This window comes from Gordonia sihwensis NBRC 108236, assembly GCF_000333035.1.
Lineage (GTDB): Bacteria > Actinomycetota > Actinomycetes > Mycobacteriales > Mycobacteriaceae > Gordonia > Gordonia sihwensis.
Genome location: NZ_BANU01000027.1, coordinates 1 through 89,072, shown reverse-complemented (window position 1 = coordinate 89,072; position 89,072 = coordinate 1). Strand labels below are relative to the sequence as shown.

The following is an 89,072-nucleotide window of genomic DNA, read 5'->3' as shown; positions in this document are numbered from 1 at the left end:
GGCGAGGAGCCACGGGCTGCGGGCCGCTCTGACCCGGTACCACCGGGCGCGGCGGAACCCGGCGCGGCGGTACCGGCGGTGCACCGATCGGGCGGCGCGCGGTCGCCGGGGCGGTGGGAGCGGGTCCCTGTGGCCGTGCAGCGGGCGTCGCACCGCCCGTCGTCGGTGCGATCGGCGTCCGCACCGGACGCGGCTGCGGTGCAGGCGGTGCGGTCTGCGGTCGTGCCGACGGGGCTGCCTGCGGTCGTGGGCGCTGATCCGGGCTCACCTGGCGGACGCCGCCGAGTCCGAGCTTCCACGAGCCGGTGTCGGGGCCGGAGCCGCGGCGGTCGGTGCGCGCGGCGGACGGCGCGACCACCTCGTCGTCGACGAGTTCGTCGAGCGTGCTGTCGGCGGTGGGCTGGGGTCCGCTGTCGGACTCACCCGGCGTCTCGTGCCGCGAGAGCGCGCGGCGGGGCCCCGTCGGCTCGGCCCGTCCGGCCACTGGACGTTCGGCCACTCCGGCCGGTACCCGCATCGCGGTGGTCGGTGCCTCCGCCGCGGCCACGACACCGCCCGAGGTGCCCGCGGGCACCGCGTCGAAGTAGTCGGGGCGCTTCTGGCTCGGGTCGTCCTCGAGGATGGTCTCGCCGAGGCCGATCTTCTGCTGCAGTCGTTGCATCCAGCGCGGCGACCACCAGCAGTCGTCGCCGAGCAACTTCATGATCGACGGCACCAGCAGCATGCGGATCACCGTCGCGTCGAGGATCAGCGCTGCGATCATGCCGTAGGCGATGTACTTCATCATGACGATGTCCGACAGGCCGAACGCGCCGGTGACCACCACCAGGATGGCCGCGGCCGCGGTGATGATGCGGCCGGTGTGCGCGGTGCCCACCCGGATCGCCTCGGTGGTCGACGCGCCCTGCTGCCGGGCCTCGACCATGCGGGAGAGCAGGAAGATCTCGTAGTCGGTCGACAGGCCGTAGATGATCGCGATGATCAGAACCAGCACCGGCGCGAAGAGCGGCCCGGGAGTGAAGTTCGCGATCGACGAGCCGTGACCGTCGATGAAGATCCACGTCAGGATCCCGAGCGTGGAGCCCAGACCCAGCGCGGTCATCAGCGCCGCCTTGATCGGCAGGATGACCGAACCGAACGCCAGGAACATCAGCAGGCCGGTGACCAGGACCAGCAGGATGGCCATCCACGGGAGCAGCTTGATCAGCGCGTCGATGGAGTCCTGGGTCAGGGTCGGGGTGCCGGCGACGTAGACGGTCATGCCCTGGTCGTCGATCTCGCGGAGCTTCTTGATCGCCTCGGGTGCGGTGTTGCGGTCCACCAGACCGGCCGACATCTGCGTCACGCCGAGCCCGGTCTCGTCGTCGCCGTACACGCCTTCGAGGGCTCCGCCGTCGGCCGTGGGCGAGAACTGCTTGGTGAACCCGGGGATCTGGTTGGCCTCGTCGGCGATCCGCTGAATCTTGCCCGCCGCGTCGTCGGTGTTCTGGTCGTAGGTGACGATCAGCTTGAGGTCTTCGGTGCGCTCGGTCGGGAAGTACTTGTCGAAGTCCTCCTGCGCGACGCGGTTCGCGTTGTCGGGCGGGAGATAGGCCTCGGTCATGCCGCCGAATTGGATGTTGCCGAACGGGATGATCAGCGCCAGCAGCAGCAGGACCGTGGGTGCCGCGGTCTTGACCGGGTGCTGCATCACCCATCCGGACAGGCGGCCCCAGAATCCGGCCTCGATCTCTTCGCGCGTCTTGGTCCGACGCAGGAAGGGCAGGCTCAGCGCGTCGATCCGGCGGCCCAGGATCGCCAGGATCGCCGGGAGGACGGTGATCGACAGGATGGCGGCCAGACCGACCGACGCGATCGCCCCGTACGCCACGGATTTCAGGAAGGCCTGCGGGAACATCAGGAGACAGGCCAGCGCGGCGACGATGATGGTCGCCGAGAACACCACGGTCTGGCCCGCGGTCATCACGGTTCTTCGGACCGCGGCTTTGACCGTGTATCCCTCGGCCAGTTCCTCTCTGAATCTGCTGACGATGAACAGGCCGTAGTCGATCGCGATGCCCAGACCGATCAGCGTGACCACCGACTGGGCGAAGATGTTCAACTCGGTGAGCTGCGCCAGCACCTTCATGATGCCGAGGGAGCCGGCGATCGTCAGACCGCCGATGAAGACCGGCAGCACGGCCGCCACCACGCCGCCGAAGACGAACAGGAGCATGATCGCCACCACCGGTAGCGCGATCACCTCGGCGCGCGAGATGTCGTCTTCCATACCCTTGCTCATCGCGGCCGCGATCGGTTGCAGACCGGCCAGCTGAAACTTGGTTCCCGGTAGGTCGTACCGGTCGGCGAGCCCGTCGAAGAACGGCTCGATGGTCTTGTAGTTGTTCAGGATCGTGGTGTCGTCGTCACCCGCGACGCCGATGGACACGAAACCGTGTTTTCGGTCGGCCGTCCACATCCGGGACTGCTTGATCTCGGCAGCGGTCTGACCGGCGCCCGCGTCGGCCTTCTCGAACGGATCGATGATGCCCGCGTGCCCGTCGCCGGACTCCCGGCTGACGATGTCCGGATGCTCCTTGACCAGGTCGTCGACGATGTTCTCGATCTTGGCGCTGAACGCCGGATCGTCGACCTTGGTCCCCGCAGGCGGCGTGATCAGCAGGATCACGTCGGACTTGTGGTCTCGCCCGAGGGCGGTGTCGGCGATGACGGATCCCTGGGCCGACTCCGAGCCCGGGTCGAACCATCCGCTCTGGGACAGGTACTGCGGCAGGTTGATGCCGTACAGCCCCAGACCGCCCATCAATGCGACGAGGACGGCGATGACGGTATAGCGCATTCGGTAGACGAATGAGCCGATGGATCCGAACACGCCGGTGTCCTTCCTACTTGCGGGTACCGAAAGTGCGATTCTCGCAGCCTAAACTGAGAAAACCTGCGCACGGCTTCAGGTCTCTGAAGACCTGTCTACTTGAGCAACGCCGTGAGGGGACGGAACGGGGTGAGCCAGGCGCCCTCGTCCGGCAGCGAGTCGAGACTGATCCGCGGCAGCGGTTCGCGGAACACGCCGGGGATCTCCTCGAGATCGATGAACTCGATCTCTTCGCAGGTCAACGCCCAGCTCGCATGCTCCCGGAAACCGATGACGGTGACCGGCACACCTTCGGCCGCGATCTCCAGCAGCGGTTCCCGGAAGGCCTGGCCGTCGGCTGAGGCGACGATCACACCGGCGAGGCCGGGTGTATGACGTCGCACCTGGATGTGGTCGAGCATGTCGGCGTCGACGTCGCTGTCCTCGGTCAGCTTCGGCTTGGCGAACACCGCGTAACCGACGTTCCGCAGCGCCTCCACCCACGGGCGCACCACGTCGGCGCTGCCGGGCACGATGTTGGTGAAGACGGTGGCTTCGGGCTCGACCTCGGCGTGCAGACTCGCCGCCAGAGCGGCGTTCCGCTTGAGAATCCAGCGGCCCAGGGCGTCGAACCGCGGCCGGTGCGCGGCGGTCGGGCGGCCGCCGAGGATTCCTCCGAGACCCATGTCCATATTCGGGGCGTCCCACACCAGCAGCAGTCGGCGAGCACTGCTCGCGCCGGAGATCGTCTCCGCGAACTCGGGGCTCATGCGTCGTCCTCCCTGGTCTCCGTGCGCGTGGGTTTGGGATGCGGCTTCACGTAGACGAACTCGTTGACCTCTCGGCCCTCCTCCTGGGCGCGGCCCTCGAACTTGGTGGTCGGGCGGTCGAGCAGAATCGGCGAGTCGAAGGTCAGCGGCACCACATGCGGCCGGTCCGGACGCTGCGTCGCCAGCAGTTCGGCGATCCACAGCGCGTAATCGGCGTGATCGGTCGCGATGTGCAGGACGCCGCCGGGCTTGAGTCGATCGGCGATCAGTTCGATTGTGCCCGACTGCAGGAAACGCCGCTTGTGATGGCGCGACTTGGGCCACGGGTCAGGGAAGAACACGCGGACGCCGGCGAGGGTGTCGGGACCGATGAGCTCGGAGAGGACGACGGTCGCATCGCCGCGGACCATGCGGACGTTGGTCAGTCCGGCTCGGTCGACGAGGCCGACCAACTGCGCGAGCCCGGGCTGATACACCTCCACGGCCACGACGTCGGCGTCCGGCTCGGCCTCGGCCATCGCCGCGGTCGAGATGCCCGTGCCGCTGCCGACCTCGACGATGAGGGGAGCCTGCCGTCCGAACCACTCCGCCGCCTCGAGCGGTGGCTCGTCCGCGCGGTCGGGTCCGGTGCGCAGGTCGCGCCCCAGCCGGGGCCACAGAGTCTCCCAATTGCGCTGCTGTCCGGGGGTCAGAGTCCCGCGCCGGAACCGGAAGCTGGTGACTCTCGGGTAGAGGCGGGAGCGGTCGGTGTCGGGCGCCGATCCATCGGCGGCGTCGGTGTTCACCGTTCCATGGTGTCCTATTTACGGTGCTCGCTCACAACGGACACCCCGATCAGCCGCCTCGGGCCGCCCGATTCCGGCGACCGCCGCACAATGTCGGACCTGCGGGGTAGGTTCAGTGCACGCAGACACCTTGGGGGAGGTGGACGGGGTGGAACTCATTCTCAGCGGCCTCGCATTCGACGGGCCGGATTTCGCACGCACACCATTGGTGGTCGACGTCTCCGGGGCGCCCGGCGCGGGCAGTTCGACGATGGCCGCCGCGCTCGCCGCTCGCTTCGGAGTGGTCGCCAGACCGGTCGGTCAGGACCGGGGAGACGGTCCGGATCACGACCGGCGCCTCGACGACCCCGCGGATCTGCTGATCCGGGTCATCGGCGCACAGGCGCGCGCCTGTGATCGCGCCGCGATCCGGGCAGCGGAGGTGCCGGTGGTCGTCGTCGCCGCGAAGGCCGACACCCGGCCCGACGCCGACCGGCTCGCCGCGAACGCGAGCGAGGATCTCGCCTGTCCGGTGCATCCGGTGTCCGCACTGCCGGCCGCGGCGCGGATCACTTCAGCTGACGTGGACGTCCTGCGGTCGTGGGCGGCCGCCGGGGTCCGCGTTCCCGAGTCCGCGGCGGCGTTCGCCGCAGCCGCGCCCGACCAGGGCTCCGCAGCGCGGCTCCTCGCATTGCTCGGTCGCGCCGGCCTCGTGGAGTCGCTGGCCGCCGTATCGACCGACCCCGACCTGGACGCGCAGGCGCTGGCGGTGCGGCTGCGGCAGGCGAGCGGTCTGGACGCGCTGGTCGCGCCGATCGCCGCCGCATCCGCGGAGATCGCGCGCGGCCGCCGGGTGCGCAGACTCTCGGGACTGCGCCTGCATGCGGCCCGCGGCTTCGACCGCGTCGCGGTCGAACGGCGTCTGGCGGGGGAGCGGGTCCGATGACTCTGCTGATCGCCGGAACCGCCGGAGCCGACCCGGCGGGACTCGCCGCCGCACTGGCGGCCGCCGGGCTGCGGGAGGAGATCCTCGTCGCGGGCAGCCCCGCCGATGCCGCGTCGCAGGCCGCGCGGGCGCGGACGGCCGTGCTGGCGATCGACTCGTCGATGCCGGCGTGCGAAGAAGAAGACCTGCTGCTGGCCGAACTCGCCGCGGCGGGCCTGCCGACGGCACTCGTGGCATGTCGCGTCGACGCCTTCCCGGCATGGCCGAAAGCGCTGGCCGAGACGCGGCGCCGCCTGGATCCGCAGCGCGGACTTCCGGTGTTCGCGACCTCCGCGGCGCTCGCGAGCGCGTCCGGTTCCGCGTCGGGTGTCCCGGAACTGGCACGCTGGTGCCGCGATCGGGCCGACGGTGAAGCCGTTCCCCGGGCTCCCGCGCGGGCCGAGAGCGGACAGGCCGAGAGCGGACAGAGGGCGCAGCCGCCCTCGGAGTCGGTCGCGCTGATCCGTGCCGATCGGCTCGCCGGACTGCGAGCGGGCATCGTCGCCTCCAGGGCGGAGGCGATCGAATCGTTGCGGGCCGCGACGTCCGATGTGCATCGCTGCGTGCCGGACGCCAGCGCCGCTCCCGGTTTCACCGACTGGCTGCCGTCGTTGCTCGACGCGCTCGAACACCGGGTGATGGACCACTTCGCGCAGCGGCTCGATCAGGTACGGGCAGCGGCCGTCGGCGGACTGGCCGGCGGCTCGTCTCCGCCGTCTCCGCCCGAGCCGTTCGGGAACGGCACGCGGGTCGTGCCTCGACCGCAGGGCGGTCGCCGCACCGAGGACGTCATGGTGCTGCTCCTCGGCGCATCGATGGGTTTCGGAATCGGCCGGATGGTGATCGCGCCGACCCTGCAGTGGGCCGGACTGGGCATCGCCGGGACCGTGCTCACCCTCCTGGGCGGCGTCGCGCTCGCCGCATGGGTGGTGTCCGTCCGCCGCGCATCCGCCGATCGCGCGCGGCTGGAACGGTGGGCCGCTGAGGTGATCGCGTCGAGGCGGCTCGGCATGGAACACCGCATCGGCACCAGGGCCGGCGCGGCCGAAGCTCAGTTCACGAGAGAGGTATGGAACCGGACGCGACCCGCTCGCGTCTGATGGAACCGATGGACGAATTGACCGGAGGACTCGCCGGAGACAGTGAGGATGGTCTCATCTCCCCGGAGGGAGGGGTGCACCACCCGTCCGGCTTCGGTGTGATGTCCGACGCTGAGAACTCGCCGGGTGTCGATGTTCACGACCACCTGTGGTGGTACTCGGACGGTGCCCTGTGGGACCTCGGGCCCGCGGAGTTCGATGCGAACGGAGACGGTGTCCGTGACTCGCTGACCTGCGAGGTCGATGGTTCCCCGGCGATCGTCGCCGATACCGACGGGGACGGGCGAGTGGACCGGGTGTCCGTTCTGCGAACAGATTGCCGAGTCGATGCGGGGGCGTTGGGCGAGCATGACGCCGAGTGGAGTCCGACGACGCTGGGCCGACTCGAATAGCCGCTGGTCGCGATGCCCGGGGGTTCGGTCCACGGCGTATGGGGCGTATCCTGGGGCCAGTATGCGTTCGCACAGCCACTGCGCGCAGGCACCCGTGAGTTTTCGATGAGGAGATCCGCATGACCGCTGCGACAATTCCGGGCGTCGAGCCCGGGAGCGCCCCTACCAAGCACGCCGGGCTCATCGCCTGGGTGGCCGAGGTTGCCGAATTGACGCAGCCCGACCGAGTTGTCTGGTCGGATGGCAGCGACGAGGAGTGGGATCGCCTCACTGCGCAACTCGTCGAGTCCGGCACCATCACCAAGCTGAACGACGAGCGCAAGCCCAACTCGTATCTGGCGCTCTCGGACCCCGCGGACGTCGCCCGCGTCGAATCTCGCACCTTCATCTGCAGCAAGACCGAAGAAGCCGCAGGCCCCACCAACAACTGGGTGGAGCCCTCCGAGATGCGTGCGACCATGACGGAGCTGTACCGCGGCTGCATGCGCGGACGCACCATGTACGTCATCCCGTTCTGCATGGGTCCCCTCGGATCGGACGATCCCAAGCTCGGCATCGAGATCACCGACTCCGAGTACGTCGTGCTGTCGATGCGCGTGATGACCCGCGTCGGCCCCAAGGTGCTCGAGGCGCTCGGTGAGGACGGCTTCTTCGTCCAGGGCCTGCACTCGGTGGGCGCCCCGCTGGAGCCGGGACAGACCGACGTGCCGTGGCCCTGCAACACCGAGAAGTACATCGTCCACTTCCCCGAGGACCGGGTGATCTGGTCCTACGGCTCGGGCTACGGCGGCAACGCGCTGCTGGGCAAGAAGTGCTACGCGCTGCGCATCGCCTCGGCGATGGCGCACGACGAGGGCTGGCTGGCCGAGCACATGCTGATCCTGAAGCTGATCAGCCCCGAGGACAAGGTCTACTACGTCGCCGCGGCGTTCCCGTCGGCGTGCGGCAAGACCAACCTCGCGATGATCCACCCCACTCTCGACGGATGGCGTGCGGAGACCGTGGGCGACGACATCGCCTGGATGCGCTTCGGCGAGGACGGCCGGCTGTACGCGGTGAATCCGGAGTTCGGCTTCTTCGGCGTCGCACCGGGCACCAGCTACGACTCGAACCCGACGGCGATGAAGACCGTCGAGGCAGGCAACACGATCTACACCAACGTCGCGCGCACCGACGACGGCGACGTGTGGTGGGAGGGCATCGGCGGCGAGACCCCGGCGCACCTGATCGACTGGAAGGGCAACGACTGGACCCCCGAGTCCGGGACCAACGCCGCCCACCCGAACTCGCGCTACTGCACCCCGATGTCGCAGTGCCCGACGCTGGCTCCCGAGTGGGACGACCCGCAGGGCGTGCCGATCTCGGCGATCCTCTTCGGCGGTCGCCGGAAGACCACCGTGCCGCTGGTCACCCAGGCCCGCGACTGGGAGCACGCGGTCTTCATGGGCGCGACCGTCGGTTCCGAGCAGACCGCCGCGGCCGAGGGCAAGGTGGGCACCGTCCGCCGCGATCCGATGGCGATGCTGCCGTTCCTCGGCTACCACGTCGGTGACTACTTCAAGCACTGGCTGAACATCGGCCGCAAGGAGGGCGCGCAGCTCCCCGCGGTGTTCTACGTCAACTGGTTCCGCCGCGGCGAGGACGGCCGCTTCCTGTGGCCGGGCTTCGGCGAGAACAGCCGCGTCCTGAAGTGGATGGTCGATCGCATCGAGGGCAACGTCGAGGGCGTCGAGACCCCGATCGGCATCGTCGCGGCGCCGGGCGAGCTCGATCTCACCGGACTGGACGTCTCCGAGGCCGATCTCGCCGAGGCACTCGCGGTGAACGCCGACGAATGGCGCGACGAACTGCCGACCATCGAGGAGTGGTTCGAGTTCGTCGAGGACGGCAAGGACAAGCTCCCCGCCGAGCTCGCCGACCAGCTCAAGCACCTGCGCGATCGCCTGGGCTGACGCTCAGAGTCCGCTGACGAGAGGCCCGACCGGTTCGCCCGGTCGGGCCTCTCGTCGCAGCGGTCGGCCCCGGGAAACGCGGCCGGGACCGCCGTTCACTCCGGCGGGACGAACACCCAGGGTGTGCGAACCAGCGTGGACGGGTCGAATCGCTCCGCCAGAACGCTCAACGTGACCGGTTCACCGGCGGCGGCCAGTCCCAGCGACTCCGCCATCATCGACAGCGCCGATGCCGCGTCCACCCCGTGGCCGGCGAGATCGGTCAGGGTGACGGCGCCGTCGCGCTTCGCGAGGCGGGCCCCGGAGCGGTTGAGGACCATCGGCACGTGGGCGTATTCGGGCGGGCGGTGACCGAGCAGAGTCGCGAGGAAGGCCTGCCGGGGTGCGGAGCTGAGCAGATCGTCGCCGCGGACCACCTGGTCGACACCCGTGGCCGCGTCGTCGACCACCACCGCCAGGTTGTACGCCGGGGTTCCGTCGTTCCGGACCAGGACGAAGTCGTCGACGTCGCCGGTGAACTCGCCGTACAGCAGGTCGTGGACGGTGAACGACGAGACCTCGGCGCGCAGGCGGATCGCGGCGGGCCGCTCCGACCGTCGTTGCGCGCGCTGCGCCTCGCTGAGGTCGCGGCACGTTCCGGGGTAAGCGCCCTGCGGCGCGTGCGGTGCGCTCGGCGCTTCGAGGATCTCCCGGCGAGTGCAGTAGCACTCGAACGTGCGTCCGGCGGCCACCAATTCGTCGACCACGGCGCGGTACTCCTCGAGCCGCTGTGACTGGTAGACGACAGGCTCGTCCCAGCTGAGGCCGAGCGCCGCGAGATCCCGCAGCTGCCGGACGTCCGATCCCGGCCGGACGCGGTCGAGGTCTTCCATCCGGATCGCGAAACCGCGGCCCGTGGCATGGGCGAACAACCATGCCAGGACCGCGGTGCGCAGGTTTCCGATGTGCAGATCGCCCGACGGCGACGGTGCGAAGCGGCCCGCGGGGCTCGGCGGCAGCATGTCTACACGGTAGTGTCGACCGCCGCCGTCGTCTCCGCCCGGTACCCCGGCCTCGTGCTCTCCGGCCGGACCAGGAAGAGCGCCGCGACCACACCGACTATCAGGATCGATGCGGGCAGCAGCATCGACTGCGCCATGGCGGTGGAGAACGGCGCCACCAGGAAGTCCGGCAGTTGCCCGACGCCCACCGAGCCGGTGTCGCCCGCGCCGGGCACGTTGGCCTCCAGCCGGGACTGCATGCCGGCGGCGATGGCGGCCGACCCGATCACCGACCCGATCTGTCGGGTGGTGTTGTAGATGCCGGCTCCGGCGCCGGCCTGCCGCGGCGGGAGATTGCGGGTGGCGGTGGTCGCCAGCGGTCCCCACATGCCGGCGTTGGCGATGCCCATCAGCGCGGCGGGCAGCAGGAACATCGGAATGGCGGTGTCCGCGTTCATCATCGACGCATACCAGAACAGCGAGACGCTGTAGAGGCCGAGGCCGGGTACCAGCAGGAATCGGGGATCGGTCCGGTCGAGGAGCTTGCCGGCGAGCGGGGCGAGCACCCCGGCGAGGACGGCCATCGGAATCAGCAGCAGCGCCGACTTCGTGGGGCTCAGTCCGCGTGCCACCTGGACGTAGAACATCATCGGGAGCGTCATACTCGTGACCGCGAAGCCGACGACGGCGATGCCGAGGTTGGAGATGGAGAAGTTCCGGTCGCGGAACAGTGCCAGCGGAACCAGCGGTTCGCTCGCGGTGCGGGATTGCTGCCAGAGGAACAGCGCCATGATCGCCACACCGCCGATCACCATCGTCCACACCCAGGCGGCCCAGTCGTACTTCTCGCCCTCCTGGAGACCGAAGACGATGAGGAAGAGGCCGATCGTGCTGATCGTCACGCCGACGACGTCGAACCGGTGCTGGTGGGTCTCGAGTCGGGGAACCAAGCGCCACGCCGCGGCGAAGCCGATGACGCCCACCGGGACGTTGATGATGAAGATCCACTCCCAACCGGCGTGATCGACCAGCAGACCGCCGGCCAGCGGGCCGACGAGCATCGCCACACCCGCCACCGAACCCCACAGACCCATCGCCGCGCCGCGCTGATGCGCCGGGAACGTCCTGGTGATCACGGCCATGGTCTGCGGGGTGATCATCGCGGCGCCGAGACCCTGGACGGCGCGGAACGCGACGAGCATGGCCAGGGAGTTCGACAGACCGCAGCCCAGTGACGACAGGGTGAAGACGGTGATGCCGATGAGGTAGAGATTGCGGGGACCGAAGCGGTCGCCCATCCGCCCGGTGATCAGCAGCGGCACGGCGTAGGCGAGCAGGTAGGCGCTGGTGACCCAGACGACGTTGTCGAGATTGTCGGTGTCGGGGTCGAGCGCCTCTTTGATGGCCGGATTCGCGACCGACACGATGGTCGTGTCGACGAGGACCATGAAGAAGCCGATCACCAGTGCCCACAGTGCGGGCCACGGGCTCCGCTGCGAGTCGGCGGTGCCGGACGAGACTGTCATTTCGAGTCCTTCGAGTCGGTGCGGAGCACGGGTGTCGGTGATGTCGCGGAGTCGACGCCCCACGCGTAGTCGGGATCGGCGAGGCGTTGGAGCAGGCGGTCGGTCCAGCGGAGATCGGTCTCGATCAGATCGGCCTGACGATCCACTTCGATGAGGAACTGCGGTTGCACACCGCGGCCGGTGGCATCGCTCAGGCCTCGGCGGTGGACCTCGAGATCGGCGGCGAGCCCCTCGCGCCGCAGCGTCAGGAGAGCGATCACCTCGTCGCGGTCGAGGTTGTGGGCCTCGGCGAGGGCGACCCGGAATTGCGCCGTGCGGTCGTTCCGGGGCAGCTCTCGGCGAACCCACTCGGTGACGGCGTCGCGCCCGGCGTCGGTGAGTCGGTACGTGGTCCGCTCGGGGCGGTTGCCCTCGCGGTCCACTCCGACTTCGACCAGGAGTTCTTGCTGATTCAGCCGGTCCACGGTGTGGTACAGCGTGCCGTTCGTGATCGACACCATGCGGTCGTCGCGCCGTTGCCTGAGCAGGCGGACCATCTCGTACGGGTGCATGGCGCCCTCGCGCAGCAGCGCGAGGACCATCACACCGAGCGGCGTGAGCCGCGGTTGTTCAGCCGACATCGAATGCTCCAGATCAATTAGTCCATGTGGACTATATGACGCTGGGTGGTCTCGGTCAATCGGATGGTGTGGGCGGTGGAGGCTGTCTCGACGGTTCGACTAGCCGGGTGGGCGGCGCAGGGGACTCGTACGGGTGACGGCTCTGCTCTCGAGGCGGCCGGTGAAGTACTGCCTCCCCTCGGGGCCGACCACGGTCACCTCGTACCAGCTGCCGTGCACGCGCGTTGCGGTGACGTCACGCCCGTCGACCGACAGGCGCCCGCGGTCGTGGTCGGGCATCACCTGCGCCGACGATCCTCCCGGGCGGAGGGACAGATCGCGCAGGAAGCGGTCGGGACCGGTGACGACGACCCGTCGCGCGCGCTGAGGAAGAGGGACCCGGCGGCGTCCGAGCACCGTGTGATGAGCGGCGTCGCCGTCTGCGAAGACGCCGAAGACGGCGGCGCGACGGCCCGTGTTCACCAGTTCCAGGACACCGTCGACCACGTTCGCAGACAGCCGGTACGGCGTGGGCAGCGCCGTGGCGGTTCCGGTCTCCTGCGTCGGAGCGGCGCCGCCCGGCCGAGCCGTCCAGCGGCGACGGAAAGGTGGCGGCGGTGCGGGCTGTGCCGGAACCCGCAGTCCGTCGGTGCGGCCGAAATCGAAGGTCGACACCAGATCTCCGCACACCGCGCGGCGCCAGGCGGAGATGTTGGGGCAGCGCACGCCGGTGACCGCCTCCATCAGCCGGATCACCGACGTGTGGTCGAAGACCTCGGAGCAGACCCGGCCGCCCACGGTCCACGGGGACACGATGGTCATCGGCACCCGGAATCCGAGCCCCATCGGCTTTCCCTCCCACCACTCGTCGGCCTCCCCGACCGGCGGCAGCGGCGGAACCACGTGATCGAAGTAGCCGTCGAACTCGTCGTAGTTGAGCAGCACCACCGTCTTGCGCCACACCTCCGGGTTCGACGCCAGCGCGTCGAGCAGTCGGTAGGTGATGCCCGCCGACTGGACCGGCGATGAACTGCGGGGGTGTTCGGAGTCGGCCTCGGAGGTGACGATCCACGACACCGCCGGGAGTCGCCCGCTCTCGACGTCCCGGCGGAAGCGCGGGACCAGAGTGCCCGGTTCGCTGCGATACAGCGCGCGATCGTAGAGCTCTGCGGCCTGTTCGCCGAGGCCGCGGGCGGCCCGATGCACCGCCCGCGCCCGGGAGCGTTGATCCGCCGACGGGACCACGTTGCCGTGCGCGCCCTTGGTCCCGGTCTCGATCAGCAGAGTGTAGAAGCCGGTGAGATCCACTCCGGGTTGTCCGGCGCGCGCCACGGCGTCGCGTCCTATGCCTCGGAAGTGCGCGAAGAAGTCGAGGTTGTTGTCGGTGAAGTTGTCCCATTCCTGGTACACGCGCCAGTCGACGCCCTCGCGGTGCAGCGACTCGGCGTACGTCTCCCAGGTGAGACCGGGATGGACGGGTGCGTACATCTCGTTGCCCACCGACCTCGCGCCCCACGGTTCGAATCCGCTGGTGCCGGAGAACAGGTAGTTGCGGTTGGTGCCGGTCCCGGTCGGCGACGATGCGAAGTAGCCGTCGCACACGGTGAACGTCTCGGCCAGCGCGTGGTGGAACGGGATGTCGCGGCGGTCGTAGCAGGCCATCGTGGCCTTGCCCTTCGCCGCGACCCAGCCGTCGCACCGCCCGCCGGCCAGGGCCTGCTGTCCGTCGGCCCACTCGTGAGGCAGAGATGCGAGGTACTCCACCGACAGGGAGCCGCGATTGGCGGCCTCGCGGGCGAGGAACGGGTGGACGCCGCTCTGCAGGAAGACCCCCGGCTTCGCCGAATTGTCGGCGAAGCCGCGGACCCCGCGCATCGTCCCGAAATAGTGGTCGAAGGAACGGTTCTCCTGCATCAGGACGACGATGTGCTCGACATCCTCGAGCGATCCCGCAGGCCGGTCCTGTGCCGCTGCCGACACCAACGAAGGAGGAAGAAGCGTTGCGGCGCTTGCGATTCCGGCCGCGCTCGCGGTCAGGCCCAGGAAGTGCCTGCGGGAGTACTCGGAGATCCGTTCGGGAGGAGTCGCCATGAGTGCGCAAGTGTATCGCCCGGCGTCTCCTCCCGGCTCCCGTTACGGGAGCACGGCACTACCGTGCCTGCGACAGCCGTTCGGCGACGATCAGCCGGGCGGCGTCGCCGCAGGTGATCTTCTTCGACGCCGCGGTGTCCAGGACGTGGCCCGCACGGTCGCGCAGCGCCTCCACCTTCTCCTGGGCGCGGTCGCGGGTCCAGTTCTGCTGCTCGCCGAAGGCCTGGATCACGCCGCCCGCGTTGGCGATGTAGTCGGGAACCCAGGTGACGCCGCGTGCGCCGAGAACCTGCTCAACCGACGGGCTGGTCAGCTGGTTGTTCGCCGCGCCGCAGATGATCGCCGCGGCGGTCTCGCCTGCGAGCGTCTCGGTGACGGTGCCGCCCATCGCGCACGGCGCGTACACGTCGAGCTGCGCCGAACGGACGTCGTCGACGATGCGCGCCTGCGGGAAGCGGGCGGCGAAGGCCTCGCGGGCGGGAGCGTACGGATCGGCCGCCAACACGGTCGCTCCGGCACCTGTCAGCAGGTCGGCCAGCTGGACGCCGACCTTGCCGACGCCCTCCACGCCGACCGTTCGGCCGGTGAGATCAGCCGAACCCCACACGCGTTCGGCGGCCGCCAGCAGTGAGTAGAAGACTCCGAGAGCCGTCATCGGCGCGGTGTCGCCCCAACCGCCGCCCGCGACGGTCTTCGACGCCACATACGAGGTGCCCTCGCCGATCAGGTCCATGTCGTCGGAGGTGGTGCCGACATCCCCGGCGGTGATGTAGCGCCCGCCGAGGGTGTCGACGAACCGGCCGTAGGCGCGGAGCAGATCCGGCGACTTGTGCACCGCGGGGTCGCCGATGATGACCGCCTTCCCGCCACCCAGGTCGAGTCCGGCCGCGGCCGATTTGAAGGTCATTCCGCGCGAGAGCCGCAACACGTCGCCGACCGCATCGGCTTCCGCGGCGTAGGGATACATGCGCGTTCCGCCGAGCGCCGGCCCGAGGGCGGTGTTGTGCACCGCGATGATCGCGCGCAGTCCGGTCTCGGCGTCGCGGCAGAACACCACTTGCTCGTGCGGGGGATCGATCGACATGTCCGGGTGCGAGAAGACGCTGGTCTGGGCGAGGACGCGAGTGGCTTCCGACGATGAGTGCGCAGTGGTCATGGTGGTTCCTCCGGGGCGGTTGAGACGGTCGGTTTCAGCGGATGGGGGTGGTGTCGACGCCGAGCTCGGCGAGACGGGCGCGATAGCGGTCGATGTTGCGGAGCTTGACGTCCTCGTAGCCGACCACCAGTTCGGGGGCGCGGGCCACGTCGACGGCGGCCGCGTACCGCTGCTCGTCGAACTGAGCGGCGGTGAGGCCGGCGACCAGGTCGGTCACCAGATCGCGGTAGTGCGCGAGCAGGCGGCGCTCGATCTTGCGCACCTCGGCGTAGCCGAACGGGTCGAGCTTGGTGCCGCGCAGGAACTTGCCCTTGGCGAGCACGCGGAGCGCGACGTGCGAGCGCGGACCGAGACCGATCTTCTTCTCGCGGCCCATGGCGCGCAGCACCGGCGGATGCAGCTTGTAGGTGAGGCCGGTGGCACCGGGGATCTCGGCGGCGACCGAGTCGATGAACGCCTGGTCGGTGAGCATGCGCGCCACCTCGTACTCGTCCTTGTAGGCGGTCAGGCGATGCAGGTTCTCGGCGACGGCGGCCGACAGCTCGGTGCTGTCGGTGACCGCCCGCTCACGCTGCCACACCAGCTCCACATCCCGGACGTACCGAGCGGCGGCCCGCTCTCCGGAGTGCGCCATCAGCTGCGCCGCGCGCCGCTGAACCAGTTCGAGGACGGTCCCGGTGAGCGTGGTGCGGGTGAACAGATGCGTGGGCACCACGGTGTCGCTGCGCGAGACCACCTCGGCGGCCGCGGTGGCCGCGGCGAACGCCTCCGGATCGGCGACGGCCACCCGGCCCCAGCGGAAGGCCGTCTGATTGGCCTTCACCGCGACGCCGTTGACCGCGATCGCCTCTTCGATCGAGGCGGCCGGGATCGGCAGGGCACCCGCCTGGTAGGCGGCGCCCACCAGCAGGAAGTTCGCCGCCGCGGTGTGGCCGAAGATCGCCTCGGCCGCGCTCAGCGCGTCGAACGAGACCACTCGTCGCGCGTGGTCGGAGACGCGGCGCAGCAGCGTGTCGTCCTCGGGGTAGGCGACGTTGCGGTCGTAGACCATCTCACCGGTCGCGACCGCGCTGGTGGAGGCCACCGTCAGGGTGCGCTCGGCGTCGCCGACGCCCACGTGCTTCGCGTCGGCGGCGGTGAGCAGATCGAACGCCAGGACGCAGTCGGCCGAGGCCGGGCTGATCCGGTTCGATCCCGCGCCGGCAGTCGTCCGGGCCGTTCCGTTGGACGCGGTGTCGTCACTGAGCCGCAGGTGCGAGGTGACCGGACCGGCCTTCTGACTCAGGCCGGTCTGGTCCAGGCCCTCCACGTGGAGCCCGGCGCGCAGGGCGGCGGTGCCGAGCACCTGGTTGACGGTCACGATGCCGGTGCCGCCGATACCCGCGAGGAAGATGTTGTGCGTGCCGCGCAGGGTGTCGACCTCGGGGTCGGCGACCGCCGGCGGCACCGGCGCCGGCTTGCTCGGCGCCTTCGCCCCCGCGCCGTCCTCGGGCAGTTCGACGGTGACGAACGACGGGCAGTCGCCGTCGAGGCAGCTGTAGTCGGTGTTGCAGCTGGTCTGGTCGATCCGGGTCTTGCGGCCGAACTCGGTGTCCACCGGCTGCACCGACAGGCAGTTCGACTTCACGCCGCAGTCGCCGCAGCCCTCGCAGACCGCCTCGTTGATGATGACGCGGGTGCGACGCGTCGGCAGGGTCCCGCGCTTGCGCTTGCGGCGCGCCTCGGCCGCGCACTGCTGGTCGTAGATCAGGACGGTGACGCCCTTGACCTCGCGCAGCAGTCGCTGGGCCTCGTCGAGCCGGTCGCGGTCCCACAGGAGCGTGCCCGCGGCGAGCGAGCCCTTCGGGTGGCGAGACGGATCCTCCGCGCACACGATGATCTTGGCGACGCCCTCGGCACGCAGCTTGTGCGTCAGCTGTCCGACGGTGAGACCGCCCTCGGCGTCCTGCGCGCCGGTCATCGCGACGGCCGCGTTGAACAGGATCTTGTACGTGATGTTGACCCCGGCGGCCACACACGCCTGGACCGCGAGCTGGCCGGAGTGGAAGTACGTGCCGTCGCCGACGTTCTGGAAGATGTGCTCGACGTCGGTGTACGGCGCTTGGCCGATCCACTGTGCGCCTTCGCCGCCCATCTGCGTGAGGCCGGTGACCTGGGAGTCGGTACGCGAACTCATGGTGACGAGGGTGTGGCAGCCGATGCCGCCACCCGCGAGGGAGCCGTCGGGCACCGCGGTGGAGCGGTTGTGCGGGCAGCCCGAGCAGAAGTAGGCCGTGCGCTTGGTGTCGAGGAGAGTCAGCTTCGGCGGTGCCGGCTTCGGCACGGTGATCGTGACGCGCCCGTCGAGCACCCGGCGCAGCGGCGCGAGCAGACGGGCGGCGGTGAGCTCGCCGTCGGCGGGCACCAGCGGCCGGCGGTCGGCGTCGCGCTTGCCGAGGATCCGGGGCGCGTCGGCTCGGCCGTAGAGGATGTCGATCACCTGGGACTCGACGAACGAGGTCTTGTCCTCGATCACGAGAACGCTCTCGACGCCGTCGGCCAGACGACGCACCTTCTCCGAGCCGAGCGGGTAGGGCATGCCCACGCGCAGGATGCGGATGCCGGCGTGGAGGAGGTCGTCCTCGGTGAGTCCGAGTTCGCCGAGTGCCTCGCGGACGGAGTCGTACGCGGTGCCGACGGCGACGATGCCGAGCCAGGCGTGCGCCGGATCGACCTCGATGCGGTCGATGTCGTTCGCGGTGGTCATCTTCTCGACCATCGCCCAGCGCGGGCCGTACAGGTCGGCCTCGGCCAGGACGCTGTCGGGCGGCGCCGCCATGACGCGCTGGCGGTACGTCCAGGGGCGGCCCTCCCACTCCAGGTCGGGAACCTCGATGTGCAGGTCCGCGAAGTCGCGGTTCAGGGTCCACAGGCCGTCGCACACATCGGCGACGAGCTTCATCGCAGGCCAGCAGCCGGAGGCGCGCGAGAGTTCGATGCCGAACATGCCGAACGAGATGATCTCCTCGGCGTTGCGCGGGAACAGGACCGGCATCGAGAGCGCGGCCAGGGAACGTTCACTGGCGGCCGGCACGGTGGACGATTTGGCGGCCGGGTCGTCGCCGACCATCGCCAGGGCGCCGCCCTTCGGGTGCGCGCCGTACATCGCGGCGTGGCGGAAGGCGTCACTCGCGCGGTCGAGACCGGGGCCCTTGCCGAACCACACGCCGACCACGCCGTCGTGGGTCCGCTTGCCCTTCGGCAGCTCCTGCTGGCTGCCCCAGACGGCGGTCGCGCCGAGTTCTTCGTTCAGGCCGGGGACGAACCGGATTCCGTGCCCGGCGAGATCGGGTACCTCGCCGAAGACCTTGTCGACCGCGGCCAGCGGGCTGCCCTGATAGCCGGAGACGAAGGCGGCGACGTCGCGGCCGGCGCGGCGCTCGCGTTCGTGGTTCTCGATCAGCATGCGTGCCACGGCCTGGACGCCCGTCAGCAGGACCGGTCCCGAATTGGGGCGGTACTTGTCTGCCAGATCGAACGTCGGTGCCTGCGGTTCGGCGACGGAGGTCATATGGGCCACCAATCTGTCGGTCCGCATCTGTGAGGCGGATCACCGGATGATGCTTAAATGGTGGCCATCGGGTGGCAAGGTGGTCAACTGATCGATCTGCAACTGGTAGATTTGTTCAGTTGGTGACGTGGATCTCAGTGAGAGGTGACGAATATGCTCAGCATCGACGAGCTCGACGTGGAGTTGTTGAAACTGCTCGAGCGGGATGCCCGCCAGGGCGTGGCGAGTCTGTCGACGACTCTCGGGATCTCGAGGAACACGGTGCAGTCGAGGATCCGGCGGCTCGAAGAAGGCGGCTTGATCGCCGGCTACCGTCCACAGATCGACCTGGCGCAGGCGGGTCTGGTGGTGCAGGCCTTCCTCGCGCTGGAGACCGAGCAGGGCAGCCTCACCAGAATCGCGCGCGAGGTCACCGAGATACCGCAGGTGATCGAGGTGCACACGGTGACCGGGCGGGAGGATCTGCTCGTGCGAGTCGCGACAGCCACTCAGCCCGAGCTGCTGGAGCTGATCGAGACCATCGTGGGGTACCCCGGCGTGATCCACTCCACCACCTGGCTCACCTTGACCGAGCCGCTGCCGCGCCGTGCGGTGCCGGCGCTGGCGGAGTTGGCGAAGGGGACGGGTTGGGGTCGATCGACTCCGCCGCGCGCAGGTGGGGGAGGATGAGACGATGCCGTTGGTTGAACACGATGAGCGAGACGCCCGTTCCTTCCTGGTGTTCTGGCTCTGTCGATTGATCGTCAAAACGCTCATGCGCATCATTCCGGCGACGCCCTCCACCCTCCGCCGGCTGGCGGTCCTCGATCAGTGGGCGGCGCGGAACGCCCGCCCGATCCGGGGCGTCGTCGTGACGCCGGAGACGATCGCCGAGGTTCGCGTCGAGCGCATCACGCCGGACGGGATCGAGGATTCGCGGATCGCCGTGCTGTACACGCACGGCGGCGCGTTCCTCGCGGGCGGCCTCGACACCCACCGGCCGATCGCCGCCGCGATCGCGCGGGCGGTCGGAGCGCCGGTGGTCAACGTCGCCTACCGGCAGTGCGCCGAAGTCGGCGTGGGCACGTCGGTGCGCGACGGCTATGCGGTGTACCGCGAACTGCGGCGGTCGGGCGAGTTCGATGCCGTGGTGGTCGCGGGCGACTCGGCGGGCGGCTACATCGCGGCCAAGATCGTCGAGTACGCCGCGCGGGACGGCCTCGCCTGCCCCGACGCGTACGTCGGGCTGTCGCCGCTGCTCAACCTCTCGCCGGGCGCCGATCGGACGAGCCGTCACGACGCGATGCTGCCGATCAAGAAGATCGAGAAGCTGCGACAGTTCTACGACCAGGGCCCGGAGGTGCTGGACGGCGAGCTGAACGTGACGCTCGACGCGGTGGCGCGGCTGTTCCCGCCCGCGATCGTCGTCTGCGGTCGCGGCGAGGCGCTGCAGAAGGACGCGATGGACCTGTGCGCCGCCCTCGACCGCGCCGGGGTGACCAACGAACTCCACCTGTACGCCGGTCAGATCCACGCCTTCCCCGCCGCGGTCCCCGGTTCGGCGCAGACCAGGGACGCTGTGGCCAGGGTGGCGGAGTTCGTCCGGCGAGCAGTGGGCGCCGGGCGGGAACGCGCCGACATCGCCTGAGCCGTGCCGCCGACGGCCGGGGTGATTGCCAACCACCGGTTGCTCGGCGACGATGAACGGGTGGACCTCCCGGTGAACCCGCCCGTGCAACCGATGCTGGCCAAGGCGGTCACCGCCGTGCCCGACCAACCCGGCGGCGAGCCGGTGTGGTCGTACGAACCCAAGTGGGACGGCTTCCGGGCCTTGATCTTCCGGGACGGAGACGAGGTCGTGATGTCCTCGCGGGGCGGCAAGGATCTGGCCCGCTATTTTCCGGAGCTGGTCGACGCGGCGCATGCGGTGCTTCCCGAGCGGGTGGTCCTCGACGGCGAGGTCGCCGTCGCCCGGCCCATCGGCGGGGTGAACCGGCTCGACTGGGATTCGCTCTCGCAACGCATCCACCCCGCGGCGTCGCGCGTGGCGAGACTGGCGGAGGAGACACCGGCCGTGTTCATCGGCTTCGACGCCCTGGCCACCGACTCGATGGACCTGACGGCGGAGCGATTCGAGGTCCGGCGCAGCGCGCTGCTGGACGCCGCTGCCGAATCCGGAGACGACCGCATCCAGGTCAGCCGCGTCACCCGGGACTCGGCGGTCGCGACCGACTGGTTCACCGCGTTCGAGGGCGCCGGGCTCGACGGCGTCGTGGGCAAGCGGCTCGACGGCGTCTACGTCCCGGGGAAACGGGAGATGGTCAAGGTCAAGCACAAGCGCACCGCCGACTGCGTGGTGATCGGGTATCGCATTCACAAGTCGGGCACCGGACTCGGGTCGATGCTGCTCGGGCTGTACGCCGAGGGGGAACTGCGGATGGTCGGCGGTTCCAGTGCGTTCTCCGACAAGAAGCGGATCGAACTGCAGGAGATGCTCGAGCCGATGCGGCTCGATCCGGATCGCGTCGCACAAGGCGAGGTGAGCCGCTGGCGCGCGGCCGGCAGCGGCGAGTGGATTCCGATCCGGCCGGAGCTGGTGGCCGAGTTCGCCTACGACCAGATGGAGAATCAGCGATTCCGGCACACGGTGAAGTTCCTCCGGTGGCGCCCCGACCGGGAACCGGAGAGCTGTGGCTACGACCAGCTCGACGTGCCCCTGACCTACGACGTCTTCGACGTTCTCGTGACCGGAGGACAGTGACATGCCGAAACCGAAGCCGGTCCTGCTCGACGTCGACGGGGTCGAGGTGAAGCTGAGCAACCCCGACAAGATCTACTTCCCCGAACTGGGCGAGCACGGCGGTCGCAAGGCCGATCTCGTCGACTATTACCGGAGCGTGGCGCTCGCCGGACCGCTGTTGGGCGCGATCGGCGGGCGCCCGACCTTCCTGCAGCGCTTCCCGGACGGCGTGGACGGTGAGCAGATCTATCAGAAGCACCTGCCGAAGCATCACCCCGATCATGTGCAGTCCACGCGAATCGTGTTCCCGTCCAAGCGGACCGGCGATGCCTTCTGCCCCCGGATCCCGGCCGACGTCGTATGGGCCGCCAACCTCGGGACTGTCACATTCCACACCTGGCCGACGATGGCGCCCGACAACGACCATCCCGATCAGCTTCGGATCGACCTCGATCCGCCGGACGGCAAGGGTTTCGACGACGTCCGCCGGGTGGCGCTCGATCTGGTCAGACCGTTGCTCGACGATCTCGGGATGACCGGGTACGTGAAGACCTCGGGCAGTCGCGGGGTGCACGTCTTCGTACCGATCCGCCCGGAGTGGGATTTCATCGCCACGCGGCGCGCGGTGATCGCGTTCGGTCGCGAACTGGAACGGCGCGACCCCGCCGCCGTGACCCTGTCGTGGTGGAAGGAGGAGCGCGGCGACCGCATCTTCATCGACTACAACCAGAACGCGCGCGACCGGTCGATGGCCTCGCCCTACTCGGTGCGCAAGTCCGCGCGCGCCCGCGTCTCCGCACCGGTGACGTGGGAGGAGTTGGTCGACGTCGATCCCGATGATCTCACCGTCGCCACCGTCCCGGCTCTGGTGGAGCGGCGCGGCGATCCGTGGTCGGGCATCGACGAGCACCACTCGGGGCTCGAGCGCCTGCTCGAGATGGTCGAGCGCGACGAGGCGAACGGTCTCGGCGACATGGTCTACCCGCCGAACTACCCGAAGATGCCGGGCGAACCGCCGCGCGTCCAGCCGAGCAAGAAGGTGGCCGAGCATTGGGATGAGGCGGGGAACCGGGTGGAGTGACCGGCAGTCGGAGCAGCGCTCACGCGAACTCCTCGGCCCTGCGCTTCAGCAGGGCGCGCGGCGAGTATCCGGTCAGTTCGGTGAACTCCCGTGACATGTGGGCCTGGTCGGCGTAACCGCACGATGCGGCCACGTCCACGGCCCGGTGCCCGGACTCCAGCCGTGCGCGGGCGGTCTCGAATCGGGTGAGGCGGGCCGCCTGTTTGGGGCCGATGCCGAACTCTGCGTTGAACATCGCGGTGAGGTGTCGCGCCGACCAGCCCGACGATTCGACCAGTTCGGAAACGGTGACATCACCGCGGCGGCGAGCGATCACCTCCCAGACCGACAACGCGTCCGACCGCGGTGTGTCCTCGGAGACCGTCTCGGCGAGCATCGCGGCGCACACCGCGCCCCGCTCGCCTGCCGGAGTCTGCGCGAGTCGTTCGTGCAGTAGGCGGGCGAACGCGGTGTCGATTTGTGACAGTTCCACCATCTGCCCGGCCAGCTCGCCGGCGGGCATCCCGAGCAGTGCGCGTACCGCCGCCGGCGAGAGGTCGAGCTGCACGCCGCGTTGGACGCCGTTGTGGTGGATCGTGACCGGTCGCAGGTGGATCCCGGCGATACAGCACCGGAAGGTGGTGGTGACCGGGCTGTCGCCGGAACTGAGGACGAGGCCGTCGGCGAGGTCGACGACCAGGGTGGCGCTGGTGCCGGGCAGCCCCAGGTGCTCGCCTGGAGCGCTGCCCGTCACGTCGTAGGGGACGATCCCGACGCCGGTCAGCCCGCGTAGGTTCCGAAGCTCCATGTGTTCCCCTCCGGGTCGGCGACGGAGAACCCTCGTGATCCATAGTCCTCCTCCGCCATGTCGCGGACCAGTCGCGCACCGATCGCCGTCGCCTTCGCGTACACGGCGTCGGGGTCGGTGACGACCACGTAGAGGGAGGCCGATCCGACCGGAGTGGAGAACGTCGTGTCCTTCTTGCACGCGGAGTGGACCATGACCCGTCCTCCGTCGGGCCAGAGCATCTCCGAATGCAGGACCTCGCCGTCGCCGTCGCCCTCCACGAGGATTCCGGGTTCGAAGCCGATGGATTCGAGCCATTCGCGCAGTGCGACGGGGTCGTCGGAGGTGATGCCTGCCCAGATGTTGGTGTCTTTTCTCTCGTTCATGTCTCCAGTGTCGGCCCGTGCGTCGCCGCGTTCTTGAAGAAATCGGCACGCGGTGCAGTCTCGGTCGCGGGACTTAAGCCCCATTCGACCGGAAGTGGACATAGGTTAGGCTCGGCTCATGAACAAGCTCCTTCGGGTGGCCGTGCTGTTCGCCGCCGGCCTGACGGCACTGTCGCTGACCGCATTCTGCGTAGGGACTGCCGACGCCAAGACGTGGAAGCCCGCCATCGAGGTGTTCCTCGCCGACGGGGTCACCCCGGCCGGCGCGACGCGACTGCACCCCGGCGATCAGGTGGTCGTCAAGGGCACCGGCTTCGATCCGCGCGCCAACACCTCCGGTCTTCCGGTTCCGGTCCCGCCGGGCGTGCCGCACGGGACGTTCGTGACCTTCGGTGCGTTCGCGCCGGATTGGCGGCCGTCGCAGGGAGCTCCCGAATCGTCGCGGACCACCGTCCGAGCCCAGACCAAGTGGGTGCTCTCGCGCGACGCGCTCGACCGGGTGCCCGACGTTCCGTTCGACATGCGCCGCACCGTCCGGCAGCAGTGGGTGCCGCTGAGCCGCAGCGGCGAGTTCACCGCCCGCATCACGCTGGCCACGCCGAAGACCTCGCCGGCCGGCGGCCGCTGGGGCATCTACACCTTCGGCGCTGCGGACGCGGTGAACGCGGCCCAGGAGCTGTCGGTGCCGCTCGACTATTCGACGCAGCCGGGCCCGAACACGCCTCAGCCCGCACCGAAGAACCTGGTGTGGGCGTATTCGCCGAGCTTCGCGCAGACCGTCCGCGGCACCACCTCGGGTGCGCTGTCGGGGAGCGGCGGCGCGGGGGTGGACGACGCGGGAGCGATGTTGTTCGCGCTCGCCGAGAACACGGTCCGCAACGGGCGGGGAGAACTGCGGTACCGCGGAACCGTCGTCGCGTCCACGAAGTTCCACCTGCTCGAGATCGCGCTCGCCGATCCGATCATCCGTGTCGACGGCACCCGCGCGGTGCTGAGCATGCGCACGTCCACCACCGACATGAACGGTGACGACGTTCTGCGGCGTGTCGATGTCGCCGATCTGACGCTCACGCGGTCGCAGGTGGAGCGGCTCTCGCGCGGTGAGGACGTCACGGCGATCGCCGCCGCCTTCCGCTCGGGGATCACTCCCGTCTCCCTCGCCGCGCTGTCGCTGGGGCAGGCGTCGCCGGTGACCGTGCGGTTCTGACGGCGGATCGGCGGCCTCGACACCGCTCGCGGATCGCCGAGCCCAAGTAAGCTCGCCGTGTGAGCGCCGAACCGGGCGACCGCCCGTCCCCGAACGACCCGTCGTGGGCCGCAGCACAGGTCCATCCGGGCGTTCGCGCGGCCGCCGCGTGGACCTGGCGTCTGTTGATCCTCGCCGCGGGGCTGTACGCGCTCGGCAAGCTCTTCCTCTTCGCACAGGAGGTCTTCGTCCCGGTCGCCGTCGCGATCCTGCTCTCGGCGCTCCTCGTGCCGTTGGTGGGATGGCTTGAGCGGCACCGGATCCCGCGATCAGTGGGGGTTCTCACCGCGGTGGTCGCGACCTTCGCGATCATCGCCGCCGGACTCACCTTCGTCGTTCAGCAGCTGATCGTGGGCATCCCTCGGATGTCGGGCGACATCGCCGATTCCATCTCCAAGACCCGCAACTGGCTCGAGACCGGGCCGCTGCACATGGACTCGGAGAACCTGCGCAACGTCAGCAACGACATGATCGACTGGCTCAAGGCTCACGAGGCCAGCATCGCGACCGGAGCCCTCGACACCGCAACCGTCGCCACCAAACTGGTGACGGCCGCACTGCTGACGGTCTTCCTGCTGATCTTCTTCCTGTACGACGGCCACCGCATCTGGGAGTTCGTGACGAGGATCGTGCCGTCGGCGCACCGGGAGCACGTGCGCGGGGCGGGCGACGCCGGCTACCGGACGCTGCAGTCGTACGTCCGCGCGACGGTGCTGGTGGCGTTCATCGACGCCGTATTCATCGGCATCGGCCTGGCGATCCTGCGGGTGCCGATGGTGATGCCGTTGATGGCGCTGATCTTCCTCGGCGCGTTCATCCCGATCGTCGGATCGGTCGCCGCGGGATCGCTCGCGGTCCTCGTCGCGCTGGCCACGCACGGCTGGTTCACCGCGGTGCTGGTGGTGGTCGTGCTGATCGTCGTGATGCAGGTGGAAGGGCATGTGCTGCAGCCCTTCCTGCTCGGGCGTTCGGTGAAGCTGCACCCCGTGGCGGTGATCCTGGTGATCGCGATCGGCCTGATGGTCGCGGGAATCGTCGGCGGCCTGCTCGCCGTCCCGCTGCTGGCCTTCGCGAACACCGCGGTGAGTTTCCGGCCCCAGGAGGGCCTCGATCAGGACTGGCTCCTGGAGGAGCCCGTCGACGTCTCCGGAGGGGAGAATCCATGAGCTACACGGTCGCAGACCTCATCGTCGACACCATCGCGGCAGCCGGGGTGCGACGGATCTACGGCATCCCGGGTGACTCGCTGAACGGCTTCACCGACGTCCTGCGGACGTCGAAGGACGTGACATGGACGCATGTCCGTCACGAAGAGGGGGCCGCTTTCGCGGCGGCGGGTGAGGCCGCGATCACCGGCGGGCTCGCAGTGTGCGCCGGCAGCTGCGGTCCGGGAAACCTCCATCTCATCAACGGCCTGTACGACGCGCATCGGTCGCGGGTGCCGGTACTGGCGATCGCGGCGCAGATCCCGGCGGGCAATGTGGGGACGCGGTACTTCCAGGAGACTCATCCCGAGCAGATCTTCGCCGAATGCAGTTCTTTCTGCGAGACGCTGAGCACCGTCGACCAGCTGCCCTACCTTCTCGACATCGCCGTCCGGACGGCGGTGGAGGAGCGCGGCGTGTCGGTCCTGGTGATTCCGGGCGAACTGTTCCTGAAGAAGATCGACAGGCCGGACCGTGTGTCCCGGATTCGGGCGGCGGGTACCGTGATGCGCCCGGACGACGAGTCGCTGCAGCTCGCCGGCGTCCGGCTCAACGAGTCCGAGCGCGTGACCATTCTCGCCGGCGCGGGAGTGGCGGGTGCCCACGACGAGCTCGTGGCGCTGGCCGAGGCGTTGCGGGCGCCGATCGTGCATGCGCTGCGCGGCAAGGAGTTCGTGGAGTACGACAATCCCTACGACGTCGGCATGACCGGCTTGCTCGGCTTCTCGTCGGGTTACCGCGCCATCGAGCACTGCGACACGCTGTTGATGATCGGCACCGACTTCCCGTACTCCCAGTTCCTGCCGTCGAAGGCGTACACGATTCAGCTCGACGTCCGCGGCAGCCAGATCGGTCGGCGCTGCCGTGTGGATCTCCCGCTCATCGGATCCGCGGCCGACACACTGCCCCTGCTCACCGCGCTCATCTCCGGCGGCCGCAGCGACGAGCACTTGACCACGGCACTCGACCACTATGCGCGCACTCGCGCCGGGCTCGACGAACTGGCGACGTCGTCCGCCGACGGCGATCCGATCCATCCGCAGTACCTGACGAAGCTGCTGTCGGAGATGGCCGCCGACGACGCCGTCTTCGTCCCGGACGTCGGGTCGCCGGTGGTCTGGGCGGCCCGCTACCTGAAGATGAACGGCCGGCGTCGTCTCATCGGATCGTTCAACCACGGATCGATGGCCAACGCGCTGTCGCAGAGTGTGGGAGTCTCGGCGGTCGACCCCGCGCGTCAGGTGATCGCGATGGCCGGTGACGGCGGACTGGCGATGCTCCTCGGCGAGCTGTTGACGCTGGTCCAGAATTCGCTGCCGGTCAAGGTGGTCGTCTTCGACAATTCGTCGCTCAACTTCGTGGAGCTGGAGATGAAGGCGGCGGGCTTCGTCACGTTCGGCACCGATCTGGAGAATCCGGACTTCGCCGCGCTGGCCGAGTCGGTGGGGATTTGGGGCCGCCGCGTCACCGATGCCTCGGCCCTGCCCGCCGCGGTGCGCGACTTCCTGGCGCACGACGGCCCCGCCGTCCTCGACGTCACCACCGCGCGGCAGGAGCTGTCGATTCCGCCAGCGATCTCCGCCGCTCAGGCGAAGGGCTTCGCACTGTACGCGCTGCGGACCGTGATGTCTGGCCGCGGCGACGAACTGGTCGACCTCGCCGAGACGAACCTGCTCAAGCGGCTCTTCTGAGCTAGCGCCAGAATCTTGTCGAGTTGAGTACCTGAGAGGGTGCCGACTCGACAGGATTCTGCGCGCGAAATTCAAGTGGTCCCCTGCCCGGAAACGGGCAGGGGACCACATCTGCGGAGGATAGGGGATTCGAACCCCTGAGGGCTGTTAACCCAACCCGCGTTCCAGGCGAGCGCCATAGGCCACTAGGCGAATCCTCCAGGCAGAACGATCGTAGCGGGTGGGGTGCATGGAACCCAAAACGACCCGCTACACTGTTCTACGGATCCCGCGCGGCGTGCATCCTGTGAACTCCCCCAGGGCCGGAAGGCAGCAAGGGTCAACGGGCTCTCTCGGGTGCGCGGGGTCCGCTTAACTTTTTTCGCGCGTTACATCTGCAGCCGCCGCGAGGCCGCGTCTGTGGGAGAGGTTCACGTTGAACTTTCACTCGATGAGTGTCGACCAACTCCGCACCACCCAAGACGATCTGCGAAAGCGCTACGAGGTCCTCCGGGCAGCCGGACTCAAGCTCGATCTGACACGCGGCAAGCCGGCCCCCGACCAGCTCGACCTCTCCAACGAGATGCTGTCGCTGCCGGGGCAGACGTACACCAGCCCGGACGGCACCGACTGCCGCAACTACGGTGGCGTCACCGGTCTGCCAGGACTCCGTGCGATCTTCGGCGAACTGCTCGGCACCGGCGCCGACCGCACCCTTGCCCTCGGCAACGCCAGCCTGCAGATCATGCACGACATCACGGTGCACTCACTGCTCGGCGGAAACCCCGACTCCGACAAGCCGTGGTCGGCCGAGCCGATCAAGTTCCTCTGCCCTGCCCCCGGCTACGACCGCCACTTCGGCATCACCGAGCGGTACGGCATCGAGATGATCACCGTCCCGATGAACCCCGACGGCCCCGACGTCGATGCCTGCGCGGCGCTGACCGCCGCCGATCCGTCGATCAAGGGCATGTGGCTGGTCCCGACCTACTCGAACCCCACCGGGTACTCGGTGTCGGAGGAGGTCGCGCGCAAGCTGGTCGCGATGCCCGCCGCCGCCGACTTCCGCATCTACTGGGACAACGCATACGCGGTGCACACGCTGGTCGAACGCGCACCCGAACCGCTGCCGATCCTGGATCTGGCCGCCGAGGCCGGCAACCCGAACCGCGTCTACGTCTTCGGGTCCACCAGCAAGATCACCTTCGCCGGCGCCGGAGTGGCGTTCTTCGCGTCGTCGAAGACCAACCTCGACTGGTTCACAAAGAACGTCAGCGTCTCGACCATCGGTCCGGACAAGCTCAACCAGCTGCGGCACCTGATGTTCCTGCGCGACGCCGACGGCGTGCGTGAACTGATGGCCCGGCACCGCGAGCTCATCGCACCCAAGTTCGCGAAGGTGCTGGAGATCCTCGAGGACCGGCTCGCCGACAGCAAGATCGCCTCATGGACTCACCCCGAGGGCGGCTACTTCATCAGCCTGGACGTCATCGACGGCACCGCGAAACGCACCATCGAGCTGGCGAAGGATGCCGGCATCGCGCTGACGGCCGCCGGATCCACCTTCCCGTACAAGAAGGATCCGCGCGACGAGAACATCCGTCTCGCCCCGACCTTCCCGTCGATCGACGAGCTCGCCACCGCAATGGACGGCGTCGCCACCTGCGCGCTGCTCGCCGCGACCGAGGTGCTGCTGGGCTCCGAGTAGCGACTCCCGGTGAAGCTCGAACGGTCGACGCCGGCGGTCGTCGGATTCCTCCTCGCCGGGCTGCTCTCGGTCTGGGCACAGCACTCCCTGATCCCCTTCACCGAGCCGTACTGGGGGCTGTTCCAGAACTTCCTCGATCTCGACGTGTACCGGGCGGGCGCCCAGGTGGTGCTCGACGGCGGTGATCTCTACCAGGCCAAGCTGCTCGGCCAGATGGACTTCACCTATGCGCCGCTGTCGGTGGTTCTCTTCGCTCCCTTCGCGTGGATGGCGGCGGGCCCGGCGCACCTGGTCTGGACCATCGCGATCTTCGTCGCGCTGTATCTGGTGGTGGTGCTCGGGTTCAAGAGTCTCGGACACGAGGTCACCTGGCGGCTGCGTGCGATCGCGGTGTCGATCGTGCTGCTGAGCGCGCTGCTCGAGCCGGTACGGTCGACCATCTGGTTCGGACAGATCAACGTCTTCCTGATGCTGCTGGTGATCGCCGATCTGGCGCGGCCCGAGGGCAGCCGGCTTCGGGGCGTCGGCGCCGGTATCGCCGCGGGCATCAAGCTGACACCGCTGATGTTCGGTGCGTACCTCCTGGCGATCCGGCAATGGCGGACCGCGGCGCGCATGGCCGCCGGCTTCGCGGCGTCGGTGGTGCTCGGGTTCGCCCTCATGCCGTCGGCGTCGAAGGACTTCTGGTTCGGCACGATGTTCGACTCCGACCGGGTCTCCTCGCCGCAGACCTATGGCAACCAGTCCATTCGCGGCGCGATCGCCAATTTCACCCACACCGACCACCCGAGCACCCTGCTGTGGCTGGTGCTCTCCGCCGCGCTGGTGCTGCTGGCGGGCCGTGCCTGCGTCCTGGCGCATCGGCACGGTCAGGAACTGCTGGCGCTCTCCATCGTCGGGATGACCTCGTGCGCGGTTTCCCCGGTCGCGTGGTCGCACCACTGGGTGTGGCTGGTCCCATTGCTGGTCGTCGCGATCCACCAGATCGCCGAACGGATCCCCGGCCCGGGCGCCTTCGCGCTGGCCGCGCTCGCCCTCGGCGGGTTCGCATCCGCGATCGCCTGGCGGACGCACTTCGCCTTCCCGATGTGGTACGCCAACCGCAGCGTGGAAGAGGCGTACCTGACGGGCCTGTTCTTCAAGCACCCCCCGCCGTTCGATTGGTTCACCACCCAGCCGTTGACACTGATCCTCGTCGTCACCTCGGTGGTGACGATCGTGGCGTATCGACGGCCCGGACCCGGGCGACCGGCGCCCGCGGCCGGCCGGTCGTGAGCGCCGGCACGGCTGTCGGGGCTCGCCGGTAGTCTTGCGTCGTGGCTCTCTATCGCACCTATCGCCCGGCAACCTTCGCCGAAGTCGTCGGCCAGGAGCACGTCACCGCGCCTCTGAGCCGAGCCCTCGATACCGGCCGCATCAATCACGCCTATCTCTTCTCCGGTCCGCGCGGCTGCGGCAAGACCTCGTCGGCCCGCATCCTGGCCCGCTCACTCAACTGTGAGCAGGGCCCGACGTCGACCCCGTGCGGCACGTGCTCGTCCTGCGTCTCGCTCGGTCCCGGCGGACCGGGCAATCTCGACGTGGTGGAGCTCGACGCGGCCAGCCACGGCGGCGTGGACGACACCCGCGATCTCCGCGACCGCGCGTTCTACGCGCCGGCCGAGTCGCGCTATCGCGTCTTCATCATCGACGAGGCGCACATGGTGTCGTCGGCCGGCTTCAACGCGCTCCTGAAGATCGTCGAGGAGCCGCCGGAGCACTTGATCTTCATCTTCGCGACCACCGAGCCGGAGAAGGTGCTGACGACCATCAAGTCGCGGACGCACCACTACCCGTTCCGTCTGCTCGCGCCGCCGGTGATGCGCGGTCTGTTGGAGAACATCTGCGCCAAGGAGGGCGTGGTGGTGGCGCCCGAGGTGTATCCGCTGGTGATTCGCGCCGGCGGCGGCTCCCCGCGCGACAGCCTCAGCATCCTCGATCAGCTCCTCGCCGGTGCGGGTGACGAGGGCGTCACCTACGACCGCGCGCTCGCCCTGCTCGGTGTCACCGACTCGGCGCTGATCGACGCCGCGGTGGAGGCCCTCGCGGCGGGCGACGGCGCAGCGTTGTTCGGCGTCGTCGAGCGGGTGGTCGACGCCGGGCACGATCCGCGACGCTTCGCGATCGATCTGCTCGACCGTTTCCGCGACCTCATCCTGGTGCAGGCGGTGCCGGACGCCACCGAGCGCGGGCTGGTGGAGGCCCCCGAGGATCAACTGGCCGCGATGCGCGAGGCCGCGGCCGAACTGGGGCCCGCGACTCTGACGAGGTACGCCGAGGTGGCGCACACCGCGCTCGGCGAGATGCGCGGTACCACGTCGCCGCGACTGTTGCTGGAGGTGATGTGCGCCCGTCTGCTTCTGCCTGCGGCCTCGGCCGACGACGCTGCGCTGCTGCAGCGAATCGAGACACTGGAACGGCGTCCCGCGGGAGCATCCGGCCCGGGCTCCGTGCCCGTCGCGGTGACGGACGCTCCCGCCGCCCCCGCCGCGGACGAGCCCGCGCCGCGCTTCGTCCGGCCTTCGCAGCGCAAGGCCGTCGAAGAAGCGCGTGCGGCCGTCGACACGGCCGGTGCGCCTGCGCCGGCATCCGAGCCCCGCGCGCCTGAGCCTCCCGCTCCGCGGCCGAGCACGCCCGCACCCGAACCCAGCGCTCCCGAACCCAGCGCACCCGAACCCAGCACTCCCGCCCCCGAGTCCGCTGAGGCGCCGCGCGCCGAGGAGCCCGCGGTCTCGGCTCCGCATCCGCCGGAGGTGTCTGATCCACGGGCTCCGGAGCCGCCGCAGCAGCGCGAGCCCGTCGGACGCGAGCACACGCAGCGCGAACAGGTGCAGCGCTCCGCCGCGGACGAGGAGATCCCGCCACCGCCCGAACCGCCGATGGACGCCGATCAGCTCCCGCCGGCGGACGAGCCGAACCAGCCCGATCCCGCGTCCGAACCGGCTCCCGAACCGGAACCGCAGGCCCCGACAGGACTCACGGTGGACGCAGTCTCGGCTCGGTGGCCGGATATCCGTGCGGCTGTGCGGACGCAGAGCACCGTCCTCGAAGCGATGCTCTCGGCGGCTTTCGTACATCAGGTCGACGGCACCCAGGTGGTGCTCGGACATCCGCATCCCGCGCTGGTGGGACGCCTGTCCGACGATCGCGGACTGCGTGCCCTGACCGCCGCGGTGGTCGAGGTCTTCGGCGAGGGCTTCAGCGTCGCCGTCGTGCACGCCCAGCCCGGGTCGGCACCGGCGGCGGCGCCGACCCCGCAGCGCACCCCGGAACGGGAACAGCCCCGCCGTCAGACGTACACCCGGCCGAGTCGGCCACGGTCGGAGCAGACGCACGGTGAGCAGCCGGCCCCGCCGCCCGCGCCGGAGGAACCCGAACCGGAGCCGCCGGTGCCCGACGAGGAGCTGACCGACGCCGAACGTGACGAGATGGTGGCGCAGGCCCAGTCGGGGACCCCGGACGACCGTCTCGACCCTGACCAGGTGGCCCTGGAACTGCTCAAGTCGGAGCTCGGCGCTCGGCCGGTCGAGTAGCCGCGAGTAGACGAATCCCCGACCCGCCGACTACTCGGCCGCGCAGGCCGGACGGCGAATCGGGGATTCGTTCACGAACTCGGACCTACGGCTGCCACCAGGGACGCAGCGGCAGATTCGTGGTTCCGTCGAGCTGCATCTTGGTCGCCAGGACGTGGTGCAGCTGCACGATGTCCCGTTCGAAGCCGATGCGGCATCCCGCCATGTACAGCCCCCACAGGCGGGCGGTGCCTTCGCCGACCTCGGCGACCGCCTCGTCCCAGTTCGCGACGAGGTTGGCGTTCCAGTCGCGCAGCGTCATCGCGTAGTGGTGGCGGAAGTTCTCCTCGTGCAGCACTTCGAGACGCGAGACGTCCTGCATCTTCGAGATGATGGTGCCCGATCCCGTGAGTTCGCCGTCGGGGAACACATACCGGTCGATGAACGGGCCGGCCTTGCTCCGCGAACGGTTGTCGGGGCGGGTGATCGAATGGTTCAGGATGAGGCCGCCGGTGCGGACCTTGTCGCGCATGAATCCGAAGTACTTCGGGTAGTTGGCGACGCCGATGTGCTCGGTGAGTCCGATCGACGAGATGGCGTCGAAACCCGTTTCGGTGACGTCGCGGTAGTCGCTGAAGCGGACCTCCGCGAACTTCGACAGCCCCTGCTCCTCGATCGCCTGCTGCGCCCACTTGGCCTGCTCGCTGGAGAGGGTCACTCCCAGTGCGTGGACGCCCTGGCGCGCGGCGTACCGGACCATCCCGCCCCAGCCGCAGCCGATGTCCAGGAGACGGTCGCCGGGCTGCAGGTTCAGCTTGTCGAAGATCAGCCGGTACTTGTTCTCCTGCGCCTCCTCGAGGGTGGCGTCGGCGTTCGGGTACACCGCGCAGGTGTAGGTCATCGATTCGCCGAGCACCAGCTCGTAGAAGCGGTTCGAGACGTCGTAGTGGTAGTGGATGGCCTCGGCGTCACGCTCGCGGCTGTGTCGCAGCCCCTCGGCGAACCGGCGCCAACGGGGCAGGCTCTCCTGCGGGGGCGGCGGGATCAGCTTGAAATGCTCGAGCCCGATGGCCCTCGCCACCTGAGCCATCTCCAGCGGGCTCGGCTTGGAGAACTTCAGATCGGCGGCCAGTGCCTGCAGTGCGCTGTACGGGTCGCCGGGATGCGCGCCGATCAGCTCGAGGTCGCCGGAGACGTAGGCCCGGGCGAGCCCGAGGTCGCCGGGCGCCGTCACGAGGTACGTGGTGCCGCGCGAGGTCTTGAGATTCAGTCCGTACTCGGCGTCCTCGGGGCCCGCGGTGCTGCCGTCGTATGCCGTGATCCGTACGGCGAGATCGTCGCCGACGAGGGTTTCGAAGATCTGGGCCAGCTTCATGCGCGTTTCACCGCTTTCTCGTAAAGGCCGAGCAGACGGCCGCGGGGATCGTAGCGACGCTTGAGATCGTCGTACGCCTCGCCGCCGTAGAGGTCGTCGAATTCTTCCGGGCCGTAGAAGGATTCGGAGTAGAGGGACTTGTGTCCGCCCAGCTCGCTGACTTTCTGCTCGATGATCCGGTTGGTGTGCCCGGGCCGGCCGGGGGTGACGGGCACCCCGGACCAGAACCCGATGTTGACGTAGAACTTCCCGCGCTCCAACGGATACAGGGTCCACGGCTGGACGGTCTCGTCGTCGCCGGCGACGGCGATCGGCGACGGCTCGGCCAGTTTGAGCGGACAGAGCCAGATCGGTTCGATCGGGATCTCGTCCAGGAACCAGTCGACGAAATCGGCCGTTCGCTCGATCGGGACCTCGATGTCCTGAACCACCCGCTCGGTGGGCGGCAGACCTTTGACGGCGTTCAGCTTGTCGCCGATGTTCCACCGCTGGTCGTATCCGATCAGCTTCCAGTAGAAGCTGCTGCGCAGGTACTTGGCGGGCCAGAACCGGCGGATGCGCGGATTCTGGGCACCGAATGCGCGGGAGCACCAGAACCAGTCGGTGTCCCAGCGCCAGAGATAGTCACGGATGGTCAGCCGATCGCGTTTGGGTTCGGCGCCGTCGTGCTGGATGGATCGGTAGAAGATGTTCGCGTCGGTGTAGTCGCTCACCGGGCCGGGCTCGTCGGTCTGCCGTCCGAGCACGGCGTACGCCTCGTCGGAGGTGAAGATGACCCCGTCGAGATAGTCGACGCGCTCGCCGCGGTATTCGCGGTCGGTCGCGACCCGGTCGAGCAGATCCTGGAGCTCGCGGGTGCTGTGCACGCGAACGTGACGCAACTCGACGAAGGGCGGAACCGGTTCGAGCCTGATCTTGAGTCGGACCGAATACCCAAGCGTCCCATAGGAATTGGGGAATCCGAAGAACAGGTCGCGGTGCTCGTTGTCGGGTGTCGCGACGATCAGTTCGCCCGATCCGGTCAGGATCTCCATCTCGAGCACCGACTCGTGCGGGAGACCGTTGCGGAACGAGGTGCTCTCGATACCGAGCCCGGTGACGGCGCCGCCGAGGGTGATCGTCTTGAGCTGCGGGACCACCAGGGGCACGAGTCCGTACGGCAGAGTCGCATCCACGAGGTCCTCGTAGGTGCACATCCCCGCGACCTGCGCGGTCTGTTCCTCGGGATCGACCGAGATCACGCGATGCAGTTCGGAGACGTCGAGACCCGGAGCGGACGTCTCGGCCCTCTTGCGGAACAGATTCGACGTCTTCTTCGCCAGTCGCACAGTGGCGCCGTCGGGGATAGCTCGGTAGCTGTCGAGAAGTTTCTGCTTGCCGCGCGCGAAGGCGGCATCGTCGTACTCGGATGCGTTCAAAGCCACATTCCTACCGTAGCCTGATCGCCGTACGGTGAACGAAGTGAATCGGACCCAAGACGAGTTCAGAAGGAGCCTTCCGACGTGGGACAGGTAACAGCCAGCGCAGCAATCCAGATCAACGCAGCTCCCGAGGCCGTCAGTGCGGCCCTGGCCGACTACGCGAACGTGCGCGAGGGCATTCTTCCCGAGAACTACCGCGACTATCGCGTCGACGAGGGCGGCAACGGTTCGGGAACGGTGGTCCACTGGATTCTGCAGGCCACCGAGAAGCGCAAGCGCGACGTGCTGGCCGACGTGACGGTCGCGGGCGACACGATCACCGAGACCGATCGCAATTCGACGATGGTCACCACCTACCGCGTCACTGCCGAGGGCACCGGCTCGCGCGTCGAGACCACGACGAGTTGGAAGGGCGCGGGCGGCATCGGCGGGTTCTTCGAGAAGACCTTCGCCCCGAAGGGACTCAACCGCATCCAGACGGCCCTTCTCACCAATCTCAAGCAGCGTCTCGAGAGCTGAGCTGAGCCGCAGGGGACGCCGCCGCGTCAAACCGCTGACCGCCCGGGACGGCATCGATGCCACCCGGGTGGTTCTGCGTCTGCCGGACGGCCCCGGCGGGTGGTCGGTGCGTGAGGCTCTCCTCGCGGCTCCGGTCCTGACCGGCGTCACTGCGGCCGATCTGGAGTTGCGGTCGCGCACCGGTGAACTGGTCGACGCCGACGGCCGTCCGGTCGATCTCGATGCGCCGGTGCTCCGACCGGTTCCGGTGTACCTGTACCGCGACCCGCCGCGGGAGCCGCCGGTGCCCTTCGACATGCCGATCCTGCACCTGGACGACGATCTCGTGGTGGTCGACAAACCGCACTTCCTCGCCACGATGCCGCGCGGAGCGCATGTGGCGCAGACGGCGCTGGTGCGGTTGCGTCGCGAACTCGGCTCCGACGACGTGGCCCCGGCACACCGGCTCGACCGGTTGACGGCGGGCGTGCTGCTGTTCACGCGCCGCCGCGAGGTGCGGGCCGCGTATCAGGAACTCTTCGCGCAGCGACGCGTTCGCAAAGAGTATCGGGCGATCGCGCCGGCGGACGACGCTCTGGCCGGCGGCGTGCGGATCGAGAACCGGATCGTCAAGACCGCGGGCGACCTGCGTGCCCGCGTCGTCGAGGGCGAGGTGAACGCGATCAGCGACATCGAACTGTCGACCCGGCTCGGCGACGGGCTGGCCGAATACCGCCTGGCGCCGCACACCGGCCGCACCCACCAGCTCAGGATGCACATGGCTCAGCTCGGCGTCCCGATCGTCGGCGATCCGCTGTACCCCGAGGTCGACGCCGACCTGGCGGCCGCACCGGATCGCGGTGACTTCTCCCGGCCCCTCCGGCTCGTCGCCGCGGCACTGGAGTTCACCGATCCGTTCAGCGGTGAGCGCCGGGAGTTCCGCACCGCCCGCTGAGCGGCGAGCGCAGGGGTCTCCGGCGCGTATCCTCGCGGTCGTGGCGATCATCGGATCCTTCGAACGGCACCCGGACCTCGGCTGCGAGGGTGTGGTGTTCCTCGACGAGGACTCGGACGCCTGCTTCCAGTTGCTGCGCGATCTTCCCGGTGGTCCCCGGGCCGGTGAATACTGTGTGACCACGGGCGCGAGCGCCCCGGTGTACGGGGGCGTCGTGCAGTGGCGCCGTGTCGGTGACGACCGTTTCGAGTTCGCGCTCGCACCGCGAGCGGCTCGACTCTTCGGCGACGAGGTGCTGTCGTTCCGCGTGGTACCGGGTTCGGGCACCACGGTTGCCGAACTCGCCGAACACGTCGAGCGTCTCCTGGCCGGTCCCGGCGACTACCCTGGGAGTCGTGACTGACGCATTCGACCCCAGTGCGCTGTTCGGCGGCGCCGGCGGCGACAACCCGATGGCCGGGCTGATGGCCCAGGTTCAGCAGATGCAGACCCAGATGGAGACGGCGCACGCGGAGATCTCCGCGACGTCGGTGGTGGGGTCGGCGGGCAACGGACTGGTGACGGTGACCGGCGACGGCGCCGGGACGGTCTCCGCCGTCGAGATCTCGCCGGAGGTGGTCGATCCCGCGGACGTCGAGACGTTGCAGGATCTGATCGTCGGTGCGTTCGCCGACTTCGTGGCTCAGCGCGATGCCCTGGTCGCGGAGAAGATGGGGCCGCTGGCGGGCGGCGGACTGCCCGGCCTGGGCTGACGGACTGGCGCATGTACGAAGGCCCGATCCAGGATCTGATCGACCAGCTCGCGAAACTTCCCGGGCTGGGTCCCAAGGGTGCTCAGCGGATCGCCTTCCACCTGCTCGCGGGCGAGAACGTGGAGATCGACCGGCTGATCGCCGCCCTCGGACACGTTCGCGACGACGTCACCTTCTGCGTCGAGTGCGGCAACGTCGCCGCCGATCGGCTGTGCCGCATCTGCGGCGACCCCCGCCGGGACGTCACGAAGATCTGCGTGGTCGAGGAGCCGAAGGACATCTACGCGATCGAGCGGACCAAGGAGTTCGACGGCCGCTACCACGTCCTCGGCGGTGCGCTCGACCCGCTGTCCGGCATCGGCCCCGACCAGCTCCGGATCCGCGAACTGCTGCGTCGTCTGGGCGACCAGCCCGACGGCCAGGACGTCTCCGAGATCATCGTCGCGACCGATCCCAACACCGAGGGCGAGGCGACGGCGACATATCTGCTGCGCATGCTCAAAGACTTCCCCGGGCTGTCCGTGACCCGTCTGGCGTCGGGACTTCCGATGGGCGGCGACCTCGAGTTCGCCGACGAACTGACCCTCGGCCGCGCGCTGTCCGGTCGGCGCATCCTGGTCTGAGCGTTGGCCGACGACCACCTTCCACCGGCGGAGCGCGATCCCTCACCGCAGGACTGGGCGTGGCTGGCCGACGAGATCGCGGTCCGCGGAGGGCTGACCGACGCCATGGTGGCGATCGACGGTCCGTCGGGGGCGGGCAAGAGCACGTTCGCAGCCCAGCTCGTCCGTGCGCTCGCCGAGCGCGGTCGCGCCTCAGTGCTGGTCAGCACCGACGACTACGCGACGTGGGACGACCCCGCCTCGTGGTGGCCGGAACTGGTTCACGATGTGATCCGCGCCTACGAACGGCGTCACGACTACTTCTATCGGCCCCGGGTCTGGGTGGACGGCCGACCGGAGGTGGGGCCGGAGGTCTGGATGCGGTGGCAGCCGATTCTGATCGTCGAGGGCGTGACGTCGGCGCGGCGCTGCACGGCCGATCGTTTCACGCATCGGTTCTGGATCGACGGTCCTCCCGCCGCCGACCGGTTGCGCCGAACCGTGCAGCGTGACGGCGAGGCCGAACGCGATCATCTGGCCCGGTGGCAGGACTTCGAGGAGGGCTGGTTCGCGGTCGACGACACGCGGGCGAGGTGCCGGGTGCTCGGTTAGCGAGCGGCGGCGAGCCGTTCCCGGCGCAGCCGGTCCACCTGCGGCAGGTCGAGAGGCTCCAGTTCCGTGCCGACCGCCTTCGACAGCAGATAGTCGGCCAGTTCGGGATTCCGTGCGAGGACCGGGCCGTGCATGTAGGTGCTGACGACACTGCCTTGCACGGCGCCTTCCACGCCGGCGCCGGCGCCGTTGCCGACACCGCGGCGGACCCGGCCCAGCGGTGCGGCCGCGGCGCCCAGGGAGGTCGCGCCGCGGTGGTTCTCGAACCCGGAGAGCGGTTGGCTGAGACCGTCGATGATCGGTGCGGTCACGAGCTCGCCGATCGCCCGGGACTGCCTCGGAGAGGTGGTGAGGTCGAGCATGCTGATCCCCGCGACGCGCTCGCCCGCAGCGGTCTCGTACCAGTGACCCAGCACTTGGATCGCCGCGCAGATCGCGAGCACCGGGCGTCCGGCGTCCGCCGCGCGCTGCAGCCCCGGATACCGCTGCAGATGACGGGTGGCGAGCCGCTGGGCGTAATCCTCGGCGCCGCCGAGGGTGTAGACGTCGAGCGACTCGGGTACCTCGTCGTCGAGCGTGATCGAGACGATCTCGGCGTCGATGGCTCTCATGCGCGCACGCTGTCGCAGGACGAGGGCGTTTCCGCCGTCGCCGTAGGTGCCCATCACATCGGGAAGCACCAGACCGATCCGCAGGGTCGATTCGCTCATCGGGCGTTGTCCTCCACAGTGTTCTCGACCGGCCGGGCTCCGGCGCGTTCCAGTGCGACGCCGAGGTCGCGGAATGCGGTGTAGTTGGCGAGCACTTCCACTCGGCCCGGTGGACAGGCGGCGATCGCCGCGAACGGATCGTCGGTCACCGTGTGCTCGGCGCCCGCGTACAGCAGACGCACCGAGAGGTCGGCGGCGCGCTCGCCCGAGGCGACCACCTCGACCTGCTCGAACTCTTCGAAGCGCACGTCCCAGAGCCACGAGAGGTCTTCCCCGTCGGGGACCTGCCCGTTCACCGCGATCACCAGACTGTCGGCGTCGGTGTCGATCATCGCCAGGGCCTCCTGCCAGCCGGCCGGATTCTTCGCCAGCAGGGTCCTGATCCGATGGTCGCCCAGCTGCACGGTCCCGTATCGGCCGGCCACTTCGCCGACGGTGCCGACGGCCGCGACGGCGTCCGCGGGGTCGGCGCCCATCGCGACGGCGGTCGCGACGGCCTGGGTGGCGTTGCCGCGATTGGCACGGCCCGGCACCTTCAACGCCATCGGTGCGACGAACCCGTCCGGGCCGTAGATCTTGTCGTCGTCGAACCACCACTGCGGGGCCGGGCGCCGGAAGCGCTCGTCGCCGGTCGAGTACCAGTCCTCACCGTGGCGCACGATCGGCTCTCCCGACCGCGGGCAGCTCACCGAGTCGCCCACCCAGCCGGCCCCCGCGGCCACCCACACCACGTTCGGAGCGTCGAAGGCCGCCGAGGTGACGAGCACGTCGTCGCAGTTCGCGACCACCACCGCGTCCGGGTGGCGGGCGATTCCCCCGCGCAGACTCTGCTCGATGATGTTGATCTCGCCGACGCGGTCGAGCTGGTCGCGGGAGAGGTTCAACAGGGTGAACACACGCGGCGACGTGTTGTCGGCGACGTGGGCCACGTGCAGTTCGTCCACTTCCAGCGCGGCGACCGGGGCGTCGGGCTGGAGGCTGAGCGTCGCGATGATGCCCGCGTCCATGTTGGCGCCGTCGGCCTGGGTCGCCACTTCACCGAGCCCGGCGAGGGCGGCGGCGGTCATGCGGGTGGTCGTCGACTTGCCGTTGGTTCCGGTGATCAGCGCGATCTCGCGGCCGGCGGCGAGCCGGAGCATGATGCGCGGATCGATCTTCTCAGCGACGAGGCCGCCGATCATCGAGCCCTTCCCACGGCCGGCGGCACGCGAGGCCCAGCGGGCCGCGGCAGCGGCGGTGAGTGCCACGCGAGTGCGGACGGGCGGGCGCGGACGGTCAGGGATGCGGCGGGCTTCCGACATTCCACGAGTTTCCCATATCCGGGGAGCACGATCGCCCGGCGCCGACTGTGAGGGCGGTGACAGCCCAGCTCACGCGTGTCGCGGCAGCGTGCGGTCGGTCAATGTCAGGGTCGCCGCGCACAGGCCGATCGCCATGGTGGCCCATCCGACGACGTGGAACCCGGCGTCGGTGGCCCGACTGCCGAACGCCGCGGCGATCAGGCCCGCGGAGGTGATGGCGCCGATGTACGCGAAGGTCCGGTACAGGCCGGATGCGACGCCCACCTGGTCGGCCGGGGACTGCATGAAGAGGGCCGCCTGGTTGGCGAAGCTGTTCAGGCCGTTCGCCAGACCGACCAGCAGCGACATGGCGAGGATCGCCCAGACCGGGGCGTCGTGGCGCAGCGCGAGCATCACGGCTCCGGCCGCGCAGAACGCCATGCCGGTCGCGATCAGCGGGCTGCGGACGGTGCTGCGCCGGGAACAGACGGCGGCGACGACGATACTCGTCGCCGACATCGGAGCGAGGAGCATGCCGACCTGCGTCGGCCGGTAGCCGGCCGCGTCCTCCATCCACTGGCTCACGCCGTACATGGTCGTGTACATGCCGAGCGAGGCGAGCGTCTGCCGCAGATAGGTGCGGATCAGCGGGCGGTTCGACACCAGCATCCGGACGTCGATCAACGGAGTCGAGAACCGGCGTTCCCATCCGATGAGGACGGCGGTCGCCGCCACGGTCACCGCCGCGAGCCACCACGTCGACGCGCTGGGCGAGTCGATGAACTGGAGTGCGCTGACGATCGCCACGGCGAACGCCACGATGCCCAGAGGGTCGACGGCGGTCAGAGTCCGACGCAGGTCGGTCGGCCAGGCCACGGTGTCCTTCGGCACACCGGTGAGCACCAGGAGCAGAGCGGCGAGGGCGGCGGGAACATTGATGAAGAACACCGCTCGCCAGCCGAAGACGCCGGTGAGGACGCCGCCGATCGGCAGTCCGACCATCGCGATCACCTGTCCGGTGATCGAGAAGACGCCTAGGATCCGGCTGGGCACTCCGACGCCGGCGGCGTCCGACCGCTTGCGGATCAGCGACATCGCCATCGGATACGCGGCGGAGGTGCCGACGCCGAGCAGTGCGCGGGAGGCCACCAGCGCCCCGAACGACCAGCCCGCTGCGCCGATGACGCCGGCGGTCAGCACGAGCCCGATCCCCGCGATCATCACGCGCCGCTCGCCGAACAGCGGGCCCAGCTTGCCCATGGTGGGCTGGGCGACGGCGCTGCACAGATAGAGCACCGAGATCAGGATCGCGGTGTCGGCGGGGCCGCGGTGGAAGTCGACGCCGATGCCCACCATCGCGGTCGCGATCAGCGAGCTGTTGATCGGGTTGAGGACTGACGCCAGGATCAGCGGCGCGGTGAATCCGATGCCGAACGGATGGGCGTCGAGGCGGCGGTCGGTGTCGGTTCTCACGCCCGGGTCAGCGCAGCGATGACGTCCGCGGCCGATCCCGTCTCGGCGACCTTCGGCAGGACGGAGGCGGCGCTGTAGGCGTGCCGCGACCCTTCGCTGTCCGAGCAGGCGTCGAGGGCGACGGTGACGTTGTATCCGAGCTCGTAGGCCTGCCGCGCGGTCATCTCGACGCCGATCGACGTCGACACGCCGACCACCACCACCTGGGTGACGCCACGCTCGCGCAGCAGTCGGTGCAGGGGCGTCTCGGTGAAGGCGCCCGGCGACCGCTTCGTGACGCGCCACGCGTCCGGGGCGTCGGAGAAGGGTGCTACCGAGTCGCTCCAGTCGGAGGGGAACTCCATGGGCGGGCCGGAGAGGTCGGTGCGGCCGGGCGGCACGGCGTCGACGGTGACGATGACCACCGGCAGCCCTCGCGCGCTGAACGCGTCGGTCAGCGCCGCGGAACGCTCGACCACGTCCGCGAAGCTGTGCGGTGCGAGGTCGCGGTCCGACAGCCCCTTCTGGAGGTCGATGACGATCAGGGCGGCGTCGCGGTCGACTGCGGTGACAGGCATGGTGATCCTTTCGTGAGCGGAGGTGTTTCAGGGCTGGTCCGCGATGCGGCCGAGCAACTCGATCGCATCGGCCAGGCGGGCCACCTCGTCCGGAGTGAGGGCCGCGTCGACGGCGTGCGCGAGCCAGTCCGCTCGCTGGAGCCGTCCGGTGGTCAGTTCCGTGCGGGCATTCTCGGAGAGGGCGAGCAAGGTGCGGCGGCGATCGGTCGGATCGGGGGAGCCGACCACCAGGCCGGCGTCGGTGAGGGCGGCGACGATCGCGGCCATCGACTGCTGACGCATACCGTGCGCACGGGCGAGATCGGCTGTGGAACAGGCGCCGTGGCGATCGAGGTAGCCGATCACGGCCGACTGCGAACGGGTGAGGTCCAGGACCGACGAATTGGCCCTCAGTTTCCGGTTCAGCTCGGCGATCGTTGCGCGCAGACGGTTTCCGACTTCGGCGGACGAGTGCTGGACCATGAGTGCAACTCTAGCAATTAGACAGCTAACTGCACAGTCAACTGTTCTTATCTGAGGGGTGACCCGATGAGTTGACGGTGATAAGTTCTGCACTGTGAGTCGCGCAACAGCAGTCGAACTGCCCATGTCATTCAAGATCCAGCGGACCGCGCTCAAGGCGTCGGCCAAACTGCCCGCAGCCGTGCGGAAGGCGATGAGCCGCCTGACGACGGTGAACGGCGACGGTGATCGTCTCGACCCGATGCTCGCACTGGTCGTGACCGCGGCGGCCTACATTCCATCGTTGGCGCTGGTCGGCGATCTGGTCTCCCGATCACGGCAGTCGATGGACTATCACAGCGCGATGATGGCGGAGGCCTTCGAGCCGTTCGCCGTCGAAGAGGATCTGGTGATCGACACCGACGCCGGAGGCGTGCCCGTCACGCGATACAGCCTCGAGGGCAAGGGTCGAGGACTGATCGTCTTCTATCACGGCGGCGGGTTCGTCCTGGGCAGCCGGGCCAGCCACGACTCGGTGGTCCGGGCGCTCGCGATCGCCTCGGGCGCCGACGTGCTGTCGGTGGATTACCGGTTGGCCCCCGAGCACCTCTTCCCGGCGGCGGTCGACGACTCCGTGGCGGCTTGGCGCTACGCCGTCGAGAAGGCGCCGGACTGGGGCGTCGATCCGCGGCAGATCGCGGTGGCCGGTGATTCCGCGGGAGGCAATCTCGCTGCGGTCGTCGCACAGCAGGTGCGTGGCGAGGAGATCACCCCGTGTCTGCAATTGCTGATCTATCCGGTGGTCGACATGTCGCGGAAGCGGCCGTCGGTCCATGAGTTCTCCACCGGCTACTACCTCACCGAGGAACAGATCGACTACTTCTGCGACACCTACCTGGCTTCGCGCGACCAACTGTCCGATCCTCGGGTCTCGCCATTGCTTGCCGAAGATCTCTCCGGGTTGTCGCCCGCCCACGTGGTGGTCGCCGGGTTCGACCCGCTGCGGGACGAAGGCCTCGAGTACGCGGCTGCGCTCGAACAGGCCGGCGTCCCGGTGACCGTGGAGCGCGCCGGGACGATGATCCACGGATTCGCGAATATGGCGCTGCTGAGCCCGGACGCGCAGGCCACCGTCCGGCGGATGGGCGAGGCTGTGGCGAAGGCGGTCGCCTCGGCCGGATAGAGGGTCCGCCCGGCGCTCCCGCCGGGCGGACGTCCTCGCCCCGCCTGGGCCGCTACACCGCGATCCGCACGGGCTTCGGCATCAGTTGGGCGGCCGCTGCACCGACCGCGACCAGTCCGATCATCACCAGGAACGAGACCCGGTAGCCGGTGGCGAGGCCGTATGCGGTCGACACCGACGAGTACACCGTGCCGATCACCGCCGCACCCGTCGCCACCGACAGTGCCTGCACGGTGTTGAACACGCCGGACGCCGCGCCGGCGAGCCCGACCGGCACGTCGTTCAGAACCAGCAGGCCGGCGGCCCCGACGATGAGTCCGAAACCAGCGCCTGCGACGATGAGTGCGACGGTGAACCACAGGGCCGGATGGGCCGAGCGGTCGGCGACGATCATGGACGTCATCCCGACGATGAACACCCACGCTCCGCCCTGCAGGACGTGCTTGCCGAATCGGGCGGCCAGGACAGTCGCGGACAGACCTGCGAAGACGGGTACGGCGATCGAGAACGGCACCCACATCAGGCCGGTGTGCAGGACCGACCAGCCGTGCGCGGCCTGGACGTGCAGCGACTGGACGAGGAAGTACCCGCCGGTCGGGATGCTCAGTGCGGTGAACGCGGTCAGCCCCGCGGTGAACGAACGAGTCCGGAACACCGCGGGCGGAACCAGCGGCTCCCCGCCTGCGCGAGCAGTGATGACCTGCCGCCGAGCGAAGAGTGCCAGGCCGGCGGCGCCCGCCGCCATCATGACGAATCCCCAAGCGGGCCAATCATTCTCCGGTCCCAGTGTGACCGGCGCCATCAGCGCTGCCAGTGAACCGCCGAGCAGCGCCGCGGAGATCGGCGTGATGGGCGCGGGACGGGAAGCGTAAGTCTCCGGGATGAAGACGCGCGCCGCGACCAGGGCGAGCAGCGCCACCGGGACGTTGATGAGGAACACCGGCCGCCACGAGAGTCCGAACCAGTCGCCCGAGGTGATGACGGCGCCCAGCACCGGACCGGCCACGGCGGCGATCCCGATGACGGAGGTGAACAGTCCCATCGCGCGGCCGCGTTCGGCGGGTGGATAGAGCACCTGGATGTTGGTCAGCACCTGCGGGATCATCAGTGCCGCCGCGGCACCCTGCAGGATCCGGAACACGACGAGTTGCGTCGGCGTGTCGGCGAGACCGCAGGCCAGTGAGGTGACGCCGAAGGCGACGAGACCGATGAGGAACAGTCGGCGTCGACCGAACCGATCTCCCAGACGGGCCCCGAGCACGAGCCCGGTCGCGTAGGCGAGCGGATAGCCCGCGACGATCCACGACATCGCGGTCGGCGACGCGCCGAGATCGGCGCTCATCGTCCGCAGTGCGACGTTGACGACCGTGGCGTCCATCAACTCCATGAACGACGCCGCCAACAGGCATACCAAGGCGACGGTCCGGGCGCTCCCGACGATCGGCGGACTGTCCGGACTCCTCGTGGACGCGGTTGCCGGGGGAGGGGGCTCGGCTGTGACGGTCATCGGGAACTCCTGTGGTGATGGGGGTCTGTTGCACCGATGACGCTACGAACCATTGCGGACGATTCCCGTCCGGAAGAGCGGCGGATAATCCGGTCAGTTTCTGTCCGTTGTTTGGGGCATGATGCAGTCATGGCCGATACGACGACGCGGACGCTGAAGCTGCTGGCGCTGCTCCAAGCGCACCGCCTGTGGTCGGCGGTGGAACTGGCCGACCGTCTGGAGACCACCGAGCGGACCGTGCGCCGCGACGTCGAACGGCTTCGGGATCTCGGCTATCCGGTGCAGTCGGTGCGGGGCAGCGGCGGCGGATACCAACTGGCTCCCGGCGGGTCGCTGCCGCCGCTGGTGGTGGACGAGGAGGAGGCCGTCGCGATCGTGAGTGCGCTGCGGACGGCCGCGCACGGTTCGGCCGCCGGTATGGCGGAGGCCTCGGTGCGGGCGCTGGCCAAGGTGATGCAGGTGTTGCCGCCTCGGCTGCGCCGGCGTGCGGATGCGCTGCGGGCCATGAGCGTGTTGCTCCCCGGCGAACAGCAGGCGCCGGCCGTGGACGCCGAGACCCTGACGACAGTGGCATTGGCGTGCCGGGACGCGACGGAGCTCACCTTCGATTACGCGCCCGCACCGCGGGCCGGACGTGCGTCCGGCACTCGCCGCACCGAGCCGCTGCGGTTGATTCCCGTCGGTCGCCGGTGGTACCTGCTCGCGTACGACCTCGATCGTCAGGACTGGCGCACGTTCCGGCTCGACCGGCTCAGCGCTGCTCAACCGCAGAAGCGGCGGTTCGCGCCGCGTGCGGTGCCGGGCGGCGACCCCGCGGCCTATGTGCGTGAGAGCCTGCGCGGAGGCCGGGACCAACTCCAGGTGCGCGCCGTGGTTCACGCCGAGCCGGAGGCGGTGCGCGGCCGCATCGGCCGGTGGTCGGAGGTCACCGAGCACCCCGACGGCTGCCTGGTCACCATGCAGACCGACGATCCGGGGTGGATCGCGCTGGCGCTCGGCGGACTGGACGCCGACTACGAGTTCGTCGAGGTTCCGGCCGACGTCGTGCGCGCGTTGCGTGGACGCAACGTGCGGGAGGCTCGGGCGCTGTACCTGTCGGAGCGATAGCTTCCGGTCAGCGAGCTGTGAGCCAATCCAGGTACGCGGCGCCTCGCGGTGAGATCTCGTAATCGACCTCGTGACTGATCGTCAGGCCGTACGTCCCACCGGCGAGCCACGGCGGCGGATTCGGTGTTCGCACTCGCACTGTATTGACCAGTTCTGTCGTCTATTCGGACGACGACCCGCCGGTAAAGAGGACTTTTGTGCCTCTGGTCACGTTTCGCGATTCCCGGCCACGGCTTTCCTGACATACCTGTCCTACGAACGTTGTCAATCATCCCAGTGAAGGATTCTTGAATGAGACTGTCCACCAGCCGAGTGCTCGCCGTGGCGAGCGGATCGGTACTTCTAGCCGGAGCGATGGTGGTCGTCGACGCGCCGGCCTCGGCGGCGACGACCGACACCACCTTCCAGTCGATCTGCGTGGCGAGTTCGATCGTGACGGTCAAGAAGCCTGTCGGCAACACGATCACCGTCGACGCTCCGGAGTCGGTCTCCGAGGGCGAGAAGTTCACGATCCGGATTCAGCCGAACCCGTCCTCGTTCCCCGACAAGGATTCCGGTGCCACCACCACCAACCTGTCGCGTTTGAAGTACGACTTCGCCGTCCCGGCGAACTCCACCTTCGTCAGCGCCGATGTGGTGGCGGGATCGTCCGTCGGCCTCAGTGGCGTGGCGCCGAATGTTCTGCTGGTCGACAACAGCGGGAATGTGAGCCCGACGGGCTCGGTCATCAGGCTGTCGGGCAACAACCAGGTCATCGCGAACAGCCCTACGTCGAGCACGAACAGCGAGGGCGGCATCGTCATCCCGAAGACGAAGAAGAACCTCGACGGCACCACCAATTCGAGCGGTGAGACGTGGTTCCGCATGCCGGCGATCGACGTGACGCTGAAGGCGGGCACCGCCGGCGTCATCGAACCCACCGTGCGGATCGCGGGTAACGCCGCGAACCAGAACGCGAACGAGAACTTCAGTACACAGTTGGCGAAGGCCAGTCTGTTCGGTACTCAGTGGGCCCCGACCCGTTGCTCGCCGCGCGACAGTGACGGTGGCCCGACCAATGCCGGCGCCGGTCCGCTCGCCACCATTCGCGTGGATGCCGCGCCGGTGGATGAGGACACGGTGACCACCTTGTCGGTGCCGGGCGCCGCGACGACCGGTGACGAGGTGACGTTGTCGGCGTCGGTGTCACCGAATCCGGGTGGGGGCACTGTGCAGTTCAAGGCTGATGGAGCGAATCTGGGTGCTCCGGTGGCTGTCTCCGGCGGTGCGGCCGTGCTGAAGCATTCGTTCGCCTCGGCCGGGGACAAGGAGGTCACCGCGGTGTTCTCGGGTGCGGCCGGGTTCTCCGGCTCGACGTCGGCGGCCAAGACCATCAAGGTCTCCGATCCCGAGCCGAGCGAGACGGAGACCAGCGTGAAGGTGATCGCTCCCGCGACCGCGAAACCGGGTGCCGCAGTGGAGCTCAAGGCGGAGCTGACGCCGGCCGACCTGACCGGCGGGACAGTGCAGTTCAAGGTCAACGGCGACGACGTCGGCGGGCCCGTGACGGTCTCCGGCGGTGCGGCGAAGCTGCAGCACGCGTTCGCGGCCGCCGGCGACTTCACCGTCACCGCGGTCTACAGCGGCACGGCGGGCCATTCCGGTGCTATCTCCGGTCCGGTCATCGTCTCGGTGAATGACGACGCCGATCCTCCGACTCCCGGAATTCCCGACGGCGACGGAAGCCTCGGCAGCAGCAGCGGCAGTCTGGGCGGCGGTGTCGTCTCCGACCTCGTCCGAGGACTCTTCTGACAGCCGGGCACCGGGCGTGAACGCACCGAACCCCGCGAGCTTCGGCTCGCGGGGTTCGGTGCGTTCGGGGTTCAGTGCTCGGTTCGGCTGCGACGCGGGCGCGTCAGGGAGCCCACGTGCGGGCGCCCTCGGCGGCGGTCTCGGCCGGCGTCTCGGTGCGGAAGGCCCGGTTCACCGCGGAGACGACGGCGCGCAGGCTCGCGGTCGTGATCGACGAGGCGATGCCGACGCCCCATACCGTCTCGCCGTTGATCTCCGCCTCGACGTAGCTCGCGGCCTCGGCATCGCCGCCGGCCGTCATCGCGTGCTCCGAGTAGTCGAGGACCCGGACGTCGTACCCGATGGTCGACAGTGCGTCGACGAAAGCGGCCAGCGGACCGTTGCCCGATCCGGAGATCTCCTTCTCGGTGCCGTCGACGAGAACCGTCGCGGTCACCGAGTCCTCGCCGTCGTCGGTCTCGGCGGCCGAAACCTGCTGCCGCACCCGCTCGAGTGGCTTCACGGGCTCCAGGTACTCGCGGGAGAACACGTCCCACATCGCCTTCGGGTTCACCTCGCCGCCCTCGCCGTCGGTGATCTTCTGGATCTCGCGGCTGAACTCGATCTGCAGTCGACGCGGCAGATCCAGTCCGTGGTCGGCCTTCATGATGTACGTGACGCCGCCCTTGCCGGACTGGCTGTTCACCCGGATCACGGCCTCGTAGTTGCGGCCCACGTCCTTCGGGTCGATGGGCAGGTAAGGGACCTGCCACAAGATGTCGTCGACGTCCTTGTCGGCTTCGTCGGCGTCGACCTTCATCTGGTCGAGGCCCTTGTTGATGGCGTCCTGATGGCTGCCGGAGAACGCGGTGTAGACCAGGTCGCCGCCGTACGGGTGCCGCTCGGGAACGTTCAGCTGGTTGCAGTACTCGACGGTCCGGCGGATCTCGTCGATGTCCGAGAAGTTGATCTGCGGGTCGACACCGCGGCTGAACAGGTTCATGCCGAGAGTCACCAGGCAGACGTTGCCGGTGCGCTCGCCGTTGCCGAACAGGCAGCCCTCGATCCGGTCCGCGCCCGCCATGTAACCCAGTTCGGCGGCCGCGACGCCCTCGCCGCGGTCGTTGTGCGGGTGCAGGCTCAAGATGATCGAGTCACGGCGCGCCAGATTCCGGTGCATCCATTCGATGGAGTCCGCGTACACGTTGGGCGTCGTCATCTCGACGGTCGCGGGCAGGTTGATGATCAACGGCTTGTCGGGGGTCGGGGCGATCACCTCGGAGACGGCGTCGCAGACCTCCTTGGCGTAGCTCAACTCGGTGCCCGTGTAGCTCTCGGGGGAGTACTCGTAGCGCCAGTTGGTGTCGGGGTACTTCTGCTCCTCGGCCAGGCACAGTTCGGCCGCGTCGGTGGCGATCTTGGTGATCGCGGCCTTGTCGGCGCGGAATACGACGCGGCGCTGCAGGACCGACGTGGAGTTGTAGAAGTGGACGATCACGTTCTGCGCGCCGGCGCAGGCCTCGTAGGTGCGGGCGATCAGTTCCGGACGGGCCTGGGTCAGCACCTGGATGGTCACGTCGTCGGGGATGGCGCCCTCGTCGATGATCTCGCGGACGAAGTCGAAGTCGGTCTGGCTCGCGGAGGGGAAGCCCACCTCGATCTCCTTGTAGCCCATGCGGACCAACAGATCGAACATGCGTCGTTTGCGGGCCGGGCTCATCGGATCGATCAGAGCCTGGTTGCCGTCGCGCAGATCGACGGCGCACCACATCGGTGCCCGGTCGATCACCTTGTCGGGCCAAGTGCGGTCGGGCAGCGCGATCTTCTCGACCTCATCGGCGAAGCTGCGGTAGCGGTGGACGGGCATCGCCGAATTGCGTTGCGGGTTCCAGCTGGGCTGGCCGTCCGGGATGGGTCCGTTGGGCTCGACGATGCGGCTCGGACCGGAGGTGAAAGCGTCTGCTGGTGCCATGAGGGGTCAATCTCCTGATCAAAAGAAGGGGTTTTGACCGGCGCGTGAAGAGGCCCCGCGACGGAGGGCCGGTCGGATCAGACCCCGCCGCGGCAACCGAGGAGGAGTGCACGCTGCATGACATCAACGATAGCACTTGAGTCCGGCGATGCCGGGGCCGGTTGCCATCACGAAAAGTTAGGTTAGGATCACCTTGTTTACAAATTCTTTAGAGGAATGGAGACGAGATGGGCAGCAGCAGCGGAAGCGTGCAGTGGCATGAGGTGCCGATCATCGGCGACCTCGGGGTCGCCTTCGCACAGTCCGATTTCTACAACAGCGTCTGGCTGCCGGTGTGGGACGGATTCGCCATGGGTGTGAATGCGGTTCTCGGGCAAGAGATTCTCTGGCACCGCTGATCCGTGAACGGATGCGCCGAGTAGGCGCATTCCTGCGGCAGGGCGCGGGTCTCGACTGTGGACGTCGGGGCCCGCGTCTTCGTCGTCACACCTCGACGACTGCTTCGGCGCGGTGCTCGCTGCGGCGCATCGCGAGGACGGTGACGATGCTCAACACCGCGAGCAGCAGTCCGCTCACCAGTGTGGTCGCGTGCAGTCCGTCGACGAAGGCCTCTCGCGCGGCCGTTGCCAGGGCGTCTCCGCCGGTGCTCATGGCGTCGGCGCGGACGAGGGTCTCACCGAGCGATCCCGTCACCCCGCTGTCGCCGCCGCGGGACAGGAAGACCGCGGTGGCCAGCGAGCCGAAGAGAGCCAGGCCGAGGGCGGTTCCCAGTTCGAAACAGGTCTCCGAGATGCCCGACGCGGCACCGGACTGCTCCGGCGGCACGGCGCCGACCACCACGTCGGTCACCAGCGAGAACTGCACACCGTATCCGATTCCGGCGAGAGCGCTCAGGGCCATGTACACCAACAGCGACGACGTGGTGCCCAGTGCGATGAATCCGAGATTCGCCGTCGCGGCGACCACCAGCGAGCCGGCCAGGGCGTACCGCTTTCCGACCAGTCGGGCGATGCGATCGGCGACGACGGAGAAGACGGCGATCGTCACCGCCATCGGGAGTCCGGCGAGCGCCGCGGCCAGAACGTCGTGGCCCAGCACCGACTGGAGATAGACGTTCGAGAGATAGGCGACGCCGCCCTCGGCCATCATTCCCACCAGCGCGATGGCGAGGCACACGCTCACCGTGGGGTTGCGGAACAGGTTCAAGTCCAGCAGGGGATCGCGCGTGCGCGCCTCGTGGCGGAGGAATACTGCGAACATCGCGATGCCGACCAGACCCGCCGTCGCCGCAAGCGGCGAGACCCCCTCGGTCGCGAGCGCCTTGACCGCGTAGACGGCGGGGAGGATGCCGAGCAGTGACAGCGCGACACCGACGACGTCGAACCGACCGGTGCGGGCCGATCGGTACTCGGGGAGGACGAACGGCCCCGCCGCGAAGAGCACCGCGAGCACCGGCACGTTGATCAGGAACACCACTCCCCACCAATAGTGGTGCAGCAGAAGGCCTCCGAGAACCGGGCCGATGGCGGCACCGCCGGCGAAGGCCGAGGTCCACACCCCGATGGCGCGGGCGCGTTCGTGACTGCGCTTGAACATGTTGGCGATCAGCGCGAGGCTCGCGGGCATCAGCGTCGCACCTCCCACGCCCATCAACGCGCGGGCCGCGATCAAAGCCCCGGCACCGGGCGAGAACGCGGCGAGCACCGACGCACCGCCGAAGACACCCGCGCCGCACAGCAGAATCCGCCGTCGCCCGATCCGATCGCCGAGGTTGCCCATCGTGATGAGCAGCCCGGCGATCAGGAACCCGTAGATGTCGAGGATCCACAACTGCTGTGTGGCCGACGGGTCGAGCGCCGCGGTGATCGTCGGCATCGCCAGGTACAGCACTGAGAAGTCCATCGAGACCAGCAGCACCGGAAGCATCAGAACCGCCAGCCCGAACCATGTCTTCCGATCGGCCGCGGGTGCGGTGCCGGTGGGCGGCGGGACCGAGGGCATGCGTGCGGGCTCCAGATCTGTGAAGTGTGGATCGCGTGCGCGGCCGGCGATGCAAGCGCGACCGCGGCCCGTTCAGGCTACGCCGGATATGCGGTGGTCAGCGACCTCGTTTCCGGCCGATTGACATCAGAAGCACACCGGTGATTCGGTCGCGGACCGCGACGGGCCCGGGTGGAGTACAACGGGCTGTGGAGGCCGCCCACGGCGGCCGGCAAGGAGAGGCGTGGCCACGATCGGCAGGCTGGCCGCCGCGACGATCCTCGTCGCGGCGACCGCCCTCGTGGCCGCTTGCGGCACCGCCGGTCCCGGCCCGGTGCCCATGCGATCGGTCCTCGGTCCGGCAGAGCGCGTGCTGAACGTCCTGGCATGGCCGGGCTACGCCGAGGACGGGAGCAACAACCGGTCCGTGAACTGGGTGCAGCCGTTCCGGGACCTGACCGGCTGCCAGGTGGAGGTCAAGACCTTCGGCACCTCCGACGAAGCGGTGTCCTTGATGCGGACCGGTCAGTTCGACGTGGTCTCGGCATCGGGCGACGCGTCGCTGCGGTTGATCGACGCCGGTGACGTACAGCCGATCAACACCGCGCTGGTCCCCTCGTACTCCGACATCTATCCCTTCTTGAAGGGCAAGCCGTGGAATGCGAAGAACGGGATCACCTACGGTGTGCCGCACGGCTGGGGTGCCAATCTCCTGATGTATCGCACCGACGTCGTGCGACCCGCGCCCACGTCCTGGCGGGCCGTGTTCGAGGACGCGCCGCGCTATGCGGGCCGGGTGACCGCTTACGATTCGCCGATCTACATCGCCGACGCCGCGCTGTATCTGATGCGGCACCGGCCCGATCTCGGCATCACGAATCCCTACGCGCTCGACCGGAGGCAGTTCGACGCGGCCGTCGCGCTGCTCGAGGAGCAGCGCAGAGCGGTCGGCGAGTACTGGAACGACATCGTCCGCGAGGTGCAGGCGTTCAGCGCGGGCTGGAGCGTGATCGGTTCCACGTGGCAGATGGCGGCCAACCTCGCCCGCGACGGCGGTGCTCCGGTGGCGACGGTGCTGCCCGATGAGGGATCGACGGGGTGGTCGGACTCGTGGATGATCAGTTCCCGGGCCGAGCATCCGAACTGCGCGTACCGCTGGGTCGACTACATCGTGAGCGCGCGGGTCAACGCGCGCGTCGCGGAGTACTTCGGCGAGTCACCCGCGAACGCGAAGGCGTGCGAACTGATGCGGGACCGGACGCACTGCGCGGTGTACCACTCCGCGGACCCCGAGTACGCCTCGCACATCTGGTACTGGACCACGCCGATGCGCGACTGCGTCGACGGTCGCAAGAACGTCGAGTGCGTCGGCTACGACGGTTGGTCGAAGGCGTGGCTTCAGATCAAGGGATAGCCGCGCGCCGTCGTCAGATGGCGTACTGGAAGACCGTGAGCATGCGGGCACCGAACCAGCCGGAGAACAGGGCGGCGACGGCGAGGAAGGCGATGATCTCGGTCCGCGGCCGTCGTGCGATCCGCACGGCCACCGGGATCAGCAGGACGAACGCGGGCAGGAGCAGTCGCGCACGGCTCATCATCAGGCCGTCCGACAGCAGGATCGACGCCAGCACGGCCGCCGCGTAGACGAGCACCGGCCACGGCACGCGGTCGGCGACCGACCAACCGAACAACACGAGCACCGAGATGATCAACAGGGCCGTTGCGATCGCTGAGAAGTCCGATCCGCTGCCGAGCGTCTGGGTGAGGAATCGCCAGGTGGCCGCGCCGCCGTCGAATGTGGTGTTCCACCCCGTCGTCTGGATCTGAAACCAGCCCGTCGCCGAGCCGGTCTGCGCCCACACCACTGCCAGGTAGCCGAGGTAACCGAGCGGCGCGAGAATCACGGCGGCCCACGCACGAGGGCCGTCGCGCCGGGCCACGATCGCTGCGAGCATCACGGCGGCGATCACCGCGACGCCGGTCGGCCGGACGAGTCCGGCACCGAGGGCGCAGAGTCCGGCGAGCAGCCACTGCCGCTCCAGGACTCCGACGAGCGCCCAGCCCGCGAGTGCGCAGAACACCGCCTCGGTGTAGGCCATGTTCAGCACCACCGACATGGGCGTGGCGGCGAAGAGGCCCACCAGGACCAGTCCGGCCGTCGAGGCTTGGTCGGGCGTCGACCGAACCGAGGAACGGATCCGCCCGGAGCAGATCACTCCGATACGACCCACCGCCACCGCGGCGAGGCATCCCGCGACCACGTTGACGATCATGGCCGCGGCGAACGGCGACAGGCCGGGGACCAGGGCGACGGTCCGCACCGTCATCGGATAACCGGGGAAGAATGCGTACGCGGTGAACTCCGTGTGGACGCCGTTTCCGTCGGTGAACCACAGGGGGATTCCGCCGTAGCCGTGCTGGGCGATGCCGAGCATCCACTCGCCGTCCCACATGGACAGCAGCGCGGTGAGACCGGTGTGGTGGAGTCCGGCGAAGACGGTGAGGATCACGATGCCGACGACGCGAATCGTCAGGTACACCCCGACGCATCGAAGGGCGAACTCGTGGGTGATGCCGAAGCGTCGCATGGTGGACATCGGGCGCACGGTAGTCATCGGAGGTGATCCTACGGTGGCCTCCGCGAAATGTGCCGCGCCAGGTCCGGCGGGTAAGGTGAACCCCGCGCGATTCCCGCAGAAGCTGCAGAAGCTCATGTAGACGAGACAGCTGTACAGATAAGGAAGGTTGCACGACGTGGCACTGGTCGTCCAGAAGTATGGCGGATCCTCGGTGTCGGATGCCGAGCGCATTCGCCGGGTCGCCGAGCGCATCGTCGAGACCAAGCGCGCAGGGAACGACGTGGTCGTCGTCGCCTCTGCGATGGGTGACACCACCGACGAACTGCTCGATCTGGCAGAACAGGTGAACCCGAATCCCCCCGACCGTGAGATGGACATGCTGCTCACGTCCGGCGAGCGCATCTCCAATGCGCTGCTCGCCATGGCGATCGAGGGCCTCGGGGAGAACGCGCAGTCGTTCACCGGCTCGCAGGCCGGCGTGATCACCACGAGCAGCCACGGCAAGGCCAAGATCATCGACGTGACTCCGGGCCGGGTCCGCAGTGCGCTCGACGAGGGGAAGATCGTCCTCGTCGCCGGTTTCCAGGGCGTCTCGCAGGACACCAAGGATGTGACCACGCTGGGCCGCGGCGGATCGGACACCACCGCCGTCGCCCTCGCCGCCGCTCTCGAGGCCGACGTCTGCGAGATCTACACCGACGTCGACGGCATCTACACGGCCGACCCGCGCATCGTCAGCAATGCCAAGCACCTCGATCACATCTCTTTCGAGGAGATGCTCGAGATGGCCGCATGCGGCGCGAAGGTGCTGATGCTGCGTTGCGTGGAATACGCCCGCCGATACAACGTTCCAGTTCATGTGCGCTCGTCGTACTCGACTAAGCCCGGCACCGTTGTGTCCGGCTCGATGGAGGACATCCCCGTGGAAGAAGCAATCCTCACCGGCGTCGCCCACGACCGCAGCGAAGCTCAGGTCACCGTGGTCGGCATCGAAGACAAGCCCGGTTACGCGGCGAAGGTGTTCCGCGCCGTCGCCGACGCCGAGATCAACATCGACATGGTCCTGCAGGGCGTGTCGGCGGTGGAGACCGGGAAGACCGACATCACCTTCACGCTGCCGAAGGAGCTCGGCGAGGTCGCCGTGGCCGAACTGGGCAAGCTCAAGTCGGAGATCGGCTTCCGCGAGGTGGTGCTCGACGACAACATCGGCAAGGTGTCGCTGGTCGGTGCGGGAATGAAGAGTCATCCGGGGGTCACCGCGACCTTCTGCGAGTCGCTCAGCGACGCGGGCATCAACATCGAACTGATCTCCACCTCCGAGATCCGGATCTCGGTCCTCGTCCGTGAATCCGATCTGGATCCGGCGGTCCGCGTTCTGCACGAGGCCTTCGGTCTCGGCGCCGACGAGGACGCCGTGGTCTACGGCGGCACCGGACGATAGGAGGACGCTCAGATGGGTATTCGACTCGGAGTAGTCGGCGCCACCGGCCAGGTCGGCGGCGTCATGCGTCAGATCCTCGAAGACCGGAACTTCCCGGCCGACGAGGTGCGGTTCTTCGCGTCGCCGCGGTCGGCGGGCAAGAAGCTGCCGTGGCGCGGCGGTGAAGTGGTGGTCGAGGACGCGACGACCGCAGATCCGGCGGGGCTCGACATCGCTCTGTTCTCCGCGGGCGGAACCATGTCGAAGGTGCAGGCGCCGCGGTTCGCCGCCGCCGGAGTAACGGTGATCGACAACTCGTCGGCCTGGCGCAAGGATCCCGATGTGCCGCTGATCGTGTCGGAGGTGAACGGTGAGCTCGCGAAGAACCCGCCCAAGGGCATCATCGCGAACCCCAACTGCACCACGATGGCTGCGATGCCGGTGCTCAAGCCACTGCACGACGCCAAGGGGTTGCGCCGGCTGATCGTCTCCAGCTATCAGGCGGTCTCGGGCAGCGGGCTGTCGGGCGTGCAGGAACTCGCGGGGCAGGTGCGCGCCGGCGTCGACGGCGCCGAGCAGCTCGTCTACGACGGGCACGCCGTCGATCTCGGCGAGAAGATCAATTACGTCGCGCCGATCGCGTTCAACGTGGTGCCGCTCGCGGGCAACCTCGTCGACGACGGCAGCGGTGAGACCGACGAGGACCAGAAGCTGCGCAACGAGTCGCGACGCATCCTCGGCATCCCCGAGCTGTTGGTCAGCGGAACCTGCGTCCGCGTCCCGGTCTTCACCGGCCATTCGCTGTCGATCAACGCCGAGTTCGATGAAGCGGTGACCCCCGAGCAGGCACGCGAGATCCTCGACGGCGCGCCCGGGGTCCGGCTCGCGGACGTGCCCAACCCGCTCGACGCGGCCGGCGGCGACGTCTCTCTCGTCGGGCGTATCCGTCAGGATCCGGGCGCTCCGGAGGGGCGTGGCCTCGCGCTCTTCGTCTCCGGAGACAACCTGCGAAAGGGTGCCGCGCTCAACACGATCCAGATCGCCGAACTGCTGGTCTGACGACGCGCGCCTGGCGGCGGGCGGGTTCGCTCGTCGGCGGCGAACGTCGAAATCGGGACTTACCAAGCGGTAACTTATGGCGTAGATTACTCTCGTGAGAAAAATTCGGGGATTCGTCTCGTCCAGAAGTTCATCCGTTTCCAGCGTCGTCAGGCGCACCGGTTCGATCGCCGTCGTCGGTGCGGTCGCGGCCTCCGGGCTCGTCGCCGGCACCGGCGACGCGGGTGCCGTCGGCGACTTCTATCGCCCTCCCGCTCGGTTGTCGGAGGCCCCGGGATCGGTGGTTCGCACCCAGCCCACGCAGCTCCTGCTGCAGATCCCGGGCGTTCGCAACCAATGGCCGGGGACCGCGACCCGCATCATGTACACGACCACGCGGCAGGACGGGAAGCCGACGGCCGTCACCGGCGCAGTGGTCGAGCCGACCGCGCCGTGGCACGGCAGGGGGCCGCGGCCCACCGTCGTATTGGCGCCCGGCACCGTCGGACAAGGCGACCAGTGCGCGGGGTCGAAGATGCTCTCGCTGCCGATGTCCATCGACCCGACCAAGCCGAGTCTCGGCGTCAACTACTCCGGGCTCGAGATGAACCTCTTCCTGCTCAACGGCGTGCGGGTGGTGCTCACCGACTACGTCGGCATGGGCACGCCCGGCATCCACACGTACGTGAACCGTCTCGAGTCCGGTCGGGCCGTGCTCGACGCCGCCCGCGCCGCACTCAAGGTGGCCAAGGCCCCCAAGGACGCTCCTGTCGCCTTCTCCGGCTACTCCCAGGGCGGCGGTGCGACCGCGTCGGCAGCCGAGCTGGCGTCCACCTACGCCTCCGACCTCAACGTGAAGGCCACCTACGCCGGTGCGCCTCCCGCGGATCTGTCCAAGGTGATCGGCCAGATCGACGGCACCTTCATCTCGGGCGCGATCGGCTACGCCATCAACGGACTCGTGGCGCGGTATCCGGCGCTCGACCCGATCCTGAAGAAGGAGACCAGCGCGACCGGGCGCCGCGCCCTGAAAGACGTCGCGACGCAATGCATCGCCGACACCGGTCTCACGCACGGATTCCAGCGCACCGACCAGTGGACTCGCAACGGGAAGTCGCTGAGCGCGGTCATCAAGAAGTACCCCCGCGTCCAGAAGATGCTCGACGACCAGCGGATCGGCCGCCTCAAGCCGAACGCACCGGTGCTGATCTCCACCGGGGTCAGTGACGACGTCATCCCGCACGGACAGGTGGTGCAGCTGTACCGCGACTGGAAGGCCCAGGGGGCGGACGTGCGGCTCGACAACGATTTCACGCCGCCGATCTTCCCCGGGCTGGTCGTGAATCACGCACTGCCGATGCTGGCCAAGATGCTGCCGGCGACGAGTTTCATCCTCAGTGAGTTGAACAGCTGACCAGTCGGTCGTGTGCAAGTGGTCGCCCGTGATCGGCGATCATGTGATCGACTACTGGTCATGACTGACATGAAGCGCTTCCTGATCGCCCTGTCGGCGGCGGTCATCGGTCTCGTCACGGTGTCGACGACGACTGCCGTGGCGAGCCCGGCCGTTCCCGGCGTCGGCCCGGCCTCCACTTCGCTGATGCACGGTGATCCCGAATCGACCGACAGCACCGTCCTGCGCGGGCCGGGCAAGACCGGGCATGTCGCGGCGTCGAGCGTTCCCGGCGGTGTGTGCGCCGCGACTTTCGTGGGCTCGGACGGCTTCCCGGTCTCGTTGTGCACGGCCTACGTCGCGGGTACCCCGCCGCAGTTCGCCACCCCGGTGGTGACCATGTTCGATCCGCGGACCGCCCAGGTCGTCGCGCGGCTGCCGCTGACCAAGGGCAAGCTCCTCGGCGGGGTGTACGGGTTCCTCGACGACCGGAACCGGGTGGTGGTGGCCGACGGCTCGGGCAAGATCCTGCGGGTCGGTCACCACCGGACGCGGTCCGGCTGGGCGCTGCGCGTCGACGAGAGCACCGACGTGTCGAAATACCTCGGCGGCGACGGCGTGACCGGGTTGGCCCCCGACTATCAGGGGCGCACCTGGTTCGCGACCACCGAGGGCGTCATCGGCACCGTGCTGCCCGACGGCCGGGTCGGGGCCACGCGCCTGCCGAAGGGCGAAGAACTGGGCAACGGGCTCACCGTCCGTCGCTCCGGTGCGTCGGTGCTGACCACGCACGCACTCTACGAGATGCGCGCGGACGCCGACGGCGTGCCGCGGACGGTGTGGCGGCGCGCCTACGATCGCGGTGCCGCCCGCCGGCCGGGACAGCTGACCTGGGGATCGGGCACCACGCCGACCTACTTCGGTCCCGGCGGCGACGGCTGGGTCGCGATCGTCGACAACGCCGCGGTGCCGAACCTGATCGTCTACCGCTCCGACGACGGTTCGCAGGTATGCCGGACGCGGGCCTTCGCATCACCGAACCAGGGGACCGAGAACTCCCCGATGGCGTGGGGCGACAGCCTGGTGATCCCCAGCACGTACGGATTCCAGTACCCGCCGATGGCGGTGAGCGGTGGGCCGAGCGATCCGGCGTTCGCTCCCTTCCGCGGCGGTATGACGCGCATCGACGTCCGCGACGGGGCGTGCACGAGAGTATGGGAGAACACCACCGACCGAATGGCCACGCTGCCGCGGCTGTCCCGGGCGGACGGTCTGATTCACGGTCTCGCCTACGGCCCGTACGTGCCGGGACCGCAGCAGTCGGGACCGGTCGACTACGTCGCTGTCGACTTCCAGACCGGTCGACGGGTGGCGACGCGGCGCGTGGGGACCGCGCCGATCGACGAGCCGATGCAGCTCACCGGCATGATCGCGCCGGGCGGAGCACCGTGACCCGGATGCTGAAGATCTCCGGCTAGTGCCCACCGGACCGGCGTGCGCGTCGTGCCATCATCAATGACATGACCACTCCCGGACCGTTCGACGACGACGCCGACCGCGATCGGATTCCGACGCAGGCCGAACTCGACGCCGAGGACCTCGCCGAGATCGCGCGGCGGTCGAAGGACAGCGATCTCAGCGGCAGGTATCCGGCGCGTCCCGTCGACCCCGGCCCGCCGCCGGTCGCGCTCGTCCGTGACGCGCGCGTGGTCTGGGCGATCGCCGCGGTGGCGTGCCTGGCGTGGGTCGTGTACGGATTCGCCAATCTCTCCTGGCTCGAGGGGTTGATGGCCGAGCGTCTGCAGCCAGGTCTGCAGAACGTCCCGGGGGTGGATCCGGGAGAGAAGGCGGCCTCGATGGCGTCGTTCTGGACGCCCGCGCTGCTCGTGGGCATCCCGCTGTTCACGGCACTGGGATATCCGCTGCTTGTCGGTACCGCGCGGGCGCACAGCCGCAATCTGCGCAGCATCTATCTCTCGGTGATCACCGTGACGGTCCTGTTCACCGTCGTCGGTGCGGATCTGCTGTTCCACTATCCGGAGGTCTCGGCGTCGCTGCGAGTGCTCGCGTGGGTGCAATGCGGGGTGCTCGTCCTCTCCGCGCTCATCACCCTGCGCAGGCCGATCAACGAGTGGCTGCCGAAGTCGATGGCCATGAAACCCTTCCGGCGCGCCTCCGGCGGGTAGCTTGGGGACAGCGGGTCCGGTTCGGCCATGCGCCTGGAACCGTTCCCGTTTCGAGTTGACCGAACTAAGGAGAACGCAATGACCGTCACCCCCGTGTACCACGTCTCGTCGACCTCGACCGGCGGCGGCCGCGACAGCGAGGTGGTCTCCGAGTCGGGCCGGATCGACCTGGTGCTCGCTCCGCCCGTCGAGATGGGCGGCAACGGCGAGGGCAGCAATCCCGAGGAGCTGTTCTCCGCGGGCTATGCGGCGTGCTTCATGGGTGCGCTCCGGCACGTCGCCAAGAGCAAGGGCGCCACTCTCACCGACGCCACGTCGGTGAAGGTGAACATCGGCATCGGCAGCGACGACGCCGACGGCGGCTTCGGACTCACCGCCGACATCGAGGTGTATCTGCCCGGGCTCGACACCGCCGAGGCCGCCGAACTGGCACAGGCCGCGCACGCCTTCTGCCCGTACTCGAAGGCCACGCGCGGCAATATCGCGAGCACTGTCACATCGCGCGTGTGATTCGCGGCACGGGGCCCGGTACGGTGAACTCTCGTGAACAACTGGGCTATCGTCGCCGCCGCCGCAGTGCTGGCGGCCACCATCGCGACCATCGCATTCGTGCGATACCGGCAGAATGAGACCGCGGTACTCAAACGCGACGCCGAACTCGCCGCGTCGCTGCGCGAGCTGGCGGGCACCGACGCCGTCCGGCTCGCCGCGGTAGAAGAGTTCGAGACAGCGGTTTACGAGCGGCTGTTCTTCAGCCGAGCGATCGGTCCGCGCATTCGATCGGCCGTCTGGGCCCTGCTCGGGGGCGTCCTCGCGGCGTCCGCGGTGCTGCTCCTGGATGGGATCGACAGTGCTGTGGGCGTCGTGGCCTGGGCCGCCGCGATCGTCTTCGCCATCGGATTCACCCTCGCCGCGGTGGTGTACGCCGCTGTGGCGGGATACTCGGCGCTGACCACCCCGCGGGTGTCCTTCGCGGACTCGTACGAGTCCGACAAGGAATGACGCCGGCTCGCACCACCACGGGCCGCGCTCGTCTGTTCTACATCACAGTCGTCACGCTGGCGGTCGCCGCACTGGTGACGGCATCGGCGATTCCCGTGGTCGGAGACCCCGCGGCCGTGGCGTTTGCGAGAGGGTCGATCCGCGTCGTCGACGACGCCGGTGCGCCCGGATCCGTCCTCGTGAGTCGCGAACTGTTCGCCTCGTCGCCGACCGCGGTCGTGGTCGCTCCGACGGCACGAGAGTCGGAGCGCCGCGCCGCGGCGGAGGCCGCGCGCGTCAATGGCGTGCCGGTCTTCGCGGTCGATGACACGAATTCCCGCACTGTCGCAGCGGAATTGGAGCGACTCGGTGTCGAGCGCGCGGTCCGGGTCGGCCGCGTCCCGGCACTGCCGGTTCCGGTCACCGACGACGTCCGGTTGCTCGCCGGCGGTGCCGCGACGCGCGGTGAGGGCACCGTGGTGCTGCTTTCGGCGGCCGGCGACGACGCGATCGCGACCGCCGAGGCGGCACACGCGGAGGTCGCGGCCGTGCCGTCGCCCGATCCGAGAAGCTCCGGGCGCGCAGTGAACCTCGTCAAGGCGCGGCCCGGGGCGCCGATCCTCGCGGTGGGATCGGGATTCGGCGACCCCCGGCTCCTGGCGCGCCGCGTCGAACTCGCGCGGAGCCTCCCGGAACTCCCCGGCGGCGGACAGTTGATGTTCCCGGGGCGCCGCGTCGTCGCGCTCTACGGATCGCCCGGTGCGCCCGAACTGGGGCCTCTGGGCAGGCAGAGCATCAGTGCGTCCATCCGGCGCGCGAAAGCCGTCGCAGCGCAGTACGACCGCCTCTCGCCCGTCCCGGTGGTCCCGGGCTTCGAGATCATCGTGACCGTCGCGTCCGCCGATCCCGGCCCGGGCGGCAACTACACCTCGGCGCTCGACGTGGCGGCGGTGCGGCCGTGGGTCGACGCCGCGCGCAAGGCCGGCGTCTACGTCACCCTCGACCTGCAACCGGGCCGGATGGACTTTCTCGACCAGGCCAAGATGTATCGGGAACTGCTGCTGCAGCCGCACGTCGGCCTGGCCCTCGACCCGGAGTGGCGGCTGAAGCCGAATCAAGTCCACCTGCAGCAGATCGGGTCCGTCTCGCCCGCGGAGGTGAACCGGGTCTCGACCTGGCTCGCCGACCTGGTCAAGAGTCGGAATCTGCCGCAGAAGGCCTTTGTCCTGCACCAGTTCGACGCCGACATGCTGGGTGACAGATCGAAGATCGACACCTCGCGCACCGAACTCGCGTTCCTCGTTCACGCCGACGGCCACGGTGTGCCGAACGTCAAGATGCAGACGTGGAACCGGATTGTCGCGGGCCTGCCTCCCCGGACGTGGCTCGGGTGGAAGAATTTCTACACGGAGGACAAGCCCATGTTCTCTCCACGCCGGACCATGAACGTCGACCCCGTTCCCTGGTTCGTCTCCTATCAATAGAGAGAAGGGAACCGGCCAATGGCTTTGCCCGTCGACCAACTGGCTGCGGTGCCGGAGGCCGCGACCCGCAGGGACTCGCTCGAGATCATCCTCGAACAGGACCGTACGCGGCTGCAGGAACTGACCCCGGTGCGACATCAGCGGATGTCGGCCACGCCGTTCACGTTTTATCGCGGTGCGGCGGCGGTGATGGCCTCCGACCTCGCGGCGACTCCCAGCACCGGCATCGTGACCCAGTTGTGCGGAGACGCGCATCTGAGCAACTTCGGCTTGTTCCGCTCACCGGAACGCGCGATGGTCTTCGACCTCAACGATTTCGACGAGACGCACCCCGGCCCGTTCGAGTGGGACGTGAAGCGCCTCGCGGCCAGCATGGTCATCGCGTCGCAGGCGAACGGCTTCGACGAGACGACGGGCCGCAGCATGGCGCGCCTCGCGGCCAAGGCGTACCGGAAGACGATGATCGCCAGCGAGGCCAAACCCGCCCTCGAATGCTGGTATGCGCGAGTCGACGCCGACGAGGTGGTCGCCGATCTCGGTGACCGCTTCGACACCGCCGCGTCGAAGCGGACGCAGAAGGCGCTCCGGAAGGCGCGGCACCGGGACAGCGCGCAGGCGCTCGAGAAGCTCTGCTACGTCGATCTCGCGGGGGCGCACATCAAGAGCGATCCGCCGCTGCTGGTGCCGGCGTCCGAGGTCGCGCCGTCGATGTCGAAGGTCCAACTCGACGACTACTTCGGTGAGGCCTTCGCACGCTACGCGCGCACCCTGCCCGCGCACGTCGCCGAGTTGTTCTCGCAGTACTCCTTCATCGAGGCGGCGCGAAAGGTCGTCGGCGTCGGCAGCGTCGGCACCCGGTGCTGGATCGCGCTCTTCGGCGGGGCGCGGGGGACCGATCCGCTCTTTCTTCAATTCAAGGAGGCCTCCGAATCGGTCCTCGCGCCGTTCGTGCCGGGCTGCGAGTACACCAATCAGGGACAGCGTGTCGTGTTCGGTCAGCAACTGTTGCAGGCGTCGAGCGACATCTTCCTCGGATGGGTCCGTGCGGCCGGCGCGGAGGCGACGGTCGACACCGACTTCTACGTGCGCCAGCTGCGCGACGGCAAGGGGTCGGTGGTCGTGGAGTCGCTGCTTCCGGCCGGGATGGAGTACTACGGGGCGCTGTGCGGCGAGGTGCTGGCGCAGGCGCACGCGCGTACCGCATCCCGCCACGAGATCGCGGCATACCTGGCCGACGCGGGAAAGGCCTTCGACGCGGTGATCGCCGACTTCTCGGTGGAGTACAGCCGCATCAACATCGGTGACCACGGACGCCTCGATGCCGCGGTCGCCGACGGGTCGGTCAGCTCCGGTGCCCTCGAAAACCCGTCCTGACCTGACGATTTAGTAGTTCGGCCGAGCTCGTTGTACGCTATTGCAGGTCATACACGGGGTATGGCGCAGCTTGGTAGCGCGCTTCGTTCGGGACGAAGAGGTCGTGGGTTCGAATCCCGCTACCCCGACGCTTTGGTTGAGAAGCAGTTGAGGCCCCCGGCCTGCAGAGATGCGAGCCGGGGGCTTCCTCGTATCGTGCGTGTCCGTTCTGCTCAGGTGTCAGATCGTCGTTGAGACCCGGCCTTGCGGTAGAGGTCAGGCTTCCGCGAGCTTACTGCTCAAGCAGATCGTGCCGACCCCGACGCTCGATACCGCGGCGTAACTGTTCCATCGGAGTTCTCTCGGTCAGTGATCGTGCTACGGCCGCCTTCTGGGCGGATTCGGGCTGACGGCGGACGCCCGGCCAGTTCATCAGCGATGGGACAGGCACCCACTCGAGTCGTTCAGAAGGAGGACTCCGGTGGCAGTTCACGCACCCAGTCTTGTGTTGAACTCGTGAGCCTGATTCACTTGAAAAAGTCCGTTGCTAACTGATGCAAGCGGACGCCGCCCCGTCCGGCGGTTGCTCTGGGGAGGGTAGTGAACCGGACGGGTGCGATGACGCGGTCCGTCCCGCTCCTGTCTAAGGGGAGGGAGCCGGACGGACCGCCCTCGAATAGCCGGTCTCGTGCGCCGGGAACTACGCCGCGACCTCAAGCCTCGATCGGCAACTCGCGGATCACTCGCGCGGGATTGCCCGCGGCGAATACATGGTCGGGGAGATCGCGAGTGACGACGCTCCCGGCTCTCATCTGACGCGGCATCACCCAGCTGCCCTCGCCGAGGCCGCCCAGCAATTCACGCAGCAGTGCGTCGCGCACGCCGTCCTCGTCGGCGGCGGTCGCGTTGAATCGGTCCAGCAGCCGCGCGCAGGCCTTGCGCAACCCGACCAATTCGGGATCGGCGTCGCGGTACAACTCGCCGGCCAGCATCCGTTCCCGGTCGGTGGTCATGCCGTCTCGGTCAGCTGAACTGGTCGGCGAGCTGGGGCAACGACTGCTGAACGCTGTCGACGTCGCCGCCGTTCGACACCGCGGTCAGCGTCAGCAGCGACGCCTCCGGGCGGCAGCAGAACCGGGCGGGCGCGTACGGCGAGGTACCGAGGCCCGCGCTGACGTGCAGCTTCATCGTCGAACCCCAGTTGGAGACGCCCTTGACCCGCGAACGATCGAGATGGCAGTTGGTCACCAGCGCGCCGTAGCCGGGCAGGCACAGCTGACCGCCGTGCGTGTGGCCCGCCAGCACGAGGTCGTACCCGTCGTCGGCGAAGGAGTCGAGCACGCGGGGCTCCGGTGAATGCGTCAGCCCCAGCCGCAGTTGCGCGAGCGGGTTGGGTCGCCCGGCGATCGCCTCGTAGCGGTCGCGTTCGATGTGCGGGTCGTCGACGCCGGCCGCGACGATGCGCACCGAGCCGACCTCGAGTTCGCGCACCGTGTGCGTGGCGTCGAGCCAGCCGCGTTCGGTGAAGGCCGCGCGCAGATCCTGCCACGGCAGCGGCTCGCCGTGCGTGCGTGTGTGGTTCTTCTTGAAGTACTTGAACGGGTTCTTCGGTTTCGGGCCGAAGTAATCGTTGGAGCCGAAGACGAACAGGCCGGGGCGCGCGAGCAGCCCGCCCAGTGCCTGCACCACAGCGGGGACCGCGCTGGGATGGGCGAGGTTGTCGCCCGTGTTGACCACCAGGTCGGGCTCGAGTCGCTCCAGCTCGGAGATCCATGCCTGCTTGAGATGCTGGTTCGGCATCATGTGGATGTCGCTGATGTGCAGCACGCGCAAGGGCGACGATCCCGGCTCCAGCACCGGCAGCGTCGCGTGACGCAGGGTGAATGCGTTGCGCTCGATCACCGTCGAATACACGAGACCGGCGGCGGCCGCACCGGCGGCACCGGCCACGACGCGGGTGAGAGCTGAGGCGTCACGTGTGGTGCGCGAGGGCGCACCGAATCCGGGAACCGAGACCATGGACTTCAGGATACGCGCCGAAGACGCCCGCCGACCCCGCGCTGCGCCGTCAGCCGCCGGGCACCTCGATGACCACCGGACCCACTCCCGGCACCTGCACCGTCTTCTCCGCCGGTTTGTCTGACGTGCCGTCGCCGGAGGTCTTGCCGCGGCCGTTGCTCACGTACATCGCGATGGTGCTTCCCGGCATCGCGCTGTCGGAAGGAGCGGTGAAGACGACGGTGCCCTTGGGGCGAGTGCTGTCGACTTCGAGTTCGGTGACCTTGAAACCGGCCTCCTGCAAGCGCGAGGTGGCCTGGCTGGCGGGCAGTCCGCTCACTTGCGGGATGCGTCCGCGGTCACTGCCCGCGACGTACTGCGGATCCACGGGAGGCAGCGCGACCGGACCGAACTTGGTCGCGATCGGTCCGATCGCCGAGAACCACGTCCGTGCCGGCTCGAAGCCGCCGTATAGATTTCCGTCGCCGCACTGGCGCAGCGGCGAGGTGCAGATGCCCGCCGGGTGCGAACCGTCGTTGTAGGTGTAGACGGCGGCGGCGAGGCGGTTGGTGAATCCGAGGAAGGCCGCCGAGCGGTGCGCCTCGGTGGTGCCGGTCTTGCCCGACAGCGGCAGGTTCCAGCCCGCCGCCGAAGCCGCGGCCGCCGACGTGCCGCCGCCCTTGTCGTCCTCGCTCATCGCGTTCGCGAGCGTGTTGGCCAGCCCGGACTCGACGACCTGTTCGCACTTGGGCGGGTTGAACGGGACGTTGACCATCGCGCGCTGTCCGTTCTGGTCGAGCACCGCGTTGCCGTACTGATCGCGCTTGACCTGCTGGATCGACGCGATCGGGTTCGGCGGACACCACGTGCCTCCGGAGGCGAGGGTCGCTGCGACATTGGAGAGTTCGAGCGCGTTCACCGCGAACGGGCCGAGCGTGAACGAGCCGAAATTGCCCTTCTTCACATACTCGGCGAGGCTCTGATCGCCAACACCCGAGGTACCGGGCTCGTTGTACGAGCGCAGTCCGAGCCGCACCGCCATGTCGACCGCGGGCTTCACCCCGACCTGCTGAAGCAGCTGGACGAAGGTGGTGTTCGGCGACGTGGCGAGGGCCTGCGTCACCGACGCCGACGGCGGATACGCGCCGGCGTTCTTGACGCAGTACGCGTTCACCGGACAACCGAACGCACCGTTGCTGTCGCCCATGCCGTACACCGCGACGCTCGACGGGATCGGCAGCACGCTGCCCGTGCCCAACCCCTTCTCCATCGCCGCGGCCGTGGTGAACAGCTTGAAGATCGAGCCGGCGCCGTCGCCGACGAGAGAGAAGGGCTGCGGTTGAACTGTCTCATCGCGTTTGGCGTCGAGGCCGTAATTGCGGCTCGAGGCCATCGCCAGCACGTCGTGAGAGTCCTTGCCGGGAGCGACGATGCTCATCACGGTCGCGATGCCGTCGGTGTCCGGAGCGGTGTGCTGCTGCGCGGACCGCACCGCATCGGCCTGGACCTCGGGATTCAGGGTGGTTCGGATGAGGTAACCGCCCCGCATCACCTGTGCGCGCGGGATGCCGTTGTCGGCCAGGTACTGCAGGACGTAGTCGCAGAAGAAGCCGTTGTTGTGCGCGGAGATGCATCCCTGCACGGGGGTCTTCGGCGCGGGCAGCACGCCGAGCGGCTTCTTCTTCGCCGCCTCGAGTTCGGCGCGACGTTCGGGGAAGTTCTCGATCATGGTGTCGAGCACGGTGTTCCGTCGCGCCATGGTGGCCTGCGGATCGGTGTACGGGTTCAGCCCGGAGCTCGACTGGACCATGCCGGCGAGCATGGCCGCCTGTTCCACCGTCAGCTCCTTCGCGGAGTGACCGAAGTACGTCTGGGCCGCGGCCTCCACACCGTAGGCGTTGTTGCCGAAGGGTACGACGTTCAGGTAGCGGGTCACGATCTGCTTCTTCGCGTCCTGCTTCGCGGCGGCGTCGTCGAGTCCCTTCTCCCGCTTGGCCTGATCGGTGAGCGTCTGCTCCAGAGTCAGGGCCATCCGCACCTCCCGCAGTTTGCGCGCGGGTGTCGTCTCCGTGGCGGCTTCGCGCTCGGCCTCGGTCCGGGCCAGAACCAGCAGTTGGTAGTTCTTGATGTACTGCTGATCGAGCGTCGAGGCACCCTGCTGCACCTCACCCGACGACGAGTTCTTCAGGGCCGCACGGATGGTGCCCTTCCAGTCGACGCCGTCGTGTTCGAGGAAACGCCGGTCCTCGATCGAGATGATCGCCCGGATCATGTCCTGCGAGATGTCGTTGTATCCGACCTGGTAGCGGTACTGGTCGTAGAGGAGCGCAATCGGTGTGCCGTTCGCGTCGGTCACCGTGGTGACTTCGGGGACGGTTCCGCCCAGCAGCTCGGACGACGAGTTCTCCATCGTGGCGGCGGCCCGGTTCGAGAGCACGCCCATTCCGGTGGCGACGGGGAACAGGAGTCCGGCCACGAGGACCGCGGCCATCACGACGGCGACGGCCAGGCCTGCGAGGTTCGAAGTCTTGCGCACGATGGCCAGGATACGTGTGATTCGCCGCGGGGCGCCGTATCCACCTGCGCGGATGTCGGCCCGACCTGCGTCGAACTCAGGACCATAGCCCACCGACTTGCGTTGCATCGGCCGCCTCAATAGATTGGAAACGTGAGTTACCTAACAAAGAAACTCATTGGTAGGTACGAATCACAGCAGGATCTCATGCATGCGCTCAACCAGGGGCATGTCGATGGGTTTGTGAAAGGCGGGATTGCGCAATGACTCTGGCGCCGTTGACCACCGTTGACTCAGAGGCTCGACTGGCTTGGGTTTCCCAGGCGCGTTGTCGTGGAGGTGACCCGGACGATCTGTTCGTCCGCGGAGCTGCTCAGAGGAAGGCTGCGACCATCTGCAGACACTGTCCGGTGCAACTCGAGTGCGGTGCGGATGCGCTCGACAATCGCGTCGAGTTCGGCGTCTGGGGCGGAATGACCGAGCGGCAGCGTCGCGCGCTGCTCCGTCAGCATCCCGAAGTGACGTCGTGGGCGGCGTTCTTCGAAGCGCAGCGCCGACGACAGCGTCTCGGCGCAGTTCCCGACCAGAACTGAACGACGAGGAGCCCGGCACGCGCCGGGCTCCTCGTCGTCTGGGGCTGTGCGGTCCTTCGGTCAGCCGCGGCTGGTGATCTGTTCGGCGACTGCGCGCAGGGCCGACATGTCGGCCACCTCGAAGGGCAGCGCCGGCACACCCACCAGCGGAACGCTCGGGTGCGACGAGGTGAACCGCTGAAGCAGGCGCACCTCGCGCTTGGCGGTGGCGGCGCGCTCGGTGTGCACTTTCAGCACGCCGCGCGTCAGTTCATCGTCCATGCCGGTCATCGCGGTCTCGGCCGCAGCGGCCGTCATGGAGGTGAGCGTCGGGTGGGTCCGGTTCACGATCAGGCCGGTGAGCGGCATCGAGTCCTTCGACAGCCGTTCGACGAAGAACGAGGCCTCGCGCAGCGCATCGGGCTCGGGGGCGGCCACCACGACGAACTCGGTTCCGGGCTGCTTGAGCAGTTCGTAGGTGCGGTTGGCGCGCTCTTGGAATCCGCCGAACATCGAGTCGAGGGACTGTACGAAGGTCGCCACATCGCGCAGGATCTCCCCGCCGACGATCGTGGAGATGCCTCGCATCGCCAGGCTCATCGCCCCGGTCAGCACGCGGCCGACGCCGCGACCGCCGCCGACGAGCATGCGCATCAGTCGACCGGACAGGAACGAGCCGAGGCGCTGGGGGGCGTCCAGGAAGTCGAGCGCATTCCGGGAGGGCGGCGTGTCGACGATGATCAGATCCCACCGCTGCTCGTCGAGGAGTCGGCTCAGCTTCTCCATCGCCATGTACTCCTGCGTGCCCGAGAACGACGACGCCACTGTCTGATAGAAGCTGTTGTTCATGATCGACTCGGCGCGCTCCGGCGTCGAGTGTTCGATCACCATGTCGTCGAAGGTGCGCCGCATGTCGAGCATCATCGCGTCGAGACTGCCCGCGCCGTCGAGCCTGTCGAGGGGAACCGGCTGCGGTTCGTTGGTCAGCTCCGACATTCCCAGCGACTGGGCGAGGCGACGTGCCGGATCGATCGTCAGAACCGCCACTCTGCGGCCGCGCTCGGCGGCGTGCAGGGCCATCGCCGCGGCGGTCGTCGTCTTGCCGACGCCGCCCGACCCACAGCACACCACGACGCGGGTTCCAGGGTCGGCCAGCACCGCGCCCATCTTCAGGTCGGGCATTACGCTCCAGCCTCCTTGAGCACGGCGGACAGTTCGTACAGGGCGCCGAGGTCGACACCGTTCTCCACGGTCGGCAGTTCCACCTGCGCGGCGTCGACGTCGTCGAGTTCGGCGCGCGCGATCTGCTGCGCCTGAAGCCGTGCCGCGTAGTCGATGGTCTCGGTCAGCAGACCGGCCAGATCGTCGTCGGACAGGTGGACGCCGGCCTCCGCCAGGCTCTTCTCGATCCGTGCCGAGTCGATGCGGCCTTCGGCGATGGCGTCCGCCTCGGCCTCGGGAAGATAGGACGGGTTGACGCGATTGACGACGATGGCGCCGATGTTGAGGTTCTTGGCACGCAGTTCGGCGACTGCCTCGATGGTCTCCTGCACCGGCATGGCTTCCAGGAGGGTGCATAGGTGTATCGCGGTCTCCGGCGAATGCAGCAGTGCCGCAACACCTTCGGACTGATTCCGAATGGGGCCGCTCTTCGCCAGATCGCGCATCGCGGTGGTCACGTCGAGGAAGTTGCCGATTCGGCCGGTCGGGGGTGAGTCGACGACGATCGCGTCGTAGGTCCGCGCGCCGTTCTTGTCCGTGGCGATGACGCGTTCCTTGATCTTGCCGGTCACCAGGACGTCCTTGAGTCCGGGGGCGACGGTCGTGACGAAGTCGATCGCGCCGACCTTCTTGATCGCCCGCCCGGCGAAGCCGAGGTTGTAGAACATCTCCAGATACTCCAGCAGGGCGTGCTCGATCTGAAGTGCGAGCGCCCACACCGAGCCACCGCCGTCCATCCCGACCAGTTGAGTGTCGGTGGGCGGAAGCGGGGGGACGTCGAAGAGCTGGGCGATGGCCTGCCGTTCCTCGCACTCGACGAGCAGGACCTTCTTACCCTCGGAGGCGAGGGTGAGTGCCAGCGCTGAGGCCACCGTCGTCTTGCCGGTGCCGCCCTTGCCGGACACGAAATGCAGACGCGCGCTCGCCGCCTGCGCCGGCCACGCCCCGGGACCGTCCTTGCGAACTTCGTTGACCACGCCGATCACCTTATCGACCGTGTCTACTGTGACCGCGGTTAACCGTTAAGGTTGGCACCATGAGTGAAGTCACCGCCTGGGAATACGTCACCGTTCCGCTGCTCACGCATGCGACCAAGCAGATCCTCGACCAGTGGGGCTCGGACGGCTGGGAACTGGTGAGCGTTCTGCCCGGTCCCACCGGAGAACAGCACGTCGCATACCTCAAGCGTCCGAAGGCCTGACCGATGAGCGGGCAGTGGTCGAAGCGCTTGGCGGAACTCGGAATCGATCTTCCGACGGTGGTCGCACCGGTCGGCAGTTACACCCCCGCACTCCGCGTCGGCGATCTCGTGTACACCTCGGGACAGATCCCGGTGGCCGACGGTCAGGTGAGGGTCACGGGGAAGGTGTCCGAGGGCGCGGAAGGCATCGTCACGCCGGAACAGGCGAACGCGGCGGCTCGGCTCTGCGCGCTCAACGCGCTCGCGGCCGTGCACGCCGAAGTCGGCATCGACTCGATCGTCCGGGTGGTCAAGGTGGTCGGATTCGTCGCCTCGGCACCCGGATTCACCGGTCAGCCCGGCGTGATCAATGGAGCGTCGGACCTGCTGGGTGAGATCTTCGGCGAGGCCGGCGTCCACGCGCGGTCGGCCGTCGGGGTCGCCGAACTCCCCCTGGGCGTGCCCGTCGAGGTGGAAATCGTCGTCCAGGTGACATGACCCGACCGGGGAGCGGTGCCCGGAGGCTGCGGACCAGCGTGCGTCCCGAGGAACAGGAAGCGGTGATCCTGGCGGCGGCGCGCCGCGAGTTCGCGGAGGTCGGAGTGCGGCGGGCCGGCATGGACGCCGTGGCGCGCGCCGCGGGCGTCTCGCGCAGCACGCTGTACCGGCGTTTCCCGAACAAGGACGCATTGCTCGCGAAGGTCGGCGAGGCGATCGCACTCGCGACCATGCGGCATCTCGCCGCGGCCGTCCGCGGCCTGCCGCCGCGCGAGGCGGTGGTCGAGGCCTTCGTCGAATGCACGCGGATCGTCGACGAGGATCCGCTCGTGCGCCGACTGCTGCTGGACGAGCCGGACGTCGCCGACGTTCTGGTGAGCCAGACTTCCCGTACCGCCGGAGAGTTCCTGGAAGCCTCCGGCGCCGCGGTCGCGGGCACGCTGCGTCGTGCGGGCGCGACCATGCCCGACGACGATCTTCTGCTGGTGTCGGAGCATTTCGTACGCGTCGCGCTGTCGCTCACGCAGATCCGGACCTCGCGTCTGGACATCGCGGACGTCGAGACCGTCCGGGCCTACGCCACGAAGTTCCTGGCACCGGTGGTGTGGTGACGCGGCGGTCGCTCGGTAGGCTCGGTGAATGCCCCTTCATGCCGACGCTTCCGCCGACGACAAGCCGGTCCATCCCGCATACGGCGTAGTGCGTGAGGTGACGCCGTTCGCCTCCGTGCTGCTGTGTCACAATCCCGGCTCGTTCGAGCTCGACGGCACCAACACCTGGATCCTGCGAGCGCCGGGTTCGTCGACCGCGGTGGTCGTGGATCCGGGACCGACCAAGCACGGCAAACACGTGCGGGCTGTCGCGGCCGCGGCCGGGGAGGTCGAACTCGTCCTCATCAGCCATCGCCATCACGATCACGTCGGTGCATGCAAGAGGATGCGCAAACTCGCGGGCGCACCGCAGCGGGCCTACTCAGACGAGTACTCGGTGGGCGCCCCGCGGTTGCGGGACCGTGAAGTCATCGAGGCGGCGGGCGTGACCATCACGGTGATGCACACCCCGGGACATACGGCCGACTCCACGAGCTTCCTCGTCGAGTGGGAGGGGCAGCGTGCGATCCTGACCGCCGACACCATTCTCGGTTTCGGCACCACCGTGCTCGATCCGTCGGACGGTTCGCTGAAGGACTACTTCAACTCGCTCAATCGGCTGCTGGTGGAGGCCTCCGACGCGGTCGTGCTGCCCGGACACGGCCCCGACCATCCGGAGCTGGAACCCATTGCGCGCTACTACAAGTCGCATCGCGAGGAACGTCTCGCGCAGATCGTCGCCGCACTCGACGAACTCGGTGTCTCACCGGAGAAGGCCAAGCCGATGAAGGTGGTCCGGAAGGTCTACTCCGACGTCGATCAGAAGCTCTGGCCGGCCGCGAAGATGTCGGTGAAGACTCAATTGGAGTATCTCCGCACGCTGTGAGCGCGTGCGGCGGAGATCAGGACTGACAAACAGGTCCGAGGGCGAAATGCCCTCGGACCTGTTTGTCGGTACTGATTGTTGCGCTTGCTCAGCGTGCGCGGCGCGCGAGGCGCTCGGAGTCCGCGATCAGGACACTCTTGCCCTCGAGTCGCAGCCATCCGCGCTGTGCGAAGTCGGCGAGCGCCTTGTTGACGGTCTCGCGCGAGGCGCCGACGAGCTGGGCGATCTCTTCCTGCGTGAGGTCGTGCGTGACGCGCAGTGCGCCGCCCTCCTGCGTGCCGAAGCGCTGCGCCAACTGCAAGAGCTGCTTGGCGACGCGACCCGGGACGTCGGTGAAGATCAGGTCGGCGAGGTTGTTGTTGGTGCGGCGCAGGCGACGTGCCAGCACGCGGAGCAACTGCTCGGCGATCTCCGGACGGTCCTTGATCCACTTGCGCAGCGCGTCGCGGTCCATGGTGACCGCGCGGACCTCGGTGACGGTGGTCGCCGACGAGGTGCGGGGGCCGGGGTCGAAGATCGACAGCTCACCGAACATGTCCGACGGACCCATGATGGTCAGCAGGTTCTCGCGACCGTCCGGCGAGCGGCGGCCGAGCTTCACCTTGCCGGACAGGATGATGTAAAGACGGTCGCCGGGTTCGCCCTCGTGGAAGATGACATGACCGCGCGGAAACTCGACCGGCTGAAGTTCCTTCGCGAGAGCTGCGACGGCGGTGGGTTCGACACCCTGGAAAATGCCGGCCCGTGCTAGTACTTCTTCCACCTAAAGAACCTCTCTCAAATGCTTTTGCCGCGTCCAGTGATAAAGACTACGTGAAAGATCATAGATGTTGGATTGATCACTGTTCGCATTAGTAGGCAACTAGCGCGCGTCGTACCTGCGGCTCGGGCCGCCTGCACGCTCACCGGACTTCAGGACGCGCGACTGGATTCCGGTTCGTCTGTTTCCGCGATCGGCTTGCTGCGCCGGCTCCGGAGCTCGTCGAGTGCGGCGGGCAGCCCGTCTTTCGCGAGGTTGCTCACGTCGGTCTCATCCGCGGCTTCCAGGAACTCCTCGACGTGGGCCGGGCCCACCGACAGTCGGTCGAGTCCCGCCTGCACCCTCTCCATCGCGAGTGCGAAGAGCATCAGCACAGCGGGGAAGAGAAGTCCGGCCAGTCCTTGCATGAGGAACAGTAAACACCGGGGCCGTGGGGGTGCCGCAAACCCAGACGGCTCTCGTCACCGAGTTGTGACCTGCGGTTACCCGGGCCGGCGAGGTCAGCCGACCGCGCGGCCGGGGGCACGGCGGCTAACCTGGTCTGTTGTGAGTAGACGCAAGGAGGAGACCAGGCTGGGCCTGGTCCGGCGGGCGCGGCGGATGAACCGAGCGCTGGAGGCGGCCTTCCCGCACGTCTACTGCGAACTGGATTTCACAACGCCGCTGGAACTGTCGGTCGCGACGATCCTGTCGGCACAGTGCACCGACGTGCGCGTGAACCAGGTGACGCCCGCGCTCTTCGCCAGGTACCCGGACGCGCGCGCATATGCCGAGGCCGACCGGACCGAGTTGGAGGAGATGATTCGGTCCACCGGCTTCTATCGGAACAAGGCCAATTCGATCATCGGCCTGGGGCAGGCGCTGGTCTCGCGGTTCGGTGGCGAGGTGCCGGCGAATCTCAAGGATCTGGTGAGCCTTCCCGGCTTCGGGCGCAAGACGGCCAACGTCGTCCTGGGCAACGCCTTCGGCGTGCCTGGGATCACCGTCGACACGCATTTCGGCCGGCTGGTCCGCCGCTGGGACTGGACTCGGGAGACCGACCCGGTGAAGGTGGAGCACGCGGTGGGCGCGCTGTTCGAGAAGCGCGACTGGACCGACCTGTCGCATCGCATCATCTTCCACGGTCGGCGCGTCTGCCATGCGCGCAAACCGGCGTGCGGTGTCTGCGTGCTCGCCAAGGACTGTCCCTCCTACGGTGAGGGGCCCACTGACAAGGGCGCGGCGGCGGCACTGGTGAAGGGGCCGGAGACCGAGCATCTGCTCGCCTTGGCCGGAGTCGAGCAGTCGGGAGCGGCTCAGTGAAGATCCTGAAGGAGCCCGCGGCCCGGGCCACGCTGGCATTCGTCATCGTCGCGGTCGCGCTAATCGTGGCGCTCTGGCCCCGTGGCGGGCCCGACGACACCGCGGGCGGCGGTGGGACGACGGCGGCGACCTCCACCTCTGGTGTGACCGATCAGCAGGTGTCCGAGGACGAGCTGAGCAAGGAGCGCGCGGCGGCCGCACTGCAGCCCTGTCCCGACGGCACGGGGCCGGCCGGCCCGCATTCCGTCCTGGCCGGTGTCACGGTTCCGTGCATGGCCACCGGCGCACCGGTGGACCTCGGCGTGACCACGGCGGGAAAGCCTCTGGTCATCAACATGTGGGCGGTGTGGTGTCTGCCCTGCCGTCGTGAGCTGCCGATCTTCGACCAGTTCTCCAAGGACGCGGGCGAGAGCCTGAACGTGCTCGCCGCTCACGCAAGCCAGGGCGGCGACAAACCGTACTTCGTCCTGAAATTCCTGCAGGAGGTCGGGGTGCATCTTCCGGTGGTCACCGATCCGAACGGTGCGGTCGCCAAGGCGATCGGGGCGCCTCGGGTGTTCCCGTCGACCGTTCTGATCCGGTCGGACGGCACCGTGGCCGATGTGCTGCCGCGAGTGTTCGATTCGGAGGCGCAGCTCGCAGAGGTGGTCCGTGAGAAGCTGGGTGTCGACGTAGGGGGAGCGCAGTGAGCGGAGTTCCGGTGGGGCCGCTCGTGTCCCGGGACCAGATCCCGCCGTGGCTGCGCCCGGTGACCGACGACCCCGAGGTCGTCAACGAGAAGGTGCTCAGCCGAGGCGGCGGTCGGGCACGGCTCGTCGCGGGCCTGCGCGGACACCGTGCCGCGGCCGTTCTGGTGCTCTTCGCCGGGTCGTTCGCCGCCGACCCGCTGGCGGCCGGAGGACTGCCCGCCGACGCGGACGTGCTGCTCACCGAGCGCGCCGCCACCCTGCGAACGCACAGCGGACAGATCGCCTTTCCGGGCGGCAGCCGCGATCCCGGCGACGACTATCCCGTCGGCACCGCGCTGCGAGAGGCGCGGGAGGAGACCGGCCTCACCGACGACGGCGTCAAAGTGCTGGCGAATCTGCCCGCCTTCCCGGTGCCGACCGGTTTCGAAGTGCACCCGGTGCTCGCACACTGGGAACGCCCCAGCCACGTGTACGCCGTCGACCACGGTGAGACGGCGAGGGTCACCAGGGTGAACCTGCGCGAACTCCTGGCACCGGAGAACCGCTTCCAGGTGAGTCGGTCCCTCGTGGGAACCACCGTGTACAAGGGCCCGGCGTTTCTCTACGACGGCATGCTGGTCTGGGGATTCACCGGTGGACTGCTGGCGGCGATCAGCGAAGCCGCGGGCTGGGACGTCCCCTGGGACACCGACGACGTGCGCCCACTGGAGCAGATGATCGCCGAGACCGGCGGTCGGCAGGTGTCGGGGTTCTCCGACCCCCGGGACGGCGGCCTCGCCGCCGACGTGAACGGAGATCGATGAGCGGATCGGTGTGGGTCGACCTGGTGATCCTCGTCGTCGCCCTGCTGGCGGCGCTGAGCGGATACCGCCAGGGTGCGGCAGCGTCCGCACTGGCCTTCTTCGGCGTGGTCCTGGGTGCGGTCGCGGGAATTCTGCTGGCTCCCGTCGTCATCGAACGCTTCGACGACGCCCGGCTTAGGCTGTTGATCGGCGTGGTGCTGATCGTCGTGTTCGTCATCATCGGCGAAGTCGCGGGCATGGTCCTCGGCGGTGCGGTGCGCAGCAGTATCCACTCCCCGGGACTGCGGCGCGTGGACAGCTGGATCGGTTCGGTGCTGCAGGTGATCGCCATCGTGATCGCTGCGTGGCTGCTCGCCTTCCCTCTGCGGAGTACGGACGAATTCCGTCTCTCGTCGGCGATCGACGGCTCGAAGGTGATTCAGACGGTCGACAAGGTGGCCCCGCAGTGGGTGCGTGACCTGCCCGACGAGTTCACCGGTCTGGTCGACAGTTCCGGGCTCAAGGAGGTGATCGGGCCGTTCGGGCAGACGCGCGTGGCGAACGTCGGTCCGCCCGACGCGGCTCTGGTCGACCAGCCCGCGGTGCGCTCGGCGAAGCGGAGCGTCGTCAAGATCAGCGGTGTGGCTCGCAGTTGCGGCCAGGCGCTGGAGGGCAGTGGATTCGTGGTCTCGCCCGAGCGCGTGATGACCAACGCGCACGTCGTGGCGGGTACCGACACCGTGAGCGTTCAGACGTCGGCGGGCGGCGATTACGAGGCCACCGTCGTCTGGTTCAACCCGCGCAACGACGTCGCGGTCCTGGACGTGCCGGGACTGCGCGCGCCGGCCCTCGAGTTCGCCTCCGGGCAGGCGCAGACGGGCGACGACGCCATCGCTCTCGGCTACCCCGAGAACGGGCCCTTCACGGTCACGCCGCTGCGCGTGCGGAATGTGGTGGAGCTCAACGGGCCGGACATCTATCAGAGCCCGCGCCAGGTGCAGCGCCAGGTGTACACGGTGCGCGGCAACATCCGTTCGGGCAACTCCGGCGGTCCGATGATCTCCACCGACGGCAAAGTCCTCGGCGTGGTCTTCGGCGCCGCAGAGGACCCGACAGAGGACACCGGCTTCGTCCTCACCGCGGAACAGGTTCAGCGCGATCTCGCGGCTTCGGAGCAGAGCGATTCCGAAGCGGCGACGCAGCAATGCGTCTCGGGCTGATCCGGGATCGATCGGACTCTCGAGCGGCGGCGTTCGTCACCGGCCGAGGAGCTGCAGCAGCAGCGCGTTGAACTCCCCGGGTGCTTCCTGGTGTGCGAAGTGCCCGGTGTCGGGAATGATCCGGTAGTCCATGTCGGCTGCCCAGTGGCGGCTCTGGACCATCACCGAGTCGAGGATGTACTCGTCGTCGTGGCCGCGCACGGCGAGGATGGGGATCGGCAGCCGCTTGTCCATGAGATCCATGAAACGCCGGCCGTCGTTGCGGAACTGCGACCGGAACGCCCACCGCCGGTACTCCAGGCTGCAGTGGGCCACGCCGGGGATCTGAATGGCGAGCCGGTTGCGGGCGATCGTCTCGGCGAAGTCGGGGCTCTGCTGCCAAGCCGGTCCGGAGCGTTCCCGGAAGTACTCCTCGATGAAGGCTCCGTCCGCCCGGGTGAGGCGACGCTCGCCCAGGCGAGGCAGCTGGTTGTGCAGGAACAGCGGGAGAAACGCCGACCGCTCCTCGGAGTTGAACAGGACGCCGCGCTTGAGCGCGCGCGGATGTGGCGACGACAGCACCGCCACCCGCTCGACGACCGCGGGATGCAGTGTGGCCGTGGCCCAGCAGACGAGCCCGCCGTCGGCGTGACCCACCAGCGTGGCGCTCGTGTGGCCGAGTGCGCGCACGAGTGCGTTGGTGTCGCCGGCCAGCGTCCACCCGTCGTATCCGCGGGGCGGCTTGTCGGAGTCGCCGTAGCCGCGCAGGTCGACGGCGACGGCGCGGTAGCCGGCCTCGGTCAGTGCTTCGAGCTGGTGCCGCCACGACCACCAGACTTCGCCGAAGCCGTGCAGCAGCAGCACCAACGGACGGTCGGCCACGAACCGCTGCGTCTCCACGGCATGAAAGCGCAGACCGTTGGCGCGGACGTCGAAGTGCCGCCACGGTCCATCGAAGCGGACCAGGGTCGGGTCCGGAGGAGTGCTCGTCAATCTGGCGGTGATGGATCAGTTGCGCATCGGGTCGCGCGCAGGCGGGATCTGCGGGTGCGCCATACCGCCGGTCGACTCGTGGTGACCGGGGATCACGGTCGCCAGCTCGTTGACCGATTCGATCGTCTTCTCCGGCGCTCGAAGCCGTTTCAGGAACACGTACCCAGCGACTATCAGGGCGATCGAGACCACCAGGAGCACCAGGAAGACGATGCCGAACGCAGCCCAGGTCGGCAGCCAGATGTCGAGCAGGAAGCCGAGGAACACGAAGAAGAACAGGCTCGCGTACAGCAGCAGCACGGCCGCCACGATCATCAGTCCACCGCCGGCGCCGGCCTTCTTGGCCTCGCGGACCAGCTCGGACTTGGCCAGCGCGATCTCGGCGCGGAACAGGGTGGAGGCGCTCGCGGCGGCGTCCTTGACCAGATTGCCGATCGTCGGTTCGCCGCTCGGTCCGAGGTTCGCGTCCGACATGGGGATCGACGGAACGCGGGGAGCGTTGCTCGGTTCACTCGGCCAGGTGTCGGAATTTCCGCTCACGAATACTCCCTTGAAGATCGTTGGTCGGTCTCATGTTGCCATGTCGGGTCGTACCGCGAAACGACACCGCCGACCCGGGCAGGTCGGCGGTGTCGATGCGGACGGTCCGGCGATCAGCTCTTGCGCGACCGGATGGCTTCGAATACGGACGGATCGACGAGGGTGGAGGTGTCGCCCAACTCGCGGCCCTCGGCGACGTCCTTGAGCAGGCGCCGCATGATCTTGCCCGACCGCGTCTTGGGAAGCTCCGGGACGATGTTGATCTCCCGGGGCTTCGCGATCGGCGAGATGTCGACCGACACCTGTTCGCGGAGTTCGGCGATCAGCGAATCGCCGGAGGCGTCGGCGCCCTCCATGAGGATGACGAATGCGACGATGCCCTGACCGGTGGTCTCGTCCGCGGCGCCGATGACGGCGGCCTCGGCCACGGCTGAGTGCGCCACCAGCGCCGATTCCACTTCGGACGTGGAGATGCGGTGCCCCGACACGTTCATGACGTCGTCCACTCGGCCCAGGACCCACAGTGCGTGGTCTTCGTCGTACCGCGCGCCGTCGCCGGCGAAGTACCAGCCCTGCTCGGCGAAGCGCGACCAGTAGGTCTCCTTGAACCGCTCGTCGTCGCCCCAGATGCCGCGCAGCATCCCCGGCCACGGACGGTCGAGAACGAGGTAGCCCTGCTCGCCGTCGGGCACCGGATTGCCGTTGTCGTCCACCACATTGGCGCTGATGCCGGGCAGGGGGCGCATGGCCGAGCCCGGCTTGGTCGCGGTGACGCCGGGGAGCGGGGAGATCATGATGCCGCCGGTCTCGGTCTGCCACCAGGTGTCGACGATCGGGCAGCGGCTGCCCCCGATGACCTCGTGATACCAGCGCCAGGCCTCGGGATTGATCGGCTCGCCGACGCTGCCGAGGAGGCGCAGCGACGAGAGGTCGTGCGCATCGGGGATCTCGCGTCCCCACTTCATGAAGGTGCGGATGAGGGTCGGCGCGATGTAATAGATCGTCACGCCGTACTTCTCGATCACCTGGAAGTGCCGGTGCTCGTTTGGAGTGTTCGGCGTGCCCTCGTAGATCACCTCGGTGGCGCCGTTGGAGAGCGGTCCGTAGACGAGGTATGTGTGTCCGGTGACCCAGCCGATGTCGGCGCCGCACCAGAAGACGTCGCGGCCCTCCTTGTGGTCGAAGACGTTGTGGAAGGTGTAGTTGGCCTGAGTGAGGTAGCCGCCCGACGAGTGGACGATGCCCTTGGGCTTGCCGGTGGTGCCGGAGGTGTAGAGCAGGAAGAGGGGATGCTCGGCGTCGAAGGCCTCGGGCTCGTGATGGGGAGACGACTCGCCGACCGTGTCGTCCCACCAGACGTCGCGGCCCTCCACCCAGTTCAGGTTCGGGTCGTGGTTGGTGCGGCGCACCACAAGCACCTTCTCGACCGACTTCGCGGCGTCGTCGCCGGTGCCGAGGGCCTCGTCGACGGCTTCCTTGAGCGGTGCCGGCTTGCCGCGTCGGTACTGGCCGTCGGTGGTGATGACGACCTTGGCCTCGGCATCGTCGACTCGCGACCGGAGGGCCGTGGCGGAGAAGCCCGCGAAGACCACCGAGTGGGTCAGGCCGAGCCGGGCGCAGGCGAGCATCGAGACGACGGCCTCGGGAACCATCGGCATGTAGATGGCGACGCGGTCGCCTGCCTGCAGCCCGATGGACGCCAGATAGTTCGCGGCGCGTGAGACCTCGTCCTTGAGCTGGCTGTAGGTGATGTCGCGCGAGTCCCCGGGCTCGCCGACCCAGTGGATGGCGACGCGATCACCCTTGCCCGCGGCGACATGACGGTCGACGCAGTTGTAGGCGACGTTCAGCCTGCCGCCGACGAACCACTTGGCGAACGGGGCGTTGGACCAGTCCAGGACCTCGCCGAATGGAGTGTCCCAGTCGAGGCGGCGTGCCTGCTGCGCCCAGAACTCGAGCGGATCGGCCTCGGCGCGGTCGTACAGCTGGGCCGTCGCATTCGCGTCGGCAGCGAATTCGGGAGACGGCGGGTAGACCTGATTTGCGCTCGAAGACATCGTCGTTTGCCTTTCCTCTGTTCGTTCATCGACTCCGGCCACACGGTGAGACCGGAACGGGTCTGCAGGGCGAAGAGACTTCCATTGTGAAGGTAATCACTACCGTCTGACAGTGTGACGGCGGGACGGTTGCATGCGGGTTGCGAGCGATGAGCGGTCGGTCGTCAGCGGTCGGCGGCGCTCGCGCAGGTGCCGCTACTGTTGAACGCGTGAGTTCAGATCCGTTGTCGCCGCTGCTCGACCTGCCCGGCGTTCGCGAGGCGTCCGACCGGGCCCGCGACGCGGTCAGCGCGGCACATCGTCATCCGATCAACCTGCGGCAGTGGGACAAGACCTCCCGCGAGGCCTCGTGGCGGGCCGGGCGGTCGTCGGCAGCGATCGACGGCGGCACCACGGACATCTCACGGTCGGATCTCGGTGACCCGATCGCCGCCGGCGCGGTCCGGGTGGCCCAGTCGCTCGACAGCGATGCGATCGATCAGGCAGTCGCGGTGTTCCGGCGCGCGCCCGCCCAGTCGCTGGCCCGCCTGCACACACTCGCCGCCGCCGACCTGCTCGACGATCCGGAGCTGCTCGGCCGTCCCCGCCCCGAGCCGCATATCGCACAGCGTCTCGACCTGCTCGGGCAGTTGATCACCGGCGGCACGTCGGCGCCGGCTCCGGTGCTGGCCGCCGTGGTGCACGGGGAACTGTTGGCGCTGGCACCCTTCACCGAGGCGAACGGAGTGGTCGCGCGCGCCGCGTCGCGACTGGTCTCGGCGATGACCGGGCTCGACCCGCATCTGCTCGGCGTGCCGGAGGTGACCTGGCTCAAGCGTCTCGGTGAGTACCGGGAACTGTCCGCACGCTTCGCTACCGGCGATCCGGAGGCGATCGGTGCGTGGATCGTTCTGTGCTGCGAGGCGATGGAGGCGGGCGGCGCAGAGGCCACGGCGATTGCCGATGCGGCCCGCGGCTGATCGGCGGTGTCACCGACGGATCGCCGTCAAGAGTAGGAGCCGCACACATATTTGCGGGCGGCCCACCGATCGGATCTCCGATCGGTGCGGCCGCCCGCAAGCACGGGCCCAAGTGACCAGGCGTGCATATGTGGGTTGTGGTACCCGCCTCGGCGAGGGACTGCTGGCATCTCGTCGTGAATCGAACGTCGGGTTGTCGGCCCAAAAGAGATTTCGCGAATGATGCCCGCAATGTCGCAGGCGCACAACACTTGTGCCAATGCGGCGCGCTCCGCGTGGGTGCTTGCCGCCCGTGCTGGGAGCTTGCCGGTCCGGGGGCTTCTGCCCTTCTCTTCCGGGAGAAGCTGGGCCGTCCGGGGCTCCGTAAGTCATTTGTACATGGTGATGCCCATCACATCAAGCCCTTCGTGAAAAATCTTCACGCGGCCTCTGACCTGGCGTTTTTCGAGTGCCGAAGCTGATAGACGATCGCTGCCGCGGCGGCGCCAATCCCCGTGGCGCACAGCGCCGTACGCGTCACCGTGGCCTTGGGCGACCACGGCGATGCGGGTAGCGGATTCGGGAAATCGAATATCTCCCAACCGTTCTCGGTCGCGTGGCGACGGAGCGCCCTGTCTGGATTCACCACGGCGGGGTGGCCGACCGCGGTCAGCATCGGCAGATCGGTGCTCGAATCGGAGTACGCGTAACACTCGTCCAGGCGGTAGCCGCGTTCGTCGGCGAGTGACCGCATGGCGATCGCCTTGGCCTCGCCGAAGCAGTAGAACTCGAGTTCTCCCGAGTATCGACCGTCGACCACGCGCATGATGCTCGCCCGGACCACATCGGCACCGAGGAGGCGGCCGATCGGTTCCACCATCTCGATTCCGGAGGCGGAGATGAGCACGATCTCGTGGCCTGCGCGTCTGTGTTGTTCGATCAGGGCTGCGGCCTCGGTGAAGATCGCCGGCCGGACCACCTCCTCGAGTGTCTCGGAGACGATCTCGCGAACCAGGCCGGCGTCCCAGCCGGTGCACATGTCGGTCACATGTTTGCGGAGCCGCTCCACCTGATCGTCGCCGGTGGAGGCGAGCAGGAATTGCAGCTGCGCAACCGCCGACCTCAGCATTGCGCGACGGGTGAGCAGCCCGCCGGCGAAGAAGGGGCGGGTGAATGCGAGGGCGCTGGATCGGGCGATCACCGTCTTGTCGAGGTCGAAGAATGCGGCGATCCGATCCGATGACGTCGAGGTCACAGGCCGAATCCTAGGTGGAATCCGACGCCCGGGGAAGGGTGCCGGGAAGTGTGACGTAGAAAACACTGGAACCAGATAGTTGGTATTGCAATGTTCGCGTCTACGCGTGTAGCTTGTAGTTATCCGGTTCACGCCGGTAGCTTTCAGCCCGACCCCCCGGGGCTGAAACGCTGATGACCCCGGCCTCCTCCCCCCTGGCCGGGGTCGTCCCATTTCTGCGGTCGGATCTTCCGTTCGAACTCCACCCAAGCGAGACGAACATCCTCGATTGTCTCACCACGGTGTGGGCGTCGCGGTAGCTTCAGAGACCAGTGCACCCCGGAGGCGGGTGCGTGTCGTCTAGAGTTCGGACCCTCATGAAGCCCTTCGGACGTCTCGTCCTCGCGATCTGCGCGGTGCTGATCGGTGCCACGGCCCTGGTGGCGGCACCTGCTCAAGCCGCCCCCGCCCAGCCCGAGAACTACAACTTCTTCGGCGGAATCCCCTACGAGCTACAGCACCCGGGCGGTTCGTTGCCCGGATCCAACGACTTCCGCTGCAAGCCGACTGCCGCACATCCGCGCCCAGTGGTCCTGGTGCACGGCACCGGCGGAGCACGCACCACCAACTGGGGAGCCTATGTCCCCATGCTCAAGAACCGCGGATACTGCGTCTTCGCACTGACTTACGGCGCCTTGCCGAGCATGCCGTGGCCGCTGACCGCGGTGGGCGGCATGGACCGGATCGAGGTCAGCGCGGGGCAATTGCAGAAATTCGTCGCACGCGTGCTGGCGGCCACCGGCGCGAAGACCGTCGACATCATCGGCCACTCGCAGGGAACCTACATGCCGGAGTACTACGTCAAGTACCTCGGCGGCGCCGACAAGGTGACCAACTACGTCTCCCTCGCGCCCCTGTGGAAGGGAACCGGGTCGGTGAGTCCGTCCATGAATCAGCTCGGTCGGTTGCTCGGCGACGTCCCGATGCCGATGTGCATCGGATGTGGCGGCATGCTCCCCGGATCGTCGATGAACAAGAAGATCTGGCGCGGCGGAAGCCCGTATGTGAAGGGTGTGCACTACACCAACATCATGACCAGGTACGACGAGTTGGTGGTGCCGTACACCGCGGGCTTCGTCCCCGGCCGCCGGGGCGAGTCGGTGGACAACATCGTGGTTCAGGACAGCTGCGCACAGGACTACAGCGACCACCTCGCGATCGCGGGATCCCGCCGGGCGGCGTACCTGGCACTGAACGCGCTGGACCCGGCGCACCCGGTCACGGTGCCGTGCGAGTTCGTGCCGCCGTTCACCGGGCAGTCGTAGCGACTGCGCCGCCGGGACCTGTGGACAACGCGATTTCCTGACTCGGCGCCTGCGGGCACGCTCGGAGCATGAGCGATGTGCTGCTGGTCCTGGCTCCGGAGTCTCTCCACGACGATCTCGCGCGGTGCAGTGCGGCCGCCGGCTTCGCGATGGTGGTCGGCGATCCGGCGCGCTGCAGACACCAATGGCTCAGAGCCGCCGCGGTCGTCGCCGATTCGGCGGCTCTCGACGTCCTCGCCGGGCAGGAGTTGCCGCGGCGCGACGGGCTGTTCGCGGTCAGCGGCGCCGGCGACGACGCGCGGCTGTGGCGGTCGGGCCTGGTTCTCGGCGCCGACGGTGGTTTCGTGCTCCCCGAGGAGGAAGCGGCACTGGTCGCAACGCTGTCGCGGGCGCGCGAACCGCGTCGGCATCCGGCACGTGCGGTCGCGGTGGTGCCCGGGCACGGCGGTGCCGGGGCCAGCACGCTTGCCGCGGCGGTGGCGCTCGTGGCCGCACGGACGACCGGCGTGCTGCTTCTCGACGTCGACCAGGCCGGTGCGGGTGCGGATCTGCTCTTGGGTATCGAATCGGAGCCGGGCCTGCGGTGGTCGGACGTCAACGGGGAGACCGGTTCCATCGGCGGCGCGGCGTTGCGGTCGGCCGTGCCGCGCACGCGCGGTGTGGGGGTTCTCGCCGCCGGTCGCGAGCAGCCTTCGAGTCTGCGCCCGGAGACCGTGCTCGCGGCGCTCGACGCGAGCCGCGGTGCAGGAGACGCGGTGGTGGCCGACGTGGGACGGGAACCGGGGCCGGTCACGGCCGGGATCGTCGACTCCGTCGACCTGACCGTCGTGGTGACCACGGCGACGGTCGCCGCCGTCGCGGCCACCCGCCGCACACTCGACCGTCTGCTCCGTGAGCGCGAACCGCTGCTGCTGGTCCGCGGCCCGTCGCCGAGCGGACTGACCGCCCCTCAGGTCGCCGATGCCGTCGGACTGGAACTGCTCGGCGGTTTCCGAGCCGACGCATCGTTGCCCGGTCGATGCGAGGCGGGCGGGCTCACGCTGCGCCGGTTCTCCCCGCTGACCCGAGCAGCCGAAGCCGTCTGCCGTCGCGCACGAGTGGGTGCCCGGTGACCGGGATCGACGCCGAGCTGCTCGAACGGGTCCGGCATCGTCTCGCGGCCGAGGCGGGGCCGGGAGCGCCGTCGCCGGGACCGGAGATGATCGCGTGTGCGATCCGTGCTGAGTCCGGCGGGCTGCTCGGCGACACCGACCTGCTCGCGGCGTTGCGTTACCTGCAGACGGAGATGGTCGGCGTCGGACGTCTCGAAGTGCTGCTCGCCGACCCCGCGGTGACGGACGTACTGGTGGTCGGACCGCGGCAGGTGTGGGCCGACCGCGGTGACGGTCCGCGGCTGACCGACGTGGTGTTCGACGACGAGGCGAGCGTGCGCCGCCTGGCCGCGCGGCTGGCGCTCAGCGCGGGCCGGCGGCTCGACGACGCCCAGCCGTGGGTCGACGGCCGGCTCACGGGAGTCGGCCGAAGCGGTTCGCATCTGCGGCTGCACGCCCTCATCCCCCCGCTGGCACCCGACGGAACCTGCATCTCGCTGCGCGTGCTGCGGAGTGCCACACACGATTTCGAGGCGCTCGTCTCGGGCGGCTCGATCGACGCCGAGGTGAGCGACCTGGTCGCAGGCGTGATCGCGGCTCGGCTCGCCTTCTTGGTCGTCGGAGGGACCGGGGCGGGCAAGACCACTGTGCTGGGGAGTCTGCTGGGTCTGGTCGACCCGAGTCAGCGGATCCTGTGCGTGGAAGACGCGCCCGAACTGGAGCCGTGCCACCCGCACGTGGTGCGCCTTGTGGCTCGCGCGGCCAACGTCGAAGGCGTCGGTGAGGTGACGGTCCGGATGCTGGTGCGGCAGGCACTGCGAATGCGACCCGACCGGATCGTCGTCGGGGAGGTCCGGGGCGCCGAGGTGATCGATCTGCTCACCGCGCTCAATACCGGGCACGACGGCTGCGCGGGCACGCTGCACGCCAACTCGATCACCGAGGTCCCCGCCCGGATGGAAGCGCTCGCGGCCCTCGGCGGGATGGCGCGCGAGGCTCTGCACAGCCAACTCGGTCCCGCGATC

The 89,072-nt window shown here is 68.6% G+C and carries 80 protein-coding genes, 2 tRNA genes and 1 other RNA gene; 49 read left to right on the top strand and 34 right to left on the bottom strand.

Annotated elements, in window-relative coordinates; translation table 11 throughout:
* The 3 genes from GSI01S_RS14940 to trmB all read right to left on the bottom strand — a co-directional run.
* The coding region (locus GSI01S_RS14940) for an MMPL family transporter (protein WP_006897433.1) at positions 1 to 2,872 on the bottom strand (2,872 nt) is incomplete at its 3' end.
* Positions 2,873 to 2,967: 95 nt separating this feature from the next.
* On the bottom strand, positions 2,968 to 3,621 hold the full coding sequence (locus tag GSI01S_RS14935) for an NYN domain-containing protein (RefSeq protein ID WP_006897432.1): 654 nt from the start codon (positions 3,619 to 3,621) through the stop codon (positions 2,968 to 2,970).
* Positions 3,618 to 4,406 (bottom strand): tRNA (guanosine(46)-N7)-methyltransferase TrmB, encoded by a 789-nt coding sequence (trmB, locus tag GSI01S_RS14930; RefSeq protein ID WP_006897431.1) that lies wholly within the window; start codon positions 4,404 to 4,406, stop codon positions 3,618 to 3,620. The genes GSI01S_RS14935 and trmB overlap by 4 nt, the downstream gene beginning before the upstream one ends.
* A 148-nt stretch (positions 4,407 to 4,554) precedes the next feature.
* Between trmB and GSI01S_RS14925 the strand changes: the two genes are divergently transcribed.
* The 4 genes from GSI01S_RS14925 to GSI01S_RS14910 all read left to right on the top strand — a co-directional run bounded on the left by GSI01S_RS14925 (position 4,555) and on the right by GSI01S_RS14910 (position 8,814).
* Positions 4,555 to 5,331 carry a hypothetical protein gene (locus GSI01S_RS14925; RefSeq protein WP_233500139.1) on the top strand — a complete coding sequence of 259 codons (777 nt, stop codon included), beginning with the start codon at positions 4,555 to 4,557 and terminating at the stop codon, positions 5,329 to 5,331.
* Positions 5,328 to 6,470 carry a hypothetical protein gene (locus tag GSI01S_RS14920; protein WP_006897429.1) on the top strand — a complete coding sequence of 381 codons (1,143 nt, stop codon included), beginning with the start codon at positions 5,328 to 5,330 and terminating at the stop codon, positions 6,468 to 6,470. The genes GSI01S_RS14925 and GSI01S_RS14920 overlap by 4 nt, the downstream gene beginning before the upstream one ends.
* An 8-nt stretch (positions 6,471 to 6,478) precedes the next feature.
* Positions 6,479 to 6,862, top strand: coding sequence for a DUF6802 family protein (locus GSI01S_RS14915; protein WP_233500140.1), 384 nt, complete (start codon positions 6,479 to 6,481; stop codon positions 6,860 to 6,862).
* A 119-nt stretch (positions 6,863 to 6,981) separates the two neighbouring features.
* Positions 6,982 to 8,814 (top strand): phosphoenolpyruvate carboxykinase (GTP), encoded by a 1,833-nt coding sequence (locus GSI01S_RS14910; protein ID WP_006897427.1) that lies wholly within the window; start codon positions 6,982 to 6,984, stop codon positions 8,812 to 8,814.
* A gap of 95 nt (positions 8,815 to 8,909) precedes the next feature.
* On the opposite strand, the gene gluQRS is transcribed toward GSI01S_RS14910, so the two are convergent.
* The 6 genes from gluQRS to GSI01S_RS14880 all read right to left on the bottom strand — a co-directional run bounded on the left by gluQRS (position 8,910) and on the right by GSI01S_RS14880 (position 18,716).
* Positions 8,910 to 9,815, bottom strand: a complete 906-nt coding sequence (gene gluQRS, locus GSI01S_RS14905) for a tRNA glutamyl-Q(34) synthetase GluQRS (RefSeq protein WP_006897426.1) — start codon at positions 9,813 to 9,815, stop codon at positions 8,910 to 8,912.
* A 2-nt stretch (positions 9,816 to 9,817) separates the two neighbouring features.
* The gene (locus GSI01S_RS14900; RefSeq protein ID WP_006897425.1) at positions 9,818 to 11,320 is read right to left on the bottom strand and encodes a DHA2 family efflux MFS transporter permease subunit; all 1,503 of its coding nucleotides are present in this window, start codon (positions 11,318 to 11,320) and stop codon (positions 9,818 to 9,820) included.
* Entirely contained in the window at positions 11,317 to 11,940 is a 624-nt protein-coding gene (locus GSI01S_RS14895) for a PadR family transcriptional regulator (RefSeq protein ID WP_006897424.1), read from the bottom strand. Before GSI01S_RS14895 ends, GSI01S_RS14900 begins: the two co-directional genes overlap by 4 nt.
* Before the next feature lie 99 nt (positions 11,941 to 12,039).
* Positions 12,040 to 14,010, bottom strand: a complete 1,971-nt coding sequence (locus GSI01S_RS14890; protein ID WP_006897423.1) for an alkaline phosphatase family protein — start codon at positions 14,008 to 14,010, stop codon at positions 12,040 to 12,042.
* 58 nt (positions 14,011 to 14,068) lie between these two features.
* Positions 14,069 to 15,166 carry a Glu/Leu/Phe/Val family dehydrogenase gene (locus GSI01S_RS14885; RefSeq protein ID WP_006897422.1) on the bottom strand — a complete coding sequence of 366 codons (1,098 nt, stop codon included), beginning with the start codon at positions 15,164 to 15,166 and terminating at the stop codon, positions 14,069 to 14,071.
* A 34-nt stretch (positions 15,167 to 15,200) separates the two neighbouring features.
* Positions 15,201 to 18,716, bottom strand: a complete 3,516-nt coding sequence (locus tag GSI01S_RS14880) for an indolepyruvate ferredoxin oxidoreductase family protein (RefSeq protein WP_039867785.1) — start codon at positions 18,714 to 18,716, stop codon at positions 15,201 to 15,203.
* 153 nt (positions 18,717 to 18,869) lie between these two features.
* Between GSI01S_RS14880 and GSI01S_RS14875 the strand changes: the two genes are divergently transcribed.
* From GSI01S_RS14875 to GSI01S_RS14860, 4 genes are read left to right on the top strand one after another with little or no spacing between them, the layout of a single operon-like run.
* The gene (locus GSI01S_RS14875) at positions 18,870 to 19,385 is read left to right on the top strand and encodes an Lrp/AsnC family transcriptional regulator (RefSeq protein WP_006897420.1); all 516 of its coding nucleotides are present in this window, start codon (positions 18,870 to 18,872) and stop codon (positions 19,383 to 19,385) included.
* A 4-nt stretch (positions 19,386 to 19,389) separates the two neighbouring features.
* Positions 19,390 to 20,343, top strand: coding sequence for an alpha/beta hydrolase (locus GSI01S_RS14870; protein WP_006897419.1), 954 nt, complete (start codon positions 19,390 to 19,392; stop codon positions 20,341 to 20,343).
* A gap of 60 nt (positions 20,344 to 20,403) precedes the next feature.
* Positions 20,404 to 21,456 (top strand): ATP-dependent DNA ligase, encoded by a 1,053-nt coding sequence (locus tag GSI01S_RS14865; RefSeq protein ID WP_006897418.1) that lies wholly within the window; start codon positions 20,404 to 20,406, stop codon positions 21,454 to 21,456.
* Position 21,457: 1 nt separating this feature from the next.
* Positions 21,458 to 22,516, top strand: coding sequence for a DNA polymerase domain-containing protein (locus GSI01S_RS14860; RefSeq protein WP_006897417.1), 1,059 nt, complete (start codon positions 21,458 to 21,460; stop codon positions 22,514 to 22,516).
* Between the two features lie 19 nt (positions 22,517 to 22,535).
* Here GSI01S_RS14860 and GSI01S_RS14855 read toward each other — a convergent pair whose 3' ends face one another.
* Both GSI01S_RS14855 and GSI01S_RS14850 read right to left on the bottom strand, forming a co-directional pair.
* Positions 22,536 to 23,303: a helix-turn-helix domain-containing protein gene (locus GSI01S_RS14855; RefSeq protein WP_006897416.1), complete on the bottom strand. Its 768-nt coding sequence runs from the start codon at positions 23,301 to 23,303 to the stop codon at positions 22,536 to 22,538.
* Complete coding sequence (locus tag GSI01S_RS14850; protein WP_006897415.1) at positions 23,276 to 23,668, bottom strand: VOC family protein; 393 nt, start codon at positions 23,666 to 23,668, stop codon at positions 23,276 to 23,278. The genes GSI01S_RS14855 and GSI01S_RS14850 overlap by 28 nt, the downstream gene beginning before the upstream one ends.
* Positions 23,669 to 23,786: 118 nt before the next feature.
* On the opposite strand from GSI01S_RS14850, the gene GSI01S_RS14845 reads away from it, so the two are divergent.
* From GSI01S_RS14845 to poxB, 3 genes are read left to right on the top strand one after another with little or no spacing between them, the layout of a single operon-like run.
* Entirely contained in the window at positions 23,787 to 24,875 is a 1,089-nt protein-coding gene (locus GSI01S_RS14845; RefSeq protein WP_006897414.1) for an HtaA domain-containing protein, read from the top strand.
* 59 nt (positions 24,876 to 24,934) lie between these two features.
* Entirely contained in the window at positions 24,935 to 26,080 is a 1,146-nt protein-coding gene (locus GSI01S_RS14840; RefSeq protein WP_006897413.1) for an AI-2E family transporter, read from the top strand.
* Positions 26,077 to 27,810, top strand: coding sequence for a ubiquinone-dependent pyruvate dehydrogenase (gene poxB, locus GSI01S_RS14835; protein ID WP_006897412.1), 1,734 nt, complete (start codon positions 26,077 to 26,079; stop codon positions 27,808 to 27,810). Before GSI01S_RS14840 ends, poxB begins: the two co-directional genes overlap by 4 nt.
* A gap of 114 nt (positions 27,811 to 27,924) precedes the next feature.
* Here the strand turns inward: poxB and GSI01S_RS14830 are convergent.
* Positions 27,925 to 28,010: transfer RNA gene (locus tag GSI01S_RS14830), tRNA-Ser, on the bottom strand.
* A gap of 59 nt (positions 28,011 to 28,069) precedes the next feature.
* Here GSI01S_RS14830 and ffs point away from each other — a divergent pair.
* The 4 genes from ffs (at position 28,070) to GSI01S_RS14815 (ending at position 33,069) form a co-directional block, all read left to right on the top strand.
* Positions 28,070 to 28,166: signal recognition particle sRNA small type (gene ffs / locus GSI01S_RS19855), an RNA gene on the top strand.
* 59 nt (positions 28,167 to 28,225) lie between these two features.
* Positions 28,226 to 29,497, top strand: a complete 1,272-nt coding sequence (locus GSI01S_RS14825) for an aspartate aminotransferase type Ic (RefSeq protein WP_006897411.1) — start codon at positions 28,226 to 28,228, stop codon at positions 29,495 to 29,497.
* A 9-nt stretch (positions 29,498 to 29,506) separates the two neighbouring features.
* The gene (locus GSI01S_RS14820; RefSeq protein WP_006897410.1) at positions 29,507 to 30,772 is read left to right on the top strand and encodes a glycosyltransferase 87 family protein; all 1,266 of its coding nucleotides are present in this window, start codon (positions 29,507 to 29,509) and stop codon (positions 30,770 to 30,772) included.
* A 41-nt stretch (positions 30,773 to 30,813) separates the two neighbouring features.
* On the top strand, positions 30,814 to 33,069 hold the full coding sequence (locus GSI01S_RS14815; RefSeq protein ID WP_006897409.1) for a DNA polymerase III subunit gamma and tau: 2,256 nt from the start codon (positions 30,814 to 30,816) through the stop codon (positions 33,067 to 33,069).
* Positions 33,070 to 33,154: 85 nt separating this feature from the next.
* Here GSI01S_RS14815 and GSI01S_RS14810 read toward each other — a convergent pair whose 3' ends face one another.
* Together GSI01S_RS14810 and GSI01S_RS14805 are read right to left on the bottom strand one after the other, a co-directional pair.
* Positions 33,155 to 34,423, bottom strand: coding sequence for a class I SAM-dependent methyltransferase (locus GSI01S_RS14810; RefSeq protein WP_006897408.1), 1,269 nt, complete (start codon positions 34,421 to 34,423; stop codon positions 33,155 to 33,157).
* Positions 34,420 to 35,841, bottom strand: a complete 1,422-nt coding sequence (locus tag GSI01S_RS14805) for an FAD-binding oxidoreductase (protein WP_006897407.1) — start codon at positions 35,839 to 35,841, stop codon at positions 34,420 to 34,422. Before GSI01S_RS14805 ends, GSI01S_RS14810 begins: the two co-directional genes overlap by 4 nt.
* An 84-nt stretch (positions 35,842 to 35,925) precedes the next feature.
* Between GSI01S_RS14805 and GSI01S_RS14800 the strand changes: the two genes are divergently transcribed.
* From GSI01S_RS14800 to GSI01S_RS14775, 6 genes are all read left to right on the top strand, one after another.
* Positions 35,926 to 36,363 (top strand): SRPBCC family protein, encoded by a 438-nt coding sequence (locus tag GSI01S_RS14800; protein WP_006897406.1) that lies wholly within the window; start codon positions 35,926 to 35,928, stop codon positions 36,361 to 36,363.
* A 67-nt stretch (positions 36,364 to 36,430) separates the two neighbouring features.
* Positions 36,431 to 37,297 carry a pseudouridine synthase gene (locus GSI01S_RS14795; RefSeq protein WP_006897405.1) on the top strand — a complete coding sequence of 289 codons (867 nt, stop codon included), beginning with the start codon at positions 36,431 to 36,433 and terminating at the stop codon, positions 37,295 to 37,297.
* A 40-nt stretch (positions 37,298 to 37,337) separates the two neighbouring features.
* Positions 37,338 to 37,700 carry a hypothetical protein gene (locus GSI01S_RS14790; protein ID WP_039867793.1) on the top strand — a complete coding sequence of 121 codons (363 nt, stop codon included), beginning with the start codon at positions 37,338 to 37,340 and terminating at the stop codon, positions 37,698 to 37,700.
* Positions 37,693 to 38,049, top strand: a complete 357-nt coding sequence (locus GSI01S_RS14785; protein WP_006897403.1) for a YbaB/EbfC family nucleoid-associated protein — start codon at positions 37,693 to 37,695, stop codon at positions 38,047 to 38,049. The genes GSI01S_RS14790 and GSI01S_RS14785 overlap by 8 nt, the downstream gene beginning before the upstream one ends.
* An 11-nt stretch (positions 38,050 to 38,060) precedes the next feature.
* The gene (gene recR, locus GSI01S_RS14780) at positions 38,061 to 38,672 is read left to right on the top strand and encodes a recombination mediator RecR (protein WP_006897402.1); all 612 of its coding nucleotides are present in this window, start codon (positions 38,061 to 38,063) and stop codon (positions 38,670 to 38,672) included.
* 3 nt (positions 38,673 to 38,675) lie between these two features.
* Positions 38,676 to 39,263: a uridine kinase family protein gene (locus GSI01S_RS14775; protein ID WP_006897401.1), complete on the top strand. Its 588-nt coding sequence runs from the start codon at positions 38,676 to 38,678 to the stop codon at positions 39,261 to 39,263.
* On the opposite strand, the gene GSI01S_RS14770 is transcribed toward GSI01S_RS14775, so the two are convergent.
* The 5 genes from GSI01S_RS14770 to GSI01S_RS14750 form a co-directional block, all read right to left on the bottom strand.
* On the bottom strand, positions 39,260 to 39,973 hold the full coding sequence (locus tag GSI01S_RS14770; RefSeq protein WP_006897400.1) for a type 1 glutamine amidotransferase: 714 nt from the start codon (positions 39,971 to 39,973) through the stop codon (positions 39,260 to 39,262). The genes GSI01S_RS14775 and GSI01S_RS14770 overlap by 4 nt on opposite strands.
* On the bottom strand, positions 39,970 to 41,274 hold the full coding sequence (locus GSI01S_RS14765; RefSeq protein ID WP_006897399.1) for a MurT ligase domain-containing protein: 1,305 nt from the start codon (positions 41,272 to 41,274) through the stop codon (positions 39,970 to 39,972). Before GSI01S_RS14765 ends, GSI01S_RS14770 begins: the two co-directional genes overlap by 4 nt.
* Before the next feature lie 69 nt (positions 41,275 to 41,343).
* On the bottom strand, positions 41,344 to 42,726 hold the full coding sequence (locus GSI01S_RS14760) for an MFS transporter (protein ID WP_006897398.1): 1,383 nt from the start codon (positions 42,724 to 42,726) through the stop codon (positions 41,344 to 41,346).
* On the bottom strand, positions 42,723 to 43,283 hold the full coding sequence (locus GSI01S_RS14755) for an isochorismatase family protein (RefSeq protein WP_006897397.1): 561 nt from the start codon (positions 43,281 to 43,283) through the stop codon (positions 42,723 to 42,725). Before GSI01S_RS14755 ends, GSI01S_RS14760 begins: the two co-directional genes overlap by 4 nt.
* A gap of 27 nt (positions 43,284 to 43,310) precedes the next feature.
* Positions 43,311 to 43,745, bottom strand: a complete 435-nt coding sequence (locus GSI01S_RS14750) for a MarR family winged helix-turn-helix transcriptional regulator (RefSeq protein WP_006897396.1) — start codon at positions 43,743 to 43,745, stop codon at positions 43,311 to 43,313.
* 124 nt (positions 43,746 to 43,869) lie between these two features.
* Between GSI01S_RS14750 and GSI01S_RS14745 the strand changes: the two genes are divergently transcribed.
* Positions 43,870 to 44,907, top strand: coding sequence for an alpha/beta hydrolase (locus GSI01S_RS14745; protein WP_006897395.1), 1,038 nt, complete (start codon positions 43,870 to 43,872; stop codon positions 44,905 to 44,907).
* Positions 44,908 to 44,959: 52 nt separating this feature from the next.
* Here GSI01S_RS14745 and GSI01S_RS14740 read toward each other — a convergent pair whose 3' ends face one another.
* Positions 44,960 to 46,414, bottom strand: a complete 1,455-nt coding sequence (locus tag GSI01S_RS14740) for an MFS transporter (RefSeq protein ID WP_006897394.1) — start codon at positions 46,412 to 46,414, stop codon at positions 44,960 to 44,962.
* Between the two features lie 129 nt (positions 46,415 to 46,543).
* On the opposite strand from GSI01S_RS14740, the gene GSI01S_RS14735 reads away from it, so the two are divergent.
* Both GSI01S_RS14735 and GSI01S_RS14730 read left to right on the top strand, forming a co-directional pair.
* Complete coding sequence (locus GSI01S_RS14735) at positions 46,544 to 47,521, top strand: helix-turn-helix transcriptional regulator (protein WP_006897393.1); 978 nt, start codon at positions 46,544 to 46,546, stop codon at positions 47,519 to 47,521.
* A gap of 291 nt (positions 47,522 to 47,812) precedes the next feature.
* A complete protein-coding gene (locus tag GSI01S_RS14730; protein WP_006897392.1) occupies positions 47,813 to 49,312 on the top strand; it encodes an Ig-like domain-containing protein in 1,500 nt (499 codons plus the stop codon).
* Positions 49,313 to 49,415: 103 nt separating this feature from the next.
* On the opposite strand, the gene leuA is transcribed toward GSI01S_RS14730, so the two are convergent.
* Positions 49,416 to 51,263, bottom strand: a complete 1,848-nt coding sequence (gene leuA, locus GSI01S_RS14725; protein WP_006897391.1) for a 2-isopropylmalate synthase — start codon at positions 51,261 to 51,263, stop codon at positions 49,416 to 49,418.
* A gap of 227 nt (positions 51,264 to 51,490) precedes the next feature.
* On the opposite strand from leuA, the gene GSI01S_RS20175 reads away from it, so the two are divergent.
* A complete protein-coding gene (locus GSI01S_RS20175; RefSeq protein WP_006897390.1) occupies positions 51,491 to 51,661 on the top strand; it encodes a hypothetical protein in 171 nt (56 codons plus the stop codon).
* Positions 51,662 to 51,746: 85 nt separating this feature from the next.
* Here the strand turns inward: GSI01S_RS20175 and GSI01S_RS14720 are convergent, their stop codons facing one another.
* The gene (locus GSI01S_RS14720) at positions 51,747 to 53,264 is read right to left on the bottom strand and encodes an MFS transporter (RefSeq protein ID WP_006897389.1); all 1,518 of its coding nucleotides are present in this window, start codon (positions 53,262 to 53,264) and stop codon (positions 51,747 to 51,749) included.
* Between the two features lie 223 nt (positions 53,265 to 53,487).
* Here GSI01S_RS14720 and GSI01S_RS14715 point away from each other — a divergent pair, with 223 nt between their 5' ends.
* Positions 53,488 to 54,657 (top strand): ABC transporter substrate-binding protein, encoded by a 1,170-nt coding sequence (locus GSI01S_RS14715; protein WP_006897388.1) that lies wholly within the window; start codon positions 53,488 to 53,490, stop codon positions 54,655 to 54,657.
* Positions 54,658 to 54,670: 13 nt separating this feature from the next.
* Here the strand turns inward: GSI01S_RS14715 and GSI01S_RS14710 are convergent, their stop codons facing one another.
* The gene (locus GSI01S_RS14710; protein WP_006897387.1) at positions 54,671 to 55,858 is read right to left on the bottom strand and encodes a hypothetical protein; all 1,188 of its coding nucleotides are present in this window, start codon (positions 55,856 to 55,858) and stop codon (positions 54,671 to 54,673) included.
* Between the two features lie 139 nt (positions 55,859 to 55,997).
* Between GSI01S_RS14710 and GSI01S_RS14705 the strand changes: the two genes are divergently transcribed.
* The 10 genes from GSI01S_RS14705 to GSI01S_RS14660 all read left to right on the top strand — a co-directional run bounded on the left by GSI01S_RS14705 (position 55,998) and on the right by GSI01S_RS14660 (position 65,826).
* Entirely contained in the window at positions 55,998 to 57,263 is a 1,266-nt protein-coding gene (locus GSI01S_RS14705) for an aspartate kinase (protein WP_039867782.1), read from the top strand.
* Between the two features lie 12 nt (positions 57,264 to 57,275).
* On the top strand, positions 57,276 to 58,301 hold the full coding sequence (locus tag GSI01S_RS14700) for an aspartate-semialdehyde dehydrogenase (protein ID WP_006897385.1): 1,026 nt from the start codon (positions 57,276 to 57,278) through the stop codon (positions 58,299 to 58,301).
* A 94-nt stretch (positions 58,302 to 58,395) separates the two neighbouring features.
* Positions 58,396 to 59,694, top strand: coding sequence for a lipase family protein (locus GSI01S_RS14695; RefSeq protein ID WP_006897384.1), 1,299 nt, complete (start codon positions 58,396 to 58,398; stop codon positions 59,692 to 59,694).
* 60 nt (positions 59,695 to 59,754) lie between these two features.
* Entirely contained in the window at positions 59,755 to 61,125 is a 1,371-nt protein-coding gene (locus GSI01S_RS14690; protein WP_439644240.1) for a hypothetical protein, read from the top strand.
* A 68-nt stretch (positions 61,126 to 61,193) separates the two neighbouring features.
* The gene (locus GSI01S_RS14685; protein ID WP_006897382.1) at positions 61,194 to 61,859 is read left to right on the top strand and encodes a hypothetical protein; all 666 of its coding nucleotides are present in this window, start codon (positions 61,194 to 61,196) and stop codon (positions 61,857 to 61,859) included.
* Between the two features lie 78 nt (positions 61,860 to 61,937).
* Positions 61,938 to 62,369 carry an Ohr family peroxiredoxin gene (locus GSI01S_RS14680; RefSeq protein WP_006897381.1) on the top strand — a complete coding sequence of 144 codons (432 nt, stop codon included), beginning with the start codon at positions 61,938 to 61,940 and terminating at the stop codon, positions 62,367 to 62,369.
* Between the two features lie 33 nt (positions 62,370 to 62,402).
* Positions 62,403 to 62,861 (top strand): hypothetical protein, encoded by a 459-nt coding sequence (locus GSI01S_RS14675; RefSeq protein ID WP_006897380.1) that lies wholly within the window; start codon positions 62,403 to 62,405, stop codon positions 62,859 to 62,861.
* The gene (locus tag GSI01S_RS14670; RefSeq protein WP_006897379.1) at positions 62,858 to 64,324 is read left to right on the top strand and encodes a hypothetical protein; all 1,467 of its coding nucleotides are present in this window, start codon (positions 62,858 to 62,860) and stop codon (positions 64,322 to 64,324) included. Before GSI01S_RS14675 ends, GSI01S_RS14670 begins: the two co-directional genes overlap by 4 nt.
* Before the next feature lie 18 nt (positions 64,325 to 64,342).
* Positions 64,343 to 65,698 carry a DUF2252 domain-containing protein gene (locus tag GSI01S_RS14665; protein WP_006897378.1) on the top strand — a complete coding sequence of 452 codons (1,356 nt, stop codon included), beginning with the start codon at positions 64,343 to 64,345 and terminating at the stop codon, positions 65,696 to 65,698.
* A gap of 54 nt (positions 65,699 to 65,752) precedes the next feature.
* A tRNA-Pro gene (locus GSI01S_RS14660) sits at positions 65,753 to 65,826 on the top strand.
* A gap of 564 nt (positions 65,827 to 66,390) precedes the next feature.
* Here GSI01S_RS14660 and GSI01S_RS14655 read toward each other — a convergent pair.
* The 3 genes from GSI01S_RS14655 to GSI01S_RS14645 are packed head-to-tail and all read right to left on the bottom strand — an operon-like array spanning position 66,391 to position 70,166.
* A complete protein-coding gene (locus GSI01S_RS14655) occupies positions 66,391 to 66,690 on the bottom strand; it encodes a maltose acetyltransferase domain-containing protein (RefSeq protein WP_006897377.1) in 300 nt (99 codons plus the stop codon).
* A 10-nt stretch (positions 66,691 to 66,700) separates the two neighbouring features.
* Complete coding sequence (locus tag GSI01S_RS14650) at positions 66,701 to 67,696, bottom strand: metallophosphoesterase (RefSeq protein WP_006897376.1); 996 nt, start codon at positions 67,694 to 67,696, stop codon at positions 66,701 to 66,703.
* Between the two features lie 49 nt (positions 67,697 to 67,745).
* On the bottom strand, positions 67,746 to 70,166 hold the full coding sequence (locus tag GSI01S_RS14645; protein ID WP_051999668.1) for a penicillin-binding protein: 2,421 nt from the start codon (positions 70,164 to 70,166) through the stop codon (positions 67,746 to 67,748).
* Positions 70,167 to 70,453: 287 nt separating this feature from the next.
* Between GSI01S_RS14645 and GSI01S_RS14640 the strand changes: the two genes are divergently transcribed.
* A complete protein-coding gene (locus tag GSI01S_RS14640) occupies positions 70,454 to 70,783 on the top strand; it encodes a WhiB family transcriptional regulator (RefSeq protein ID WP_006897374.1) in 330 nt (109 codons plus the stop codon).
* Positions 70,784 to 70,843: 60 nt separating this feature from the next.
* Here GSI01S_RS14640 and bagB read toward each other — a convergent pair whose 3' ends face one another.
* Both bagB and bagA read right to left on the bottom strand, forming a co-directional pair.
* The gene (gene bagB / locus GSI01S_RS14635) at positions 70,844 to 71,944 is read right to left on the bottom strand and encodes an ArsA family ATPase (RefSeq protein ID WP_006897373.1); all 1,101 of its coding nucleotides are present in this window, start codon (positions 71,942 to 71,944) and stop codon (positions 70,844 to 70,846) included.
* A complete protein-coding gene (gene bagA / locus GSI01S_RS14630) occupies positions 71,944 to 72,969 on the bottom strand; it encodes an ATPase BagA (protein ID WP_006897372.1) in 1,026 nt (341 codons plus the stop codon). Before bagA ends, bagB begins: the two co-directional genes overlap by 1 nt.
* A gap of 50 nt (positions 72,970 to 73,019) precedes the next feature.
* On the opposite strand from bagA, the gene sp36 reads away from it, so the two are divergent.
* Genes sp36 through GSI01S_RS14615 form a run of 4 tightly spaced genes read left to right on the top strand, consistent with a single transcriptional unit; the run spans position 73,020 to position 75,137 of the window.
* Positions 73,020 to 73,184 carry a Sp36 family protein gene (sp36, locus tag GSI01S_RS19990; RefSeq protein ID WP_006897371.1) on the top strand — a complete coding sequence of 55 codons (165 nt, stop codon included), beginning with the start codon at positions 73,020 to 73,022 and terminating at the stop codon, positions 73,182 to 73,184.
* Between the two features lie 3 nt (positions 73,185 to 73,187).
* Complete coding sequence (locus GSI01S_RS14625) at positions 73,188 to 73,661, top strand: RidA family protein (protein WP_006897370.1); 474 nt, start codon at positions 73,188 to 73,190, stop codon at positions 73,659 to 73,661.
* On the top strand, positions 73,658 to 74,272 hold the full coding sequence (locus GSI01S_RS14620; protein ID WP_006897369.1) for a TetR/AcrR family transcriptional regulator: 615 nt from the start codon (positions 73,658 to 73,660) through the stop codon (positions 74,270 to 74,272). Before GSI01S_RS14625 ends, GSI01S_RS14620 begins: the two co-directional genes overlap by 4 nt.
* Positions 74,273 to 74,300: 28 nt before the next feature.
* The gene (locus GSI01S_RS14615) at positions 74,301 to 75,137 is read left to right on the top strand and encodes an MBL fold metallo-hydrolase (RefSeq protein ID WP_006897368.1); all 837 of its coding nucleotides are present in this window, start codon (positions 74,301 to 74,303) and stop codon (positions 75,135 to 75,137) included.
* An 88-nt stretch (positions 75,138 to 75,225) separates the two neighbouring features.
* Here the strand turns inward: GSI01S_RS14615 and GSI01S_RS14610 are convergent, their stop codons facing one another.
* Both GSI01S_RS14610 and GSI01S_RS14605 read right to left on the bottom strand, forming a co-directional pair.
* Positions 75,226 to 75,900, bottom strand: a complete 675-nt coding sequence (locus tag GSI01S_RS14610; protein ID WP_006897367.1) for a Crp/Fnr family transcriptional regulator — start codon at positions 75,898 to 75,900, stop codon at positions 75,226 to 75,228.
* A 149-nt stretch (positions 75,901 to 76,049) separates the two neighbouring features.
* Positions 76,050 to 76,304: a hypothetical protein gene (locus tag GSI01S_RS14605; RefSeq protein ID WP_006897366.1), complete on the bottom strand. Its 255-nt coding sequence runs from the start codon at positions 76,302 to 76,304 to the stop codon at positions 76,050 to 76,052.
* A 193-nt stretch (positions 76,305 to 76,497) separates the two neighbouring features.
* Here GSI01S_RS14605 and nth point away from each other — a divergent pair, with 193 nt between their 5' ends.
* The 4 genes from nth to GSI01S_RS14585 are packed head-to-tail and all read left to right on the top strand — an operon-like array spanning position 76,498 to position 79,890.
* Positions 76,498 to 77,199, top strand: a complete 702-nt coding sequence (gene nth / locus GSI01S_RS14600) for an endonuclease III (RefSeq protein WP_231875670.1) — start codon at positions 76,498 to 76,500, stop codon at positions 77,197 to 77,199.
* Positions 77,196 to 77,888, top strand: coding sequence for a TlpA family protein disulfide reductase (locus GSI01S_RS14595; protein WP_006897364.1), 693 nt, complete (start codon positions 77,196 to 77,198; stop codon positions 77,886 to 77,888). The genes nth and GSI01S_RS14595 overlap by 4 nt, the downstream gene beginning before the upstream one ends.
* A complete protein-coding gene (locus tag GSI01S_RS14590) occupies positions 77,885 to 78,691 on the top strand; it encodes an NUDIX hydrolase (protein ID WP_039867779.1) in 807 nt (268 codons plus the stop codon). Before GSI01S_RS14595 ends, GSI01S_RS14590 begins: the two co-directional genes overlap by 4 nt.
* Positions 78,688 to 79,890, top strand: a complete 1,203-nt coding sequence (locus GSI01S_RS14585; protein WP_006897362.1) for a MarP family serine protease — start codon at positions 78,688 to 78,690, stop codon at positions 79,888 to 79,890. Before GSI01S_RS14590 ends, GSI01S_RS14585 begins: the two co-directional genes overlap by 4 nt.
* 36 nt (positions 79,891 to 79,926) lie before the next feature.
* Here GSI01S_RS14585 and GSI01S_RS14580 read toward each other — a convergent pair whose 3' ends face one another.
* From GSI01S_RS14580 to acs, 3 genes are all read right to left on the bottom strand, one after another.
* The gene (locus GSI01S_RS14580) at positions 79,927 to 80,862 is read right to left on the bottom strand and encodes an alpha/beta fold hydrolase (RefSeq protein WP_006897361.1); all 936 of its coding nucleotides are present in this window, start codon (positions 80,860 to 80,862) and stop codon (positions 79,927 to 79,929) included.
* Between the two features lie 15 nt (positions 80,863 to 80,877).
* Complete coding sequence (locus GSI01S_RS14575; RefSeq protein ID WP_006897360.1) at positions 80,878 to 81,402, bottom strand: phage holin family protein; 525 nt, start codon at positions 81,400 to 81,402, stop codon at positions 80,878 to 80,880.
* Between the two features lie 113 nt (positions 81,403 to 81,515).
* Positions 81,516 to 83,459 carry an acetate--CoA ligase gene (gene acs / locus GSI01S_RS14570; RefSeq protein ID WP_006897359.1) on the bottom strand — a complete coding sequence of 648 codons (1,944 nt, stop codon included), beginning with the start codon at positions 83,457 to 83,459 and terminating at the stop codon, positions 81,516 to 81,518.
* Between the two features lie 209 nt (positions 83,460 to 83,668).
* Between acs and GSI01S_RS14565 the strand changes: the two genes are divergently transcribed.
* Complete coding sequence (locus GSI01S_RS14565; RefSeq protein WP_039867776.1) at positions 83,669 to 84,418, top strand: Fic family protein; 750 nt, start codon at positions 83,669 to 83,671, stop codon at positions 84,416 to 84,418.
* Positions 84,419 to 84,836: 418 nt separating this feature from the next.
* Here GSI01S_RS14565 and GSI01S_RS14560 read toward each other — a convergent pair whose 3' ends face one another.
* Complete coding sequence (locus tag GSI01S_RS14560) at positions 84,837 to 85,652, bottom strand: HAD family hydrolase (protein ID WP_006897357.1); 816 nt, start codon at positions 85,650 to 85,652, stop codon at positions 84,837 to 84,839.
* Positions 85,653 to 86,008: 356 nt separating this feature from the next.
* Between GSI01S_RS14560 and GSI01S_RS14555 the strand changes: the two genes are divergently transcribed.
* The 3 genes from GSI01S_RS14555 to GSI01S_RS14545 form a co-directional block, all read left to right on the top strand.
* Positions 86,009 to 86,956, top strand: a complete 948-nt coding sequence (locus GSI01S_RS14555) for an esterase/lipase family protein (protein ID WP_006897356.1) — start codon at positions 86,009 to 86,011, stop codon at positions 86,954 to 86,956.
* Between the two features lie 68 nt (positions 86,957 to 87,024).
* Complete coding sequence (gene ssd, locus GSI01S_RS14550; protein WP_006897355.1) at positions 87,025 to 88,068, top strand: septum site-determining protein Ssd; 1,044 nt, start codon at positions 87,025 to 87,027, stop codon at positions 88,066 to 88,068.
* Positions 88,065 to 89,072, top strand: a 1,008-nt coding sequence (locus tag GSI01S_RS14545) for a TadA family conjugal transfer-associated ATPase (protein WP_006897354.1), incomplete at its 3' end; no start/stop codon positions are given. The genes ssd and GSI01S_RS14545, both read left to right, overlap by 4 nt.

What these genes read in the sequence shown, in the direction of transcription:
- GSI01S_RS14935 (WP_006897432.1), bottom strand. Translation starts at nt 3,621, where the DNA reads ATGAGCCCCGAGTTCGCGGAGACGATCTCCGGCGCGAGCAGTGCTCGC.
- GSI01S_RS14920 (WP_006897429.1), top strand. Translation starts at nt 5,328, where the DNA reads ATGACTCTGCTGATCGCCGGAACCGCCGGAGCCGACCCGGCGGGACTC.
- GSI01S_RS14915 (WP_233500140.1), top strand. Translation starts at nt 6,479, where the DNA reads ATGGACGAATTGACCGGAGGACTCGCCGGAGACAGTGAGGATGGTCTC.
- GSI01S_RS14910 (WP_006897427.1), top strand. Translation starts at nt 6,982, where the DNA reads ATGACCGCTGCGACAATTCCGGGCGTCGAGCCCGGGAGCGCCCCTACC.
- gluQRS (WP_006897426.1), bottom strand. Translation starts at nt 9,815, where the DNA reads ATGCTGCCGCCGAGCCCCGCGGGCCGCTTCGCACCGTCGCCGTCGGGC.
- GSI01S_RS14900 (WP_006897425.1), bottom strand. Translation starts at nt 11,320, where the DNA reads ATGACAGTCTCGTCCGGCACCGCCGACTCGCAGCGGAGCCCGTGGCCC.
- GSI01S_RS14895 (WP_006897424.1), bottom strand. Translation starts at nt 11,940, where the DNA reads ATGTCGGCTGAACAACCGCGGCTCACGCCGCTCGGTGTGATGGTCCTC.
- GSI01S_RS14890 (WP_006897423.1), bottom strand. Translation starts at nt 14,010, where the DNA reads ATGGCGACTCCTCCCGAACGGATCTCCGAGTACTCCCGCAGGCACTTC.
- GSI01S_RS14885 (WP_006897422.1), bottom strand. Translation starts at nt 15,166, where the DNA reads ATGACCACTGCGCACTCATCGTCGGAAGCCACTCGCGTCCTCGCCCAG.
- GSI01S_RS14880 (WP_039867785.1), bottom strand. Translation starts at nt 18,716, where the DNA reads ATGACCTCCGTCGCCGAACCGCAGGCACCGACGTTCGATCTGGCAGAC.
- GSI01S_RS14875 (WP_006897420.1), top strand. Translation starts at nt 18,870, where the DNA reads ATGCTCAGCATCGACGAGCTCGACGTGGAGTTGTTGAAACTGCTCGAG.
- GSI01S_RS14870 (WP_006897419.1), top strand. Translation starts at nt 19,390, where the DNA reads ATGCCGTTGGTTGAACACGATGAGCGAGACGCCCGTTCCTTCCTGGTG.
- GSI01S_RS14860 (WP_006897417.1), top strand. Translation starts at nt 21,458, where the DNA reads ATGCCGAAACCGAAGCCGGTCCTGCTCGACGTCGACGGGGTCGAGGTG.
- GSI01S_RS14855 (WP_006897416.1), bottom strand. Translation starts at nt 23,303, where the DNA reads ATGGAGCTTCGGAACCTACGCGGGCTGACCGGCGTCGGGATCGTCCCC.
- GSI01S_RS14850 (WP_006897415.1), bottom strand. Translation starts at nt 23,668, where the DNA reads ATGAACGAGAGAAAAGACACCAACATCTGGGCAGGCATCACCTCCGAC.
- GSI01S_RS14845 (WP_006897414.1), top strand. Translation starts at nt 23,787, where the DNA reads ATGAACAAGCTCCTTCGGGTGGCCGTGCTGTTCGCCGCCGGCCTGACG.
- poxB (WP_006897412.1), top strand. Translation starts at nt 26,077, where the DNA reads ATGAGCTACACGGTCGCAGACCTCATCGTCGACACCATCGCGGCAGCC.
- GSI01S_RS14810 (WP_006897408.1), bottom strand. Translation starts at nt 34,423, where the DNA reads ATGAAGCTGGCCCAGATCTTCGAAACCCTCGTCGGCGACGATCTCGCC.
- recR (WP_006897402.1), top strand. Translation starts at nt 38,061, where the DNA reads ATGTACGAAGGCCCGATCCAGGATCTGATCGACCAGCTCGCGAAACTT.
- GSI01S_RS14770 (WP_006897400.1), bottom strand. Translation starts at nt 39,973, where the DNA reads ATGAGCGAATCGACCCTGCGGATCGGTCTGGTGCTTCCCGATGTGATG.
- GSI01S_RS14765 (WP_006897399.1), bottom strand. Translation starts at nt 41,274, where the DNA reads ATGTCGGAAGCCCGCCGCATCCCTGACCGTCCGCGCCCGCCCGTCCGC.
- GSI01S_RS14755 (WP_006897397.1), bottom strand. Translation starts at nt 43,283, where the DNA reads ATGCCTGTCACCGCAGTCGACCGCGACGCCGCCCTGATCGTCATCGAC.
- GSI01S_RS14750 (WP_006897396.1), bottom strand. Translation starts at nt 43,745, where the DNA reads ATGGTCCAGCACTCGTCCGCCGAAGTCGGAAACCGTCTGCGCGCAACG.
- GSI01S_RS14745 (WP_006897395.1), top strand. Translation starts at nt 43,870, where the DNA reads ATGTCATTCAAGATCCAGCGGACCGCGCTCAAGGCGTCGGCCAAACTG.
- GSI01S_RS14740 (WP_006897394.1), bottom strand. Translation starts at nt 46,414, where the DNA reads ATGACCGTCACAGCCGAGCCCCCTCCCCCGGCAACCGCGTCCACGAGG.
- GSI01S_RS14735 (WP_006897393.1), top strand. Translation starts at nt 46,544, where the DNA reads ATGGCCGATACGACGACGCGGACGCTGAAGCTGCTGGCGCTGCTCCAA.
- GSI01S_RS14730 (WP_006897392.1), top strand. Translation starts at nt 47,813, where the DNA reads ATGAGACTGTCCACCAGCCGAGTGCTCGCCGTGGCGAGCGGATCGGTA.
- leuA (WP_006897391.1), bottom strand. Translation starts at nt 51,263, where the DNA reads ATGGCACCAGCAGACGCTTTCACCTCCGGTCCGAGCCGCATCGTCGAG.
- GSI01S_RS20175 (WP_006897390.1), top strand. Translation starts at nt 51,491, where the DNA reads ATGGGCAGCAGCAGCGGAAGCGTGCAGTGGCATGAGGTGCCGATCATC.
- GSI01S_RS14720 (WP_006897389.1), bottom strand. Translation starts at nt 53,264, where the DNA reads ATGCCCTCGGTCCCGCCGCCCACCGGCACCGCACCCGCGGCCGATCGG.
- GSI01S_RS14710 (WP_006897387.1), bottom strand. Translation starts at nt 55,858, where the DNA reads ATGACTACCGTGCGCCCGATGTCCACCATGCGACGCTTCGGCATCACC.
- GSI01S_RS14700 (WP_006897385.1), top strand. Translation starts at nt 57,276, where the DNA reads ATGGGTATTCGACTCGGAGTAGTCGGCGCCACCGGCCAGGTCGGCGGC.
- GSI01S_RS14690 (WP_439644240.1), top strand. Translation starts at nt 59,755, where the DNA reads ATGACTGACATGAAGCGCTTCCTGATCGCCCTGTCGGCGGCGGTCATC.
- GSI01S_RS14685 (WP_006897382.1), top strand. Translation starts at nt 61,194, where the DNA reads ATGACCACTCCCGGACCGTTCGACGACGACGCCGACCGCGATCGGATT.
- GSI01S_RS14680 (WP_006897381.1), top strand. Translation starts at nt 61,938, where the DNA reads ATGACCGTCACCCCCGTGTACCACGTCTCGTCGACCTCGACCGGCGGC.
- GSI01S_RS14670 (WP_006897379.1), top strand. Translation starts at nt 62,858, where the DNA reads ATGACGCCGGCTCGCACCACCACGGGCCGCGCTCGTCTGTTCTACATC.
- GSI01S_RS14665 (WP_006897378.1), top strand. Translation starts at nt 64,343, where the DNA reads ATGGCTTTGCCCGTCGACCAACTGGCTGCGGTGCCGGAGGCCGCGACC.
- GSI01S_RS14655 (WP_006897377.1), bottom strand. Translation starts at nt 66,690, where the DNA reads ATGACCACCGACCGGGAACGGATGCTGGCCGGCGAGTTGTACCGCGAC.
- GSI01S_RS14650 (WP_006897376.1), bottom strand. Translation starts at nt 67,696, where the DNA reads ATGGTCTCGGTTCCCGGATTCGGTGCGCCCTCGCGCACCACACGTGAC.
- GSI01S_RS14645 (WP_051999668.1), bottom strand. Translation starts at nt 70,166, where the DNA reads ATGGCCGCGGTCCTCGTGGCCGGACTCCTGTTCCCCGTCGCCACCGGA.
- GSI01S_RS14640 (WP_006897374.1), top strand. Translation starts at nt 70,454, where the DNA reads ATGACTCTGGCGCCGTTGACCACCGTTGACTCAGAGGCTCGACTGGCT.
- bagB (WP_006897373.1), bottom strand. Translation starts at nt 71,944, where the DNA reads ATGCCCGACCTGAAGATGGGCGCGGTGCTGGCCGACCCTGGAACCCGC.
- sp36 (WP_006897371.1), top strand. Translation starts at nt 73,020, where the DNA reads ATGAGTGAAGTCACCGCCTGGGAATACGTCACCGTTCCGCTGCTCACG.
- GSI01S_RS14625 (WP_006897370.1), top strand. Translation starts at nt 73,188, where the DNA reads ATGAGCGGGCAGTGGTCGAAGCGCTTGGCGGAACTCGGAATCGATCTT.
- GSI01S_RS14620 (WP_006897369.1), top strand. Translation starts at nt 73,658, where the DNA reads ATGACCCGACCGGGGAGCGGTGCCCGGAGGCTGCGGACCAGCGTGCGT.
- GSI01S_RS14615 (WP_006897368.1), top strand. Translation starts at nt 74,301, where the DNA reads ATGCCCCTTCATGCCGACGCTTCCGCCGACGACAAGCCGGTCCATCCC.
- GSI01S_RS14605 (WP_006897366.1), bottom strand. Translation starts at nt 76,304, where the DNA reads ATGCAAGGACTGGCCGGACTTCTCTTCCCCGCTGTGCTGATGCTCTTC.
- nth (WP_231875670.1), top strand. Translation starts at nt 76,498, where the DNA reads ATGAACCGAGCGCTGGAGGCGGCCTTCCCGCACGTCTACTGCGAACTG.
- GSI01S_RS14585 (WP_006897362.1), top strand. Translation starts at nt 78,688, where the DNA reads ATGAGCGGATCGGTGTGGGTCGACCTGGTGATCCTCGTCGTCGCCCTG.
- acs (WP_006897359.1), bottom strand. Translation starts at nt 83,459, where the DNA reads ATGTCTTCGAGCGCAAATCAGGTCTACCCGCCGTCTCCCGAATTCGCT.
- GSI01S_RS14555 (WP_006897356.1), top strand. Translation starts at nt 86,009, where the DNA reads ATGAAGCCCTTCGGACGTCTCGTCCTCGCGATCTGCGCGGTGCTGATC.
- ssd (WP_006897355.1), top strand. Translation starts at nt 87,025, where the DNA reads ATGAGCGATGTGCTGCTGGTCCTGGCTCCGGAGTCTCTCCACGACGAT.